The sequence below is a fragment of the Novosphingobium sp. CECT 9465 genome, assembly GCF_920987055.1.
In the GTDB taxonomy this organism is placed as follows: domain Bacteria; phylum Pseudomonadota; class Alphaproteobacteria; order Sphingomonadales; family Sphingomonadaceae; genus Novosphingobium.
The window spans coordinates 54,799-142,340 of record NZ_CAKLBX010000004.1 but is presented as its reverse complement, the minus strand read 5'-3'; the positions used below and the strand labels follow the sequence as shown (position 1 = coordinate 142,340).

The 87,542-nt window shown below is 63.1% G+C and carries 85 protein-coding genes and 6 pseudogenes; 49 read left to right on the top strand and 42 right to left on the bottom strand.

What is annotated here, in order from left to right:
• The 4 genes from LUA85_RS21430 to LUA85_RS21415 all read right to left on the bottom strand — a co-directional run.
• On the bottom strand, positions 1 to 1,397 hold a 1,397-nt coding region (locus LUA85_RS21430), incomplete at its 3' end, for a type IV secretory system conjugative DNA transfer family protein (protein WP_231472264.1).
• 6 nt (positions 1,398 to 1,403) lie between these two features.
• On the bottom strand, positions 1,404 to 1,694 hold the full coding sequence (locus LUA85_RS21425) for a hypothetical protein (protein WP_062346066.1): 291 nt from the start codon (positions 1,692 to 1,694) through the stop codon (positions 1,404 to 1,406).
• Positions 1,691 to 1,915 carry a conjugal transfer protein TraD gene (locus LUA85_RS21420; RefSeq protein WP_066268892.1) on the bottom strand — a complete coding sequence of 75 codons (225 nt, stop codon included), beginning with the start codon at positions 1,913 to 1,915 and terminating at the stop codon, positions 1,691 to 1,693. The genes LUA85_RS21425 and LUA85_RS21420 overlap by 4 nt, the downstream gene beginning before the upstream one ends.
• 37 nt (positions 1,916 to 1,952) lie before the next feature.
• Positions 1,953 to 2,258 carry a conjugal transfer protein TraD gene (locus LUA85_RS21415; protein WP_066268908.1) on the bottom strand — a complete coding sequence of 102 codons (306 nt, stop codon included), beginning with the start codon at positions 2,256 to 2,258 and terminating at the stop codon, positions 1,953 to 1,955.
• 174 nt (positions 2,259 to 2,432) lie between these two features.
• On the opposite strand from LUA85_RS21415, the gene traA reads away from it, so the two are divergent.
• From traA to LUA85_RS21400, 3 genes are all read left to right on the top strand, one after another.
• Entirely contained in the window at positions 2,433 to 5,537 is a 3,105-nt protein-coding gene (gene traA / locus LUA85_RS21410; protein WP_066268888.1) for a Ti-type conjugative transfer relaxase TraA, read from the top strand.
• A gap of 14 nt (positions 5,538 to 5,551) precedes the next feature.
• Positions 5,552 to 6,262: a DUF6118 family protein gene (locus tag LUA85_RS21405; RefSeq protein WP_066268885.1), complete on the top strand. Its 711-nt coding sequence runs from the start codon at positions 5,552 to 5,554 to the stop codon at positions 6,260 to 6,262.
• 469 nt (positions 6,263 to 6,731) lie between these two features.
• Positions 6,732 to 7,178: a flagellar hook-basal body complex protein FliE gene (locus tag LUA85_RS21400; protein ID WP_197421634.1), complete on the top strand. Its 447-nt coding sequence runs from the start codon at positions 6,732 to 6,734 to the stop codon at positions 7,176 to 7,178.
• Between the two features lie 304 nt (positions 7,179 to 7,482).
• Here the strand turns inward: LUA85_RS21400 and LUA85_RS21395 are convergent, their stop codons facing one another.
• The 6 genes from LUA85_RS21395 to LUA85_RS21370 all read right to left on the bottom strand — a co-directional run bounded on the left by LUA85_RS21395 (position 7,483) and on the right by LUA85_RS21370 (position 12,138).
• Positions 7,483 to 7,950 (bottom strand): nuclear transport factor 2 family protein, encoded by a 468-nt coding sequence (locus LUA85_RS21395; RefSeq protein WP_066861352.1) that lies wholly within the window; start codon positions 7,948 to 7,950, stop codon positions 7,483 to 7,485.
• Entirely contained in the window at positions 7,947 to 8,072 is a 126-nt protein-coding gene (locus LUA85_RS21390; protein ID WP_084439156.1) for a twin-arginine translocation signal domain-containing protein, read from the bottom strand. The genes LUA85_RS21395 and LUA85_RS21390 overlap by 4 nt, the downstream gene beginning before the upstream one ends.
• Positions 8,073 to 8,157: 85 nt before the next feature.
• Positions 8,158 to 8,730, bottom strand: coding sequence for an RNA polymerase sigma factor (locus LUA85_RS21385; protein WP_066861355.1), 573 nt, complete (start codon positions 8,728 to 8,730; stop codon positions 8,158 to 8,160).
• The gene (locus tag LUA85_RS21380) at positions 8,727 to 9,146 is read right to left on the bottom strand and encodes a periplasmic heavy metal sensor (RefSeq protein ID WP_066861358.1); all 420 of its coding nucleotides are present in this window, start codon (positions 9,144 to 9,146) and stop codon (positions 8,727 to 8,729) included. The genes LUA85_RS21385 and LUA85_RS21380 overlap by 4 nt, the downstream gene beginning before the upstream one ends.
• Before the next feature lie 20 nt (positions 9,147 to 9,166).
• Complete coding sequence (locus LUA85_RS21375; protein ID WP_231472263.1) at positions 9,167 to 9,445, bottom strand: hypothetical protein; 279 nt, start codon at positions 9,443 to 9,445, stop codon at positions 9,167 to 9,169.
• Between the two features lie 590 nt (positions 9,446 to 10,035).
• The gene (locus LUA85_RS21370) at positions 10,036 to 12,138 is read right to left on the bottom strand and encodes a TonB-dependent siderophore receptor (protein ID WP_231472262.1); all 2,103 of its coding nucleotides are present in this window, start codon (positions 12,136 to 12,138) and stop codon (positions 10,036 to 10,038) included.
• Between the two features lie 335 nt (positions 12,139 to 12,473).
• Here LUA85_RS21370 and LUA85_RS21365 point away from each other — a divergent pair, with 335 nt between their 5' ends.
• From LUA85_RS21365 to LUA85_RS21355, 3 genes are read left to right on the top strand one after another with little or no spacing between them, the layout of a single operon-like run.
• Complete coding sequence (locus LUA85_RS21365) at positions 12,474 to 12,848, top strand: hypothetical protein (RefSeq protein ID WP_066687741.1); 375 nt, start codon at positions 12,474 to 12,476, stop codon at positions 12,846 to 12,848.
• A 37-nt stretch (positions 12,849 to 12,885) separates the two neighbouring features.
• Positions 12,886 to 13,281, top strand: a complete 396-nt coding sequence (locus LUA85_RS21360; RefSeq protein ID WP_062069509.1) for a hypothetical protein — start codon at positions 12,886 to 12,888, stop codon at positions 13,279 to 13,281.
• On the top strand, positions 13,278 to 14,240 hold the full coding sequence (locus LUA85_RS21355; protein ID WP_004212934.1) for a tyrosine-type recombinase/integrase: 963 nt from the start codon (positions 13,278 to 13,280) through the stop codon (positions 14,238 to 14,240). The genes LUA85_RS21360 and LUA85_RS21355 overlap by 4 nt, the downstream gene beginning before the upstream one ends.
• Here LUA85_RS21355 and LUA85_RS21350 read toward each other — a convergent pair.
• Genes LUA85_RS21350 through LUA85_RS21340 form a run of 3 tightly spaced genes read right to left on the bottom strand, consistent with a single transcriptional unit; the run spans position 14,237 to position 15,401 of the window.
• Positions 14,237 to 14,857 carry a histidine phosphatase family protein gene (locus tag LUA85_RS21350; protein WP_062069522.1) on the bottom strand — a complete coding sequence of 207 codons (621 nt, stop codon included), beginning with the start codon at positions 14,855 to 14,857 and terminating at the stop codon, positions 14,237 to 14,239. The genes LUA85_RS21355 and LUA85_RS21350 overlap by 4 nt on opposite strands.
• 9 nt (positions 14,858 to 14,866) lie before the next feature.
• The gene (locus tag LUA85_RS21345) at positions 14,867 to 15,148 is read right to left on the bottom strand and encodes a type II toxin-antitoxin system YafQ family toxin (RefSeq protein WP_004212931.1); all 282 of its coding nucleotides are present in this window, start codon (positions 15,146 to 15,148) and stop codon (positions 14,867 to 14,869) included.
• Complete coding sequence (locus tag LUA85_RS21340) at positions 15,135 to 15,401, bottom strand: type II toxin-antitoxin system RelB/DinJ family antitoxin (RefSeq protein WP_004212930.1); 267 nt, start codon at positions 15,399 to 15,401, stop codon at positions 15,135 to 15,137. The genes LUA85_RS21345 and LUA85_RS21340 overlap by 14 nt, the downstream gene beginning before the upstream one ends.
• 403 nt (positions 15,402 to 15,804) lie before the next feature.
• Between LUA85_RS21340 and LUA85_RS21335 the strand changes: the two genes are divergently transcribed.
• The 3 genes from LUA85_RS21335 (at position 15,805) to LUA85_RS21325 (ending at position 17,486) form a co-directional block, all read left to right on the top strand.
• Complete coding sequence (locus LUA85_RS21335; RefSeq protein WP_062069512.1) at positions 15,805 to 16,446, top strand: hypothetical protein; 642 nt, start codon at positions 15,805 to 15,807, stop codon at positions 16,444 to 16,446.
• A gap of 75 nt (positions 16,447 to 16,521) precedes the next feature.
• Positions 16,522 to 17,175: a ParA family partition ATPase gene (gene parA / locus LUA85_RS21330; protein ID WP_004212927.1), complete on the top strand. Its 654-nt coding sequence runs from the start codon at positions 16,522 to 16,524 to the stop codon at positions 17,173 to 17,175.
• Positions 17,172 to 17,486 carry a ribbon-helix-helix domain-containing protein gene (locus tag LUA85_RS21325; RefSeq protein ID WP_004212926.1) on the top strand — a complete coding sequence of 105 codons (315 nt, stop codon included), beginning with the start codon at positions 17,172 to 17,174 and terminating at the stop codon, positions 17,484 to 17,486. Before parA ends, LUA85_RS21325 begins: the two co-directional genes overlap by 4 nt.
• Before the next feature lie 135 nt (positions 17,487 to 17,621).
• Here LUA85_RS21325 and LUA85_RS21320 read toward each other — a convergent pair whose 3' ends face one another.
• Complete coding sequence (locus LUA85_RS21320) at positions 17,622 to 18,488, bottom strand: recombinase family protein (protein ID WP_006953933.1); 867 nt, start codon at positions 18,486 to 18,488, stop codon at positions 17,622 to 17,624.
• A gap of 142 nt (positions 18,489 to 18,630) precedes the next feature.
• Positions 18,631 to 21,540 (bottom strand): Tn3 family transposase, encoded by a 2,910-nt coding sequence (locus tag LUA85_RS21315; RefSeq protein WP_062093919.1) that lies wholly within the window; start codon positions 21,538 to 21,540, stop codon positions 18,631 to 18,633.
• A 137-nt stretch (positions 21,541 to 21,677) separates the two neighbouring features.
• Between LUA85_RS21315 and istB (LUA85_RS21310) the strand changes: the two genes are divergently transcribed.
• Positions 21,678 to 22,418 carry an IS21-like element helper ATPase IstB gene (gene istB, locus LUA85_RS21310; RefSeq protein WP_062093922.1) on the top strand — a complete coding sequence of 247 codons (741 nt, stop codon included), beginning with the start codon at positions 21,678 to 21,680 and terminating at the stop codon, positions 22,416 to 22,418.
• Between the two features lie 533 nt (positions 22,419 to 22,951).
• A pseudogene (locus tag LUA85_RS21305) lies at positions 22,952 to 23,267 on the top strand (hypothetical protein); the annotation flags it as partial.
• 185 nt (positions 23,268 to 23,452) lie between these two features.
• Here the strand turns inward: LUA85_RS21305 and LUA85_RS21300 are convergent.
• Both LUA85_RS21300 and LUA85_RS21295 read right to left on the bottom strand, forming a co-directional pair.
• Positions 23,453 to 23,713: pseudogene (locus LUA85_RS21300) on the bottom strand (transposase); the annotation flags it as partial.
• Positions 23,714 to 23,755: 42 nt separating this feature from the next.
• Complete coding sequence (locus LUA85_RS21295; RefSeq protein ID WP_066282962.1) at positions 23,756 to 24,337, bottom strand: UPF0149 family protein; 582 nt, start codon at positions 24,335 to 24,337, stop codon at positions 23,756 to 23,758.
• A gap of 842 nt (positions 24,338 to 25,179) precedes the next feature.
• Here LUA85_RS21295 and LUA85_RS21290 point away from each other — a divergent pair.
• On the top strand, positions 25,180 to 26,478 hold the full coding sequence (locus LUA85_RS21290; RefSeq protein WP_162177404.1) for a hypothetical protein: 1,299 nt from the start codon (positions 25,180 to 25,182) through the stop codon (positions 26,476 to 26,478).
• A gap of 53 nt (positions 26,479 to 26,531) precedes the next feature.
• On the opposite strand, the gene LUA85_RS21285 is transcribed toward LUA85_RS21290, so the two are convergent.
• The 6 genes from LUA85_RS21285 to LUA85_RS21260 form a co-directional block, all read right to left on the bottom strand.
• The gene (locus LUA85_RS21285) at positions 26,532 to 27,398 is read right to left on the bottom strand and encodes an NAD(P)-dependent oxidoreductase (RefSeq protein WP_062098975.1); all 867 of its coding nucleotides are present in this window, start codon (positions 27,396 to 27,398) and stop codon (positions 26,532 to 26,534) included.
• Between the two features lie 369 nt (positions 27,399 to 27,767).
• Positions 27,768 to 28,496, bottom strand: coding sequence for an IS21-like element helper ATPase IstB (gene istB / locus LUA85_RS21280; protein ID WP_031304487.1), 729 nt, complete (start codon positions 28,494 to 28,496; stop codon positions 27,768 to 27,770).
• A complete protein-coding gene (gene istA, locus LUA85_RS21275) occupies positions 28,483 to 29,997 on the bottom strand; it encodes an IS21 family transposase (protein ID WP_021238707.1) in 1,515 nt (504 codons plus the stop codon). Before istA ends, istB (LUA85_RS21280) begins: the two co-directional genes overlap by 14 nt.
• A gap of 125 nt (positions 29,998 to 30,122) precedes the next feature.
• Positions 30,123 to 30,791 (bottom strand): superoxide dismutase, encoded by a 669-nt coding sequence (locus LUA85_RS21270; protein ID WP_017184236.1) that lies wholly within the window; start codon positions 30,789 to 30,791, stop codon positions 30,123 to 30,125.
• 74 nt (positions 30,792 to 30,865) lie between these two features.
• Entirely contained in the window at positions 30,866 to 32,263 is a 1,398-nt protein-coding gene (gene chrA / locus LUA85_RS21265) for a chromate efflux transporter (protein WP_040110184.1), read from the bottom strand.
• A 2-nt stretch (positions 32,264 to 32,265) separates the two neighbouring features.
• Positions 32,266 to 33,189 (bottom strand): chromate resistance protein ChrB domain-containing protein, encoded by a 924-nt coding sequence (locus tag LUA85_RS21260; RefSeq protein WP_008603798.1) that lies wholly within the window; start codon positions 33,187 to 33,189, stop codon positions 32,266 to 32,268.
• Between the two features lie 195 nt (positions 33,190 to 33,384).
• On the opposite strand from LUA85_RS21260, the gene LUA85_RS21255 reads away from it, so the two are divergent.
• The 5 genes from LUA85_RS21255 to LUA85_RS21240 all read left to right on the top strand — a co-directional run bounded on the left by LUA85_RS21255 (position 33,385) and on the right by LUA85_RS21240 (position 37,921).
• The gene (locus LUA85_RS21255; protein WP_008603797.1) at positions 33,385 to 34,275 is read left to right on the top strand and encodes a DUF1259 domain-containing protein; all 891 of its coding nucleotides are present in this window, start codon (positions 33,385 to 33,387) and stop codon (positions 34,273 to 34,275) included.
• Positions 34,272 to 34,676: a PepSY domain-containing protein gene (locus LUA85_RS21250; RefSeq protein ID WP_228165648.1), complete on the top strand. Its 405-nt coding sequence runs from the start codon at positions 34,272 to 34,274 to the stop codon at positions 34,674 to 34,676. The genes LUA85_RS21255 and LUA85_RS21250 overlap by 4 nt, the downstream gene beginning before the upstream one ends.
• A gap of 75 nt (positions 34,677 to 34,751) precedes the next feature.
• Entirely contained in the window at positions 34,752 to 35,078 is a 327-nt protein-coding gene (locus LUA85_RS21780; RefSeq protein WP_223178489.1) for a Rap1a/Tai family immunity protein, read from the top strand.
• Positions 35,079 to 35,888: 810 nt separating this feature from the next.
• Positions 35,889 to 36,308, top strand: coding sequence for a GNAT family N-acetyltransferase (locus LUA85_RS21245; protein WP_231472260.1), 420 nt, complete (start codon positions 35,889 to 35,891; stop codon positions 36,306 to 36,308).
• 242 nt (positions 36,309 to 36,550) lie between these two features.
• Positions 36,551 to 37,921: an IS1380 family transposase gene (locus tag LUA85_RS21240; RefSeq protein WP_066650452.1), complete on the top strand. Its 1,371-nt coding sequence runs from the start codon at positions 36,551 to 36,553 to the stop codon at positions 37,919 to 37,921.
• A 177-nt stretch (positions 37,922 to 38,098) separates the two neighbouring features.
• Here the strand turns inward: LUA85_RS21240 and LUA85_RS21235 are convergent, their stop codons facing one another.
• Positions 38,099 to 39,208 carry an acyltransferase gene (locus LUA85_RS21235; RefSeq protein ID WP_198010941.1) on the bottom strand — a complete coding sequence of 370 codons (1,110 nt, stop codon included), beginning with the start codon at positions 39,206 to 39,208 and terminating at the stop codon, positions 38,099 to 38,101.
• Positions 39,209 to 39,467: 259 nt separating this feature from the next.
• On the opposite strand from LUA85_RS21235, the gene LUA85_RS21230 reads away from it, so the two are divergent.
• The gene (locus LUA85_RS21230) at positions 39,468 to 39,893 is read left to right on the top strand and encodes a flagellar hook-basal body complex protein FliE (RefSeq protein ID WP_035386739.1); all 426 of its coding nucleotides are present in this window, start codon (positions 39,468 to 39,470) and stop codon (positions 39,891 to 39,893) included.
• A gap of 33 nt (positions 39,894 to 39,926) precedes the next feature.
• Here the strand turns inward: LUA85_RS21230 and LUA85_RS21225 are convergent, their stop codons facing one another.
• The 3 genes from LUA85_RS21225 to LUA85_RS21215 form a co-directional block, all read right to left on the bottom strand.
• Positions 39,927 to 40,550, bottom strand: a complete 624-nt coding sequence (locus LUA85_RS21225) for a DsbA family protein (RefSeq protein ID WP_231472259.1) — start codon at positions 40,548 to 40,550, stop codon at positions 39,927 to 39,929.
• A gap of 317 nt (positions 40,551 to 40,867) precedes the next feature.
• The gene (locus tag LUA85_RS21220; protein ID WP_016510730.1) at positions 40,868 to 42,211 is read right to left on the bottom strand and encodes an IS1182 family transposase; all 1,344 of its coding nucleotides are present in this window, start codon (positions 42,209 to 42,211) and stop codon (positions 40,868 to 40,870) included.
• Between the two features lie 1,597 nt (positions 42,212 to 43,808).
• Positions 43,809 to 45,158 carry an IS1380 family transposase gene (locus LUA85_RS21215; protein ID WP_371823702.1) on the bottom strand — a complete coding sequence of 450 codons (1,350 nt, stop codon included), beginning with the start codon at positions 45,156 to 45,158 and terminating at the stop codon, positions 43,809 to 43,811.
• A gap of 279 nt (positions 45,159 to 45,437) precedes the next feature.
• On the opposite strand from LUA85_RS21215, the gene LUA85_RS21210 reads away from it, so the two are divergent.
• Entirely contained in the window at positions 45,438 to 45,773 is a 336-nt protein-coding gene (locus LUA85_RS21210; protein ID WP_256448298.1) for a plasmid pRiA4b ORF-3 family protein, read from the top strand.
• Positions 45,774 to 45,788: 15 nt separating this feature from the next.
• Here LUA85_RS21210 and LUA85_RS21205 read toward each other — a convergent pair.
• A pseudogene (locus LUA85_RS21205) lies at positions 45,789 to 45,938 on the bottom strand (Tn3 family transposase); the annotation flags it as partial.
• 222 nt (positions 45,939 to 46,160) lie between these two features.
• Here LUA85_RS21205 and LUA85_RS21200 point away from each other — a divergent pair.
• The gene (locus LUA85_RS21200) at positions 46,161 to 47,030 is read left to right on the top strand and encodes an IS256 family transposase (RefSeq protein WP_231472267.1); all 870 of its coding nucleotides are present in this window, start codon (positions 46,161 to 46,163) and stop codon (positions 47,028 to 47,030) included.
• Here the strand turns inward: LUA85_RS21200 and LUA85_RS21195 are convergent.
• The 4 genes from LUA85_RS21195 to LUA85_RS21180 form a co-directional block, all read right to left on the bottom strand.
• The gene (locus LUA85_RS21195) at positions 47,005 to 47,214 is read right to left on the bottom strand and encodes a hypothetical protein (protein ID WP_231472256.1); all 210 of its coding nucleotides are present in this window, start codon (positions 47,212 to 47,214) and stop codon (positions 47,005 to 47,007) included. The two genes, LUA85_RS21200 and LUA85_RS21195, sit on opposite strands and share 26 nt — an antisense overlap.
• Before the next feature lie 334 nt (positions 47,215 to 47,548).
• Positions 47,549 to 48,292 carry a triose-phosphate isomerase gene (gene tpiA, locus LUA85_RS21190; protein ID WP_076711785.1) on the bottom strand — a complete coding sequence of 248 codons (744 nt, stop codon included), beginning with the start codon at positions 48,290 to 48,292 and terminating at the stop codon, positions 47,549 to 47,551.
• The gene (glpK, locus tag LUA85_RS21185; protein ID WP_183952008.1) at positions 48,289 to 49,788 is read right to left on the bottom strand and encodes a glycerol kinase GlpK; all 1,500 of its coding nucleotides are present in this window, start codon (positions 49,786 to 49,788) and stop codon (positions 48,289 to 48,291) included. The genes tpiA and glpK overlap by 4 nt, the downstream gene beginning before the upstream one ends.
• A gap of 17 nt (positions 49,789 to 49,805) precedes the next feature.
• A complete protein-coding gene (locus LUA85_RS21180) occupies positions 49,806 to 50,618 on the bottom strand; it encodes an MIP/aquaporin family protein (RefSeq protein ID WP_076711783.1) in 813 nt (270 codons plus the stop codon).
• 141 nt (positions 50,619 to 50,759) lie between these two features.
• On the opposite strand from LUA85_RS21180, the gene LUA85_RS21175 reads away from it, so the two are divergent.
• From LUA85_RS21175 to LUA85_RS21165, 3 genes are all read left to right on the top strand, one after another.
• Positions 50,760 to 52,337, top strand: coding sequence for a glycerol-3-phosphate dehydrogenase (locus LUA85_RS21175; protein ID WP_083748312.1), 1,578 nt, complete (start codon positions 50,760 to 50,762; stop codon positions 52,335 to 52,337).
• A gap of 57 nt (positions 52,338 to 52,394) precedes the next feature.
• Positions 52,395 to 53,156, top strand: a complete 762-nt coding sequence (locus LUA85_RS21170) for a DeoR/GlpR family DNA-binding transcription regulator (RefSeq protein WP_076711787.1) — start codon at positions 52,395 to 52,397, stop codon at positions 53,154 to 53,156.
• Between the two features lie 192 nt (positions 53,157 to 53,348).
• The gene (locus tag LUA85_RS21165) at positions 53,349 to 53,714 is read left to right on the top strand and encodes a hypothetical protein (RefSeq protein WP_231472254.1); all 366 of its coding nucleotides are present in this window, start codon (positions 53,349 to 53,351) and stop codon (positions 53,712 to 53,714) included.
• A 137-nt stretch (positions 53,715 to 53,851) separates the two neighbouring features.
• Here LUA85_RS21165 and LUA85_RS21160 read toward each other — a convergent pair.
• Positions 53,852 to 53,995 (bottom strand): annotated as a pseudogene (locus LUA85_RS21160) (IS6 family transposase); the annotation flags it as partial.
• A gap of 54 nt (positions 53,996 to 54,049) precedes the next feature.
• Here LUA85_RS21160 and LUA85_RS21155 point away from each other — a divergent pair.
• Positions 54,050 to 54,742: a plasmid pRiA4b ORF-3 family protein gene (locus LUA85_RS21155; protein ID WP_066969391.1), complete on the top strand. Its 693-nt coding sequence runs from the start codon at positions 54,050 to 54,052 to the stop codon at positions 54,740 to 54,742.
• Positions 54,743 to 54,745: 3 nt separating this feature from the next.
• On the opposite strand, the gene LUA85_RS21150 is transcribed toward LUA85_RS21155, so the two are convergent.
• Positions 54,746 to 55,342: a recombinase family protein gene (locus LUA85_RS21150; RefSeq protein WP_066488604.1), complete on the bottom strand. Its 597-nt coding sequence runs from the start codon at positions 55,340 to 55,342 to the stop codon at positions 54,746 to 54,748.
• A gap of 172 nt (positions 55,343 to 55,514) precedes the next feature.
• On the opposite strand from LUA85_RS21150, the gene LUA85_RS21145 reads away from it, so the two are divergent.
• Positions 55,515 to 56,939, top strand: coding sequence for an ISKra4 family transposase (locus LUA85_RS21145; RefSeq protein ID WP_066488601.1), 1,425 nt, complete (start codon positions 55,515 to 55,517; stop codon positions 56,937 to 56,939).
• Here LUA85_RS21145 and LUA85_RS21140 read toward each other — a convergent pair.
• From LUA85_RS21140 to LUA85_RS21125, 4 genes and pseudogenes are all read right to left on the bottom strand, one after another.
• Positions 56,906 to 57,277 carry a hypothetical protein gene (locus LUA85_RS21140; RefSeq protein WP_231472253.1) on the bottom strand — a complete coding sequence of 124 codons (372 nt, stop codon included), beginning with the start codon at positions 57,275 to 57,277 and terminating at the stop codon, positions 56,906 to 56,908. The two genes, LUA85_RS21145 and LUA85_RS21140, sit on opposite strands and share 34 nt — an antisense overlap.
• A complete protein-coding gene (locus tag LUA85_RS21135) occupies positions 57,277 to 57,666 on the bottom strand; it encodes a hypothetical protein (protein ID WP_231472252.1) in 390 nt (129 codons plus the stop codon). The genes LUA85_RS21140 and LUA85_RS21135 overlap by 1 nt, the downstream gene beginning before the upstream one ends.
• 30 nt (positions 57,667 to 57,696) lie before the next feature.
• Positions 57,697 to 58,095, bottom strand: a complete 399-nt coding sequence (locus tag LUA85_RS21130) for a hypothetical protein (protein WP_125985081.1) — start codon at positions 58,093 to 58,095, stop codon at positions 57,697 to 57,699.
• A gap of 596 nt (positions 58,096 to 58,691) precedes the next feature.
• Positions 58,692 to 59,018 (bottom strand): annotated as a pseudogene (locus tag LUA85_RS21125) (virulence-associated protein E); the annotation flags it as partial.
• Positions 59,019 to 59,555: 537 nt separating this feature from the next.
• On the opposite strand from LUA85_RS21125, the gene LUA85_RS21120 reads away from it, so the two are divergent.
• The 3 genes from LUA85_RS21120 (at position 59,556) to LUA85_RS21110 (ending at position 63,023) form a co-directional block, all read left to right on the top strand.
• A complete protein-coding gene (locus tag LUA85_RS21120; protein WP_029623213.1) occupies positions 59,556 to 60,752 on the top strand; it encodes an AAA family ATPase in 1,197 nt (398 codons plus the stop codon).
• Complete coding sequence (locus LUA85_RS21115; RefSeq protein WP_010408848.1) at positions 60,749 to 61,828, top strand: ParB/RepB/Spo0J family partition protein; 1,080 nt, start codon at positions 60,749 to 60,751, stop codon at positions 61,826 to 61,828. The genes LUA85_RS21120 and LUA85_RS21115 overlap by 4 nt, the downstream gene beginning before the upstream one ends.
• 79 nt (positions 61,829 to 61,907) lie before the next feature.
• Positions 61,908 to 63,023, top strand: coding sequence for a replication initiator protein A (locus LUA85_RS21110; RefSeq protein WP_029623214.1), 1,116 nt, complete (start codon positions 61,908 to 61,910; stop codon positions 63,021 to 63,023).
• 363 nt (positions 63,024 to 63,386) lie between these two features.
• Here LUA85_RS21110 and tnpA read toward each other — a convergent pair whose 3' ends face one another.
• Positions 63,387 to 63,806: an IS200/IS605 family transposase gene (tnpA, locus tag LUA85_RS21105; RefSeq protein ID WP_010408862.1), complete on the bottom strand. Its 420-nt coding sequence runs from the start codon at positions 63,804 to 63,806 to the stop codon at positions 63,387 to 63,389.
• Between the two features lie 1,575 nt (positions 63,807 to 65,381).
• On the bottom strand, positions 65,382 to 65,648 hold the full coding sequence (locus LUA85_RS21100) for a hypothetical protein (protein WP_231472251.1): 267 nt from the start codon (positions 65,646 to 65,648) through the stop codon (positions 65,382 to 65,384).
• 328 nt (positions 65,649 to 65,976) lie between these two features.
• Here LUA85_RS21100 and LUA85_RS21095 point away from each other — a divergent pair, with 328 nt between their 5' ends.
• From LUA85_RS21095 to LUA85_RS21075, 6 genes and pseudogenes are all read left to right on the top strand, one after another.
• Positions 65,977 to 66,378, top strand: coding sequence for a hypothetical protein (locus LUA85_RS21095; protein ID WP_231472250.1), 402 nt, complete (start codon positions 65,977 to 65,979; stop codon positions 66,376 to 66,378).
• Positions 66,379 to 66,383: 5 nt separating this feature from the next.
• On the top strand, positions 66,384 to 67,085 hold the full coding sequence (locus LUA85_RS21090; RefSeq protein ID WP_231472249.1) for a hypothetical protein: 702 nt from the start codon (positions 66,384 to 66,386) through the stop codon (positions 67,083 to 67,085).
• Positions 67,082 to 67,708 carry a Mu transposase C-terminal domain-containing protein gene (locus tag LUA85_RS21085; RefSeq protein WP_231472248.1) on the top strand — a complete coding sequence of 209 codons (627 nt, stop codon included), beginning with the start codon at positions 67,082 to 67,084 and terminating at the stop codon, positions 67,706 to 67,708. Before LUA85_RS21090 ends, LUA85_RS21085 begins: the two co-directional genes overlap by 4 nt.
• A gap of 12 nt (positions 67,709 to 67,720) precedes the next feature.
• On the top strand, positions 67,721 to 67,972 hold the full coding sequence (locus LUA85_RS21565) for a TniB family NTP-binding protein (RefSeq protein ID WP_253073882.1): 252 nt from the start codon (positions 67,721 to 67,723) through the stop codon (positions 67,970 to 67,972).
• Positions 67,933 to 68,184: pseudogene (locus tag LUA85_RS21560) on the top strand (transposase); the annotation flags it as partial. The gene LUA85_RS21565 and the pseudogene LUA85_RS21560, both read left to right, overlap by 40 nt.
• Before the next feature lie 28 nt (positions 68,185 to 68,212).
• Positions 68,213 to 68,542, top strand: coding sequence for a hypothetical protein (locus LUA85_RS21075; protein WP_231472268.1), 330 nt, complete (start codon positions 68,213 to 68,215; stop codon positions 68,540 to 68,542).
• Between the two features lie 991 nt (positions 68,543 to 69,533).
• Here the strand turns inward: LUA85_RS21075 and LUA85_RS21070 are convergent.
• The gene (locus tag LUA85_RS21070) at positions 69,534 to 70,502 is read right to left on the bottom strand and encodes a hypothetical protein (RefSeq protein WP_231471604.1); all 969 of its coding nucleotides are present in this window, start codon (positions 70,500 to 70,502) and stop codon (positions 69,534 to 69,536) included.
• A gap of 217 nt (positions 70,503 to 70,719) precedes the next feature.
• Between LUA85_RS21070 and LUA85_RS21065 the strand changes: the two genes are divergently transcribed.
• The 7 genes from LUA85_RS21065 (at position 70,720) to LUA85_RS21035 (ending at position 76,062) form a co-directional block, all read left to right on the top strand.
• Complete coding sequence (locus LUA85_RS21065; RefSeq protein WP_231472247.1) at positions 70,720 to 71,136, top strand: hypothetical protein; 417 nt, start codon at positions 70,720 to 70,722, stop codon at positions 71,134 to 71,136.
• Positions 71,093 to 71,665, top strand: a complete 573-nt coding sequence (locus tag LUA85_RS21060) for a hypothetical protein (RefSeq protein WP_231472246.1) — start codon at positions 71,093 to 71,095, stop codon at positions 71,663 to 71,665. Before LUA85_RS21065 ends, LUA85_RS21060 begins: the two co-directional genes overlap by 44 nt.
• Positions 71,662 to 71,865: a hypothetical protein gene (locus LUA85_RS21055; RefSeq protein WP_231472245.1), complete on the top strand. Its 204-nt coding sequence runs from the start codon at positions 71,662 to 71,664 to the stop codon at positions 71,863 to 71,865. The genes LUA85_RS21060 and LUA85_RS21055 overlap by 4 nt, the downstream gene beginning before the upstream one ends.
• A gap of 166 nt (positions 71,866 to 72,031) precedes the next feature.
• A complete protein-coding gene (locus LUA85_RS21050) occupies positions 72,032 to 72,292 on the top strand; it encodes a hypothetical protein (RefSeq protein ID WP_231472244.1) in 261 nt (86 codons plus the stop codon).
• A gap of 274 nt (positions 72,293 to 72,566) precedes the next feature.
• Entirely contained in the window at positions 72,567 to 73,706 is a 1,140-nt protein-coding gene (locus LUA85_RS21045) for a tyrosine-type recombinase/integrase (RefSeq protein ID WP_010408866.1), read from the top strand.
• Positions 73,707 to 73,958: 252 nt separating this feature from the next.
• Complete coding sequence (locus tag LUA85_RS21040) at positions 73,959 to 75,752, top strand: thiamine pyrophosphate-requiring protein (RefSeq protein ID WP_037447408.1); 1,794 nt, start codon at positions 73,959 to 73,961, stop codon at positions 75,750 to 75,752.
• 34 nt (positions 75,753 to 75,786) lie between these two features.
• Positions 75,787 to 76,062, top strand: coding sequence for a hypothetical protein (locus LUA85_RS21035; RefSeq protein WP_010408871.1), 276 nt, complete (start codon positions 75,787 to 75,789; stop codon positions 76,060 to 76,062).
• Here the strand turns inward: LUA85_RS21035 and LUA85_RS21030 are convergent.
• Positions 76,029 to 76,616: a lytic transglycosylase domain-containing protein gene (locus tag LUA85_RS21030; RefSeq protein WP_082740463.1), complete on the bottom strand. Its 588-nt coding sequence runs from the start codon at positions 76,614 to 76,616 to the stop codon at positions 76,029 to 76,031. The genes LUA85_RS21035 and LUA85_RS21030 overlap by 34 nt on opposite strands.
• A gap of 552 nt (positions 76,617 to 77,168) precedes the next feature.
• Between LUA85_RS21030 and LUA85_RS21025 the strand changes: the two genes are divergently transcribed.
• The 8 genes from LUA85_RS21025 to LUA85_RS20990 all read left to right on the top strand — a co-directional run bounded on the left by LUA85_RS21025 (position 77,169) and on the right by LUA85_RS20990 (position 87,506).
• On the top strand, positions 77,169 to 77,798 hold the full coding sequence (locus tag LUA85_RS21025; protein ID WP_029623217.1) for a ParA family protein: 630 nt from the start codon (positions 77,169 to 77,171) through the stop codon (positions 77,796 to 77,798).
• Positions 77,799 to 78,107, top strand: a complete 309-nt coding sequence (locus LUA85_RS21020) for a hypothetical protein (protein WP_231472243.1) — start codon at positions 77,799 to 77,801, stop codon at positions 78,105 to 78,107.
• Positions 78,108 to 78,254: 147 nt separating this feature from the next.
• Entirely contained in the window at positions 78,255 to 79,094 is an 840-nt protein-coding gene (locus LUA85_RS21015) for a toprim domain-containing protein (RefSeq protein WP_010408880.1), read from the top strand.
• Positions 79,095 to 79,152: 58 nt separating this feature from the next.
• Positions 79,153 to 83,367 carry a strawberry notch-like NTP hydrolase domain-containing protein gene (locus LUA85_RS21010; protein WP_113668067.1) on the top strand — a complete coding sequence of 1,405 codons (4,215 nt, stop codon included), beginning with the start codon at positions 79,153 to 79,155 and terminating at the stop codon, positions 83,365 to 83,367.
• A gap of 164 nt (positions 83,368 to 83,531) precedes the next feature.
• The gene (locus tag LUA85_RS21005) at positions 83,532 to 85,580 is read left to right on the top strand and encodes a ParB/RepB/Spo0J family partition protein (protein WP_037447387.1); all 2,049 of its coding nucleotides are present in this window, start codon (positions 83,532 to 83,534) and stop codon (positions 85,578 to 85,580) included.
• A gap of 125 nt (positions 85,581 to 85,705) precedes the next feature.
• A complete protein-coding gene (locus LUA85_RS21000) occupies positions 85,706 to 86,644 on the top strand; it encodes an ArdC family protein (protein ID WP_062126480.1) in 939 nt (312 codons plus the stop codon).
• A 15-nt stretch (positions 86,645 to 86,659) separates the two neighbouring features.
• Positions 86,660 to 87,151, top strand: coding sequence for a hypothetical protein (locus LUA85_RS20995; protein ID WP_016510938.1), 492 nt, complete (start codon positions 86,660 to 86,662; stop codon positions 87,149 to 87,151).
• A gap of 40 nt (positions 87,152 to 87,191) precedes the next feature.
• Positions 87,192 to 87,506 (top strand): hypothetical protein, encoded by a 315-nt coding sequence (locus tag LUA85_RS20990; RefSeq protein ID WP_010408907.1) that lies wholly within the window; start codon positions 87,192 to 87,194, stop codon positions 87,504 to 87,506.
• The last annotated feature ends 36 nt before the right edge of the window (positions 87,507 to 87,542 follow it).

Genomic DNA, 87,542 nt, shown 5'->3' with positions numbered 1-87,542 from the left:
ATCTGCAAGACGCCAGCGTTGGACAAGAAGGTGCCGGCACGGCGCTCGTAGAGCGCGCGGAGCTGGTGAACGTCTTGCAGGATCGGCCAGAGCTGGATGCCGTAGCCGGCCATGAGGCCCATAGCGCGCTCGACGGGTTCGAGGCGGCCGAGGGCGGCGAACTCATCGAGCAGGAACAGGACGGGGCGGGCGGGGGAGGCCGGCGCGCGCGCCAGATCGGTCAACCCTTGCGCCAGCATCAGGCGCAGCCACCGGGCATAGGTGGCGAGCCGATCGGGCGGCAGCACCAGATAGACGGTTGTGGGCTGCGTCTTCACATCGGCGAAGGTGAAATCCGAGCGGCCCAGCACGGCCGACATGCGCGGGGAATCGAGAAAATGGGTATGGCGCTGCGCGGCCGACAGCACGCCGGCCGCTTCGCGGTCGGACTTGCCCAGGTGGCGGTTGGCGGCACGCGCGATCAGGCCCCGCGCCTGCGTGCTGCGCGACATTTCCCGCAGCATCCTTTGGGAATTATCAGGCGCGAAGGTGAGGCAGTCGCGCAGGGCTTCCAGCGTGTAGTCCTGGCCTTGCGCTTGCGGGTCACAGGCCACCCACAAGAGGATACCGGCGATCAGCGCCTTGGCTTCCTCGTTCCAATGCGCCTCGCCAGCTTCGCCGGGAGCGTCATAGACCAGCGCGTCGGCCAGCGTCATGGCGTCGTCGGCGAGATCGAGGCCGGCAGGGTCGAGGCGATCGAGCGGGTTGAACGCGGCTGAGGGGATGCCCGTCACCCCGAAGGGATCGAGGACATGGACCGGGCCGAACTTCGCGCGATAGCGGGCGGTGATGCGGGCATTCTCGCCCTTGGGGTCGATGCAGATGACCGAACCGGGATAGTCGAGCAGATTGGGAATGATGGTCCCCACGCCCTTGCCGGTGCGCGTCGGCGCGATCGTCAGCAGATGGGCGGGACCGGCGTAGCGCAGCAGCTTGCCCGATTTGCGATCACGGCCGATCAGCAGGTCTTCGCCATTTTGGGCGAGCGGGCGCGTCTCGCGATCGGTGGCGAAGCGGGCCGAACCGTGGGTGTCATCGCCGGCAGGACCGCCATAGCGCAGGATCAGCGGTTGGAAGAGGGCGCGCAGCGTGACGAGGATGATGACCAGGCTCGTCAGCATCATTACGATTTGGTAGATGTTGGAATCGCGGGGCAGGCCGAGCAGCTTGCCGAGGATCAGCGGCACGCCGAGGCCCAGCACCAGGCCGGTGATGAGGAACAGGACCACCACGCCGAACAGGTGGCGGATCAGCGCGACCGGACTGGTGACGAGGGCCGTGATCGCCCATATCGGCTGTTCGCGCGCGATACGGGCGAGGTTGCGAAGCGCACGGCCGAGCTGGCGGAACCATTCCATCGCCGCTTACCCGTCCGCCCGGATCGTCGCCGGCGAGATCGCTAGCGCCGGGTCGGCGTCGGGATGATCGAGCAGCTTGAGAACGATCGCGGTGGCTAGGGGAGGGGGGACAGCTTCTGCGCGCAGCATGTCGAACAGGGCGTGTTCGTCGGCGTCGAGGTCCATGCCTTCGATCGCGAGATTGGCGCGGGCTTCGGCATCGCCTTCGCGCCACAGAGCGATTTCGGCGGGGGTGCCGCGGACATAATCGAGCGCGCGGACCTCTGCCCGGATCGCTTCGACATCGAGCCTGGTCATGGTGCGTCACTCCCTTCCGCTTCCGCGTCGAACGCGCGTTTGCCGCGCCGCTTCCACAGCGTCAGCATGTTGTCGGCATCCTCGCCCTGGGCGCGCGCGGCGAGATCGAGCATCGCGCCGTAGAGGGTCGCGCGATCATCGTCGGTCAGATCGACGAGGCCGGCTTTGTGGACGAGGCCGCCCAGCTCGATCAGGTGGCGGGTGCGTTCCCTGCGTTGCACAACCCATCCTCTCGTATCGGCGCGGCGCGCGGCGGCTTCAACCCTGCGCCTCGCCTGTGCCAGTTTCGTTTCCGCTTTCCGCGTTGCCAGCAGCGCGTCGCGAACCCTTGCGCCCGCGTCCTTGAAAGAAGGCCGCGCCTTTCGAGCGCCACGCCTCCTTTTCTTCCGTGCTGGCGGATGCGACGGCAGCGAGCAGCGCGCCCGCCAGCACATCGAGATCGAGCGCATCGGCCCCGGTGGTGGTGACGAGTTCGCCGAGCTGCTGGACCTTCCTGGCCTTCAATGTCCTGGCCTTGTCGCCGAGCGCTTTCAGCTCCGCGTCATAGTCCCGCACCTTGCGCATCATCCTCTCCCTCGCGCCCATCAACAGGAACCGCAGCGTAGCATGATCGGCGTGATAGGGTAGCGCGTCCGGCAGAAAATACGGCGAAGTCAATCATGCGAACGGCAGAGAGTGTGAGTGCGCGCTTATACGTCGTTGCCGACGTGCGCTCAGAAGTGCAATAAGCAGGGTGTCATGGCGATCTACCATTTCTCGGCCAAGGTTGTGAGTCGCGCCAACGGATCGAGCGCGGTTGCAAGCGCGGCCTATCGTGCAGCGGAACGGCTGCACGATGATAGACTCGGGCGCGACCATGATTTCTCGAATAAGGCAGGCGTCGTCCATTCGGAAATCATACTGCCCGAAGGCGCACCGGAGCGTTTAAACGACCGCGCTTGCCTGTGGAATGAAGTCGAGGCCGGCGAGAAGCGCAAGGACGCGCAGTTGGCGCGCGAAGTCGAGTTCGCGATCCCGCGCGAGATGAACACGGCTCAGGGCGTGAGCCTCGCCCGCGATTTCGTCGAAAAGCAGTTTGTCGATCGGGGCATGGTCGCGGACCTCAATGTGCATTGGGACAGGGGCAAGGACGGCGAGCCCAAGCCGCACGCGCATGTCATGCTGTCGATGCGCGAGGTTGGCCCCGAGGGCTTCGGGCAGAAGGTGCGCGAGTGGAACAGCAATGCGCTCCTGAAGGAGTGGCGCGAGGCGTGGGCCGATCATGTCAACGAGCGGTTGGCCCAGCTGGATATTGATGCCCGCATAGATCATCGCACGTTGGAGGCGCAGGGCATTGACCTTGAGCCGCAACACAAGATCGGACCGGCTGCGTCGCGGATGCCCGAACAAGGGCTTGAGGCCGAGCGGGCCGAGGACCATGCCCGGATCGCGCGCGAGAATGGCGAGAAGATCATTGCGCGGCCCGAGATCGCGCTGGACGCGATCACCCGGCAGCAGGCGACGTTCACGCGGCGCGACCTGGCGCAGTTCGCGTTCCGGCACAGCGACGGCAAGGATCAGTTCGACCAGGTGATGAGCGCGGTGCGGACCTCGCCCGAGCTGGTGGGGCTGGGCAAGGACGGGCGCGGCGAGGACCGCTTTACCTCCCGCGATATGATCGACACCGAGCAGCGGTTGGAACACGCCGCCGATCGTCTTGCCGACAAGGCGAGGCATGGTCTCCCGGCAGCGTCGCTGCAAAGGGGGCTGGACGCCGCCGGGAGTGAGGGCCTGGTGCTCGGGGGAGAGCAGCAAGCTGCGCTGGCGCATATAACCGGCGAGAAGGATATTGCCATCGTGGTCGGCTACGCCGGCACCGGCAAATCCGCCATGCTGGGGGTCGCGCGCGACGAATGGGAGCGCGCTGGCTACCAGGTGCGCGGCGCGGCGCTGTCGGGGATCGCGGCGGAGAGCCTGGAAGGCGGATCGGGCATCGCCTCGCGCACGATCGCCAGTCTCGAATATCAGTGGGACCAGGGCCGGGAGCTGCTAGGTCCGCGCGACGTGCTGGTGATCGACGAGGCCGGCATGATCGGCACGCGCCAGATGGAGCGGGTGCTGTCGGCGGCCGAGCGGGCGGGCGCGAAGGTGGTGCTGGTCGGCGATCCTGAGCAGTTGCAGGCGATCGAGGCGGGCGCGGCGTTTCGCGCGCTGGCCGAGCGGCATGGGGCGGCCGAGATCAGCGAGGTTCGCCGGCAGCATGAGGACTGGCAGAAAGACGCCACGCGGGCGCTGGCGACGGGCAGGACCGGCAAGGCCGTCCATGCCTATGAGGCGCATGGCATGGTGCAGGCGGCGGACACGCGCGAGCAGGCCCGGGCCGAGCTGGTCGACCGATGGGACGCGCAGCGCAGCGCCGATCCGGACAAGACCCGGATCATCCTCACCCATACCAATGCGGAGGTGCGTGACCTGAACCTGGCCGCGCGCGATCGGCTGCGCGCGTCGGGCGAATTGGGCGACGACGTGCGCGTGTCGGCCGAGCGCGGCGCGCGGGAGTTCGCCAGCGGCGACCGCATCATGTTCCTCAAGAACGAGCGCGGGCTTGGCGTGAAGAACGGTTTGCTGGGCAAGGTCGAGCGGGTGTCGCCCGACAGCATGGCGGTGCGGCTCGACGATGGCCGATCGGTGGCGTTCGACCTCAAGGACTATGCCCATGTCGATCATGGCTATGCTGCCACCATCCACAAATCGCAGGGGGTGACTGTCGATCAGGCGCATGTGCTGGCGACGCCGGGGATGGACCGCCATTCGGCCTATGTGGCGCTGTCGCGGCATCGCGAGGGCGTGCAGCTCCATTATGGCCGCGACGACTTCGCCGACACCGGCAAGCTTGTCCGCACGCTGGGCCGCGAGCGGGCGAAGGATATGGCGTCCGACTATCCGATGTTCCGCGACCGCGACGCCGAGGCGCAATCGTTCGCCGATCGGCGCGGGCTGTCGGGTGAGATCCGCGTTGCGGATGCGCCCGAGCGGAAGGGCGTGGAGATCCTCGCGCCGAGCGCGGGAACTTCACGCCAGATGGGCGACGACCGCGGCGCTGGCGAGGCGAAGGCCGCGGGCGAGGGGCGGCCGCGGCGGGGTATGTTCGACAATTTCCGGCCCGCACCCGAGCGGCCAGCGCCGGCGACCAATCGCGGCCAGGGCGAGAGGCCCAAGCGCGGCATGTTCGACGGGTTGAAGCTGTCGGCCGAGCCGGCGAAGGGCGCGGAGCGCACGCCGGCGTTGCCGGATCGCGGCCAGGATCGGACATTCGCGCGCGCGGTCGAGCGGACCTCGCGTTCGGCCGAGGCGATGTTGCAGGCCCGCGCATCGGGCGGGCCGGTGTTGGAACATCAGAAAGTCGCGCTCGAGCGCGCGACCGAGGCGCTTGACCAGATCAGGCCAGGAGCTTCGCGCGACCTCGCATCGGCGATGCAGCGCGATCCGGCCTTGCTGCGCGACGCGGCGGCGGGACGCAGCGGCCCGATGATCGAAGCGATGGCGCAGGAAGCTCGCGTGCGCACCGATCCGAACTTGCGCGCCGATCGGTTTGTGGAACGCTGGCAACAGCTCTCCCAGGACCGAGACCGCCTCTATCGCGCCGGCGACATGACGGGCCGCGAGAAGGCGGGCAAGGAAATGGCGGGCATGGCGAAAAGCCTTGAGCGCGATCCACAGGTGGAATCGATCCTGCGTAATCGCACCCGCGAGCTGGGGCTTGAGATCGGCATGGAGCGCAGCCCGCAGATGGGCGGCGGCGAGCTGGGCCGCCAGTTGACGCATGAGCTGGGAATCGGCCGCGACCGTGGACTTAGCCGGTAGGGAGAGAAACAAACATGGACGAGGACGAGTATCGCGAACCCCATGCCGGCGACGATCCAGTGGCCGCGTTCGAGCGGTTGCGCGGCGAGGTGTCGTTGCTGCGTCATGCGGTCGAAGGGCTGACCGCCGCGCGCGAGTCCATCGACATTCCCGATTATCAGCCGACGCTTGAGCGTACCGAAAAGGTGCTGGGGGTTCTGGCCCAGCAGATCGCCGCGATGCGGAAAAGCCCTGCCCTGTCGATGGACCCGGCGCATATGGCGGGCGAGATCGCGACGGCGGCGATCGGCGCGCGCCGCGAGGACCAGCGTCTTATCACCGAGGCGCGCACGGCGCTGGACCAGGCCGCGCGTGAGATCGGGAGCCGGCTTGCTTCCGCGCGGCGCGGCGACGAGCAGAATCGCTGGCTATATCTGTTCGGCGGTGGCGGCCTGGTGCTGGGGCTGTTGTTCTATGCCGCGTTGGCGGGGCCGATCGCGCGTCTGACGCCCGATAGCTGGCTATGGCCTGAAGGCGTGGCGACGCGCGTTTTGGACGCGCCGACGCAATGGGAGGGGGGGCAGCGGTTGATGCGGGCCGCTGCGCCGGAGCGCTGGGAGGCGATCGTCGCGACCGACAAGCTGTTGCGCGACAATCGCGAGACGATCGAGACGTGCCGCAAGTCGGCGACGAAGGCAAAGAAGCCGGTGCGCTGCACGATCGAGGTCAAGCCGGCGACAGAATAAGGGTGGATCCCGAGCATGATCGGGGTTGCGCGGGGCGGTAATGTCACGGTACAGGGCCGACCCCGCAGCGCAGGCACTTCGATGCCGCTCATAGGTGCACTCCCGGCAGCCGGGCCGACGAGGGAAAAAGCGCCGTCAGGCGCCAGCGTAGGGGCATCAGCGTGGCAAAGGTGAGCCCCCATACCCAAGCTGCCAGCGCGAGCGGCAAGGGTGTCGTGCGCGATTGTCCTTTGATTTAGCGAGAGAAGGCGCGCTGCACAATTAAAATGCCCCGTATGTAGTGAGTCCCATCTCGTCAACTGCCAATGATTAGACCTCTGGTCGCGCATCGTCTGGCAGGCTTGGACGAATCCTATAAGGATCGGCGCACGGCTTTACGATGAAGCAATCATTCCTAAGCGTCGTTAACCATCCTCTAACGCATGCGATGCGATTATACAGCTATGCTAGAGGTCGCACCGGGGTGAACATGAGCAGCATCTTCAACGACGTCATGGCCGTGCGAAGCGCCATCCTCGACAGGAATGCGGCGCTTCGAAATGTAGCAAGCAGCGCGGGTTCTGTTGGTAGCCCCGGGGGTGCGGGAGCAAAATTCGAAGCAGCGATGGATACCGTGCTTGGAAAGGCGGACGGTGCAGACTCGCTTGCAGGGCCTGGCTCAAACCAAAGGATTTTGGGGACTGAACGTACGGAACCAGGCGGCTTTACCTCTACACTGCAAACACAGATTCAAAAGATTAATGAAATCAACGCTCGCGCCGGCCAGTTGACAGTCGCCTATGAGCGCGGCGAAGAGGTCGATATTGCAAAGGTCATGCTCGCGCGGCAGGAGTCGTCGATCGCGTTCGAGGCGACGCTGCAAGTTCGCAATAAGTTGCTTTCCGCGTATAAGGACATCATGAGCATGCCGGTCTAGCGCAATCTTGTCCACCGTATCATTGTGAGCAAGTCAAATAAGCACCGTATCAGCTATGATGGGTTCAGTTCGGCATCGAAGGGTATGTTATGAGAAGATCGAGGGCGATTATCGCGGCCATGTTTCTGTTACCCCTAGCCGTAACGGCTTGTGGCAGCAGCGAGAAAACGTCGGACATCTCCGAGGATCAGATGAACCATTATGCCGGCATAGCGGAGCACGATCACCCGACGAATTCGACCAGCGCGACACCGCAGTCGGCTACGTCGAATCCAGCGAAGAAGCAGTAGCGGCCATAGACCGATCAGGAGCCTTTCGGCTTGCGACCGCTATTGTGCATGCTGACGATTTTCCAGCTATTTCCCTCGCGCGTTAAGACGCTGGTCGCGACGCCAATACGCTCGGCTACGGCTCCGTTCTTGGGTTCGATTCGATAGCGGTAGGTCTCGGTAGCGAGTGCAACCGGTCCCTCAAAGCGAACGCTGACCTTGTAGTCGGAAAATGTGAACGACTTGAACGCCGCCAGCTCTGGCCCAAGATGATGGGCGAGGTAGGTGGCGTAGCTTCCCTCGGAGCCACCCGTTTCGAATATCTGCGAGTCGGCCGCGAAGAATCGCTCTGTCCCCTTCGCATCGAGCTTCTCGATCGCGGCCTTGTACTGCGACAGCACCGCCTCCACGGCCCTTGTATCCGCGACGCGCGCAGGCTGCGCGGTGACTGCGATCGGCGTCGCCAGCGATGTGGCTACTGCCACCCTCAATGCCAAAATCATGTTTTCCCCCTTGAGAACGCCAGATGGTTGAGGCCGCCATGTATGAAGGTGCCCATGGCCAGCGTGCCGCCGAGCATGGCGGTTCCGCGCATCACGTCGCGCCGGTTCAGATTGCGGCTCATGCCGTTCCTTCACTCCGATCTATGCTTGCAGCCGGGGAGACGCCGCCGACATTACCCCATATTACGCATGAACCAGTCCACCCCCTCATGCGCGATCGAGAATATCCAACAATTTTTTGCGTGCGCGCCGAAGCCGCGTCTCCACGGCCTTGCCACTGATCCCCAGCGCGGCGGCGGTTTCCTTTTGGGACAAGCCCTCCACGGTCCGCAGCAAGATCGTCTCCTTGAGCGTGGCCGGCAGCTGGGACACCGCGCGCGAAAGCCGGACTAGTTCCGCGCGGTCGAAGGTTACCGCGTCGGCGCCTGGCGCCTCATCCCACTCACTTTCCATCGTCTCGGGCGGCAGCGAAGAAGCGAACGATAATATCTGGCGTATGCGCCGCCGCCGATGCCAGTCGCGGCTCTTGTTGATCGCCACGCGGGCCAGCCACGCAGCGAGCGGCCGATCTCCGTCATATCTTGGCAGGTTCTGAAAGGCGGACGCGAAGCATTCCTGAGTGAGGTCAAGCGCCTCTTCGGCATCGCCGATATGTGCACGGATCAGGCGGTAAACCGGCCCCTTGTGCCGGCGCATGATCTCGGCGAAGGCGGCCTGACGTCCAGCGAGCGTCAAGGCGGCGAGTTCGCCGTCCGTGCAGGCCGAAAGTTCAAGACTCACCGCGCGTCTGCGGTCAGCGCCTTCACCACCGCGCGGTCGAACGTCCTCGCCTGGTCAGGCCGCAGGATCTGCCGCATCGCGAACATATGGTTCAACGTCTCCTTTTGGAGCTCGCCCATCGAGCCGTGCGAACGATCGACAGCGGCCGCGACCTGCGGCCCATTGCCATGCTCGACTTCGATGGCGTCGGCGAGCCGCGCGTTGTCGGCCCTGAGTTCCAGCTCCAAGGCACGCCTTCGGACGGCGAAGCGAGACTCCAGCGTCTGGAGTTTGGTCCGTTGAGCCTCGTCCAACTCAAGCCCGTCGTGGAGCAATCTGTGAAGCTCCACGCCTGGGGTCGTCGACGAAGGAAACACTTCGCGTCCAGCCCACACGCCTGCGACCGCTGCTGTGAACGCGATGGCCGCGATCAGCATCGTTCTCCGGGCGCTGCCCGTCACTGGAGCGCCAGCAAGGTCGAAGGCGCTAGCGGCGCGGCAGGCCCGAAAGGCGTCAGCGTCGGCATCTGCGCAGGCGCCGCTGCGGACGACAATCCGCCGCCCACCACTCCCAAGGCGACCGCGCCTACCGCTGCCAGCATGCCAGCCCGCAGTGTCACTCCGCTGCCCGCGCGCTGCTCCGCCGCGATTAATCGCATGACATCCCCTTCCAGTTCAGCGAGCCGGGGATGAAGCGGCTGCTCGGCAAGGCGGCGCAACGCGCTGTCTAAATCCATATCCATGTTCCTTCCTCCGTCTTGCTCACATCCATTACGCACGGCCGGCGAACACCCCTCGAATCCGACGTGAACGAATACCCCGAAGCGCGAACGCCCCCGAGCGCCGCGGCGCACTCTTCCATTGCATCCAATCGTTCACAGCTCGCACGCAGGCCGGCGATCCACGCGTCCCGCTGTTTTCAAGTTCCTGATTCACCTCTGTTGGCAGGCCGAGCACAGCTACGGCGGCAACCATGGTGTTTATTAGGTTAATTGAGGATGGTGACTATTACGTGCGTGGCGGATGCGGGTAACGGCATGGCCGTGCATATGTCGACGTTTGTCGCGACCAGATAGCGCGATTGGCAACAAGCCGCCGATATTGCTCGTGAGCCGGGCAGCGGCACATGACCATTCCGCTGTCCGCAGGAGTTGGGTGACGGCAAGCGGAATGGTCCAAGAACGGGCAGCGGCGATAGATCGACACTATCGTCTTCTGGAGGAAATGGAGGGGCCATGTCTGTGTCTGCCCCCCCGCCGAGGAGGCGGTTTAGTGCGTGCTGAACAACTACGGTGAAAGCATCCAGCACCAAAGGAAAAGCCTTTGTCTAAAAGCTCATTCTAACCGTCGCTCGCGCGGTTGTCGGCGCACCGGGCATGATGTTGTTATCGTTGTAGGCGGACGAGAAATAATTGCTGTCGAGGAGGTTCTCGACGTTGATTTGCGCCTCGATGTGGGGGGTGAGCTTGAAGAACGCGGCGGCATCGACGCGGGTGAACGCAGGCAGGACGGCGGCATTGCTGACGGAGGTGAAGCTTTTTGTCTGGTGGTAGACGCCGACCCCGGCTCCCAAGCGAGGGGTGAAGTCGTAGCGGGTCCAGAGCGAAGCCTGCTGCTTGGGCACAAGCGGGACCTCGCGGCCGGCAGGAGCCGCACTCGTTGTCTTGCGGATTTTTGCGTCCTGCAGCGTGTAGCCGGCGCTGATTTGCCATTGGGGTGTGATCGCGCCGTTGAGGCCGATCTCAAGCCCTTTGCTGCGCTGCGCGCCCGTTAGCACCGTCCGCGTGGCGTCGTTGGGGTCGGTCGCGCGGGTGTTGGTGCGATCGAGCCGGTAGACGGCAGCGGTCAGGTTAAGCGTTGGGGAAACATCCCATTTGAGGCCGACTTCGTAATTGTCGAACTTCTCTGGTTCCAGCGCGGCGGTTGTTATGTCGAGCGATGAAAACTGATCGCCCGATTGCGGCAGGAAGGACCGGCTATAGCTGGCGTAGATCGAGACGGGTTGCACCGGCTTCAGCACTACCCCAAGGCGGGGAGACCAGAGGGTGTCGGTCCGGCTATAGCTCCGCCCGGCGACGAGATCATCGATGCTGAGCTTGAAGCGGTCGCGGCGAACGCCGCCGATGACATCGACATGTTCGCCGATCGAGATCTGGTCCTGCACATAGAAGGCCGTGGCGTCGGCATTTGTCCGGATAGACCGGTAGCCGGTGTTGGCGGTGGTGCGCAGCGTGACTGGCGGCACCGTGATTCGGTCAGCCAACGCGACAAAGACGCGCCGCCCTCCATTGACGATATCACCACTTCCGAAAAAGCCATTGATCCGCTGGTTGCGCGTGCGCTGATCGCCATATTCGAAGCCGGCGAGCAGCACGTGGCGGACGGGGCCGGTGGTGACGGTCCAGACGAGATCGTTCTGGTTGAGCAGGTTCTTGCGCGTCGTGGGATCGCTATATGCCTCGAGGCCGACGCTCTGGACGGCGCCGCGCGGGGTGGCCGGGGTTACCGCGAAAGTGTTTCGATAGAGCTTGTCATAATCTCCGTAGAGGACGCGACTGGTTACGGTCAGGTTGTCGCTAAACCGATGCTCGATGCGCCCGCTTAGGACCTTAGCCTCGAAATCGCTGACGTTGAATCCCGGCACACCAAAAAAGGTATCGCGAAAACCGGTAAGGGGGCGTGACGGGCTGGTCAGAGAGCCTTGGGCAGCCGAGGGAACGCCTCGATCGATCGTGCGCTTGTCATTGTTGTATTCGAAGCCCAGGTCGATCCGTGTGGTGCCGCCTAGCGATACGGCAAAGGTCGGATTGATCGCGAGCCGGCGTCCGTCGTAGAAGTCCCGGTTGCTGTTGAACTCCTCATAGACGGCGTTCAGTCGAGCCGAGGCGGACTGGCTGATCGGTTGGTTGATGTCGGTGTCGATATACCATGCGCCATATGTATCCGCCGAACCGCTGCTACTGATGAAGGCGTTGGCACCGGGGCGCTTGGTGACGCGGTTGACGATCCCACCCCCACCACCGCGGCCGAAGATCATTGCGTTGGGACCTTTCAGGACCTCGATCCGCTCTGCGTTGTAGAGGCCGCGGTAATATTGCACGTCGTCACGCAGGCCATCGACAAAGAAGTCTGCGGTGCTGTTGTTGCCGCGCAGAATGATCTGATCGCGGTGACCCTCACCCTGAGATATCACCGCGCCGGGGACATAGCGAAGCACGTCGGCGATCGAGCGCATAGCTTGATCGTCAATCTGCGCCTCGGTGATGATCGATGCCGCCTGTGGAACGTCCTTGAGACTGGTCGGAGTGCGGGTGGCGGTGCTGGTCGCATCGACCTGGTAGCCGTCCCGGACGCCGGTGACGATGATTGTTTGGCGTGCGTCCGTAGCCGGGGGAGCTGGCTGGTCCTGGGCCGCTGCGGGCACGGCCATTAATCCAAGGCCTAACGCGCCGCTCAATGTACTTTTTTTCATTTCACCCCCTTGCGAATCGTTCTCAATCTGTGCGCCGCCCTATGATATATGCAACTGCTTCGCAATAGCCGATGTCTGACTTGAAAGTGCGTGATGAAGGTAATGGTGCGCATCGACCCCCTAAGTTGGAGACGCCGAACGGTGTGCCGCCAGATCGGTGAGCAAGCCCTGCCGTCGCTCACCAGATTAGGGGGCGAGTTCGGGATCTCGGCGCCTGCGGTGGTCGTTTCGCTAGCGTCGCGCTTCTATATGTGATAATGTCCTTTATCACACACTCTAGGGACCATGATCGCATGACCGGGACGGCCGCCACGACACCCCCGCAACGTCGCCCCGTCATCCGGGCCGTCAGTTTCGATGAGGCCGGCGCGGCGATCGGCAGCTTGCTGCCGATCGCGCGGCCGCCCACACGCGCGGCCGAAACCGGCGCATCCGGCAAGGTCGCGGATTTCCTGCTGGCCTGGTGGAACGGCGACGAGTGCGGGCATTTCCCGATCATCCACTTGTGCAACGTCGATGCCGTCGATGCCGTCATTGCCGAGGATATGCTTACGGTCATGGCCTATCTGGCGCAGGAGTCGACCACCTACGCCGATGCCTGGGGCTACCGCGACGCGATGGGCGACCTTTGGGTGCGCTATCGCGGCGACCCCGCAGAGAGCGTTTAAACGCCTCCGAAGATCCACCGCAAAAAGGGATGCCGGCATGATCGAAAATGACGACGAGGCTTTTGCCGACAACTACGCCGAGCGCGACCAAGCCAAGGCGCTGTGCGAGCAGGCGCGCGCGGGCGGGTTGCGTTTCGAGGCGTATCTACCCGGCGACATGGCCGATTGGCTGTTGGCGCAGGTCGAGCGGGGCCATTTCGTTGATCCGTCCGAGGCGGTGTTCGCGATCGTCAAGAACTTTATCGACATGGAGCCGCACCGCGATTTGCGCGACGAGCTGCTACGCCGGATATTAGACGAGTCGGTTGCGCGCGGGCTTGAGGACGTGAAGGCGGGCCGCGTTCGTCCCGCTGATGAGATGTTTGACGAATTGCGCCGGGAGCTGGCGAAGCCTCGCCCCGAGCCGGCCCGTTGGCAGAAGATCGCACGATGAACCAGCTCGCCCCCCTGCCCTCGCCGGCGCTGGCGTTGCCGGCCTTGATCGCGGCGGCCGACGACGCCACGCGGCTGCGCTTCCTTGAGTTCTTCGCCGTCACCATTCGCAACCCGCATACGCGCCGCGCCTATATGCGCGCGGCCGGCGACTTCCTGGCCTGGTGTGAGGCGCGCGGCGTCGCCTCGCTTGAGGCCGTGCAACCGCTCCACGTCGCGGCCTGGGTCGAGGCGCTGGGGCGCGAGCTGGCCGCGCCCAGCGTCAAGCAGCAGCTCGCCGGCGTGCGCCACCTGTTCGACTGGCTGGTGACGGGCCATATCGTGCCGGTGAACCCTGCCGGATCGGTGCGCGGGCCGGCGCATAGCCAGCGGCGCGGCAAGACGCCGGTGCTGGCCCCGGACGAGGCGCGGCGGTTGCTCGACAGCATCGACGTGACCACCCATGCGGGCCTGCGCGACCGCGCCCTGATCGGGTTGATGGTCTATAGTTTCGCGCGGATCGGCGCGGCGCTAGCGATGCGGGTCGAGGACGTGTTCATGCAGAACAGGCGGCTATGGGTCCGACTGCACGAGAAAGGCGGCAAGCGCCATGAAATGCCCTGCCATCACAATCTAGAGGATTATCTGACCGCCTATATCGACGGGTGCGCGCTGCGTGAGGATCGCAAGGGATCGCTGTTCCGCACGATCGCACGCGGGACTAAGCGACTAAGCGATACCCCCCTGCCCCAAGCCAATGCCTTCGCGATGGTGCGCCGGCGCGCAGGCGCGGCCGAGATCGGGACGGCGATCGGCAACCATTCGTTCCGCGCGACCGGAATCACCACCTATCTGAAAAACGGCGGCACGTTGGAGACGGCCGCGACGATGGCGAACCACAGCTCTACCCGCACGACCCAGCTCTATGACCGCCGGCCCGATGACGTGACGCTGGACGAGGTGGAGCGGGTGTTGATCTAGGCGGCGATCGCTGGCGCACATCCCCAGCGCCCGCCCTGCCAATGGAACCCTACCTGCTGCGCGTTGCTGATCGCGGGCGGCTCGCCCTTGTGCCAGAAACCGAGCATCTTGCCCCGATCGTCCAGATGAGCGTCGGCGACGATCGCGCGCGCGGCCTGGATGAATTGCCCATGCCCGAACACATAGACCAGCGAAGCGGCCGGCATGGCGGCGAGGCGGGCAAGCGCCGCCTCGCAGCGCCGGAGCAGATTGGCGAAGCTCTCCGCCCCCTCCCCGTCGCAATAATCAGGATCGGCCTCGCTCCAATAGCGTTCGAGGTGCGGCATCCGCTCGGCGCTGCGCGTGCCGTTCCAGCGCGCCGGTTGCAGATAGGTGAACTCTTCTATCGGCCAGACTTCGACCGGGACGCCGGGGAAGCGCGCGATCGTCGGCGCGGCCGTCTGCCGGGTGCGGGTATAGGGCGACGTGACGATGAGCGCGGGCGCTTGCGTCCAGCTCGCCGCGACCTGGCGCGCTTGTTCGTGGCCGTGCTCCGTCAGCTCGATCGTCGCGAGATCGCGACACGGCACGCCGGCGTTGCCTGTAGATTCGCCGTGGCGGATGAAGATCGCCCGCATATGCGTCATCTATCCGAATACCTCGCTATGCGAGCCAAGGCGCGCGAGGCGCAGCGTTTCGTCGTCGGGCTTGGCGTAGATCAGCACCAGATCGGGCTTGACGTGGCAATCGCGGTAGCCCGCCCAATCGCCGCTCAGATCATGGTCGCGGTATTTGGGATCAAGCGGCGTGTCGGTCGCGAGCGCGGCCAGGACGGGCAGAAGATCGGCATCGAGGGTCGCTCGATGTCGGCCCTTTGATTCCCGCTTGTAGTCGCGCTTGAACCGGGTCGAACGATCAATCGTCCGCATGGAGGTCCGCCATCAGCGCATCGACGCTGGCAAACTTGGTCCCCTTCCCCGCCGCCAGCTCTGCCATTGCCTCGCGTGTCGCGGCGTTCGGAACCTTGACCTCGAAAGGCAAGCGCCGTTCGTCGGCGATACGCAGCATCAGCAGCCGGATAGCGTCGGAGATCGAAAGGCCCATCGCGCCCAGCGCGGCGGTGGCGCGTTCCTTCGTCGTATTGTCGATCCTGGCGCGGACATAGGTGTCGGAAACAGCCATTGGGATTTCCTTCTGAAAACGTAGTCCCAATGTAGTCACAAAATCTGATTTTGGCAATGGGTGCGGTGATTATGCGCCTGCCGCTGGCGCGGCACCGTGGCTCTAGTCGCTCACGCTCCCCAAGCCCGCAAGCGGTCTTGGCCCAAGGTAACGATCCACATGGCGGAAGCGAGATCGCTGCGCGGATCTCGCGCAGCAGTGCCGGGGGAAAGGCGGTCCCGGCCGCCTCTCCCCCGCAACGGCAATCAGCGGGACCGTGGCTCACTCGGCTGCGCCTCCCTGCGCCGCGCACCACTCCCGCAGATTCCCGCTGCCCCCCTCTCTCGCCGGCGTTCTTGGGCGTCCGTGTTCCGGCCGATGGCATGGCCATCGCCGGACAGGCGATTTGAAGGGAGTAAAGACGATGACCCACGAAACCCGCGAAAGCTGGCTCAATGCCGTGGCGCAGGGCATGGCTCTGCTGTTCGAGGCGCTGGACGCCCCCCTGCCCGACCGCTTACGCGTGGCGATCGGCTTCACCAGCAGAGGCGCGAAGGGCAAGGCGATCGGTGAGTGCTGGGACAACCGACTTAGCGCGGACGGGCATTTTGAAATCTTCATTCGCCCGGACCTAGCGCACGCGCCCGATGCGATGCCGGCGCAGATCGCGGCCATCCTCGCGCATGAGCTGGTCCATGCCGCCGTCGGCATCCCGGCAGGGCATGGGAAGGCGTTTAAACGGGTCGCGCTGGGGCTGGGGTTGGTCGGGCCTATGCGCGCCACCACCCCCGGCGAGGCGTTCCTTGCGGCCGTCGCACCGATCCTCGATGCCGCTGGCCCCCTCCCCCATGCCCGTCTCGACACGGACGGGGAGTCGACCGCGCCCAAGGAGCAGAAAACCCGGATGCTGAAATGCGAGTGCGCGACGTGCGGCTATACCGCGAGGACCGCGCGCAAATGGCTTGAGCAGGCCGGAGCGCCGCTTTGCCCGATCGAGGATCACGGCCAGATGAGCCATGAGGCGCTGGACGATGACAGCGAGGATGAGGGCGGCGAGGACGGCTAGACGCCCTGCCCTTTCATCCGATAGCCGCTTGCGCTATGACCACATGCAAACATGAGTTCATGTAAGGATATTCACATGCCAACAATCGCGATCATCAGCCAGAAGGGGGGCGCGGGCAAGACCACCCTCGCCTTGCACCTGGCCGCAGCCGCCGAGGATTCCGGGCATACCGCGCTGGTGATCGACCTCGACCCGCAGGCGACGGCGAGCCAATGGGCGGCATGGCGGCAGGACGCGCCCCCGGTCGTGATCGACAGCGCCCCCCCTCGCCTTGCCGCCAAGATCGAGCAAGCGACGGCGCAGGGCGCGGAGTTCATCGTGATCGACACCCCGCCCCATGCCGACAGCGCCGCCAGCGCCGCCGTCGAGGCGGCCGACCTGGTGTTGATACCTTGTCGGCCGAGCGCGTTCGACCTGGCCGCGATCAAGACCACGGCCAGCCTTGTGAAGATGCGCGGCAAGCCCGCTTTCGTGATCTTCACGGCGGGAAGCCCGACCGCGCCACGCATGTATGACGAGGCGGCGCAGCTCGTGCAGGGTTACGGGCTGGACGCCTGCCCGCTGCGTGTCGCGGATCGCGCCGCGTTCCGCCATGCGGCGACCGAGGGAAAAACCGTGATGGAGATCGAACCGAATGGCAAGGCGGCCGATGAGGTGCGTCAGCTTTACAAGTGGGCATGTGAACATGTAAACATGCCAGCAGATAGGAAGCGGAGGGCCAGCGCATGAGCCGGAAGGGATCATTGCTTGCATTGCGGGATCGGGACGCAGCGCCGACGCCGGCGACGGCCGAGCCGGAGGGAAGGGCGGCCGCGCCGAGCGCCCGCAGCACTGGCGTAGGCACCGGCAGCAGTTCGAGCAGCAGCCCGGTTGCGCCGAGCCGTCAGGGCAAGAAGGCGATGACGGGCTATTTCAGCCCGGAAATGTCGTTCGCCATGCACATGACCGCCCGCAAGCACGGCATGAGCTTGCAGGACGCGATGGCCGAGGCGTTCAACGACTGGCTCCGAAAGATGGGGGAAAGTCCTGTAGGCAAGTGAGCATGTTCACATGCAAACATATAGCTTAGGGGAAAACTCATGGCCGTGCTAATCGTGTCCGCCATCTTGGCCCAGTCGGCCCGAAGCTGCGATTTTGGCCAGGTTGAAGAACGAACACTGAACGCTTGATTGATTCTACCAGGACCGTTGCTGACCACCGACCTCGTAGATATCGGCTTCCATGGAGCAATTGTAGCTCTCTGCGATGTTGAACATCTCGGAGAGGAGGCTTTGGATTTCCTCATCAAGGGAAATGCCATCCGGATCGGGGTCATAGGCGACGGTCAGTTTGTAATCACAATTGCCGTTTTTTACCATGGCGTAGTCGCGTTCCAGCATCGCCTCAATCCGCTCCCGAGCGGGTTTTCTACCTCTTCCACGCTTGTTGAAGTTCTCGATAATCAGATGCAGGGCGATGCTGGCAGTGGGCGGCTTTTCCGGCAGTTTGGTCTGTGACGGAATAATGTCGAGCGCCCGATAGACGGTCATTCGTGAGACCTTCAGGTCGCGGGCAACGCGGGCCTTGCTGGCGCCGGCGGCAAGGCGACGGCGGATTTCATCGTCATCGACGTTCTTCTTCCGGCCTTTGTAAACGCCTTCGGCGCGCGCCGCTTCGATCCCGGCGCGCTGACGATCCTTGATGAACTTCAGCTCCATATCGGCGACCATGCCGAGTATGGTGATGACCATTCGCCCCATGTCGCCCGCCGTCGTCACCTCTGGCTCAAGGATGCGCAGCGAAGCTCCCTTTTCATCAAGCTCATGCACCAGGTTCAGGACATCGCGCGTGGAGCGGCCGAGCCGGTCGAGCCGCAGCACGACCAGCTCGTCGCCGGTGTGCATAAACTGCATGATCGTTTCCAGTTCCGTGCGCCCGCTCCGCGAGGCCCCCGATCCGGTCTCGGAACGGATAATTTCGCAACCTGCATTCTTGAGGCGGCCAATCTGGATATCCAGATCCTGGTCCGTGGTGCTGACGCGGGCATATCCGATACGAGCCAAGTGCAAAATCCGTCACATTAGGGTGGCTCTTGCAGTGTATCGTCACATTGAGCGCAAACCCACCCTTTTGTGACAGACGAATGGTGTCACTCGGCCCTATCACTCTGGGGTGTACCCAAATGTTATAGGCCGATCAGCCGCCTCACGCTGCAAGCCGTCCAAAATCAATCCGGTCGTTCAGGTCGAGGTCGAAGCGGCCATAAGGGTTCACATGACTGTAGATCAACGGCGTGAGACCACGATAATCTTCCGGCGTCATCCGCCCCGCCCACTTCGGCTCAACCAGTACGATCTGAAGCATGCGGGTGTTCACATACACCAGCGACGCTTGCAGGAGGTGTAGCGCCAGAACGGAGATTTCCTGCTCATGGATGCGGTTGGTGGCGATCTCGCCGCCCTTGCCGAAGAACACGAAACCATTAGCGCCGTTCCAGTTCTCAACCACATTCAGCCCTTCGTGGATCTCGCGGCGGAATGCCTCCTGACGCAAATACCGGCATAGGAAGATTGTTTTGACCGCGCGGCCGAGTTCACTCAGCGCCTTGTAGGTCGGGTGCATCACTTCGGCTCTGGCAAACCGGAGCAGGATCGCTTCCGGATCGGCGGTGCGCGATTGCATGGCAGCGGCATATTTGACCATTTCGTCATATTGTTGCTCGATCTCGTCCCAGTCGATCGGGCTGGAGAGGATCGGCAGTAAATTGGAAAGCCGCGTGCGCATGCCGGCTTGGGGAAGGGCCAGTTTCTGGCGTGCCACTGCTTTCAGCCGCGGGGCAAGCTCAAATCCAAGGAGTCGGCAGAACGCAAAGCCGACTGCGCTCTGGCCGTGGCTATCGACGTACTGGCGCTGGATTTCCATGTCGGTGCAATGGCGTAGCACGCCTTCGATCATGGAGGCGACCTCCGAGGAAGAGCACCGCTTGAGCTGGGAATAAACGCAGGTCGCGCGCTTCTCCACATGCCAGTAGATCATGACGCCACGGCCGCCATAGCGGGCGTGCCATTCCGTCATCAGGTTGCGGTCCCACGCGCCGAACTTCGTTGAATCGGACGCGCATGCCGTGCCCGCATCTCCCCATACTGCGGCATTGCGGATTGCCAGTGTCGCGTTTGCTACCCGCGCGCACGCCTCCCTCAGCGCTGGCGCGTGGATGAAACGGCGATGGACATGCAGCAATTCCTCGTAACTGACATCGGGTGTTGCGCCAGCGACCCGCTTGAGCCCGGCGTTCGTGCCCAAGCCATAGAGACACAGCAAAAGACGCTGAGCCAAGGCTGCTTTCGACAGGGTAACCCGCGAGGCCGACGTTTCGAAAGCATCCATCAATCCCGTGTCCAGAGCAGCCTCTTTCAACACGTCCAGCAGTCCGGTCATCGGCCAGCGCTGACCGATCTCGCTTTTGATCGAAGCGAGACCCTTCGGTTCGGGCAAGGGCTTGAACGGTGTAATCGATATCCGGTTGTCGCCGCGCCACAGGAGCCGGACCTTGTCGTTTTGTGGAATATTGGCATTGAGGAGCAACAGTTCCCGTTCAAGCTCCTCCCGGATCGAGGCGCAAAACGCCTGCGCATCTGGCGTCAGGCTGAGGCCGGAATAGTACGCATCTCGCCTGATCTCGAAGTCCTTGGGAAGATCGTCATCGGGATTGCGATAGCGATCCGCCCCGACCACCCAGATTTCTTTGGAGCGGATGCGGTCGCGCAGTTGCGTCAGGACGCAAAGCTCATAGCTGATCCGGTTTACCCGCCCATCGTCATCAATGACGGAACTGCGCCATCGCGCTGGAATCACCTCATCGATCGGAACATCCTGCAATGGCACGAAGCGGCATCCGCCATCCACCTTGCTCCTGATCCAGTCGAGGGCCGCCAGGACCGGCCGCCACACCGCGTTGTTCGACCGGAACTCAAGTACGGAAAGCAGGCTTGGCAGCATGCGCCGGTAATGATTGGCCCAGGAACCACGCATCACCTTGTAGATGCGCCGGTCCAGAGCGCCCTTCGCATGGCTCTCCTTGACGATCGCCGCCAGCTTGGCCTTACCGGCGATCGGGAAAATGACATCGCAGATGCGCCCCGATGGTTCATTGATCGAGGCGCTGGCGATCTCGACCAGCAGGCGCTCCTTTCCATAGACCCGCTCGATGTCTTTCGCGATATCGCCCACCACCTTGCGTTTCGAGCGCGTTCCGATCTTGTGAACGGTTTCGATCAGCAGGTCGATCATCGCGTCAGTGAGTTGCGCCTCCCGCGACATTAGATAAATCGCATAAAGGCCGAGCTGTCGCGCCGGCGCATGCCGGCGCATCTCCGAGGCCTTTTCACCGGCAACGCGGCGAACAATCTGATCGACCCATGGCTTGCCCGTAGCCGTCAGGAGATCATGGGGAAGATCAAGTCTCTGGATAAAGGCGAGTTTCTCGGTCACGTCGAGAATGTTGTCGAGCGTTGCCTGTCCGGCGTCACCCTTCATCCTGTTGAATCCGGTCGAGCTGTCCGGATCGGCAAGCGAGGCTTCCAATAACGCCACCGCATCTGACGAAAGCCGATCACTGGTTCCGATCAGCCAGGTGTCCAGATAATCTTGCCGTTGTGAGCGAACGACACGTTCAAGCTCCTTGCGCGACGGCCCATAAATACGCCGGTCCCGGCACCACAGGAAAACATGCTCAAGCATGGCATTGATCGACTGGCCGCCCGGGCACAGCTCGCCAGCAATCCATTCCGTCAATTGCGCGCGATCCACCCGCTTCATGCGGTGATATCCAAGATGGATCAGGATCTCCGCACAATGCCGTCGTGCTGTCCGACTGGAAAAGTCATAACCGGCTATCTCGCCAGCCTCGACACCGAGTTGCTCGGCCAGATACGAGAGGCCATCGGTAGGGATTGAGCCGGGATCGATCGCGAAAAACCCCAGGGAAGCGAAGAATTTCAGCTGCGCGGCGAGGCCAAGGCGCGTCAGGGCCGGCTTCGAATTTACAAAATCAATATCGGCAAAGCTCAGGCTCCATCGTCCGATCAAATCCCCGCCCGGAATACTCCGATCCATCAACCCACTCCCTATGATGGAGCGAACTGTCCTCTTCTATGATTTCCATCGTCAATACCGAATGCCACGTTCCCAAAACGTTCTCCGACTTGGCCAAAATCGCAGCTTGGGGCCGACTGGGCCTGAAAGGAACGACGATGCTTCAACATCCCACTCTCGACCGGCTGAACACGATGGGACTGGCCGGTATGGCCAAGGCATATGGTGAGCTCGCCGCCAACGCCGAGGCCGACAGGCTTACGCATCCCGAATGGCTGGCGCTGCTGCTCGATCGTGAATGGAGCTTCCGCCATGACCGCAAGCTCGCCGCGCGGTTGCGGTTCGCTAAGCTGCGCCACCAGGCATCTCCCGAGGACGTCGACTATCGCAGCCCACGCGGGCTCGATCGCGCCTTGTTCATGAAGCTCGTCGCCGGCGAATGGATCGCCGCTCGCGACAATCTGGTCATCACCGGACCGACCGGCGTCGGCAAGAGCTGGCTCGCCTGCGCGCTCGGTCACAAGGCCTGTCGCGACGACCGTTCGGTCCTCTACCAGCGCGTCCCCAAGCTGTTCTCCAATCTCGCGCTGGCGCGCGGTGACGGCCGACACGAGCGCTTCCTCAGGAAGCTCGGCAGCGTCCAGCTGCTGATTCTCGACGACTGGGGCCTGGAACCGCTCGATGCGCTCGCGCGCCACGATCTGCTCGAGATCCTCGAGGAACGCTACGGCCGTCGTTCGACCATCGTCACCAGCCAGCTTCCCATAGCCAGTTGGCATCATGTGATAGCGGACCCGACTTACGCCGACGCGATCCTGGATCGCCTGGTGCACAACGCTCATCGCCTCGATCTCGACGGCGACAGTATGCGGCGATCGAAAAATACGCCGGACGCTTGACGGCAGCCGCGAACGACACAACAACGAGCATTGCCGAAAGGCCCCGCTTCCGAGGGGGCGACTTCATCTCGGAATCAGGGGGCGTAATCATCCCGGAAACGGGGGGCGACTTCATCGGAATCGGCAAGCAACCCCATTGCGGATACGGAACAATAAACAGATTTCGTGAGATAATGCACCTTCAGTCTCCCCCTCCGATGCGGGCGCGTATCGATGTCGCGCTTCCGCATTTTGCGTGCACCCGTGGCCGGGCACACCAATACTAAGTGCGTCAGTGTGACATCGCGCCTTCCCCGATATCCCCGACACCTCAGTGCGCGGCTACGTCCCAAACGCACACGATTCCAGTTTATGAACTGTATAATCAATATTGATCAGGGAAATAGGAAGGCTGCCGCTTCATCCGAGATATTCATCCGTGTCTCCATCAGCGAAGAGACGCAGATGAACCCCGGTAGGCATTGATGATGTAGCCGCCCCCCGACGGCCTTGATGTGCCAACGTGGGTCTTCAATCGATGGAGGAGAGCGGTGATGTCGGAGATTGTTACGATCGGGCTGGATCTGGCGAAGAGGGTATTCCAAGTCCACGGGGCTGACGGAACTGGTCATGCTTGTCAACGGCACAGTAATTTTCCCCGGAACGGGGCATTTTACTCTGCCATCAACACATGCTATCGTGCGCAAGAAGCTGAGCCGGGATCAGGTGCTTTCCTTCTTCAGCGCGCTTCCACCCTGCACGGTCGCCATGGAGGCCTGCGGAGGGTCACATTATTGGGGCCGGGAGATAGCCCTGCTGGGCCATGAGGTTCGCCTGATCCCGCCGGGGTATGTGAAGCCTTTCGTAAAGTTATGCTGAGGTGAGCATAACTTCACTAGCAGGCTGTTGAAGAAGTAGCCGAGAGGGCGCGGGGGCTGCGGGCTACGGCTTTCGGCGGTCCTATTCGGGCCAGCGATCTTCCTTCCACGGCCTGTCTGGGCGGTGACCCCGGGCGGGGCGAGGGAGACGGCCAGCATCGGGTGCGGGCGAGCCGCTCATGCGGTCGCTCCGAGCAGCTTGGGCAACCGGATCAGATTATAGGCGGCCGCCGCGAAGGTGAACGACCAGTCGACCTTCTGGAGGCCGCGGAGCTTGGTTCGTCGCAGGCCTGCGACGGTCTTGATCCAGCCGAACGCCTCCTCGATCCGCTTGCGGACGCGCAGGCTGGCTGCGTAGCCGGCGTGGCGAGTGGTGCGGCGATCGATCGCCGAACGTCTGCGGCTGACGTTCTGGGCGACGTGCGGTCGGACGTTCAGTGGTAACCGCTGCTTCGACCCCACGTGGGATGTGGAGAGGCTTCAGTGTACGGTCAGGGTTCTTGCAAAGGCACACTGATCATGGATGAAGGAGATGATCTGGGGGATCATCCGCCAGGTATCTGCAAGAGCCTGATTTGCGAGGGGATCCTGGAGTTGGTCGATCCATGATGTGCCGTCGATGATCGTGCTTTGGCCAAGGATCGCTACAAGCGGGAGGCCGAACTCTCGATCAGACACGAAGGGCTTCCATGCGTCCATGTCCAGATGCATTGCAGTGAAGAAGCCATTGGCGAAGTCTTCCAGCAGGACCTCGCCGTCCTCGGTCCGCATATAGATCGGCGCATAGACCTCAGGGCACTCGGCAAGCTCGATGCAGATCTGGTTGTAGCGCTTGAGGATCGTTCGGCGTGCGAGCGCCGATCGGGCGCTTTGGACGTGTTCGCGCAGGATGCTCTTGAGCCATATGTCCGGATTGATGATGGACGGGCCGGCAGCCAACGCCGCGAGGAAGCCATCGATCGAGGAGACACCGGCGACCGGCGGATCAAGCGTATCAAGCCAAATTTCGAGCTGCTCTAATGAGAAGGTTCTGCCGGATGCGGTTTGACGTTTGAAGCTCATGCTGCCAGCGCTTCTAGCCGATCAGTCGCAGGGCGCCAGTTCCATGCCAACAGGCTGTGCAGATCGTTGATCATTACCTCTTCATTCAGGGGTCGGTTCCGGCTGAGGGCGAAATGACACCCTAAGCGAAACGGCAAGAAGGGGTGGGGAGCGGACATCGCGCCCCCGCCTTGCGTCATCCTGAACTTGTTTCAGGATCCATCGGGCGATTGGTGCCGGAGCGTGGTGGCTCGTGCCGCCATCTCGGTTGGCCGATCATAAACTGGGCTTTCGGATTGATGGACCCTGAAACAAGTTCAGGGTGACGGCTGATTTGGGGTGGGGCGCGGTCATCCGTCATCCCGGCGCATGCCGGGACCGTGGGCAAGTCTTGAGGCGATAGCTATCGCCAGGGCGCCCGGACGTGAGGCTGCTTCTAAAGACAGCCCACGGTCCCGGCATGCGCCGGGATGACGACCATTGGGAACGTCTGCAACGGGGCGGATGCTGCCCTTCACCATTCCGCCGGATGGATGTCGATCAAATGGATCAAATGTCAGTGAGATCCTCAGGGTACATCCCACCGCGCTGGCAGAAGAGAGCCCATGTTTCCTTCCCCTGTGCGGTTACGATCATGCGAACCGGTAAATCGACTGCGAGCGCGATAAGGCCGAGGCGGACAAGCGGGCCAATGCTCCTATCGCTGATCACCCTGTCAGGGGTGTACCCTCCTGCCACGAGTGTCCTGAACCCAGCGCAATGTGGGTGCGGTGAATCTGATTTCACGACCGATATCAAAGCCCATTCATCAAACACCACCTTCATCAGGAGATCTTATGGTTAAGCATAGAAACTTCCGCGCAATGGTTTCCGCTCTCGCTATGCTCGCAGGGCTGTTCACCGCCGGAGAAGCTTCCGCCGAGTTCGTGACGCAATCCGATCAGCGGCCGCCGTCGCCCGCGCGTCTGATCTTCCCCGATACGAAGGACGGACATCATATTTTCGCCGGCGACCTGCACCTGCACACCGTATTCTCGGACGGCTCGGCCTGGCCGACGCTTCGCCTCGCAGAAGCGGCGCATGACGGGCTTAAGTTCGTGTCCTTCACGGAACATGACATCATCACGCCAAAGATCCGCGACACCGGCACCAACAAGAACCGCAGCTATGAAATCGGCCGCGCGTTCATCTCTTCGGGCATGCTTGGCCTCGGCGGCATGAAACTCTCGCTCGGGTCGGAGATCACGCGCGCGATCGGGCATTTCAATTGTCACTTCCTCAAGGATGCAAATGCGCTGAACCCGGGGAAAGTCCATTACAGCACCTTCAAGCAGACGGGCGGGCAGCTCCGGGTCGACTGGAACCGGACCAGCGCGGACGAGAAAGATCTGGAAGCACGGTTCCGCGAAGCGAAGCGGCAGGGCGCCATCTGCCAGTGGAATCATCCGACCATCCCCTCCTCCTCCCCTGGTGAGGCAGTGGTGACGCCGTTCCTCGAACGGATGTTTTCAGAGGGTCTGCTGTCGGGGATTGAGGTTGCGCAAAGCGATTTCATCCACCCCAGCGCGATGGACGTGGCCCTGAAATATAACCTCTATATCGCGGCGACTACGGACGCTCATCTCGGGACCGCGTTGGAGCAGGAGGCGGCGGGGATGGATCACCGCGTCGCCACCCTGTTCCTGACGCAGGGAGAGGATGAAGCGGCCTTCAAGGATGCGCTGGAAAAGCGTCGTACGGTCGGCCTCTTCCGCGACACTTTCTTCGGCACGCGCGAGAATGTTCAAACGGTGATGAACGCGGTCCTGAAGATGTCGTTCACCAAATATTCGCCGTCAGAGTTTCTGATCGGAAACTCAGGCGAGATGGAGATCGCGAATGCTGGCCCGATCGACGTCGAGCTTGAGATCGTTCAGCCGGACTTTCGCCTGCTGAACTATCCGCGCTTCGTGAAGATACCGCATGGATCGAAAGTCACGCTGAAGGCGCTGCGCATCGACGGCCCGAACTTCAAAGGCCTGAAAGTCCGCGTGATCAATTCGCTTGTGACATCGCGTGACCAGCTGGAATTTTTCCTGGAGGCGCAGCCGTTCGATCTGAACGCCATCACCGGCAAGGGTACGCTGAGCAACATCCCCGACGATCTCGACGGCTGGATGTAAGACGGCTGAATGTTCGGCGGCCATGGGTCTTCGGATCCATGGCCGTTTGCATGTCATGCAAGCTCGCGCACCGCTTGCTGCCTCTTCTCATGCCGCGCAAACTCGCCGAGGGCATCCGCAAGAGACGGCAGGTGCGCCCCGCGCCCCGTCGCGAGCGGTACGCGGGAGGGGCGTGGCGCCATTTGGTTCAGGCGGGCGCCCGGCACGGCGCGGATCAGATGCCGGGGCAGGTTCAGGCTGTCCGCGACGGCTTCCGCGAACTCTGCCCATGATAGCTCCGTCTCATTGGTGAGGTGCCAGAGGCCCTGCTCACCGTCGATCAGGAGGTCGAGCGCGACCCTGACGAGATGCGGCACATAGGTCGGCGTGATCCGCTGGTCCGCCGCGGCCTCGAACGGCTGCCCCGCCGTCAGGGCGCGAGCGACCGCGACGGCAAAGTTGAACTCGTCATGGGGAGAGAAGAAGGCTGCGGTGCGAACGATGAGATGCGTCCCCGCCAGGGCGAGAAGTCCCTCCTCCATGCGCGCCTTGCTCTCGCCATAGACGTTGCGCGGGTCGGGCGCGTCGGTTTCGACATAGGCCCCTTCCGCCTTGCCCCCGAAGACGAGGTCGCTTGAGACATTGAGGGTGGCAAGCCCCCGCTCCTCCGCCATCCGCGCAAGGCGGACCGGGCCGTCGCTGTTCGCCGCAAAACAACGGGCGGCATGGCTTTCCGCCTCGTCGACCCGTACCCAGCCGGCGGCGTTCACCACTGCCCAGGGATCGTGCCGGTCCAGCGCAGCCCCGATGCTGGCCTCGCTGGTGATGTCGAGCGCGTGCCGCGCCGTCAGCACATGCGGTATGTTGCGGAGCGTACAGGCCCGCGCGAACGCTTGCCCCAGGGTTCCTGTCGCGCCCATGATCAGGAGGGGCCGACCCATGGGCGCACGCTCCCTGCAACTGTCCGCCCGGTGCTGCACGGCCGGGGCAGGACGGCGGACGGCGGGATATTCAAGCCGGATCGGCCGACGCCACCAGCCCGGCTGCGCTGCAAGCGGATGCCGTGCAGCGCCAGTGGCCAGAGCCGTGCCGAGCGCTGCGAGAGCGGTCGCGCGCGGCGTTCCGCTACTGATGTCAAACGGCGTTCAAAAGGGACCCCCGATCGGCGTCGAAGAGGGACCCCCTTTTCAGATAATATGATGCTGGTTTGTTGAAGATGGCCTTGCGCTGCGTGCGGCGGAGGGCGGGCGTAGCCCGACCGGAGGCGCGCGCAGCGCAAGATAGATTTTTGAAGGCGCCGAAGGTGGCTGTCAGCTGCGGTTTTTGAAGCGCCAGCTGTCGTTGCCCGTCTCGACGATATCGCAGTGGTGGGTGACGCGGTCGAGCAGCGCCGTGGTCATCTTGGGATCGCCGAACACGGTCGGCCATTCGCCGAAGGCGAGGTTCGTGGTGATGATGACGCTGGTCCGCTCATAAAGCTTGCTGATGAGGTGGAACAGCAACTGCCCTCCCGAGCGGGCGAACGGCAGATAACCGAGCTCGTCGAGAACGATCAGGTCGAGCCGCGACAGCTGCGCCGCCAGGGTCCCGCCTTTGCCGATCCGGGTCTCCTCTTCGAGGCGTGTCACCAGATCGACGGTGTTGAAGTAGCGGGCGCGAGCGCCCCTTCGCACGACATTGGCGGTGATCGCGATGGCGAGGTGGGTCTTGCCTGTCCCCGTGCCGCCGACCAGCACGATATTGCGGCGAGGCGGGAGGAAGGAGCCATCGTGAAGGGAGCGGATCATCTCCTCATTGATCGGTGTGCCCTCGAAGCTGAACCGCTCCAGGTCCTTCACCACGGGCAGCCTCGCAGCCGTCATCCGATAGCGGATGGAGGCTGCATCCCGGTGGGTCGCCTCAGCACGGAGCAGGTCGGTCAGTATCTCCATGGTGGTGCGCTTGCGCTGGAGGCCGGTGGTGACCGCCTCGTCGAACGCCGCCGCCATGCCCTTGAGTCCGAGGCCGCGCATCGTGTCGATCATATCATGCCGCTGCATCATAGCCTCGCAGCAGATCATAGCGGGCACAGTCGGCGAGCGGAGGATGCTGCAGCATCCGGTCTTCCGAAGTGACGATGCTGTGGGGTGTCGCCGGCTCGCGGCGCCGGGAGAGGATGTTGAGGATCAGCTCGTCGCTGGCCGTTCCGTTCGCCAACGCTTCGCGCACGGCAGCCTCTACCGGCTCCAGGCCATCGGTGAGCACCGCCGAGAGGACCCGCACGAACCTGCGATCGGCCTCGTCCCCGGTGCCGAGCCTTCGCCGTAATCGGTGCAGGGCGGGCGGCAGATCCCAGTCCTGGAACGGTGCGCCGTTACGCAGCGCGCCGGGCTTGTGCGCGAGGACCGGCAGATAATGCCAGGGATCGTATATCGTGCGGTTCCGACCGAAGTGGCGCTCATGCTCCCCGACGATCGCATCGCCGCAGCGTATGACGATGCGATCGGCATAGGAGCGCACCTGAACGGTCCGGCGTGCGGCCGTCGACATGACCGAGTAGCGGTTGCGATCGAAGCTGATGAGGCAGGTGCCGGTGACGGCATGCTCGCTCTCATGGAAGCCGTCGAACGGTGCCAGGATCGGCTGCAGGGCCGGTCGCTCCATATCCAGCGCCTCGGCGACGGTAATATCCCCGCGTTCGGGATGGGCATGATGCTCGGCCCAGCGCCGGCACTCGGCCTCCAGCCACCCGTTGAGCTCGGCCAGGCTGGCGAACCGGAGCCGCGGCTGGAAGAAGCGGCCTCGGATTGTCTGGACCTGCTGCTCGACCTGGCCCTTCTCCCATCCCGCCGCCGGCGAGCAGGCGGTCGGCTCGACCATGTAATGATCGGTCATGATCAGGAAGCGGCGGTTGAACACACGCTCCTTGCCGGTGAACACGGCCGTCACCGCCGTCTTCATATTATCGTAGATACCGCGTCGCGGCACACCGCCGAAGAACGCGAACGCCCGGGCATGGGCATCGAACAGCATCTCCTGGCCCTCGCGCGGATAGGCCCGGACATAGGGTGCGCGCGAGTCGCAGAGACGCATATGCGCCACCTTCACCCGCATCGGCTTGCCGGCGATCTCCACATCCTCGTGGCTCCAGTCGAACTGGTAGGCCTCACCCGGCTGGAAGGTCATCGGGATGAACGCCGGTGCGCCTTCGCCAGCATCCTTCCGCCGCGCAGCACGCCAGCGCGCCGCATAGCGGCGCACCGCATCATAGGATCCATCGAACCCCTCGCGCACCAGCAGGTCATGGATACGCGTCATCCGTAGCCGATCGCGGCGGCCGCGACCTTCGTTCTCCTCAAGCAGCGCATCGAGACGATCCTGATAAGGACCGATCCGCGGCAGCGGCTGGACTTTGCGCTGATAGTTGAACGCCGCCTCCGGCGACCGGATCGCTTTGCGGACGACCTTCCGCGACAAACGAAGGTCACGAGCGATCGCCTTGATCGCCTTACCCGCTGCATGCTCACGCCGAATCCGAACCACTGTCTCCACGATCAACATCCCGTTCTCGCCAACTGATCAAAACCAGTCGGCCGACTAAATCCCCGGGATGAAGGGGTCCTTTTTGCACGCCGATCACCCCACGAAGGGGGTGCCTATTGCACGCTGATCCTCAGCGGTCGGGTTCAGCCGCCGCCGCGCAAAGCCGCGGCATAGCGCCGGTCGACCACTTCCCAGTCGATGTTGCGGAAGAAGGCGTCGACATATTTGGCGGCGGCGGTGCCGTAATCCATGTGGAAACTGTGCTCGTACATATCGAGCGCGAGCAGCGGCACGCCGGCAATCGCACCGTGCATATGATCCCACGCCCAATGGTTGTGCAGCGAGCGCGTGTGGAGATTGTAGACGAGCACGCACCAGCCCGATCCGCCGGCAAGGCTCATCCCGGTACGGCGGAAGTCGGCTTCCCAGCGGTCGAACGAGCCGAACGCCGCGCCCAGCGCGTCGCGGATGGAACCGGCTGCCTGGCCGTTGCCGCCGAGCCCGTCGAAATAGACCTCATGGAGCACGACCGAGCCGGTGCGGTGCAGCTCCTCGCGCTTCAATCCGCCATAGACCACCGGCGGCAGGTCCGTGTCAGCGAGCGCGGCGGCAAGTCGTGTCTCGATCATATTCAGGGCCTTGACCGAGCCCGCATAATTGTTCTCGTGGTGCGATGTGATCAGCCTTTCGGAGAGGCCGTGAAGCCTGGCGGGATTGAACCTGAGCGGCTTGACCTGATGATTTCCGGCAAAGGCGGGGACAGCCGCCGGCGCTGCGGCCGGCGTCTGCGCAGAGGCTTCGTTGATAGTCATGGCGGCGGCTCCGATGCCAAGAGTTGCGATTGCACTGCGTCGGGAAAGATGGTCGATCGTCACGCGTCACTCCTTCAGATGATCATTACATATGCGGCCCCGAGGACCGAGCAGACGCCGAGCACCGGCAGCATGCCGGCCTTGAACCGGAACATGGCGAGTATCGCACCCACCGCGAGCGCCAGCGCCGGCCAGTTGACGGACGTTAGGACTGGGAGATCGATGGTGCCGGCTGCGAACGGCACTTCGCGGACTTGCTCGAACAGAGTGTGGATACCAAACCAGACCGCCAGATTGAGGATCACGCCGACCACTGCGGCGGTGATCGCCGAAAGCGCGGCCGACAATGCGCGGTTGCCGCGCAGCCGCTCGATGAATGGCGCGCCGGCGAAGATCCACAGGAAGCATGGCAGGAAGGTAACCCAGGTGGTGAGGATTGCGCCGAAGGTCGCGGCGACGAGCGGCGGCAGCCCGGTCGCTTCGCGGAAGGCCGCGAGGAAGCCGACGAACTGCGTCACCATGATCAGCGGCCCGGGCGTGGTCTCGGCCATGCCGAGCCCGTCGAGCATCTCGCCGGGCTGGAGCCAGCCATAGGTCTCGACTGCCTCCTGCGCGACATAGGCGAGCACCGCATAGGCGCCGCCGAAGGTCACCACCGCCATCTGGCTGAAGAAGGTGGCGATGCGGCTGAACACGTCGTCGGGGCCGAACGCGAACAGCAGCGCTGCGACCGGCCCGAGCCAGAGCAGCAGCAGGACGCCGGAGATGCGCAGCGACCAAGAGAGGTTCGGCCGGGCATGGTCGGGAAGGCCCTCGCCAAGAGCGGTGTCGCGGTCGTGGATTATCTCAGCGCCGGCGGGACCATGTCCGCCGCCGCCCTTGAATGCGGCGTAACCAGCGCGGCCACCGAAGAAGCCGATCAGCGCGGCGGCAAGCACGATCAGCGGGAAGGGCACGTCGAGCACGAAGATCGCGACGAACGCCAGCGCGGCAAAACCGCGCATGACGTTGTTCTTCAAGGCACGCGAACCCACCCGGACCACCGCCTGTAGCACCACCGCCAGCACGGCGGCCTTCAATCCGAAGAACAATCCCTCGACCAGCGGCACTTCGCCGAGCAGCACATAGACATAGCTGAGCCCTAAAATCGCGAGGAAGCCGGGCAGCACGAATAGCGCGCCCGCGACCAGGCCGCCCTTGGTCTTATGGAGCAACCAGCCAATATAGACAGCTAGCTGTTGCGCTTCAGGGCCGGGCAGCAGCATGCAATAGTTGAGCGCGTGGAGGAACCGCTCCTCGCCGATCCAGCGCTTCTCCTCGACCAGGATGCGATGCATCACCGCTATCTGGCCCGCCGGTCCGCCGAAGCTGAGCAGCGCGACCCTGATCCAGACGCGCACCGCCTCGCCAAAGCTGATGCCGTGCTCGTGCAGCGTCTCGACTGCGATTTCAGCGCGTGCGCTGGCCTCCATCTTTAGTCCTCTTTTCGCCGGGTGAAGTGAGCATAGAATCCGTCGAGCGCGGTCGATCCGCGCGCGATCCGCTCCTCGTCGTCGTCGGTGCCGGCACAGATGCCGGCGATAAGCGCGCTCACTCCCGGAGTTTCCGGGCGCTCGAACCGAGCATCGGCAATATCAAGGTCGTGAACAATTTCGCCGAGCGCCCGCAGCGCGGGGTCGGTCTCGAGACCGGTGAGGAACACCAAGGTCTCGAAGGAGCAGCGGTCGCCTTCGTGGGTGAACTCAGCGTCCGCCATGTCGAACCTCAGTTCGTCAGGCTCCGGCACATATCCTTTGCCCTCGACGAACTTGAAGCTCGCCTCGGGGTCGATGAAGCGGCGAATGAGCCAGGCGGACGCGATGCGATCGACATGGACATGGCGGCGCGTCACCCAAACGCGGCGCTTTAGCTCCGCCGGGGTCAGCTCGGGCGCACCGGGGCCGCTCACATCGGGATGTTGGTGAGAGCGGCGGTCCGCCTCGGTGATGGCGGCCTGTGCCGCCTGCCGACCATGCGCACCGAAAAAGTCGATCGCGGCGACCTCGTTCAGGCGTTTGCGCAGGCGGCCCACATCCGCCGCCGCGACATACTCGCCCTCACACAGCGCGCGCGCCTCGCGTGCCAACTCCTCATAGTCGGCGTCACGCGCAGCGTCGAACACTCCGCGCAGCTCCGCATCGCCCATGCCGCCGACAAGGCGCGCTTCGAGGATCAGCGCCTCGCCGCCATTTTCGGTGATCTCGCGATGCAGTTCTTCGAACAGCGCGCGCGTGTCCTCGCGATTGGGGAGCGCATGGACGGCGTTCTTGAGCGGCGCGGCCCCGATCGCCTGCAAACGCCGCCAGACCTTCACCCGCAAATAGGCAGGCTTAGCCGGAAGCTGCGGGATCAGGAGCAACCAAGGGGAAGCTTGTGTGTTTGTCATAGTTGTATCGTCACTAGCCTACAAGTGTAAGGGTTGCATCACAAGCCTCATGAGCATAGGACTGCTTATCCCGAAGAAAGAAACCGGAGCGCAATGTCGCGGCTCGCCGGCGGCGCGCTCGCATGACGTGAGGCTTTCCGTGTCGAGTGCGCTGATGAAGGATCAATTATGCTGAAAAAGACCATCGCCTTGGGATTCGCCAGCCTCCTGCTGGCAAGCCCGGCATGGGCAGCGCCGGACTGGTCGGCTGTCGACCGGGCGATAGGACGAGCGGGGGCCGAACAGCCGGGGGGCGTTCACCGCTACAGCTTCCCGCGTTCGGACCTGAGCGTCACGCTGGATGGGGTGACGATCAAGCCCTCCCTCGCGCTCGGCTCTTGGGCGGCGTTTCAGCCGATGGGCGACGAGGCGATGGTGATGGGCGATCTCGTGCTGACTCACGACGAGGTGAACCCCGTTTTGAGCCGCCTGCTCGCAAGCGGTTTTACGATCACCGCGCTCCACAATCACCTGCTCCGCTCTTCGCCTGCGACCATGTACATGCACATTGCCGGCCACGGCGACCCGGTGAAGCTCGCGGCCGCGCTCCGGCAAGCGCTATCAGCCAGTCGGACCCCGCTCGCCGCGCCGCAATCGCCTTCGGCCAGCGCAGCCGCATCGCGGCTCGACCTCGATGTGGCCGCGCTCAACCGGTTGATGGGCGGTGAGGGCAAGACGGCCGGTGGCATCCTCCAATACAGCTTTCCGCGCGCCGAGCGGCTGATGGACGGCGATATGGAGACTCCGCCGACGATGGGCACGGCGACCGCGATCAACTTTCAGCCAACCGGGGACGGCCGAGCCGCCATCACCGGCGATTTCGTACTTGTCGCAAACGAGGTCGATCCGGTCCTGCGCGTGCTGCGGACGAACGGGATCGAGGTCACGGCGCTGCATAATCATATGCTAAACGACGAGCCGCGGCTGTTCTTCATGCACTTCTGGGCCAACGACGACGCAGCCAAGCTCGCCCGTGGGCTGCGCGCGGCGCTCGACAGGATGAACAATCAGAGGAGTTGAACTCGGACGACGGCTCATTGGGCCGTAACCGCCGCCCGCCCGACCCCACGGCCCTTATGCAGGAAGTGGAATGGAACATGGCTAGCAAACGAACTCTCACTGTTGTCGCAGGCGTGGGCGCGGCCGCGCTGGCGATCGCGGGCGTGGCGATCGCGCAAAACCACGAGGCGAACGAAAACCGGATAATCGGCAAGCACAGCGAACGAGACATCCCGCTTGCTCAGGTGCCCGAGGCCGCGATGAACGCGGCACGCGCGCAACTCGCGTCAATAAGCAAAGCGGAGCAAGTCACCCGAAAGGCGGACGGAAGCACGCTCTATGAAATCAAGGGCAAGAACAGCGACGGAAAGACGATCGAACTGTTCGTCACGCCCGAAGGCCAGGTGCTCGGCCGCGAATGATGGATCAGCACGGGGCGCCGGCCGTCGAGGGCCGTGCGCCCCTTCCGAAATGATACTGCGGAATAGGAGACGAAAATGCGGCCAAGGCGATGGATATTGTTATGCGCCGCTTTGGCCGCCCTGCCTGATAGTGCGATCGGCCAAACCGAACCCGCGTCGGCGACGGGCTCGGCGTTGTTCGTAAGCTGTCAAGCGAATGAGCCGCGATGCGGCGCTTACCTCCAAGGCGTGCTCGACATGATGATCGTCGCGCGAAAAGCGGAATGCCGCGCTCCACGCTATGACCGATCGGCGCTGCGCGCGGCATATTTACGCTGGGCGGAGCAGAATAGCTATTTTATGAGTGTTCATATGGTGGCCGGAGCTGAACGCTCGTTAGCGAAGGCTTGGCCATGTCAGTAGCATCGTACCCCGCGGCGTAGCCTGCCCGGCGGCTGCCTTTGAGGGCAGGCGGAGCGTCCGCCTGGCGGTGAATTCCGCCAGCTCAACGATCCCATGTCGCGCCTCAAGCTCGCTAATTAGCCGATGTTCGCATTATGTCTGCCAAATCGTTGTCTGGCGCACAAACCTTGAGGTGACGCCATCTTCGCACTGGTGATGATCGGATTGTCCATCCGGGCAAACGCCCGTTTCCGGCAGGAAAGGAAACTGCCGATGCAATGGCGGCTTTCACGATGATTGTGTTGAAAAACTCTCAGAGGCATTTCCTTGGGTAATATTCGAATTCAGGCGCAGTGGCAGGCGCATCAATGATTCGCAGGGCGCGGGCCGTCTGCATCATTGTTACCGAAAATCGGCGGGACGCACCTCAGCACCGACTTTTTCAACACAATCACGATCAGAGCCGCTTTCCAATTTGGTGAATTGGTCCGCACCTCGCGTTCTAGCTCTCAGCTTCACGCCCTTCCTTGCGATCTGTGTGCTGGGGCTGTTCAATGTTACCGCGATGACCCTAACGCCGAGGCCAGGGCAGGAGGGGATGCTGTTACCGTCCCCGATCTTTATTGGAGGCGCGTTCGTGGCGGCCCATGTTTTCCAGCTTTGGTTGATCGGAAGGAGCCTGGGCCGAAGTTAAACTCAATGTCGTCATGTTCACATGCAAACATGGCAGTTAACGCCACGACACTGTCCTATTGCCGCCACGATTTTCGGCGAAGCAATCACGCTATGGTAGTTATTAGGCACGCGATCTTTCCTCGTGACACAGCTTCGGTGCTGGGCATCTGGCGTGAGTTCATCGCTAATTCGCCGGTCAATCTCGACTATCAGAATAATGACGCTGAGTTTGCAAACTTGCCTGGGAAGTATGCGGCGCCCAAAGGATGCGTGCTGCTTGCGGACCGGGAGGGGGAAATCGAAGGCTGCGTAGCGATGCGCCAAGTCACACACGAGATATGCGAGATGAAACGACTATATGTTCGTCCCCAGGCTCAGGGACGGCATCTTGGTCGCGCGCTCGCTGAACGTCTGATCGAGGAAGCTCGCACTGTGGGCTACAGCGAAATGAGGCTCGATGTGCAAGCGAAGTTCGTCCCCGCGCGCAAGCTGTATGAGACTCTTGGTTTCGTCGCGGCGGAGCCGATTTCCTTCAACCCGGTTCCCGGCGCATCCTTTCTTGGACTTCACCTGTAGTCGAGTCCGTAGCTATCGACCAGAAAGTGACAAAGGCGGATCAGTCGATATGTTTGCATGTGGACATGAACGCTTGTCCACATAAGGGATCAGCGCAGTGGCTTGCGTTCGTGCCGTTTCTTGCAGAAGCCTAGCCCGGCTTATTCATCGGGTTCGGTCAGAAGGGTTGGCGGGAGTGGTTTAAGCGATTGCTTTGATGTAGGAAAATGGGTGTCTAGGCCATTCCTGCAGCGAGGCAATTTATGCCACGGACCACACCCGCCGGGAGCGATGATAGCGCGCCGGGATTTTCGTTTCCAGCGATCGGGCGCAAGAAGATCACAGCCGCGTTCGACGGAGGTCGGCTCACCTCGGATGGCGGTGTTCTGCTGCTGGCACAGGCCGAGCGCGCGATGGGGCTTTGCCGGCGGCTTGCGGCTTGCATTGCCGATCCGCGCGATCCTGCGCGGGTGATCCATCGCCTTGATGACATACTGCGTGCCCGCGTGTTCGCGATCGCGTGCGGCTACGAGGACGCCGATGATCTCGACGCTCTGCGTGACGATCCGGGCTTCCGCCTGGCGCTGGGCAAGCTGCCGGGATCGGGCGCGGGGCTGGCCAGCCAACCAACGATGAGCCGGTGGGAAAATGCGCCGACCACACGCGAGTTGGCCAGGATGATGTCCGCGATGATCGACATCTACTGCGCCAGTTACCCTGCCGCGCCGGCGGCGGTGACGCTGGATATCGATGACACCTGTGATGTTGTTCATGGCTATCAGCAGCTCTCCTTCTGGAACGGGCATCATGGCGAGCGCTGCTTCCTGCCGATCCATGTCTACGACACTGCCACCGGCCGACCGGTGGCGATGCTACTGCGCACCGGCAAGACACCGTCGGGCGCCGAAGCTGCCGGCCACATCCGGCGCCTGGTGCGCCATCTGCGCCGGCACTGGCCCGAAACGCACATCACCATCCGCGGCGACGGGCACTATGGCCGACCCGAGGTCATGGCCTTTTGCGAGCCGGCCGGCGTCGATTACGTGTTCGGCCTGCCAACCAACGCCGCGCTGCGTGCTGATCCCGAAATCGTCGCTGCCGCTGATGCCTGCGCGGTTAAGCGGGCTCAGCGCCAATACCCGGTCCTGCGCAACTATGCCGAGACCCGCTACGGCGCGAAGAGCTGGAAGTGCCAGCGCCGCGTCGTCGCCCGGATCGAGGCCAGCACGCTGGGCATGGATATCCGCTATGTCGTCACCTCGCTGGCCGAAGGCTCGGCTGAGCAAATCTACGACACCCTCTACTGCGCTCGCGGCAACGCCGAGAACCTGATCAAGCGCCACAAGACCCAGCTCGCCAGCGATCGTACCTCGTGCCGATCTGCCAACGCCAACCAGATGCGCATCATCCTGCACACCGCCGCCTACTGGCTCGTGTGGCGCATCCAGCAGGAAATCCCGAAGGCTGCCCCGCTCGCCGTTGCCGAGTTCGCAACGCTGCGCCTGCGATTGCTCAAGGTCGCCGCCCGCGTCATCGAAACCGCTACGCGCATCCGCGTCGCCTTCGCGTCAGCCTGCCCCGATGCCAGCCTGTTCAGAGCCATTGCCACCGGCCTCCGGCCGGCACCCACATAACTAGCCCGGCAGTGCCGCCGAAAGCCCAAGCCCTCGTCCTTCAACCTCGAAAAGCCCATTGATCCTGACGCGGTGAAAAAACGCCGCCGGAGGCGCTTGCCCTGATCACCCGGCGACCGACAAATCATGCTCGGACGAACCCAGAGCGGTGGCCTCATGAATAGTGGGGTTAAGCCTCTACCCAGGTTGGAGATGCCGCAGTACCGCAGCGTTCAACCGGCGCCTCAGCGGGATATCGATGCGCGTGGCCATGAACCAGGACGCGGTGCAGAGTGCAGCCAGCAGGAGAATCCCGGACCAGGGAGCGGGTAATTGCGGCAGACCTGGTAGAAGTTTGGGCAGGCCCATTACCCCAATCGTGAAGACGGGGATTTGCAAGACATAGATGGGATAAGAAATTTCCCCGAGGAAAGCGCACATTCCTCGGCTTGGTACAGGGTTGCGTCCAATCGAAGCGGCTACAATCAGTGGAAAGACGAGCAGCACGCAGGCCGCATCGAATAACCCCCGCAAAACAGGTGATATGGGTGAACCAAGGGCACCGACCGTGATTGCGATGATGATGATTTGGGGTAATTTCACGGAAAATAGCGGTGCTAGTTTTCCTGTCTCCCGCGCGCGATGAATCAAAACTCCGACAAAGAATGAAAAGGTGACCCTGATTGCGGCAAGATGAGCATCAGGCCAATATGCTCCTCCATTGAGATTGCCGCGAACGAGCGCCAATGCCAAAAGCATCAAACCCGATATACCAACGATCACTCCCAGTCGTTTGTGAGTTAGAACCCCAAAACCAAAGCCGTAAGCAGCGTTCGCGAACAGCTCGAATGAAAGAGTCCAAGCTACGAAGTTGGCAGGAAACAGCGGTTGGTAGGGGATGCCCACAGGCGGCGATGGCAACATCACGAAGTTGAAGACGCTGGACAGTATTATCTCTGCTGCGAGATGATCGTTTCGATAATAGTATGCTAATTCAACGGTGCCCAGCGCCAGGGCCAGGATATAGAATGGGTAAAGGCGTATCAGCCGAGTGACGATGAACGCTCTGCCACCCATTCCGTCTTGAAGCCTTACATCGTAAGCGCGGGCGAGCACGAAGCCGCTCATGACAAAAAACAGGTCAACGGCAAGGTATGCTCCGCTCGCTACGAAAGGCGCAAAGGCTTGCGGATAATGCAAGGTGATGACGCTCATAGCGGCGAGACCGCGTAGAACGTTGAGGATATGAAAGGACCGTGATCGCTCTTCCGCCGTTCGTTCGGCGCGATGCGTTGCAACACAGGCCATCTCGTGATCCCCAACCGCGGGCCGACCCCAAGGTTGTCTGAACATGACAGGCCGCATCTTATTTTACGCGACGGCGAAGCTTACCCCTCAGGGTTCTTCGGCGGTGCACGTTCCAGAGGCGCACACGAGCAGACCGGCAAGCCTCTTCGCCCCGAGCAACGCGGCTGCGCCGGTCCCCTTAAAACATCGGCAATCTGTCCTAAGGTTTTTTAACCATCTCGTAACGCTTCCCAGCTACCGTTTCGCTTGGGAGATTGTTGTGAGCAATATTTCGGTCAGTGATGTCATGGCCTTGCGAAGTGCGGTTCTCGACCGGAATTCCGCCCTCCGAAATGTCGTCAACAGCAGTGCGGCGTCGCCGGCAAGCGCTGGCGGGATTGCAAGGCCTACGTTTGATGCGGCCATGAGCCAAGTGCTGCAAAAAGTTGAAGGCCCTGGCTCAGTTGGCTCGGCTACTGGAGCGAATAGCAGCTTCGCATCGACAATTGTAGAACAGGTGCTAAAAGTAAACGAAACAGGTGCAAAGGCCGGGGCGTTGACGGTCGCCTATGAACGGGGCGAAACCACCGATATCGCAAAGGTTATGCTTGCCCGGCAAGCGGCTTCAATCGGGTTTGAGGCGACGCTGCAAGTGCGCAATAAGGTTCTCTCAGCGTACAAAGACATAATGAGCATGGCAATTTAACAAAAACCAGATCGGTAGGTGTGCAGTCCAATATCATTTCCTCGAACTGCGTGCGCGCGCGAACAGCCTAAGGAAATCAGCTTTGTCGATAGCGCCCACTACCAGCACCGATCCGGCAAGGTAGCCCGGTGTCCCCGCCAGCCCGAGGGTGAGAGCCTGCGCCCCATTGGCACGCAGCTGCGCCATGATCTGCTGGTCGTGTGATACTAGGTAAGCACTCATACGCTTCCAATTACCGCCTGCTTTTTCGACGATATCTTGCAAAACGCTGTCGCTGATGGTTCTGCTGTCGATCATGAGCTGCTTGTGAACCGCCGGGTAAATACCCTGCTCGGCACTTGCGAGCGCAACTTGCGCAGCGCGCTCCGAGGGCGGTCCGAAAATTGGCCAGTCCTTGTAGATGACGCGGACATCTCCGTCGCTCAGGATCGCTTCCTCCATGGCCGGGAATGCACGCCTGCACGCAGGGCATCGATAGTCGGTAAAGGCCGCCAAACGGAGCGACGCTGTAGGCGGGCCACTCGCAGGAGATCTTCGGTCGTCGAAGATAGCCGCCAGTGCCTCGGGATTAGCGACATCCCGGCCGATCGGTGCAGTTCGTTTCAGGACTGAGCTGACGGCCCATCCACCGGCAATCAGGGTCCCGAGTTGCAGCATCTGTCGTCGATCTAAGGCCATGGTCAATCTTTATGCCCTTCAACCTCAACCGCTAACGAATACGGGAACCTGGACCGACTGGAATGGTTAACGGCTTCTGAACGGATCGATAGATGTAGCGGCTCGCAATGATGATCGCCTGGAACTGCAATAAAGGGGTCGGTACATAGAACGGACCCAGATATACGCTCGGTTTTTGAGAGCATGCCTGGCTTGAGGCTTAGCTCTCGTTAGCGCTCGAGACCGTTGAAAAAGGCTTGCGCGAAATCGGCGTGGCGGATGGCTGGTGACGCCGGCCACCGGGGATACGCCGCGTATCAGGCCGCCGCGGCCTGCCGGGCGAGCAACTGAAGGTTGTATGCCGCGGCAGCCATGGTGAACTCCTCGGCGGCTCCTGACAGGCCCCGCAGCTTGAGCGTTCGTAGCCCCAGGTTGCGTTTCAGATGGCCGAACACGCGCTCGATCCGCTGTCTTCGACGCCGTGCGTGCACATAGGCCTTGGTGCCGGCAAGGGCGCGCACGGTATCGCGGGCTTCCTCGCTGACGAGCCGGGTGACACCCCGCTTCGGACCGATGGTGCATTGCGGCTTCAGCTCGCAGGCGGCGCAATCGGCCGGCCGGCTTCGGTAGACGCGCACCTGCTTGGTCCGGTTGGTGCCGCAATAGCCGAGCAGCTTGTCCGCCGGACAGCGGTAGGCATCCGCTTCCCGGTCGTAGCGGAAGGCATCCCGGGTGAAGAAGGCGTCCCGCTGGCGGGTCCGGTCGATGACCGGGATGTATGGCGTGATGTTCCGGTCGATCAGCCAGCGGAGCAGCGGACCGCTACCATACGCCTTGTCGGCCGAGAGACTGGCGGGTTCGATGCCCAGCCTGATGCCGGCGCGTGACACCAGCGTCCGGGTCGCCGCCACCTCGGCTGCGAAGCGGGCGGGCGTGGCCTCCACGTCGAGGATGCAGTCGGTGTCGAGGTCAAGCAGGGGGTTGATGGCGTATGCGTATCGCGCCGGTCCGTGCTTGCAGGTGAGCGCCGCCTGCGGGTCGGTCGGCGATATGCTGGTCGGATCGACGGGCGCCGGTTCGTCGGGGCCCGGCGGCAACGCGGCATCGAGCGCCGCCAGGTATTCGGCGACGGGTCGCGATATGCTTTCCCTGCCACGAAGCTCGTCTGCGGCGTCGGCCCCCTTCAGCTTCTTCTCGCGGCTGGCGTCGGCCATGATCGTGCTGCCGTCCACCGCCACGTCGCGCCCCGCCACTAGCCCGGCCACGGCGCATCGTGCGACCACCTGCTCGAACAGCAGGCGATGCAGGTCGCAGGTGCGGAAGCGGCCGTGCCGGTTCTTGGAGAAGGTGGAGTGGTCGGGCACCCGGTCGGCCAGATCAAGCCGGCAGAACCAACGATAGGCGAGGTTGAGGTGCACCTCCTCGCACAAACGCCGTTCCGAGCGGATGCCGAACAGATAGCCAACCAGCAGCATCCTGAGCATCAGCTCCGGGTCGATCGAGGGTCGCCCACTCGCGCTGTAGCTCGACGCCAGTGCCTCGCGCACGAAGCCGAAGTCCAACACGCCGTCGATGCGTCGGAGCAGGTGGTCAACCGGCACATGCTCATCAAGCCGGAAGCCGTAGAACAGCGCGCCCTGTGCCACCTGCCGTCCCATCATGTCCGTGATCCCTTGCCGTCTGCCAAGAGTGAATCACGCCTCCATCGCCGTCGCAAGCACGCGTTTTTCAACAGTCTCGCTCGGATATGACATCGGTCATCGCGGCAACCAGTTCGCCCGTCGCTCCTCCAGCTTCCCACGCATAGACAGACAGTACTAGTGGTGCTTCTGCAGCGAAGATGGGGCTGGTGCGAACGGCATGTGCCCCCGTCGTGCTGATCGGCAGAACTGATACTCCTAACCCGGCCTCAATCGCTGACAAGGCTACATTTACGCCGCGATGGCATTTTCTGCTGCGGTCGAAGCGCTCAACATTGTTTCGAGGCGACGGGCAGAGAGAAGCGCGGCCTTAACGGACCGGAGCGTTTAGCGTTTCAAGGGTCAACGGCGCTGAAAACCTTGCTGACCCCCATCGCCGGCACCGTGTGTCGGCAGGCAGGGCGTATCGCGATGCTAGATGAATATGTAGGTCTGCTCAACGTAAGACAGCGCATCCCGAAAAAGCGGTCCGGCCCCTAATAACCTTAGACGGTATCCGGGTCCCCCCAAGCAGAGGAATTGCGTCATTTTCCGTCCGTTTCCCGGAATATGGTATGAAGCCACTTTAACAGGAGCGTCGCTGACAAGATGGCAATCCAAGGAACTAAAGGGTCCGTTTGTTCGGATGAGCCTACCTGAGCGAACCCAATTGCGACGATCAGTGTAGCCATCGTAACGGCTGTTAACAATATTTTGCCAGCTCTCGCTTCTGCTCGCCAGAGTAAATCTACAAGCAGAGCTATGGTTAGGGAAAGCAAAATACTAATAAAGCTAATAATCAGGAGCTCCAATTCTGCTTAGTAGAAAAAGCTGAATATATTTGTAATAATAAAAACTTACTGGGGTCGGTTCCGGCTGAGGGCGAAATGACACCCTAAGTGGACTGACTGGGTTGGGGGTAGGCGGCATTCGCGACGCCAGCGAAACTGGCTATGCAGCCCGGACAGGCCGTGTGATGTATGAGCATGATCCGATCTGCCTGCATCGCCGCTGCGCTCGTCCTCGGCCAAGCCGCGCCCTTGGCGGCACAGGACGCTCCGCGGGCATACGATTTCCAGGAACGGACTCGCGCACTTGCATTCGACCCGGTCCGCTTCTTTCCCGAACGGTCCGAACCGGCAATGGCGGTCCGCTACCTGGGAGACGATTACGGCTTTCCGGTTTACGCGATCGCAGTCCGTAGGGGCTGCACCGATGCCGACCTAGGCGAGGCACGCCGGACATGCGGAGATCGCCTGATAGCCCGGATGGTCCGTTCACCCTACGTAGGCAAACCGCCAAGGGCGCGAGTCCGCGGGCAGCGACTATTTGCCATGATCGCAAAGTCACCGCCGCAAAGCGATGATGCCCTGCTCCGTTTGCTCGATAAGGCGGGACTGGAGTGGCTAGCCTGTCTTATTCATGAGCCCGCTGCACATTGGTGTTTTGGGTTTGGTGGGTCGGTTGCCGCGTGATGTGGGCGAGCGCCGGCGGCGGCGTTTTTCACCGTGCCAGGAGCGATGGGCTTTTCGAGATTGAAGGACGAGGGCTCGGGCTTTGTGCGGCACTGCCGCACTGGCTATGTCGGTGCTGGCCGGAGACTGGTGGTGATGGCTTTGAACACGCCGGCATCCGGGCAGGCTGACGCGAAGGCGATACGGATGCGCGATGCGGTTTCGATGACGCGGGCGGCGACCTTGAGCAAGCGCAGGCGTAGCGTCGCGAACTCGGCAGCGGCCAGCGCGGTGGTCTTGGGGACAGCCTGCTGGATGCGCCACATCAGCCAGTAGGCAGCGGTGTGCAGGATGATGCGCATCTGATTGGCATTGGCCGAACGGCACGAGGTGCGATCGCTGGCGAGCTGGGATTTGTGGCGCTTGATCAGATTCTCGGCCTGGCCGCGTGCGCAGTAGAGCGTATCGTAGATGTGCTCAGCCGAACCCTCAGCCAGCGAGGTGACGACATAGCGGATATCCATGCCCAGCGTGCTGGCCTCGATCCGAGCGACGACGCGGCGCTGGCAGTTCCAGCTTTTGGCACCGTAGCGGGTCTCGGCATAGCTCCGCAGCACCGGATCCTGGGCCTTGGCCCGCTTGACCGCGCAGGCATCGGCGAGGGCAACGATAGCCGGATCGGCACGCAGGGCGGCATTGGTCGGCAAGCCGAACACGTAATCGACGCGGTGCGCTTCGCAGAAGGCCATGACTTCGGGGCGGCCGTAATGCCCGTCGCCCCGGATGGTGATGTGGGTATCGGGCCAGTGCCGGCGGATATGACGCACCAGGCGCCGGATGTGGCCGGCAGCTTCGGCGCCCGATGGCGTCTTGCCGGTGCGCAGCAGCATCGCCACCGGACGGCCGGTCGCGGTGTCGTAGACGTGGATCGGCAGAAAGCAGCGCTCACCGTGATGGCCATTCCAGAACGAGAGCTGCTGATAGCCGTGGACGACATCGCAGGTATCATCAATGTCCAGCGTCACCGCCGCTGGCGGGGCCGGATAGCTGGCACAGTAAACCCCGATCATCTCGGCCATCATCCGGGCCAGCTCACGCGTGCTCGGCGCATTCTCCCAGCGGCTCATCGTCGGTTGGCTGGCCAACCCCGCGCCCGATCCCGGCAACTTGCCCAGCGCCAGGCGGAACCCCGGATCGTCGCGCAGGGCGTCGAGATCATCGGCATCCTCATAGCCGCAGGCAATCGCGAACACGCGGGCACGAAAGATGTCATCGAGGCGATGGATCACCCGCACAGGGTCACGCGGATCGGCAATGCACGCCGCAAGCCTCCGGCAAATCCCCATCGCACGCTCGGCCTGCGCCAGCAGCAGAACGCCGCCGTCCGAGGTCAGGCGGCCACCGTCAAACGCAGCTGTGGTCTTCTTCCCGCCAACCGCTGGGAATCGGAATGAGGTTGCGATATCGTCGTTCATGGCGGGTGTGGCCTGTGGCATTTTCTGCCCTGCGGCAGGTTCGGACTAGACACCCAGTTCCTAATTCAGATCAGAGGCTTATGCCACTCCCGCCAACCCCTCAAGCCACCCTCCGTGAATAAGAGCGGCTAGAGGCCGACATTCGCAAATGTCCCACTGCAATGGCGCACCTCGCGACTGGACAAGACCTCAGGTTCTCGTCCGTGTTAAATCAGACCCGCCAGATGGGGGGCATAAAAAAGCTGGGGGTGACGGTGCTGATCCGGTAGCTTTAGGAGCATGTCGAAACCGGCTCCGCTTGTCGCTTACCGTCTGAAGGTCGGCCTCCGGGATATATCGCCGATGATTTGGCGACGCTTGCTGGTTCGCAGCGATCTGACGCTTTTTGGTCTGCACCGGGTAATCCAGATCGCGTTTGGTTGGGAAGATTATCATCTCCATGCTTTCAAGGTGCATGGGCGCCGTTTCGGCACGCAAAGGACGGGTGAGCGTCACCACCTTGTCGAGGACGGGAAAATTCTGAGGGAACTGACACTTGCCGACCTGTCGCTGCGAGTGCGGCAACGCATGATGTACGAATACGACTTCGGCGATTTCTGGGTCGGTTCCGGCTGAGGGCGGAATGACACCCTAAGCGCCGGCGTCCTTGGGCCAAAGGTACTCGCCAGTGAGGAGGATGTGTGCCCATCCGAGCGGCGAAATATGGGCGAGAAGATGGTCGGGGGTATCGAGCCCTTCGCGGCGCCGGGCCTCAACGGCATGGCCAAGGTGCAGGGTGTTCGGTTGTGTAACGCGAGGTCTGGAAATTCGATCGGGTCGTGATCGGTAAGTTGGTGCCGGGGCATGCCCCGGCACCAACTGCCCATCTTCGGCATTCCATGGAGTTACAACACACCCGTGGAGAGAACGAATGGACAGCAAGCATGATACGGCGATTGAGGCAGTACTGGAACAGCTGATTGAACATGGCCCCGAGGGAATTGCCGCGGTGTTCGCGCGGTGATGCTGGCGGTCGCCGAGATGTACGTGAAGGGCGTCTCGACCCGGCAGGCTGAGGCGGTGCTGCGCGAATTCGGCATCGAGAACCTGTCTTCATCCCAGGTCAGCCGCGCCGCTGCCCTGCTGGATGAGGAGCTGGAGGCATGGCGCAACCGCCCGCTCGGTGAGATCCGCTACCTGATCCTCGACGCCCGGTATGAGAAGATGCGCGCAGGCGGCGTTGTTCGCGACGCAGCCGTCCTCTCAGCTATCGGCATCGGCCCCGACGAACGGCGCCGGGTGCTCGGGGTCAGCGTCGCCCTGTCGGAAGCCGAGGTCCACTGGCGTGGTTTTCTTGACGACCTGGTCGCACGCGGCATGCGCGGCGTCGAGTTCATCGTCTCCGACGATCATGCCGGCCTGCGTGCCGCTCGCCGCGCCGTGCTCGGCGCCGCTACCTGGCAGCGCTGCCAGTTTCACCTCGCCGCAAACGCCGTCCACCATGCCCCCAACACCGCCATCCGCGAGCGTATCGGTGCCGAGCTGCGCAGCGTGTGGAATGCAGCCACGCTCGCCAAGGCCCAGGTCGCGCTCGATGAGCTCGTTGCCGGCTACCGCGATACGGCCCCCAGTCTCGCGACATGGCTGGAAAACGCCGTTCCCGAAGGCCTGGCTGTATTCACGCTGCCCGAACATCATCGCCGACGCCTGCGCACTTCGAACCTCATCGAGCGCGCCGTCCAACAAGAGCTCAAGCGGCGCACCGTCAAGGTCCGGGTCTTCCCCAACGACCAGGCGCTCCTACGCCTCGTTTCCGCCGTTCTCGTCGAGATCGACGAAACATGGGCCTCCGATAATAAGGCCTATATCAAATGGGAATGCCGGAATGGGTGATCATGCCCCGCGGCAATTTCCAGACGTCAGGTTGCACAATCTCGCGCGCGGCCAGCTTCAGCCATTCGTTCAAGGCAAAGACTTCGGCGGCCGCCGTCTTGTCGCCCTTGATTTCCTTCAGCCTTGCCCTGGCGGCCTTGTCGCTAATGAGCAGCTCACCGTCTTCGGCCAGTTCGGCAAACAATCCGTCCTCACTGCCGTGCTCTTCTTCCATTGCGAGCATGTCGGCAGCAACCCGCGGATGAGAGCGTGATCAATCGTCGTCGATCAGGCGCCCGCGGCACACCCGCCAAGGTCAATGCGACCGCTGGTCTTGTGGCCAGCGAAGGAATAAACTCGGCCAGCGTCTCGGATGGCAGTCATGAGAGCGTACGTTTCCGAACATCCTCTCACCGGCCCCCTCTGAGTGTTTGCGCCATCGTGAACTGGTCGCATCGAGCCCGCGCAATGATCGTCATCATGAGGCCGAAGGACCGGGAACGCCGTGGCAGGGGTCGTCGTGGTCATTCAATGCCGGGTCACCGGAACGTGACGGTAGCGGATACCGCGGCGATGATGGCCTGGAATGCCTCGCGGTCCAGACTGGCGCCACCGACCAGCACGCCGTCGACATCCTGTTCCCGGGTAAAGGCCGCGGCGTTGGCCGCATCGACCGAGCCGCCGTACAGGATCGGCACCGCCCTCCCGGCGACATCGCCCAAGGCCGCGATCAATGCCGCGCGCAGGGCGGCATGGACCGATGCGACGCGCGATGGCGCGGGTGTCCGCCCCGAACCGATCGCCCAGACGGGTTCGTACGCGACGACGATGCCCGCCGGCGCACCACCGGGCAGCGACGCGCGCAACTGCGCCGCGACCGTGCCGGGATCCTCCCCCTCGTCCTCCTCGCCGACGCAGATCAGCGGGCCCAGCCCTGCCGCCACGGCGGCGGCCGCCTTGCGGGCAACCAGCGCGTCGCTTTCGTTGCATTGGCGGCGGCGCTCCGAATGGCCGACGATCACCAGCCGCGCGCCCGCCTCCGCGATCAGCGCCGCCGAGACCGCGCCGGTATGCGCCCCGCAAGGTGCGGCGTGGCAATCCTGCGCGCCGACGACGATGCCCGCGACGCCCCGGTCCACAGCCAGCGCGATCAGCGGGAACGGCGGACACACCGCCACTTGGACACCCGGCCCCGCCGCCGCGGCAAAGCGGGGCAGTGCCGAGAGAAGCTCACGCGATCCGTTCATCTTCCAGTTGGCGACGACGAGCTTATTCATGCTCATGCCCGCGGCCCGGTCAACGTCTTCGCCAGCGCCGCGTGCCAGCCGGCGACCAGGGTCGCACGCGCGGCCGGACCCATTCTGGGCTCGAAACAATCGCCGCGCACCCAGGTCCTGGCCAGCGCATCGAGGTCGGGCCACACGCCGGTGGCCAGACCGGCGTGGAACGCCGCGCCCAGTGCCGTCGTCTCCAGATGCCGCGGCCGCTCGACCGGCACGTTCAGCATGTCGGCGAGGAACTGGCACAGCCAGTCGTTGGCGGCCATGCCGCCGTCGACCCGGATCATGGCGGGCGGCGCGCCGCCATCGGCGATCATCGCATCGGCCAGGTCCATCGTCTGATACCCGACCGCCTCCAGCGCCGCGCGCGCCAGATGCGCCTGGGTCGTCCCCAGCGTCAGGCCGAAGATCGCGCCGCGCGCATCCGGATCCCAATGCGGGGCGCCTAGCCCGACGAACGCGGGGACCATGAAGACGCCGTGGCTGTCGGGCACCTGCGTCGCCATGTCGTTGGTCTCGCGCGCATGGGTGATGACGCCGATGCCGTCGCGCAGCCACTTCACCGCCCCGCCGGCGATGAAGATTGATCCCTCCAGCGCATAGGTGATCCTGCCGTTCAGCCGATAGGCCGGCGTGGTCAGCAGCCGGTTTCCGGAGGCCACCGCCTGTTCGCCGGTATTGAGCAGCATGAAGCAGCCGGTGCCGTAGGTCGATTTGGCCATGCCGGTTTCGAAACACGCCTGGCCGAACAGCGCCGCCTGCTGATCCCCGGCGATGCCCGCCACCGGGATCGCGGCATCGAACAGGCCGTCGGCGGTGTGGCCGAAGATGTGGCTGTTGTCGTGCACCGCCGGCAGCAGCGCCATCGGCACGTCGAACAGGGCGCATAATTCCGGATCCCAATGCTGGGCATGGATATCGTACAGCAAGGTGCGGCTGGCGTTGGTCACGTCGGTGGCGTGCACCGCGCCGCCCGTCAGCCGCCACAGCAGGAAGCTGTCGATCGTGCCGAACGCCAGCTCGCCTCGTTCCGCGCGCAGACGGGCACCGTCGACATGGTCGAGGATCCAGGCCAGCTTGGTCGCGGAAAAATACGGATCGAGCAGCAGTCCCGTCTTCGCGCGCACGGCCGGTTCATGCCCTTCCCGCTTCAGCCGCGAACATAGATCGGCGGTCCGCCGGTCCTGCCACACGATCGCGTTGTGGATCGTTTCGCCGGTCGCGCGGTCCCACACCACCACGGTCTCGCGCTGGTTGGTGATGCCGATCCCGGCGATGCCGGCCGCGCCGACGCCGCTTTGCGCGATCGCGTCCCGCGCGGTCGCCAGTGCGTCGCGCCAGATGTCTTCCGGATCGTGCTCGACCCAGCCGGGGTGCGGATAATGCTGCGCGAACTCGGTCTGCGCGGTGGCGACCGGCTGCGCATCGGCATCGAACACGATCGCGCGGGTGGAGGTGGTGCCCTGGTCGATCGCCAGGATGTGCTTGGGGCCGGCCATGTCTCTCTCCTTGAAGGTCATGCCGCGACGCTCGTGCGCGGCGGCAGATAAGGCTTCACCAGATACTGGTACATGCCAGCGCCGATCACGCCGCCCAGCAGCGGTCCGGCGATCGGCACCCACCAGTAATTGTCCGGTCCCGGCAACGCGGCGTCGCCCCACCCGGTCAGCCAGCAGAACAGCCGCGGTCCGAAATCGCGCGCCGGATTGATCGGCCAGCCTTCCAGATAGCCGGCCGCCGCGCCGATGCAGGCGACCAGCAGTCCGATGACGAGCGCGCTGGCGTTGGCCATCGGAGCGGAGGTATTGAATTCGTCGGTGATCGCGAAGATGCCGAGCAGCAGAATGCCGGTTAGGATCACCTCGTCCCAAAAGGCGTGGAGCGGCGTGATGTGCGCGCCGGGCGCGGTGAAGAACACGCCGGCGGCACCGCCGCCCGCACGGGTCAGCCCGTGAGTGACGTTGTAGGCGTCGATCACCGGCCCGAACAGCTGATGGACCAGCGCCGCACCGATCATCGCCCCCACCACCTGCGCAACGACATAGGGCAGCACCTTGGCGCGCGGAAAGCCGCGGAACAGCGTCAACGCCAGCGTCACCGCCGGGTTGGCATGCGTGCCCGATACCGCGCCGGTGACGTAGATCGCGATCGTCACCGCCAGCCCCCAGGCGATGCAGACGCCCCAATAGGCGGTGGCATAGGGACTGGGATCGTAGAGGATCAGCATCGCCGCCGCCGAATCGCCCAGCGTGATGATGATCGCCATCGCCAGCGCCTCGGCGATCAATTCGCCCCTCAACGTGGTGCCTGCCATTGCCTGCCGGGTCATGCCGCTCTCTCTCCCACATCGAGTTCGTAGCTCGTGACCGGATTGTCACGCTATTTCGATCGAACGTCAACACTTTCGTTTGAAAGTTCGTATTGGCAGGTGCATATTCGTTTTCAGACATCCCTGCCGGTCGATCCGGCGATGAGGAGGCGATCAGTGGTTTACCAGACAGCATCCACACAAAGTTCACGCGCACGGCACGACGTCGATCTCCTGATCGTCGGCGGCGGCATCAACGGCGTCGGCATCGCCCGCGATGCGGCGGGGCGCGGCCTGTCCGTCGCGCTGGTCGAGAAGGACGATCTCGCCAGCCATACTTCGTCGGCATCGACCAAGCTGATCCATGGCGGACTGCGATATCTGGAATATTACGAGTTCCGGCTTGTGCGCGAGGCGCTGATTGAACGCGAGCGGTTGTGGGCCATGGCCCCGCACATCATCTGGCCCCTGGAGTTCGTGCTGCCGCAAGGCCAATCGCCGCGTCCGGCCTGGATGGTGCGGCTGGGGCTATTCCTCTACGACCATCTCGGCGGTCGCAAGAAGCTGCCAGCGACCCGCACCGTCTCGCTGGATCGCGATCCGGTCGGCAACGGGCTGAAGCCGGGTTCGCCGCGCGCGTTCGTCTATTCGGATTGCTGGGTGGAAGACAGCCGGCTGGTCGCGCTGAACGCCCGCGACGCGGCGGATCGCGGCGCGACGGTGTTGACGCACACCCGGCTGGCCGCGGCACGCCGCGAGGGTACAGGCTGGATCACCACGATCGAAGATGCGCACGGGACGCGCGATCTGACGGCGCGCGCGATCGTCAATGCCGCGGGGCCATGGGTGGCCGATGTGCTGGGCGACGTGCCCGACGCGCGCCGGGATCGCGGCGTCCGGCTCATCAAGGGCAGCCATATCGTCGTGCCGCGGCTTTACGAGGGTGCCCACGCGTTCATGCTCCAGAACCCCGACCGGCGGATCGTCTTCGCCATTCCCTATCAGGAGCGGTTCACGCTCATCGGGACGACCGACGAGGCATGGGAAGGCGCACCGGGGCGCGCGACGATCGGCCAGGGCGAGATCGATTATCTGCTGGAGACGGTCGCGCGCTATTTCGAGCGGCCGGTCGCGCAGGCCGATATCGCCTGGACCTATTCGGGCATCCGCCCGCTGTACGACGATCATGCCGCCAACGCATCGGCGGTGACGCGCGATTATGTGCTGGATCTGGACGGCAGCACCGATCGCGCGCCGATGCTAAGCATCTTCGGCGGCAAGATCACGACCTATCGCAAGCTTGCCGAGCATGCGATGGGCGAACTCGCGCCCTTCTTTCCCGAAGCGGGCAAGGCGTGGACGGCGGGCGCCGTCCTGCCGGGCGGCGACATGCCGGACGCCGATTTCGATCGCTACGTAACCACGCTCGTGGCGCGCTATCCGGCGATGCCGTCCGCGTTGCTGCGCCGGCTCGCGCGCGCCTACGGCACCTGCACCGAAACCGTGATCGGCGATGCGCAGACCCCCGCTGATCTGGGCGAAGATTTCGGGGCCGGGCTGTACGCGCGGGAGATCGACTATCTGCGCGACCGCGAATGGGCGACCAGCGCGGAGGACATATTGTTCCGCCGCGGCAAGCTGGGCCTGCACGTCGCCGAAGGTACCGCCGAACGGATCGACGCCTATCTGGCGGATCGGCTAGGGTCGGGTGCGAGCAACCGGATGTCGGCTGCATCCTGACGGAGAACATGTGTGGAAACGACCGGTCGCGACGAGCAGGACGTAACCGCGGACGGCATTGTCGCCCGGCACTTCCAGATTCTCGAACTCGCACGCAGCGCCGGGAAAGTCGCGGTGGAGGAACTGGCCGACCGGCTTGGCGTCACGCCGCAGACGATCCGCAAGGATCTGAACATTCTCGCGCGCAAGTCGATGCTGTCGCGCGTCCATGGTGGCGCAGTCGTAACATCGGGTGTCGACAATATCGACTATGTCACCCGCCGCGCCGTCGCTACCGGGGCGAAGGCGGCGATCGGCAGGGCCGCGGCCGCGCTGATCCCCAACGGGGTGTCGCTGTTCATCAACATCGGCACCACGACCGAGGCGGTGGCTAACCACCTCGTCCACCATCGTGACCTGATGGTGATTTCGAACAACCTCAACGTCGTGGATATCCTGGCCGACCGCGACGGAATCGACATGGTCGTGGTCGGCGGCCAGGTCCGTCGCCACGACCGTGCGGTCGTCGGTGCGCTCGCGATGAACTTCATCCGCGCGTTCAAGGTCGATTATGCGCTGATCGGCATCTCCGCGATCGACCCGGACGGCAGCCTGCTGGATTTCGCGGTGGACGAAGTGCAGGTCACGCGAACGATCATCCAGCACGCGCGCAAGGTGATCCTGGTAGCTGATTCGAGCAAGGTCGGGCGTCCCGCGCCGGTGCGTGCCGGCGATCTGCACGACATCGATTATCTGGTGACGGACAATCTGGTCGGTCCCGCGCTGACCGCGGCGTGCGGGGAAGCGGACGTGAAGGTCATCGAAACGGATGATCGTTGAACATAGCAGCTGGACCACGCTGCAGTCATGACGATGTATCGCCGAACGCACATCGTCGCGATGATATGATTATGGTGACGATAGGGGTCGAAGGCGGACAGCATTGCCGACGCGATGTCGCTTTTCGACAACTCGGCGGGTGTGGCTTGACCGTCGCGCTGCTGCGGCAAGTTCGTGTCGTAGGCGGTCTGGATGCGACCGCCCCCCCGTGCCGCTGCGAGCGTTGCCCATGCGGCATCGGCGGCGCGCGTAGCTTCGCGTACCGCGGTATCGATCTGGAACCGTTCGGCGCGGTATATCGCCTCCGCTTGTGGTACGCGGGAGGATACCAGCGCGCCGGTCAGCAGGGGAACACACGTTACGCAGCGGCGACGGTCGCCAGCATCTCTTCGCATCGGCAAGGTTGACAACGACGCTGGCGCGCTGCGCCTCCAGTTGCGCCACGTCGCTACGGGTGGCCTGACCCAGCCCCCAGCGCGCGCGGATTGCGGACACCCGCGCGTCGAGCCGGTAGATGCCAACCCGCGCGACCTCGACCGCCTGCGGGTTGTAGAGTAGATCGGCATAGGCGGTAACGACACTTTCAATGATGACGCCTCGGTATCGCGTTTGCCGCGCTTCTCGCCGGATACTCGGTGCAGGGCTCTGTTGCAAAAAGCTGGCGGGTCTGAGCGCGGCCGTTGCCCCGATCGGTTTCAGGTGGTGTATACGTTGAACTGTCTCTCGATCAGACGCACTTCTCCCATGATGCCGCCGCCATATTGGAAGATGGCCGCCTGACCTTTGCGAAGGGCGTGCATGACCTCGAATCCCTTGATCGTCGCATAAGCCGTTGTCAAAGGGGGGCATAAAAAAGCTGGGGGTGACGGTGCTGATCCGGTAGCTTTAGGAGCATGTCGAAACCGGCTCCGCTTGTCGCTTACCGTCTGAAGGTCGGCCTCCGGGATATATCGCCGATGATTTGGCGACGCTTGCTGGTTCGCAGCGATCTGACGCTTTTTGGTCTGCACCGGGTAATCCAGATCGCGTTTGGTTGGGAAGATTATCATCTCCATGCTTTCAAGGTGCATGGGCGCCGTTTCGGCACGCAAAGGACGGGTGAGCGTCACCACCTTGTCGAGGACGGGAAAATTCTGAGGGAACTGACACTTGCCGACCTGTCGCTGCGAGTGCGGCAACGCATGATGTACGAATACGACTTCGGCGATTTCTGGGAGCACGAGATCCGCGTCGAAGCGCGTGAACAACCGAGCGCAGACAAGCCCTGGCCGGTCTGCACCGATGGTGCTCGCGCCGGTCCGCCTGAGGATATCGGCGGACCGGGTGGATATGAGCGATTGCTCGAACGTCTCGATGAATTGCGCTTCGATCAGGGAAATGGCCTGGATGACTTTCTGGATGAAAACGATACCAGCGACGGCGAGGAAGATGACGGCGAAGAGTGGACGCCAGCTGACCGCGCCGGGTTCGACGGTCCAGATGATCCGCTGCTGCGCTACGATCCAGATTCCATCGATCGCCGCGCCATCAATCTCGCGTTGAAGGCTGAGTTTGTCGGCAAGGACCGGCCAATGTCTGTGGACTGATGCTCAGGCAAGCTCGGCTTGAGCGCGTCTGTCATCGCGTACCCGCATGATCGTCTGCCGGCTTGTCGAGAACGCCTTGCTGAGCGCGGACACGGTTTCGCCGCTTTCAAGGCGGCGCTCGACCTCGGCGCGCTCGTCTGTTGTAAGGCTCGCAGGCCGTCCGATGGCCTTGCCCTCCGCCCGCGCGCGGCGTAGCCCGGCCTGGGTGCGTTCGATCAGCAGGTCGCGCTCGAATTCGGCGACCGCGTTGATAACGCCCATCGTCAGCTTGCCTGTCGACGAGGTGAGATCGACGCCGCCCAGCGCCATGCAGTGGACGCGAACGCCCATGCGATCGAGATCGGCGACGGTGCTCGCCACATCCATCGCGTTGCGGCCGAGCCGGTCGAGCTTGGTGACGACGAGGACGTCGCCATCCTCTAGCCGGTCAAGCAACCGGGCAAAACCCTTGCGTTCTTTCGCCGCAACCGACCCGGAGATGGTTTCGGCGACGATCCGCCGCGGCTGCGCTGCAAAGCCAGCGGCCTCAATCTCGTGCAACTGGTTGTCGGTCGTCTGGTCGACGGTCGAAACGCGCAGATAGGCAAAGGTGCGTGACATGGATCCGGCCTCGATTGTCCGGAAGGGGTGTCCAGTAAAATTGGTGTGTCCGCAAGATGGTAAGGCTATTTTATGGACAGGGTTAGCTGTAGGTGACCGTAACCGGTCGGTTTCGGACGGCGGCACCGATGTGCCGGCCAATGAGTTCCCTTCTTCATGGAGGAATGAGCTCATGCGCTTCACCATCACCCTCACCGCAGCAACGGACGACAGGCCAACCAGCGGCATATCCATCGCCGTCATCGAACGCGACGACGACACGCTTACGATCGATGATCTCGGTCTCAGGATCGCGGAGAGCAAGCGACTGCTGGCCGCGCTGCAGCTCGCTGTGGTTCAGACCCAGGCGCTCGACTGGTGTCGCCGCCAGCGCGCTTGTCCGTGCTGCGGATCAGCAAGGCAAATCAAGGATCATCGTTCGATCATGGTGCGCACGCCGTTCGGAAAGATCGCCGTGCCAAGTACCAGGTTCCGGCGATGTACATGTAAACCCACAGCGGGTATCGCGGCGCCGATCGTGGCGGCGCTGCCCGAACGCGTCACGCCGGACCTTCTCGAGCTAGAGGCGCGCTGGGCTTCGCTCGCGTCCTACGGCATCACCGCGGAACGCCTTGCCGACGTCCTTCCGATCGGTGACGCGATCAACGCGACGACGATCCGGCAGGACACCCTACGCGTCGCGGAGCGTTTGGAAGCCGAGCTTGGCACCGAGCGACGCTGTTTCATCGAAGGCTGCGAGGCGGACTGGACCGATGGTCCGCTGCCAGGACCGCCTGTCACTGTCGGGATCGATGGAGGCTATGTACGATCATGGTACGATCGGCCGAACAATTTCGAGGTGATCGTGGGTAAGTCCGTCGTCGATCCGGGCGAGGATGGCGAAATTAGCGAGCCAACGCGCCGGTTCGGCTTCGTGGTCGGACATGACGACAGGCCGCGTCGTCGCCTTCATGAATTGCTGCTGGAGCAAGGCGTCGGGATGGACCGTGAGATCACCTTCATGTCCGATGGTGGCAGGAACGTCCGCAATCTTCAATGGGACATGCGGCCGAACGCCGAGCATGTCCTCGACTATTTCCACATCGCCATGCGGGTGACGGTCATGCAGCAGATCGCGCGCGGATTGCCGCCCCCATCCGAGACGGATAAAGACGTGGCCGTCGCCACTCTCGAGCGAGTTCGGCACTTCCTCTGGCACGGCAACTGGCGCCGTGCTCTCGACCTAATCGGCGACGTCGAGACCAGAATGCTTGGTGCGACAGATCCGGATGTCACCGACGAGCCGATGAGCCACCCACAGGTCTCGCCGCAAGCTCGCAATCTCCTCAAGCATTTGCGGGAGTTCGAAAGCTATATCAGCGCCAATGCCAGCATGATCCCGAACTATGGCGAGCGACGACGATATGGCGAAGCAGTCTCGACCGCCTTCGTGGAATCGACCGTCAACCAGGTCGTCGCAAAGCGCTTCGCAAAGAAGCAACAGATGCAGTGGACGCCCAGAGGGGTGCATCTGCTTGTGCAACTCCGCGTCCGTACCCTTGATGGCACGTTGGCCAATGACTTTCAGAGGTGGAGGGACGAACGGAAGGCGGCATGACCCCCAACTTTCTCATGCTCCCCTACACCATAGATAGCAACACGGAAGTCGGATCCCGTAGTCGCTTCGGCCCCAGCGAAGCCTTTGGGAAAACGTGCCGAGAGCGCGGGCGCCAGACGCCCCAACTCTCCCATGATCCGCAAACGTCGCGACGCCTCTGCAACAGTAAGGCCCTCCGTCTTCGAGAGCTGTTTGGCAGTCGCATCGTCAGGATCGTTGAACGGTTCGTCAAACGTTGCAAGTCGAATGGTTTTCGTGTTCGATACGGCATGCGCTGCCGAAATCGCGACCGAGGCGAGGACGCAGGCTGCGCCAAGCCGAAAAGCACGCTTCTTCATCACCCTTCTCCTTCAACATAGCTACTGGTTACGTACGGACCTCCACATGCTTGGAGCTGCTGATATGCCTCTGGATCGCCTTGCAGGAACTCGATCGACCCATCACCGCCGCGGATCGTAACCTGCATTCCACTTTTGAAGAGGCGGCCATCGGGTGCCTTCACTGCCTTCGCGGTGCTGTCCCACACATGACCATGAGGCCAGATCAGCGTCCGCTTTGATCCAGAAACCATAAGGTAGGTACAGTTGCCGCGGTACGACAGCCGGCCATTTAAATGTTCCGGGATCACGATATCGGTAGGTGGAGATGCCGCTACGTACGGCGCTACAGCTGAGCATGCAGAAAGTTGAATGCAGCCGGTAAATACAAACAATCCCTTGAGAGCCACGGATCGTATGATAAAGCGAAACGGCATCTCTTATCGCTCCACCTGAGCGATATCACGCGAGACGACTCTGCTAAACGATACCCTCACCGGGTCGTTTGAAATAATGCTGTATGTTGGACTTTTGTCTGGCGTCAAGCCGCTTGCGCGCAAAGCTTTGTTGACTGGTTCGCCAGCGATCCGATTTAACACTTGCGGCAAGTTTGAGCTGCTAAGGCCCGAAAGCTCACCCTTGATTTCGCATCCGGCTGATCGACAATCTACGGAAATTTGCGTGGGAGCGCCAGCCGAGGCAAATACTTCTCTGATCTTGCCTTCGGTACCCGGTGCCCATGCGAGATCGCGGCTTTGGCTGTGAAGGGAACGCCGGACCCGTTCCGGATCGCCTGAAATATCGAATGCGCTACTCTTCTCCTCTGTGGTATCGGCCACGCGTGAGGAGATAGCGCTGGGGGTCAGGGAAGGCAATGCAGAGGAGCCGGTGACCACCTGGACCTCGCCGCGCTTATCGCTATAGGATCCAGATTGACGAAGAACCAGGGAACTGACAACGCCAAGCGCCGCCAAGGCAATAGCCAAAACGCCTAGTAGCCGAGGTGACTTGCGCCTTTCCATCACCGCAGGCTCCGATTAGCTTTGATATTAATTCCAAGCTTTAACATGCGATGTGTACAGCACGTTTGCTTCAAATTGATGTCACAGCAGTTGAAGATCGCTGAAAAAGGCCTTGGTGGAGGTTGACCCGATTTGGTTTACACCAAGCTCGCCGAGCTCCGAAAGCTGCTGCATGGTGGCCTCGACCCGGTGCGGACCCGTGAACTCACCGACGAGATGAGGGCGGCAGGGTTGCCGCTGTGATGGCGCCAAACCGGCATCCTGCGTCAGCGTATCAGCATTGTGCGTCCGTCTCACCGATCGTGCGCTGCGTCTCACGCAATGTGCGTCGAGCAACGCCATCCGTCTCAACTAATCTGCGCCGAAAACTCCCCTCTATTGCGCGTTTGGTCGAGCATCATTGCAGGCCGCTATAGATAGCGTTCTGCCAGCGTGCCTCCGAGGGAAAGGGCGTCATCCCATAGCCGGCTGACATTGCCGGAAGAGACGGCAGGAGTATCGGTATAGCTGAAATGGTCGCGAATGGGCACGCGTCGGAGTTCACGCAGAACGTCTTCCCGGTCGCATCCGGCGAAGCAGGTCACTAGAATTCCGCGATTGCCCTGGCGGATCGACAGGCTTGGGGTGCTGTCGGAATGCGCCGGGCAAAGGCACATGGCGGTTCTGCCGTGCCATGTGCCGCCAAGTGCGCCAACAAGATCGATGAGTTGCTGCGAAGGTCGTTCGGCTGTGAGGGCCATGATCGGCTCCTTTCACAACCTCGGCCCCCCTCCCCTTCTCCACGAACACCGTTTTAGAGGTTATCGGAGAAGCAAGACGGAACAGATCGCGCGATGGGTCGTGCGAGACGCGACTCTTTTCATGTCTCGAAAGCAGTTGTTGGAGCGAATAGTCCCGGCTCGAGCCGAATCGCCGTGGACTGAGAGGTTCCATCTCTGACGCTGTGCCCGCCAATCATCTTTGAGATGATTCGCGTTGCTGTGAATGCCCGTTGTCTGAGCTTCAAAGTCGGACAAGACTTGAGGATAAGTCCTCAAGCGGCGCGTGCTGGCGAGTGACTCATCTTGATTTTCGTCCGGGTTTATAGGCGAAATGATACACACGCGGATGGTCCGGGACTCGGGGGCAATAAGAGGGCTTGTCCCTGCGCACGCCGGGTCAGGTCACCCTATTTGACTAACCACCCTGCATTTGGCATATCTGTCCGGGATTAGGGGCCATTATGCGGTGCTTTTCACGAACCGTGGCCGGTTTGGGTTCAAAAAGGGGACATGCCCATGCTGTCGGGTCAGATTCTCGATGCGATGATTACCTCGTGCGAGAATGCCAAGACCGTGCTGCGACAGGCGGCCATTGATCCATCCGATCGCAAAACGCTGAACATTTCAATGGGGGCGACAGTCGCCGCTGAATTGCTCGGCCGAACGCCGGAAGCGCTTTCCAAGGCTGAGGCGCGCGGACGCTTGCCCGCCCCCAAGACGGCCACCAACGGACGCCGATTCTACACGGTCGAAGATTTGATCGCCATTCGCGAGAAGCTCGGCATCAAGATGGGTAAATTGCCCTCCGAGCGCGCGGTCGTCATCGCCGTGCAGAACTTCAAGGGCGGCGTCAGCAAATCGACGACGGGCAAGCATCTTGCAGATTACCTTGCGCTGCGGGGATATCGCGTTCTTGTTGTCGATTGCGATCCCCAGGCGTCGATGAGTGTTATGTTCGACGTCAATCTAGAGGCATTGGTGGACGAGACGCACACGCTCTCGAACTTCCTCTCCCCCAGAATCGACGAAGCCGATTCGCTGCGAAAGACGATCCAAAAGACCGCGTGGCCGAATATCGATATCTGCCCCGCCAACCTGGGCCTCCAGGACACCGAGTGGGAACTGACAGCAACCATCGAGGAGGGCCCTACCGCCATTGCCGGCGCGTTCCGCATGCTGAGAATTGGCCTGGAAGAGGTCCGGCACGACTATGACGTCGTTATCCTCGATCCTCCCCCTGCCATGGGCTTTTTGGGCGTGAACACGTTGACGGCCGCGGACGGCTTGCTGATCCCCGTGCCGGCTCGGCAACTCGATTATCTTTCGACAATCCACTTCATGCAGACCTGTCGCGAAGCGATGGACCTCGTCTCGAAGTTCGACACTTCGATCGACTACGGGTTCATTCGCGTCGTCTGCACCATGTTCCAGCCCAACAGGACCAACGAGGCTCAAATGCTTCAGGTCATGGAGAAGACCTACGCTGGCCAGATGCTGTCGACGCCGATACTCCTGTCGGAAGAGATCAAGAATGCCGGGTTGTCGATGTCGTCGATCTACGAAATCAACAAACCATATGGGTCGCACCAGACGTACACGCGGTGCCGTGACAACCTCAACATGGTGTTTCGCGAGATCGAAAAGGATATTTGCAAGCAGTGGCCGTCGCGTATGGCGCAGGTCGGCACCGACAGACTGACGGAGGCGGCATGAGCAGCGCAGGGGGCCGGCGTCGCAGCCTACTGGCGAATGCCATCGAAAGCATCGGCACGACCCCTGCCCCCACGTCCGTGGCCGAAGTCGCGGATGCCGAGGCGCTGGTCGATCGCGATAAGCCGGTCGACGAACCTTCGACGCCCTCATTCCTGGAGCGGCGTGGTATTGCGTTCGATGAAATCGCCCGCACGGTCAAACGTCCGACTATCCGTCTGAAGCCCTCGGAATGCTCCATCTGGCCGGGCAATGCTCGCGATCATGCGGCGCTGAGCCACGAACGCTGTGCCTCGCTCATTGATTCCATCCGCGAGGAGGGGACGAACCGCGAGCCGGTTGTGGTGCGGCGGACGCCGAACGCCGAGACCCCCTACGAGTTGATCGTCGGCACCCGCCGGCATTTCTCGGTTTCCTGGCTGAATGCCAACAACCATAGCGAAATCGAGCTCGTAGCGCGTATCGAGACGCTCGATGACGAGGCCGCTTTCCGGCTCGCCGATTTGGAAAATCGAGAGCGCGAGGACGTCACCGATTTGGAGCGTGCGCGCAATTACAGGCACGCTGTCGACGCATATTACAACGGGGTTCGCACGCAGATGGCCGATCGCTTGGCCATCGCCAAGCAGAACCTCCACAACCTCCTCCAGCTCGCGGAGTTGCCGGACGAGGTCGTGGCAGCGTTCGCCGAGCCCGGAGACCTCAAGGTCCGACACGGCATGCGGCTCTCGCCCCTGCTGAAGAACGAACAGCACCGCGACGCGATCATCGCCGCAGCTATAGCCCTCGGTGCCGAGCAACAGGCGCTGAAGGACGCTGGAAGCGACAAGATTGAGGGTATCAAGGTCTGTGAGCGCCTGGCCGCAGCCGCAGTGGCTCCCGCGGCGTCGAAGAAGCCTGTACCCCGTGCCAAGCCGGCCCTCACCGCCGCCTCGGGTCGCGAGATCGGACAGGTTCTTGCTGATACACGGGCCAAGGGAATTACGATCAACATCAACCCCAAGGGCACAGCGTCGGTCGACGAGATCCTCGAAGCGCTCCGCCCTGCCCTTGAGAGTGCGAAGTTCAGTCGAAATTGAGTAAAATCTAGTTTAACGCTTTATTTTCAATTAGTTGGCTCCCGGTAAAATGCGTTTTACCGATGCCACGGGACACGAGATGCAACAGGATCACCGCGAAGACGGTCAAGTAGACCTCTTTCTCCCTCAGCTGACTGCGCTTCCTCTTCGGGATCAGCGCGAAACGATGGAGCGGCCCTTTTTCTCGCTGTCGAAGCGCAAGCGACTCAAGCCGATCGACTATGTCAGTCCGGATCGTAAGATCACCGTCCATGTCTCCGCTAATTCGGAATATGGTCTGGCGACTATCTACGACCTCGACATACTGATTTACTGCGCGTCAGTTTTGATCGAGCACAAGCGGCGAGGTGCCAACGACATCCCGCAGACGCTCCACGTCGTCCCATACGACATGCTGAAGACTCTGAAGCGCGAGGTTGGTGGACGCGCTTACGATCTTCTGGGCAATGCCCTCGACAGGCTCCAATCGACCACGGTGAAGACGAACATCCGCTCAGGAGATGCCGTCGAGACCACCTTCTCCTGGATCGACAGTCACAGCCAGCTTAAGGATCGGTCCGGAAACGTGCGGGGAATGAGAATTACCCTCGCGAAATGGTTCTACGACGGGGTGTTGATGGACGGCGGCGTGCTCGCCATCGATCCGGCTTATTTCTCGCTCACAGGCGGGCGCGAACGCTGGCTCTATCGGGTCGCGCGCAAACATGCGGGTGGGGCCGGAAGCGACGGTTTCGCCATCTCGATGCCAACGCTCTTCGAGAAATCCGGCGCGGAAGGCGATTATCGGCGCTTCAAGTTCGAGATGACCAAGATCGCTCGGGAGAACGATCTGCCAGGCTACTCCCTGGACATCGAACAGCGTGACGATGCCGAACCGCTGCTGCGCATGACCAGGCGCGATCGCGAGCCGTCCGAGGAGGGCAAGCCCTCCCCTGCCCTCGCCCAAGCCTCGCCTGCGGCCGTCAAGGAAAAGGCGCCCGAGGAACCGGCTATCTCCTTCCCCTCGAGCGGGCATATCTCGCATTCGGCATTCGGTGCGATCGCCCGCGCCAACCTGCCCAGCCCCCAACGCGACCACGGTCTCGTTGGAGACGATTTCCGGAACTTCCTCCGGCAGCGCGAGATAGCGTTCGACGCGAAGAACATCACACAGATATTCGCGACCTTTTGCGCGAAGCAGCGTCCGGTCAACTGATCGACGCCGTAGGCGCAATCCGCCAAAACGGTCTTTCAGGAACAGGGTCGAGAATGGCTCGCGCGCGCACGTCAACTTATCCGTGTGGACCGTTCCCGAAGTAACGAGCCGGGCCCCGGACCCGTCTGTATGGCGCCCCATCAAATGTGCGTGGGCTGCGAAGATCCAACCACGCGCGATCCTTTGCCAGCCTTCTTCTCGGATGAGCTTTGCCGGGCACAGCTGCGCCAGCGGGAGGATCGCCCGTTCCACCTCTCCAGGCAGCCGTCACGGTACTTAGAGAACGGCGCTTATAGGGTGGGATTTGTGATCAGATTGCCCGGATCTGATAGCTGAATCACTGACCGGCTGACGCCGGTAGGATCAAGCGGTGGGGCTGAAGCCGTCCTTGTGGGTATGTCGGTCGAGGTAACGCATGATGATGTCATCGGTGATGTTGCCGGATGTGGTCGAGAAGTAGCCGCGCTGCCAGAAGCGTTGGCCCCAATATCGTTTGCGGATGTGCTCGAATTCCTGTTGGATCTTGCGGGATGAGCGCCCCTTGGCCCGGCGCACGAAGTCGCTGACCGAGACGTGCGGCGGGATTTCGACGAACATGTGTACGTGGTCCTTCGACAGCGCGCCGTTGATGATCTTCACGCCCATCTCGGCACAGACCTGACGGATGATCTCGCGCACCCGTAGCCGAACATCGCCGATCAGCACCTTGTACCGATACTTCGGCGCCCAAACGAGATGGTAGCGATGATGGAATGTGGTGTGACAACCGGACCGATACGCCATAGCCTGTAACCTCGGGAAAAGCGGAAGCTTCACGCCTTCGGCGGCTTCCGCTTTTCCCGAGGTTACAGGCTAGCACGCGAGTCTGTGGCTGAAGCCAGTATCCGACTGAAGTCGGAGGGGTTCCTCCTTGCTAGAGGACTCTAAAGGTCAAACTGTCGACGCTCCAAAGAGGCTGGGGAGGGGAGGGGGAGTCATCCTCGCTGCTTCGATGCCGTTCCTGAAATACCGTGAATGCTTCGACTGCAAACGCCTCCGGGAGCGCTAGACATCCACAATCGGCGCCCATCGCCTGGCCAAGCCCCGTTCTCAATGTACCGTCGAGATCACTGGCCGGCTCCCGAGAAACCTCGAAACTTCGCGGTCCAGGCAGCCGAGCGGGATGCGCTCAAGGCAACAAAACGTCGAGATCATCGCCGTTTTAGGTCAGTTCCGCAGGGTCCCGTTCCTAAAAGACCGTCAATGATTCGCCCAAGGACTCGGGAGGGCCGCGGAAATGCCGCTCGACTCCTCCGAACACAGGGCGGCCTCGCCTGACGCCTATAGTTCGACAACGAGCGCTGCCGGGTGTAACATGCCTGAAAGGCACGGAAAACAGCCACTTTGCGGACGAGTAAAACGCGTTTTACTCCCTTGGAGACGTCCTGTGGCCCGCGCCGTGCCCACGGTATTTCAGGAACGGGGCACGGTACATGAGGAACCGAATCACGGTTCAATGGGAACGCCCCGCAGGGTATTTCAGGAACGGCCAAACGGTATAATGGGAACGGCGCTGAACTCCCGACTCGCGCTGAATCGGCGAGTCGCGAAAGATCCATCCACAGCTTAACTTTTTATCCTATTCTCTAAAGAGATTAACACGCCTGCGGCGCTCCCTTCTTTTGAAGAATTGATTGGGAAGAAGGGGAAGGGACGATCGCCGCGCACTAAGCACGTCGTCCACCCAAAAAGCTCCGTCGCGTGCGTCGCCTCACACACCCGACCGCAGATCGACGTCGATTATCGCGGCGCCTAGACTCCTTGCAAGCCAGCCATCGCGGAGCACCTCACTACGCTCAGGTCGCCGAGGGCACCGTGACAGGAGCCATTTTCCAAGACCCGAACGAAGTCCGACCTGCACTGAGCGCCGCCAGCAGCCCGCACAGCGTGTTTCCGCTCTCGGCTATCCCCACGGCAAGCAAAGCGCCCAGAAGGCCGCTGTGGGGCCTTCCTGCCAAGCCTGATCACGAGAAGCATGCCGTTGTGGGTCAGAGAACCCGTGGACTGGACATTGCAGCTACCGCCTTCAACTATCGATAGACGATAGCCGCCGACTGCAGAGCTCGTGTTTCACCACTGGGACAAGGGGAACGAGACCGCGCTCGCCGGCAAATCAGTTCTTGCTGCATCCAGCGCTATGAATTGCGAACAGGGGAGGGGAGGCAGCTACCCCTTTGGTGAAAGGTTTGCCGGCGCACCTCGGTAGAGAGGCCCCGGCCAGCCGACGACATTCCAATCGTTCGACAGAAGGATGCTCCGGTTGATAGACCGGTTCATCAGACCGGGCGGCAAGCGAAAGATCCTCCTGCGGACTGTCGTTCACAAACTCTCGGCGCGATGCTGGAGAAGCTTGTCGATGTTCTCCATCTCGCGATCGAAGGCATCGAAGACCTCCGACAGCTCGCGGCTCGCTGGCGGGGGAGGGACCACGTTGCGCGGCCGTCCACGCTTGGGCGCTGCAAAGCCAAACTCGATGGCAAGGTCCGTGCTCAGGAACACGCGCCAGGTCCGCCGCTGGGTGATCTCCACGAGCAAGCCGCAGTCGACGGCACGGCCCAGCAGTTTGCTCGCGCCGGCAACGCTCATGCTGAGGCAGCTCCGCCAGCGACTGAGGCGAGAGCAGTGGCCGGTGATGGAGGAGGGCCAGCGAGCCCCGGGAGGTGGCCAGGTCGATATTCCGCGACGATCGCATGCTGGGCCGCGCGATGGAGCTTTTCCAGCTCGTGCAAACCGTGCGAGGTTTGCGGTGGCGCTTGCCTCAAGGCTGCGCATGGCCGCATACCAGTCCTCGTCTCCGACAGTTCGCTTCAGCCTAAACGCCTTCACGCCGCCACGAGGCAGGGCAGGTGTCACGCGACAAAGTTTCCAACATCGGTGTAAACTATTGAATTAAAGTCAATATTCTCGCGATAAAGTGACAGTCAAATATGACGCACAAAAGATTCTGCTTTCAACGGTGGTCAAAACAAACGACAGTCTGCGCGGCCGAAAGAGAGGGAAATTTCCCTATGATCGAACGCAAACCGCCAAGAATGGCAGCGTATTCGAAGCTGCGCTAACGCGCGGCGCGGACCTCTATCAAACTTTCCGCAAATTGGTTCCGCTGGACGCGCCGCTGGCGGCCGACGTTGTTTCTGTCATTGCCCGGGAAACTGGCTTGGGCGAGCGGCGAATTCGGGAGTTGGCGCGGCGCTATCGCAGCAAGCCCATTGCCGAGAGCCTGGCCTCACGGCCGCGCGGTCCAAAGCCAGGAAGTAGACAAGCGCCGCCAGAGGTCCTCGTGGCGATCGATGGCCTCATTGAAGAATCGTTCTGACGAAAGTGCCGCTCAGTGTTCGGGAAGCGGCGCAGCAGGTGCGTTATTTGCTGATCGCCGATAATGGCGACTACGGCTTCGATCCCGGGATCGTTCCAAGTTTTCGAACGATCGAGCGGATAATCGGGGAGATAAGCGAGCCGCAGAAGGCTCGTTTCATGGGTTCGAAACGGCGTACCGCCCACGAGGCGCACCCGGGGGAATACCACAGCGATGGTTTGCTCGATGTGGTCCAGATGGATCACACCCCCGCCGACGTCATACTTGTCGACAGCACACACCGTATGGCTCTGGGCCGACCGTGGGTGACCTTGCTCATCGACGTCTGGAGCCGATGCATTCTCGGCTTCTACGTGAGTTTTTGGGGCACCTTCGATTTTTCGATGCGGACGGGCAATCGCCAATGCTCTGTTGCCGAAACAGCCGTTGCTCGAGAGTCTCGGTCTCGAAATCGAATATCCAATGCATGGTTTTTTCAGGAAGTTGCATGCCGATCACGCCGGATCTCATCGCGCGGAAGTTTTAGAAGCGCTTGCAAGACTTATGGCATCGATCCGGACGTCCGCCCACGTGGTCCGGCGCATTATGGCACGCATATCGAGCGTCTGATCGGCACCATGACGCGTAGAATGCGGCTTCTTCCGGGGGCGACGGAGGTAATGTTACGGCGCGAGACGGCCATGATGCGGAAGCGGACGCGGCGATGACGCTTGAGGAATTCGAGCGGTGGTTGGTCCGGGAGATTTGCCGCTATCATCATACACCTCACGAAGGACTGGGTCGCGTCGCACCTGCGCAAATGTGGTCCACGGGTGTCGAGAGCCACGGGCCGCTGGCGCCGCCAGGTGTCGATATCGAGCAGCTAACCCGCCGATTTCTGCCGTGGGTCGAGCGGACCGTTCAATCGGGCGGCGTGAAGATTGATCATATTCGCTATTGGCACGAAAGTTTGGCGCCGCGCCTGGGTCTCAAGGTCATGATCCATTACGACGACAGGACTATCCAGGAGGTCTATCCTGTCATCGATGGAGTTCTTGTCGCTGCTGCTGCGGTGGGCAATTATCCGAACGTGACCAGGCCTGAATGGGATGTTGCGGTCGCTGCACGGCGCCATTCCGGCGTGGTTTACCAGCATGCTGGGGGTCAGGCTGAAATTGCGCGGCTTGTGCATGCCAACAGGCAGGAAGTTCTCAACGCGAAATCCCGGACGCGGGGCTTGCGAGACGCGCGAAAAAGGCTGGAAAGGGAAGGTGTATCCCACGCCGCTCAGCCGGCAAATCAGGAGGTTTCCAATGTACCAGTTGGGTATCGGTGCCGACTTACACGATGAAGGGTGGCTCAAATGGAGGGATTAGGTCAGCCGCACAGTTCCGCTTTCTGGATCGACTTCGACGAAGCGCGTTTTGCCGTGGAAACGCTGGTTGATATCGCACATGACGAGCCTGATGAACGGCCGCCCTGCGTCATTCTCGTGGGTCAATCCGGTATGGGGAAGACATCGATCCTGCGCGAAGCCCAGCGGCGTATCGAATGCGACTTTCCAGAGCCTGAAGGGTGGCGGGATGCCGGTATGCTCCCGTCCTCAGGACCGTGATCCCAGCTAGTCCGACGTCGCTCAAGATCAACCTGACCTTGTTGTGGAAGCAGGGTTGGCCGATCACCACCAGTATCCACCGGATTGCCGACCTGAAAGTCGTTGAATTGCTCGGCAGACAGCGGACGCGGTTAGTGGCGGTCGACAATGTTCACGCCATTCTCACCGCGGGCGGCAGGGCGAGGCGTGACACCCTCGATGCATTCCGGTTTCTGATGAGCGAAGGCAATGTGTCTATGGTTGTCGCCGGTCTCGAAATCGCCGCAGACATTTGCCGAGGACGTCGAGCTGGCCTATCGCTCGATCGTCCTGCGATTGCCGCTCTGGCCGCCTGGAGAGCCATCCCAGCGCCTGATCCTTGCGCTGGCGCGGGGATTGCGCATCATCGAGCCGGAACGCTTCGCTGAGCCCGAGATGGCCGAATTCATCTGGCGCACCAGCCATGGCGTGACAGGGAATTTCAAACGGCTTTTGCATTGGGGCCATAAGATTGCCTCTCGCGACGGTCGTCAGCGTGTTGAATTTGCAGATTTGCGCGCAGCAGCAGCGATGCTCCCGGCTTCAGCTTGATGGCCGCCAAGTGGTCGCCCAATCTTGAGCCTGAGACGCTGGCGTTCCCGATCAAGCCACGCAGAGATGAAGCGTTTGATTCGTGGTTGAGCCGCTTGACCGCCGCCCACCGGGTGAGCCGGGCACAATTGTTCCGCCATCTGGAGATCGCGCGGGTCTTTCGCGCTTGGACCTGGCGCGAGGGAAGGGCGGTCTCGATCCGGCGCTGCATGCGGCCTGCGATGCGATGGTGGAACGGCTTGCATGGGCGGTCGAAATCGATCCCGAGCAGATCAATGCGACCTTTCTCGCGTGTGAGGCGGAGGCGCTCCTGCCCTCTGCGCACCGCCATTACGTCTGTGCGCTATGCTGTTACGAGGCGCATCTGGCTGGCGGGCCTATAATCGTGCGCCGCGAATGGATTTTTCGGGCGACCTGGCTATGCAGCCTGCACGGGTTGCCGCTCACCGACATGCGGAGCCTTCCATTGGAGGACACGGGGCGGCAATTGCAGGCGTTCTTGGCGCATGCCGTGATGCGATCTCGCAGAATTCAATGGAAAATCAAACCGACTTCTGCCGCGCTTGCGCGAAACAAGACAGTGATCGACTGCCTGATGCGCCCTAGCGATTGGGTGGGGCTTGCGCCGCCATACCAGCGTTATCAGGAGCAGTTCGTAGCCAATCAGTACCATTTTGCGCGCGAACGGATCGGCATGCTGGCGCTGGCGCACAGCCCACGTACGAAAGCCGCGCACCGCTTTGAGCGTATGATCGCAACCAGACTGGCCGAGAGGCCGCTGACTGAAGGTAGAATTGAAACGCCGGTTCGAGGTGCATTGCGTCTGCGGACCTGCAAGCTCCCCAAGCCCAGATCCAAATGGACCTGCGACATCTTTGCGCTGATCGCCACATACGGCACTGTGCGCCAACGCCAGGAGAAAGAAGGGAGCTGGCGGCGGAATTCGCGCGCTACGAGGGTCTTCCTCTCCCGCCGACGGCAGCCTGGCCGTCTAGAAGCTTGCTTGATGCCGCCAATCTGGCAGTGCCAGGGTTGGCGTAATGGCGCAGACAAAGGTCGTGAACGGGCCTTGAGCGTAGGCCATGCGTGTTGCCTCCAGCTGGCGCAGGAGTTTGGCAGCACCGGCCTTGGTCGCGCCAAGCGCGCGGGCAAGTTGGGCGGGGGTGAGGGTGCCAAGGCCGAACAGCAGCATCCAGGCATGATAGAGGCGCGAGTTCGAACGCTGGCTCGGAAACTCGCGCGCAAAAACATCGGCGCCGCGCGGGAAACGGGCGATATCGCAGGCAGTAGCATAGAGTGCATCGTGCAGACTCTCGCGGGCTTGGGCGCGGCGCTGGCTGGGGTCGCGGTCGGCCCTGAACAGTCGGCGCTGGACAAGGCCGGGGAAGGGGAGGGGGGTCTCGCTCAGCCGAAAGGCATGCCCGCGCGCGCTCGCCGCCAGGTTGATTGCCCAGCACGGGGTTCGGGCGGTTGCCGTCAGGGCATCGGGCTCGTTCCCGCGCGAATAGCGGAAGCGCTCGACGAGGGAAAGCAGCCGCTCGAGTGGATCGCCGGGCAGCTTGGCGTGACCCAGCGCGTCGAGTACGGCACTGAGTTCGGGAAGGCTGGCAGCGACGATGGTTTCGGTCTCTCGGGCTTCGCTGGCCATCGGCAGGATTGCGATCTTGCGCACTGTCCGGATGGCCTCGGCGATCACCTTTTCGGGGGTTGGCAGGGCGTGCTCGAAGAGGGCGAGGAAGGCGTTACGCTCGCCCATGCATTCGGCGCCGATCAGCGAGGCCCCGAGGGTAATCGCCCGGTCCTGGCGGTATTGCTCCCAGGCACGGCTGAGCCAGTGGAGGGCGAGTGCGGCGCGCATTTCTGCGGAATAGCAGGTGTCGGAGGCCAGCAGGCATTTGGCCAGAGCATCGATCTGGCCGATACGGAAGGCGATAGGGCCGGCGTCGATCGTGCTGCTCAATTCAAGGCTTTCGCTCTGGAGGCTGCGAACTGGCTAACGGGACAGGGAATCGTCGTCAACACAGAGTTTACTAAACCTACGCTTTGGTATCCTATCCATAGCATCGTAAATCGGCGGTATTTCCATAATCTAATATTATGGTAAAATCAGCATTGCCCAGAGTGCCGATTTTGGCCCATAAAGTGCCCATGAAATCCACCCAAAACGATCCTTCCGCATGACAACCGATCGTCCGTTCCCGTCATCGGTGGAACTGGTGCTCGGCGGCCACGGGATGCTGATCGATACCCGCGCCGCCAGTCCGCTGGCGCTTGAGGCCGCAGTCGCGGCGATGGCGCCGGCGACCAAGGCGGCCATCACGGCCGATCTCAAATGCTTTCTAGGGTGGTGCAAGGCGCGACGGCCTGTCGCCACGGCTGTTCCCGCCGAACCGGAAACGCTGGTCCACTACTTGCACTGGTTGTCTAAAGGATCGGACACGCGCGCGGGTGCCAAGCCCGCCACCCTTGCCCGCCGGATCGCCTCGATCGCGCGCATTCACCCGCATCCTGGGTTTTGGCGACACAGAGCCGCTGCCCACCCAGGCTGGAATGGTGCGCGATACGCTGAAAGCCATCCGCCGCAAAAAGCGTGAACGGCAAAAGCAGGCTGCGCCGCTACGGCTCGGCGAGGCGATGCAGGAGGGTCAGGCACCGCCCGAGGGGGTAACCGTCAACGCACTGCTGGCCTCGTGCGGCAGCGACATCATCGGTCTGCGTGACGCAGCGCTGATCAGTCTCGCCTATGACGCGGGCTTAAGAGTCTCCGAACTGGTCGGCACCACGGTTTCCGATCTGCGCCAAGTCGGCGATGGCAGCGGACGGCTCGACATCGCGCATTCCAAGACTGACCAGTTGGGGGAGGGGGCTCTGGCCTGGCTGTCGGGCGACACCATGGCGCGCCTATCGACCTGGTTGCTCGCAAGCGGCATCGGCGAGGGTCCGGTGTTTCGGCGCATCAATGTTCTGAGCGGTCCGCCAGACGCCTCCGGGCAGCGAATTGTGCGGCACTACATCGGGGCCAGGCCGCTCACGCGTCAGGGGGTGGTTGCGATCCTGCGTCGCCGGGTGCTGGAGGCGGTCGATTGCGGTCTCGTTCGAAGTCGAGCCCGGGATGGAAGGTGACAACCGTGCGTGGGCTGAGCGCGCACTCGTTCCGGGTCGGGTTAACACAGGACCTGTTCGCAGCGGGCGAGGACGGCGCAGGGATCGCGCTGGCGCTGCGCTGGTCCTCGCCGACCACCGCGCTGCGATATGCCCGCGAGCTTGCCGTAGGCAATAATGCGGCCGCACGGGTGCTGGGCAAGTTGCGAGGGAGCGGCTGAGGCAGAAGCAGGCCAATGTCACTATTGTTGAAGCGCTAAAGGCTCCGCTTGGACCCGGCATGACGTCAATTATGGTGCGTCACAGCAGGGGAGTGGTCACCATCCCCTTGTCGCGCAGAGCGAAGGGCAGCGAGAGCCAGGGCAGGGCGGTGCTGTCGAGACGCGCATGCTGGCGGACCCGATCGAGCGCGCGGATCAGCGGCGAATGGTCCGCGGCTATCTCGATCTCGCCGATCGCGGTCGGAAGCGCGTCGCGCCAGGCGAGGGGGTCGGGATCGCGCAGCGCCGCTTCCCAGGCGGGAAAGCGATCGAACAGGTCGAGGTTGGTCGACCGCAGCGGCCGGCCGGGGATTTGCAGCCCGCAGCCCCAGGAAAATACGTCAATTTCGTCGATCTCGGCCGATTGCAGTTGCAGGGCCCGGTGTAGCCACTCCAGGCGGCGCGGCGTGCCCAGGCCGATGCCACCGAACTAACGCAAAACCGGGCATCGAGACGCGTAATGGCGGCCGTGCAGGAGGCGATCGCGGAGACCATCTTCGCGCTGTAGGCGGGGCCGTAGCGGCTGTTCGAGAGAGGCGCGTCCACGCCGTCTTTTAACCCAGAGCTGCTCTCAGTCAAATTGGCTCGTATGCGTAGTCGTGATAATGGGAGATTATCACGACCCTATTATTATGAGAAGGACCGGGCTATGTCTCGCCGTCATGGCGAAAACGGCCCTCACCCGCAGGCAAAGCACGCCGCCCGCCGGCGCCGACGACGTCGTGGGCGAGGTCCGCGCGCTGGCTATCGACAAGGCGGCGGTCGATCCGCAGGTCATCGCGGCCGCGGCGCGGGCCTGGTCGCCGAACACGATCCGCGCGTTCCTTTCCGACATGAAGCTCTGGGATGCTTGGTGCCGGCGCACCCGAGTGCGGGCAGGGGAGGCGACCGCCGAGACCGTCGCGGCCTATGTCCGCGCGCTGTCGGGTCAGGATCATGATGAGGCGACGCGGGCGACGCCGCAGAGGGCGGCCGCGACGATCGCGCGCTATCTCGTCAATATCGGCTGGGCCTATCGCATGGCGGGGCTGGACGATCCGACCGCAGCCCCGCTCGTGCAGCTCGAGCACAAGGCGGCGCGCAAGCTTCTCGGCACCCGCCAGACGCAGGCGCGGGGTATCCGCTACAAGGGCGATGTCAGCGATCTCGACGCGCCGGCGAGCGGCGTGAGCCTCGCGGTCCTCCTCAAGGCCACGCGCCGCGATCTCCTGGGCGCGCGCGATCGCGCGCTACTGCAGGTCAACTATGATACCGGCTGCCGGCGCTCCGAACTCGCGGCGATGCGTATCGAGCATATCGACGGGCCCGACGTCGACGGGGCAGGGGTGGTCGAGATCGGCCGCAGCAAGACCGATCAGGAAGGGCAGGGGGCTCTCGCCTATCTCTCGCCCGCGACCATGCGCGCGATCGCTGAATGGTGCGACAAGGCCGGGATTGCGCGCGGGGCCCTGTTCCGGCGCGTCGAAACCTGGTTCGATGGCTCGATCCGCGGTGTGGGAGAGGAGGCGCTCAACCCCGGCACGATCACGCTCATCTACAAGCGGTTGATCCGCCAGGCATTCGACAAGAAACTGCTGGGGGCGATGAGCGAGGCCGAGCTCGAGCGCTGGGTCGCGGCCGTGTCGAGCCATTCGATCCGGGTTGGCGTGGCGCAAGACAATTTTGCGGCAGGAGAGAGCCTGCCCGCCATCATGCAGGCCTATCGCTGGCGCGATCCCAAGACGGTCATGCGCTATGGCGCGAAGCTGGCGGCCAAGAGCGGAGCGAGTGCGCGTCTCGCGAAGCGTTTCGGCGGTGAATGACAGGTTTTAGCTGTCCGCGTTTGGACAGTCGCAAACCGATGACCTGGCGCGGTTGGGCAGTGAGCGACACCGACATGCCTCAACGACCGAAGAAGCGAGCTCGCCGTCGGGCCGGCCCTAGCGCGCACCGATGGGGGCGAAGCCGCCGACCGGCGGGAACGCCTGTGCGCACTGCGACGTTCTTCTCGTCAGCGCGAGCATGCGTGACTGAACCTCTCCGGCTCGAAACCAAATCCCAAAGTGGAGGGCGGCATGGCCCGCATGTCGAGCGATTTCTTCGTCCAGCGCCTCAAGGATTGGGGCGTGAGCCGAATCTACGGCTATTCTGGCGATGGCATCAATGGCGTGCTGGGGGCGCTCCAGCGCGCCGAGAAGGAAGGCTCGGGCATCGAGTTCATCCAGGTCCGCCACGAGGAGATGGCGGCCTTCATGGCGACGGCGCATGCGAAATTCACCGGCGAGCTCGGCGTCTGCCTGTCGACCGGCGGTCCGGGCGCGACCCACCTGATCACCGGGCTCTATGACGCCAAGCTCGACCATGTCCCGGTCCTCGCGATCGCGGGCCAGGCCGAGAGCACCGTGCGCGGTGCAAGCTATCAGCAGGAGCTCAATCTCGACCGACTGTTTGCCGACGTCGCCGCCTATGTGCAGGAGGCGAGCGCGCCGGCGCAGGTCCGCCATGTGACCGATCGCGCGATCCGGATCGCGGTCGCGGGCAACGCGGTCTCAACCATCGTGCTGCCCAAGGACATACAGGATACGAAATATGAGGAGCCGGGCCAGGCGCACGGCTTCACCCGCTCGGGCACCGGCTATGCACATCCGATCGTCGTCCCGCAGCCCGCCGATCTCGCGCGCGCGGCGGAGGTACTGAATGCAGGCGCCAAGGTCGCTATCCTGATTGGGGCGGGAGCCCGCGGCGCGTCGGCCGTGGTGACCGAGGTCGCCGACCTGCTTGGCGCCGGCGTCGCCAAAGCGTTGCTCGGCAAGGATGTCCTGCCTGACGATCTGCCGTTCGTGACCGGGGCGATCGGCTTGCTCGGGACCAAGCCATCGTCCGACCTCATGCGCGAGTGCGACACGCTTCTGCTGATCGGCACGGGCTTTCCCTGGGCCGAGTTCCTGCCGAAAGACGGGCAGGCGAGGGCCGTGCAGGTCGACATCGACGCATCGATGCTGGGGCTGCGCTACCCCGTCGAGGTCAACCTGCATGGAGATGCGGCCGAAACGCTGAAAGCGCTGATCCCGCTGCTCCAGCGCAAGGATGATCGCAGTTGGCGCGAAGGCATCGAGAAGGCGACTGCGCAGTGGTGGCAGACGCTCGAGGAACGCGCCATGGCGGAAGCAAAGCCCGTCAATCCCCAGCGCGTGGTCTGGGAAATGTCGCCGCGTCTGCCCGCCGACGCGATCGTCACCTCGGATTCGGGCTCATGCGCCAACTGGTACGCGCGCGACTATCGCGTGAAGGTCGGGCAGCGTGCCTCTCTCTCGGGCGGTTTAGCCTCTATGGGCGCTGCGGTTCCCTATGCGATCGCGGCCAAGTTTGCTTATCCTGATCGGCCCGTCGTGGCGCTGGTCGGCGACGGCGCAATGCAGATGAACAATCTGGCCGAACTCATCACCGTCCAGAAATATTGGAAGCAGTGGCGCGATCCGCGCTTCATCGTCTGCGTCTTCAACAACGGCGATCTCAACGAGGTCACGTGGGAACAGCGGGTGATGGAAGGCAATCCGCGTTTCCCGACGACGCAGGATATTCCGGACGTCCCCTACGCGCGCTTCGCGGAATTGCTGGGGCTTGGCGGCATCTACGTCGATGATCCATCCGCGCTTGGGCCGGCGTGGGAAGTTGCGCTCTCCGCCGATCGCCCGACGCTCATCGAGGTGAAGACCGATCCCGAGGTCGTGCCGTTTCCACCGCAACTGACGCTCGAGCAGGCCAAGGGTCTGATGAGTTCGATGGTGATGGGAGACAAGGGCCTGGGCACGATGATCGCCGACACGGCGCGCCAGCTCCTGGTAACTAATGCGCGATTCAGCGGTTAATGGACCGTCAGCATCTTGCTGCTAGGTGGTCGGCATGCCCCAAGCGACACTTCAGGCCTGGCTTTCACTCTATGCCGCGGTCGGCGTCATGGTGGCGCTGTGCGCTGTCCTCGCGATGATAAAGACCGCCTACGATTATCGTCTGGGAACTAGGAAACTCCCAACTGCGACCGTCCTCGATAAGGTACTCGTTGCACCCCGGTTGTGGATACGTTGGCAGATCAACTATCTGCTCGGCGCGCCGGCGATCCTCGGAATTGCGATCTATTACGCGCACTACCTCGGGTTCGATACTCTTGTAGATGTGTAAGCGAGTAACTGGACCCCCCTGCCCCGGAATTCCTGTCGACCCACTGCCAAACCGGCGGTCTGAATCGATGCTGTCCTGAACGATCCGGTGCTCCACCCTCGAGTGATCGCTGCGACATAGTCCATCGTCTCGCGAAACGGCGGAATACGGCGCATCGATCGAACGCGTCCTGGACCTGCATTGTACGCGGCCAAGGCTAGATCGACCCGCTTGAACTCATCCAGATGCGCGCGGAGGTATCTGGCCCCTCCCCTCAGGTTCGACAACGGATCTCTCGAATTGAAAACCCCAAGTCCACGCGCTGTACCGGGCATCAATTGGGTAAGGCCAACGGCGCCCTTCGGTGATACGATCAATGGGTCATAGCGGCTTTCCTGGGCCACCAGTGCATCGAAAAGCCCGACTGGCACACCAGCTTCGCACGCCACGGCCTGGATCAAGGGGTAATATTGAGCCCGCCGAGCTTCGAGCCAGCCTGGAAAATCGCCGCGTGGACGGTAGGGTGTGATTGAGCAAGCCTGTGGGGTGTAGAGATAACTTGCGATATCGGACATCGCTGCCCGGCCAGCTCCCCCCGAAACCTGGCCAGTCTGCATCCAAAGGGGCACCGATATATGCGACGTGCTTATTGCCTCCTCTTGGGGTTCCATTACGGGGCTGCCGAATGATCTGAAGTCATTGCCTAAAACGGCTTCCATGCTTGGTACTGGCGGCGTTCCGTCTGTTGGCATACCCCGCATTCTCGGGCCCACATCGATGACGGCTTCAACTGCCTGCCCATCAAATGTCATTACCTCGGCCTGCTTAGCTGCCGATGTTTGCGCCCATAGCAGTGCCATAACACTACCCACTACGCATAAGCTCGAGTTCGATCGCGTGTTCATCGATCATTGAACATCATGTTTCGATCAACCGCACAACGTGGAAAAAAATTCCACTATCTCCCAGTGCTTGATCCAGACTAGGTCAGGCAAACCCCCGTGGGTAGCAGCTAGCTCACAGATATCTGCTGGTTGGGTATCAGCTAGCTATCACATAGGTAGCGGTTGCCAAACTGCTAGAGAGCGGCTAGCTATCCAGTCGTTCGAACTATTACAGGATCGGTCATGGCTGCTGTCGTAGCATTCGTCTCACAAAAAGGCGGTGTAGGAAAAAGCACCTTGGCAAGAGCCCTTGCTCGCGAGGCGGCGGCAGGCGAACTGCGGGTTAAAATCGCCGATCTCGATACTCAACAGGGCACTTCGGTCGATTGGCACCGAGCACGCCTTGGCATCTCCATCGAGCCGATTGTGTCGGTTGAGGCATTCAAAACCGCGTCTCAGGCCCTGGCCGCTGCAGACGGCTTCGATCTGCTTATCATCGACGGCCCCGCTCGGACCAGCAAAGCTACACTTGAAATTGCACGGTCATCGTCACTCGTGGTTCAACCCACCGGCGCATCCTTGGACGATCTCAGGCCTGCCGTCCGCGAATACCATGCCCTTGTTAAGGAGGGTATCCCGACTGGACGGCTCGTTTTTGCGCTCAACCGCATTGGAACTTCGGCTGAAGAAAATGACGCGCGGGCGTATTTGACCGAAGCGGGGTATAATGTCCTCGACGGTTCGATCGTGGAACGACCAGCATACCGGCAAGCGCAGAACCAAGGCCTGTCAATTACCGAAACCAAATTCTCCGGCCTTAACCAGCGTGCTGATACTCTGATCCAATCCCTAATCGACAAAGTAGCGGGGTGAATGATGGCCGATATCTCGAAGCTAAAGAAGGCTACTCGTTTGGGTTCACCCCCACCAATCAGTGAGGCGAGCCAGAATTTGGATGCACCCGAAGTAGCCCCCGCCCCTCCGGCTGCACCGCTGATAACCGCAACCCGCATTGATGCCCGCAGTTCGCGCAAGACTAACCGCACTCAACAATTTGCGACTAGGGTCACACCCGAATGGGACAATCGAATCCGCGAAATAGCTCAACGTGAGGGTCTGCTTCTTACAGAAGTGCTCGAGAAGGCACTCGACGCTTATGAGAAACTGCTAGCTCAAAGGTAGCTAGCCGCTAGATACCAGCCATCTCAACGCTAGATAGCGGAGGTCTAACTGCTAACACGGGGATCTTCCGCTAGCTGCTAGCCAGCAGCTACTGAGTCACCTAGGAAGGGAGAGAAGGGGGTCAGAGGCAGCGAGAAAGGATCGGTCATGCCCCTCGTTGCGCTGAAACCCACCCAGACCATCGTGGACATCGTCGGCGCCCTCGGCGGCACCTGGCACGGCTACAACGCCATGTGCCGTTGCCCGGCCCACGCCGACAGCGATCCCAGCCTCTCGATCCGGCAGGGCCATGACGGCATCCTCGTTCACTGCTTCGCCGGCTGCACCGCCGAGGACGTGCTCCGCGAGATCGCGCGCATCAGACCCGGACGCACCTACGACCCACCCGCTGAACAGCGCACCGGCAGACCCGCCAACATCGAACGGCTGTGGAACGAGGGGTTGCCGATCGCCGGAACGCCCGCGGAAGCCTATCTCCGCTTTCGCGGCATCACCGGCGCCTTCGACGACCTGAGCTACCACCCGCGCTGTCCGTGGGGACCGAAACCGCATACCCGGTTCCTCCCGGCGCTGCTGATCGCGGCGCGGGAGGGGCGCACGCTGCGCTCGATTCAGCGCATCTTCCTCGACCTCGCGCATGGCGGCTATCTCGACAAGGCGACGCTCGGCACGCCGGGAGGTGCGACCTGGCAGGGCATGCGCGTCACCGACACATTGGCGCTTGGTGAGGGGTTCGAGACCTCGGCCGCCTTCACCCAGATCCACGGCATCCCGTGCTGGGCGACGCTCGGCGCGGCGCGGCTCGACCGTGTCCACATCCCCGATAGCGTCACCACGCTGATCTTCGCCGAGGACAATGACTTCGAGGGCCGACGCGCACGACGCAAGGCGTGGGCTGCCTATCGGCCGCGCGGGCTGACGCTGAAGCGGATGCCGCCACCCTCACGTTATGGCGACTGGGCCGACGTCGTGAAACCCGGAGCCTGAGAGGGAAGGGGGGTCGGGGTCGTGAGCTGCACGAGCAGCCACAGACCCGGAGACCCCCATGACCGACCTGTTCGACCCTGCGCCCGCGCGCGCCGACCATGCCACCGCTGCCGCCCGCCTGCTGCTCCCCGCGATCGCCGGCGACGCGAAGATCACCCGAGCGATGCTCAACGACGCGATGATCCGCGCCTATGGCGGCACCGACGCCGATGGTCGCTGGACCCAGCGCGAGAGCTTCGAGGTGCTGGAGCATGCGACCGCGCTGGCGGTATGCGCAGCAGGCACCACGCCGGCGGTCGACGCCGCGATCGGGCTTATGGCGCGCCTTCCTACCCAGACCGTGCGCAGCGAGGAGCAGATCGACTGGCAGCAATTCTCGACCCCGCTCGATCTCGCCACGATCACGGTCATGCTCGCGAACGCACGCGCGGATGACATCGTACTCGAACCGAGCGCCGGCAACGGTCTCCTGGTAGCGGGCCTCCCGCCGATCGCGGCGCTCCAGCTCAACGAGATCGATCCCGCGCGCCGCGAGCGGCTGTCGGCCACCTTCCCGAAAGCCAGCGTTACCGGCCACGACGGCGCGCAGATCGCCAGCGTCATGGCATCCGCGGAGCGCCCCAGCCTCATCCTGATGAACCCGCCCTTCTCGCGCTCGCTCGGCCGCGGTGCCGACGCGCTCGCTGCGGTCCGCCACCTGCAGGCGGCGATCAAGCGTGTGCGGCCTGGCGGGCGCGTCGTCGCGATCATGCCCGACTGGTTCTTCAACTCCGCGCGCATGGGCACGATCTGGTCGACGACGCTGGCGAGCGTCGCGCTGCGCACCTCGATCCGGCTGACCCATGCCTATGGCAAGCACGGCACCGGAGTCGCGGTGCGACTCTATGTCATCGACAAGACGGTGGGTGATACCACGACGGTCACGCTCCAGCGCGGCGCCGTAAGCGACCTGGTCGAGGCGCTGGTCATCCCGCCCCGGCAGGATCTGATCCCGGAGGCCGCCACTCCGGCGCCGGTCAAGCGGGGCGGGGGGCTGTCCCTCCTGCGCAGCGTGAGATCGAAGCCCGCTGCCACCCCGCGCATCTTCCGCGCTCTCGCCAGGAACGAGGTTCTCCCGGTCGGCTACCAGGTACTCGAGACGCCGGCGCCACTCGCCGAGCAGTCCGGCGTCTATCTGCCCTATCGGCCGAGCCGTATCGTGTTCGACGCTGCCGGCGAGCATCCGACCGCGCTGGTGGAATCGATCGCGATGGGCTCGATCCCCGCGCCGATCCCCGTCCATGTTCCGTCGCTGCCCGAACGCACCGTCACCGAACGCCTCCTGTCCTCCTCGCAGCTCGAGACCGTCGTTTACGCCGGCCATGCCTGGACCCAGTATATCCCGGGCCTGAGCAAGCCAGACAAGGAGGGCGTGGGGCTGGTGCTCTCCGACGACGGACGCGCGTACCGCAAGGGCTATTTCCTGGGCGACGGCACCGGGGCAGGGAAGGGGCGGCAGGTCGCGGCCGTCATCCTCGACAACTGGCTGGCGGGTCGTCGCAAGAACATCTGGATCAGCAAGAACGAGGCGCTCCATACCGACGCGATCCGCGACTGGACCGCGCTCGGCGGTCTCGCGGCCGATGTGCAGCCGCTCTCGCGCTGGAAGATCGACGAGCCCGTCACGATGGACGAGGGCGTCCTGTTCGTGACCTATCCGACGCTGCGCTCCAACCGCGGCGACGCCACCCGGCTCGATCAAATCATCGCCTGGGCCGGTGCCGACTTCGACGGCGTCATCGCGTTCGACGAGGCGCATGAGATGGGCGGCGTCGCGGGTGGCGAAGGGTCGATGGGCACCAAGAAGGGCTCGCAGCAGGGCATCGCCGGCGTTCTCCTGCAGAACCACCTGCCCGACGCCCGCGTGCTCTACGCCTCGGCGACCGGCGCGTCGGAGGTGAACAACCTCGCCTATGCCGTGCGGCTCGGCCTGTGGGGGCCGGAGACCGCCTTCGCCAACCGCGAGGCGTTCATCACCCAGATCCGGCAGGGCGGGATCGCGGCGATGGAACTGGTCGCGCGCGATCTCAAGGCGACCGGCCTCTACACCGCGCGCGCGCTGAGCTTCGCCGGGGTCGAATATGACATCCTCCGCCACGAGCTGACGCCTGAACAGATCGCGGTGTACGACACCTATGCCGATGCCTGGGCGATCATCCATCGCGGCCTTGAAAAGGCGCTCGAACTCACCGGCGTCGTCGACGGCAACGAGGGCAAGACGCTCAACTCGGGCGCGAAGGCCGCGGCGCGCTCGCGGTTCGAAAGCTGCAAGCAGCGGTTCTTCGGGGCGCTCCTCCTGTCAGCGAAGCTCCCGACCGTCATCGCGGCGATCGAACAGCATCTGGCGGCCGATCAGTCGGTCGTGCTGCAGCTGGTCAGCACCGCCGAGGCGATCCTCGACCGCCGCCTGGGCGAACTGTCGCCCGACGAGCGCGCCGACCTCGACATCGATCTCTCCCCGCGCGAGGCCGTGATCGACTATCTGACGCGGGCATTCCCGGTCCAGCAGATGACCTTCTTCCGCGATGACACCGGCGAGGTGCGCTCGCGACCGCTGTTCGACGAGAGCGGCCACCCGGTCACCAACCCCGAAGCCGAAGCCGAGCGCGACAATCTGGTCGAGCAGCTTTGCGCGCTGCCGCCGATCGCGGCCGTGCTCGATGCCATCATCACCCGGTTCGGCACCGAGATGGTCGCCGAGGTGACGGGGCGCACCAAGCGCCTCATCACGGTGAGCGGGGGAGGGCAGAAGCTCGAATCGCGCTCGGCCCGCGCCACGCAGGCCGATTCCGCCGCCTTCATGGAAGGCACCAAGCGCATCCTGGTCTTCTCCGACGCCGGCGGGACCGGGCGGTCTTATCATGCCAGCCTCGATGCGAAGAACCAGCAGCAACGCGCGCATCTGCTCCTGGAGCCGGGCTGGAGGGCCGATCGCGCGATCCAGGGCCTGGGACGTACCCACCGCACGCATCAGGCCTGCTCGCCCCTGTTCCGGCCCGTCACGACCGACTGCAAGGGCGAACTCAGGTTCACCTCGACCATCGCGCGGCGTCTAGACAGCCTCGGCGCTCTGACGCGCGGCCAGCGCCAGACCGGGGGGCAGAATCTGTTCGACCCGGCCGATAATCTCGAAAGCGACTACGCCAAGGCGGCGCTCATCAGCTGGTATCACCTGCTCGTCGCGGGGAAGCTGACCAGCACCAACCTCACCGATTTCCAGCATCGCACCGGCCTGGAACTGCTCGATACCGACGGCGTGTTGAAGGAGGATCTCCCGCCCATCCAGCGCTGGCTCAACCGGTTGCTGGCGCTGCCGATCGGGCTCCAGAACTGCATCTTTGACGAATTCCTGGCGCTGGTCGAGGCACGGGTCGCGGCCGCGCGCGAGGCGGGGACACTCGATGTCGGCGTCGAGACGATGACGGTCGAGACCGCGACCGTGCTCGACGATACGATCCTGCGCACCGACCCGGTCAGCAAGGCGACCTCGCACCTGCTGACGATCGAGGTGACCCGGCGCCGCAACCCCATGTCGCTCGAGCGCGTGCTGCGCATCGCCGATACCGACCAGACCGCCGTGTTCGTGCGCAACGGCAAGTCGGGCAAGGTCGCGCTGCGCACCAACGCGCGCTCCTGGCTGACCGAGGACGGGGTGGCGGTGTCGCGCATCGAACTGATGCGTCCGACCCGGCACGAATATCTCGCACTCGACGATCTCTACGAGACGGCCTGGGAGGAATGCAGCCGCGCACGGTTCGAGGCGGAATGGTCGGCCGAGGTCGACGAGATCCGCGGCAAGCTCGACGTCGAGACGATCCGGCTCGCGACCGGCCTTCTGCTGCCGATCTGGTCGGCGCTGCCGAGCGACCATCTCGTGGTCAACCGCGTGGTCGATGCCGAGGGTCGCTCCTGGCTCGGGCGCATGGTGTTCCCGGGCGACGTGCCGGCGCTGTTCTCGAAGATGGGCCTCGACAGCAACGACGTGCTCAGCCCGGCCGAGGTCGCGCGCGCCGCGATGGAGGGCGGGACGGTCACGATCCGGCGACCGTTCGTGTGCGAGGTGAAGCGCGTACGCGTCAACGCCAAGCCGCGCATCGAGATCAGCGGCGCACCGGCCGACCAGCTCGCGTGGCTCAAGTCGATCGGCTGCTTCACAGAGATCATCGCCTACAAGACGCGCGTCTTCATCCCCGTCGAGACGGCCGATGCGGTTCTCGCAAAGCTGATGGCCTGACCGGCACGATAACAGCCAGCTAGCAGCAAGGTAGCCGCTTGTCGGCGAGCCCCAGTCGCCCTCCCGCCCAAGCGGGAAACGAGAGGGGAGAAGGAGCGGGGGGGGTGTCCGGGTCGGGGGAAACACCCGTGCACCGGACACTTTCCCGCTCATGGAGACGATAGATGACCCAGACCGTCAAACTCGCGAAGCTGAAGCGTTCCGAGAAGAACGTGCGCACCACCCCGCCCAAGAATATCGAGGCGATGGCCGCCAGCATCCGCGCTCGCGGCATCATGCAGAACCTGCTGGTGACCGCCGCCCGCCCGAAGGGCATGTTCGAGATAATCGCCGGCGATCGCCGCTATCTCGGTGCGATGATGCTGGCCGAAGCCGGCGAGATCGTTGCCGCCGACTATGACGTGCCGGTCAAGATCATCACCGGCGACGAGGCGGACCTGCGCGAGGTGTCGCTGACCGAGAATTTCCAGCGCGAGCAGATGACCGTCGCCGAGGAATGCGTCGCGTTCCAGCACTTCCTCAAGACCGACGGTGACGTCGACGCGGTCGCCAAACGGTTTGGCCAGACCCGCCGCTTCATCGAGGGACGGCTGCGCCTCGCCGATCTTGCCGAACCGATCTTCGAAGCCCTGGCCGCGGGCAAGATCTCCTACGAGATGGCCAAGGCCTACGGCTCGACGGCCGACAAGGCCAAGCAGGAGCGCGTGTTCGAGCAGTATGGTCACTCGTCCTACGTCAACGCCGACCAGATCCGTCGCGCGATCGCCAACGACACGATGAAGGCGACGGATCCGATCGCGATCCTGGTCGGTGCCGATGCCTATGTCGCCGCGGGCGGCCGCATCGAGCGCGAACTGTTCAGCGAGGACGGTGACCGCTGGACCGACCCGGAACTCGCGCAGACGCTCGCTGCCTCGCTGATGGAGGCCGAGGCCAAGCGGCTCGGCGAGGAACTGGGCGTCGCATGGGTGCGCCCCGTCGCCACGACCAGCCTCTACGGCATCACGTCCGACCTCCACCGCGTGACGCTGCCGGCAGCGCCGCTGACGGACGAGGAACAGACGCGCTGCGACAAGATCGAGGAGCGCGTGCAGGTCATCGAGAGCGATATGGAGGACGAGGGTATCGATGACGACACCTATGCCGCGCTCGATGCGGAATCGGATCGGCTGCGCGAGGAATATCAGGCGATCCACGACAAGGCGCCCGAGCTGACCGACGAGGTCAAGGGCCAGGTCGGCGTCTTCCTGACGCTCGGCCGCGACGGCAAGATGACGCTCGACACGACCTATTACAGCGAAACGCCGATCCGCCTGCCCGGGGACGATCGGCCGCTGCCGTCGTCGCCGTCGTCGCGTCGCACCGCCGACCTGCCGCCCGAGGCGGTCGCTCCTGGCGGCAAGCCGCTCAGCGCGCGGCTCCATGACGAACTGGCGGTCCAGCGCCGCGACATCCTCGCCGCCTCGATCCTCGGCGATCCGGGGCTCGCGCTCGACTATATGCTGTTCTGCCTCGCCGACCCCAGCCACGGCTACGGCCGCTACGGGACGACGGTTCGGGCAGGGCGTCCGCAGGACCCGCAGATGCCCAAGGATCAGCCCGCCACGCAGGCGCAGGTCGCGATCGCCGAAGCCCGCGAGGGTCTCGACACGTCGTGGACGGAAGGGTCGAACCCGGTCGAGCGGTTCGAGGCGTTCCGCGCGCTCAGCGACGACGCCAAGGCGGCCTGGCTCGCGGTCGTGGTGGCGACCTCGCTCGAGGCCAAGCCCGATTACAGCTCGGTCACCACCAACCCGCTCCATGCGCGGCTCGCCTCGATCCTCGAGATCGAACCCGCCAAATGGTGGCGCCCTACCTCGGCGAACTTCTTCGACCGCGTGTCGAAGGGTACGCTGCTGGCGCTGCTCACCAACGTCGGGGGCGCGCCGCTCGCGGCCCGCTACATGGCCTCGAAGAAGGGCGAGATCTCGACCAGCTGCGAGAAGCTGTTCGCCGGCGAAGCGATCACCGAGGCGGAGACCAAGGACGCGGCGCTGGCCTGGGTGCCCGACGCGATGCGGTTCGATCTCGTGTCGGTCGCCGGTGCCGACGAGGCAATCGACGACGAGCCCGGCGATGAGGGCTTCGACGACGACGACTACGGCGACACCGATGATCTCGGTGCCGACGATGCCGGGATCGACAGCGACGAGGCGCTGATCGCGGCCGAATAGCCCCCCGATACCCCCGGCCCGTTCGTCTCCCGGGCACACCTTGGCGGCTGTCCCTCACCGGGGCGGCCGCCTTCTTTTTACCCGCGGACCGTCACGCGTGGCCCGCGCATCGAGGGAGCTTTCCCATGACCTTTCACCGCAAATCGACTGCGCCACGCCGCGATGTCGCGGCCGAGATCACCAACCTCATAATCGCCAAGCTTGAAGCCGGCGTCCTGCCCTGGTCGCGCCCCTGGGGACTGACCGGGGCAGGGGGGCGACCGCTGCGGCATTGCGGCACGCCCTACACCGGCATCAACGCGCTCTATCTCTGGGCGATCGGCGACGCCCAGGGGTTCTCTGGCCGCAACTGGATGACCTACCGACAGGCGACCGAGTTGGGCGGACAGGTACGGCGCGGCGAGCATGGCGCGCACAGCGTCTATTATTCGACCTTCTCGAAAACCGAGGCGGACCGCGTCACCGGCGAGGCGGCGACGAAGAATATCCGGTTCCTGCGCTCGTACACGGTGTTCAACGTCGATCAGATCGACGGTCTCCCGGCGTATTATTATCCGGTGCCCGCACCGCCCGAACCGCGCATCGAGAGCCGGCACCGCGCCGCGATCGATGCCTTCTTCGGAGGCCTGCCGGCGACCGTGCGGCATGGCGGCGATCAGGCATTCTATTCGCCGATCGGCGACTATATCCAGCTACCGCAGCGCGGCGCGTTTCGCTCGGACGATCATTACGCCAGCACGCTCGCGCACGAATATGTCCATTATTCGGGCGCGCCGCAGCGCCTCAACCGCGAGTTCGGCAAGAAGTTCGGCGACAACGCCTATGCGTTCGAGGAGCTGGTCGCCTGCATCGGCCAGTGTCTGGTGTGCGCCGACCTCAATCTGCCCGGCGAGCTGCACGACAACCACGCCAGCTACGTCGATCATTGGCTGAAGATCCTGAAGGGCGATTCAAGCGCGATCATCAAGGCCGCGGCGAAAGCCGAGCAGGCGGTGACCTGGCTCCATAACGCCGCCGCGGGTGGCGCGCCCGGGATCGACCAACCCGAAGCCCTCGCAGCATGACCTGGAGATCGCACCATGCACATCGAATTGCGCAAGCTGAAGGTGGTCGACGCTTTGTCCGAGGAAACGACCTGCTACTCGGCCGAGATCTGGATCGATGGGCAGCGCGCCTTCCTCGCCTCGAACCGCGGTCATGGCGCCGCGGACGATTACCATGCCGTCGGCAGCGTCACCGAACAGGCGGTCGATGCCTGGCTCGCCGCCAACCGGCCCGTCTCGCGGCTCGGCGACAGCGTCATGCCGCACTGCCTCGAATTCGAGGTGGCGGCGCTCATCACCCGGATCGAGGAGGCGAAGCGGCTGCGCCGGCAATGCCGGACGAAGCTGGTGACGATCGAGGGCGACCAGGTGTTCTGCTATCGGCTCAAGGGCAGGACACCCGCCATCGTGTTCGCCGGCGTGCAACGCCTCACCCCGTCGGCGCGCATGGTCAACGGCGATGACGCCGCGCTCGACGAGGCGGTCGCCGTGATGATCGCCCAGGCCGGGAAGCACGCCCCATCCTGATCGCATGACAGCTTCCACCCGATAGGACAGGATACGCACCATGCAACCGCAACGCCGCCCCCTCATCCGCGCACTCGCCTTCGACGAGGTCGGCGCCGCGATCGGCCGCCTCGTGGATGTCGCCTCGTCCGATACCGGGCAGGCCGCGCGCGTCGCGGACTTCCTGCTGGCGTGGTGGAATGGTGACGACAACGGCCACTTCCCCATCCTCCACCTCAGCAACTGCGACGCGATCATTTCCGAGGACATGCTAATTGTCATGGCCTGGCTCGCGCAGGAGCCTGCGATCTATCCCGATGCGTGGGGCTATCGTGACGCAATGGTCGACCTTGTCGGCCGATGGAGGCTGCGATGAGCGCACGGCCGTTACAACCATTATGGGCCTGCTTTC

What these genes read in the sequence shown, in the direction of transcription:
- LUA85_RS20995 (WP_016510938.1), top strand. Translation starts at nt 86,660, where the DNA reads ATGCACATCGAATTGCGCAAGCTGAAGGTGGTCGACGCTTTGTCCGAG.
- LUA85_RS21015 (WP_010408880.1), top strand. Translation starts at nt 78,255, where the DNA reads ATGCCCCTCGTTGCGCTGAAACCCACCCAGACCATCGTGGACATCGTC.
- LUA85_RS21060 (WP_231472246.1), top strand. Translation starts at nt 71,093, where the DNA reads ATGGTGCGCGATACGCTGAAAGCCATCCGCCGCAAAAAGCGTGAACGG.
- LUA85_RS21180 (WP_076711783.1), bottom strand. Translation starts at nt 50,618, where the DNA reads ATGACCCGGCAGGCAATGGCAGGCACCACGTTGAGGGGCGAATTGATC.
- LUA85_RS21145 (WP_066488601.1), top strand. Translation starts at nt 55,515, where the DNA reads ATGCGCTTCACCATCACCCTCACCGCAGCAACGGACGACAGGCCAACC.
- LUA85_RS21100 (WP_231472251.1), bottom strand. Translation starts at nt 65,648, where the DNA reads ATGAGCGTTGCCGGCGCGAGCAAACTGCTGGGCCGTGCCGTCGACTGC.
- LUA85_RS21235 (WP_198010941.1), bottom strand. Translation starts at nt 39,208, where the DNA reads ATGGCCTGTGTTGCAACGCATCGCGCCGAACGAACGGCGGAAGAGCGA.
- tnpA (WP_010408862.1), bottom strand. Translation starts at nt 63,806, where the DNA reads ATGGCGTATCGGTCCGGTTGTCACACCACATTCCATCATCGCTACCAT.
- LUA85_RS21065 (WP_231472247.1), top strand. Translation starts at nt 70,720, where the DNA reads ATGACAACCGATCGTCCGTTCCCGTCATCGGTGGAACTGGTGCTCGGC.
- istA (WP_021238707.1), bottom strand. Translation starts at nt 29,997, where the DNA reads ATGTTGATCGTGGAGACAGTGGTTCGGATTCGGCGTGAGCATGCAGCG.
- LUA85_RS21370 (WP_231472262.1), bottom strand. Translation starts at nt 12,138, where the DNA reads ATGGCCGTGCCCGCAGCGGCCCAGGACCAGCCAGCTCCCCCGGCTACG.
- LUA85_RS21285 (WP_062098975.1), bottom strand. Translation starts at nt 27,398, where the DNA reads ATGGGTCGGCCCCTCCTGATCATGGGCGCGACAGGAACCCTGGGGCAA.
- LUA85_RS21025 (WP_029623217.1), top strand. Translation starts at nt 77,169, where the DNA reads ATGGCTGCTGTCGTAGCATTCGTCTCACAAAAAGGCGGTGTAGGAAAA.
- LUA85_RS21400 (WP_197421634.1), top strand. Translation starts at nt 6,732, where the DNA reads ATGAGCAGCATCTTCAACGACGTCATGGCCGTGCGAAGCGCCATCCTC.
- LUA85_RS21335 (WP_062069512.1), top strand. Translation starts at nt 15,805, where the DNA reads ATGACCCACGAAACCCGCGAAAGCTGGCTCAATGCCGTGGCGCAGGGC.
- istB (WP_031304487.1), bottom strand. Translation starts at nt 28,496, where the DNA reads ATGCAGCGGCATGATATGATCGACACGATGCGCGGCCTCGGACTCAAG.
- glpK (WP_183952008.1), bottom strand. Translation starts at nt 49,788, where the DNA reads ATGGCCGGCCCCAAGCACATCCTGGCGATCGACCAGGGCACCACCTCC.
- LUA85_RS21345 (WP_004212931.1), bottom strand. Translation starts at nt 15,148, where the DNA reads ATGCGGACGATTGATCGTTCGACCCGGTTCAAGCGCGACTACAAGCGG.
- LUA85_RS21155 (WP_066969391.1), top strand. Translation starts at nt 54,050, where the DNA reads ATGTCGAAACCGGCTCCGCTTGTCGCTTACCGTCTGAAGGTCGGCCTC.
- LUA85_RS21425 (WP_062346066.1), bottom strand. Translation starts at nt 1,694, where the DNA reads ATGACCAGGCTCGATGTCGAAGCGATCCGGGCAGAGGTCCGCGCGCTC.
- LUA85_RS21210 (WP_256448298.1), top strand. Translation starts at nt 45,438, where the DNA reads ATGTCGAAACCGGCTCCGCTTGTCGCTTACCGTCTGAAGGTCGGCCTC.
- LUA85_RS21030 (WP_082740463.1), bottom strand. Translation starts at nt 76,616, where the DNA reads ATGTCCGATATCGCAAGTTATCTCTACACCCCACAGGCTTGCTCAATC.
- LUA85_RS21115 (WP_010408848.1), top strand. Translation starts at nt 60,749, where the DNA reads ATGAGCAGCGCAGGGGGCCGGCGTCGCAGCCTACTGGCGAATGCCATC.
- LUA85_RS21085 (WP_231472248.1), top strand. Translation starts at nt 67,082, where the DNA reads ATGACGCTTGAGGAATTCGAGCGGTGGTTGGTCCGGGAGATTTGCCGC.
- LUA85_RS21390 (WP_084439156.1), bottom strand. Translation starts at nt 8,072, where the DNA reads ATGAGCCGCAATCTGAACCGGCGCGACGTGATGCGCGGAACCGCCATG.
- LUA85_RS21355 (WP_004212934.1), top strand. Translation starts at nt 13,278, where the DNA reads ATGAACCAGCTCGCCCCCCTGCCCTCGCCGGCGCTGGCGTTGCCGGCC.
- LUA85_RS21140 (WP_231472253.1), bottom strand. Translation starts at nt 57,277, where the DNA reads ATGAAGAAGCGTGCTTTTCGGCTTGGCGCAGCCTGCGTCCTCGCCTCG.
- LUA85_RS21340 (WP_004212930.1), bottom strand. Translation starts at nt 15,401, where the DNA reads ATGGCTGTTTCCGACACCTATGTCCGCGCCAGGATCGACAATACGACG.
- LUA85_RS21565 (WP_253073882.1), top strand. Translation starts at nt 67,721, where the DNA reads ATGGAGGGATTAGGTCAGCCGCACAGTTCCGCTTTCTGGATCGACTTC.
- LUA85_RS21375 (WP_231472263.1), bottom strand. Translation starts at nt 9,445, where the DNA reads ATGGATTTAGACAGCGCGTTGCGCCGCCTTGCCGAGCAGCCGCTTCAT.
- LUA85_RS21200 (WP_231472267.1), top strand. Translation starts at nt 46,161, where the DNA reads ATGCTGGCGGTCGCCGAGATGTACGTGAAGGGCGTCTCGACCCGGCAG.
- LUA85_RS21780 (WP_223178489.1), top strand. Translation starts at nt 34,752, where the DNA reads ATGCGGCCAAGGCGATGGATATTGTTATGCGCCGCTTTGGCCGCCCTG.
- LUA85_RS21035 (WP_010408871.1), top strand. Translation starts at nt 75,787, where the DNA reads ATGCCCCAAGCGACACTTCAGGCCTGGCTTTCACTCTATGCCGCGGTC.
- LUA85_RS21010 (WP_113668067.1), top strand. Translation starts at nt 79,153, where the DNA reads ATGACCGACCTGTTCGACCCTGCGCCCGCGCGCGCCGACCATGCCACC.
- LUA85_RS21220 (WP_016510730.1), bottom strand. Translation starts at nt 42,211, where the DNA reads ATGATGGGACGGCAGGTGGCACAGGGCGCGCTGTTCTACGGCTTCCGG.
- LUA85_RS21365 (WP_066687741.1), top strand. Translation starts at nt 12,474, where the DNA reads ATGACCGGGACGGCCGCCACGACACCCCCGCAACGTCGCCCCGTCATC.
- LUA85_RS21405 (WP_066268885.1), top strand. Translation starts at nt 5,552, where the DNA reads ATGGACGAGGACGAGTATCGCGAACCCCATGCCGGCGACGATCCAGTG.
- LUA85_RS20990 (WP_010408907.1), top strand. Translation starts at nt 87,192, where the DNA reads ATGCAACCGCAACGCCGCCCCCTCATCCGCGCACTCGCCTTCGACGAG.
- tpiA (WP_076711785.1), bottom strand. Translation starts at nt 48,292, where the DNA reads ATGAGCATGAATAAGCTCGTCGTCGCCAACTGGAAGATGAACGGATCG.
- istB (WP_062093922.1), top strand. Translation starts at nt 21,678, where the DNA reads ATGCTTCAACATCCCACTCTCGACCGGCTGAACACGATGGGACTGGCC.
- LUA85_RS21215 (WP_371823702.1), bottom strand. Translation starts at nt 45,158, where the DNA reads ATGAACGACGATATCGCAACCTCATTCCGATTCCCAGCGGTTGGCGGG.
- LUA85_RS21020 (WP_231472243.1), top strand. Translation starts at nt 77,799, where the DNA reads ATGATGGCCGATATCTCGAAGCTAAAGAAGGCTACTCGTTTGGGTTCA.
- LUA85_RS21255 (WP_008603797.1), top strand. Translation starts at nt 33,385, where the DNA reads ATGCTGAAAAAGACCATCGCCTTGGGATTCGCCAGCCTCCTGCTGGCA.
- LUA85_RS21415 (WP_066268908.1), bottom strand. Translation starts at nt 2,258, where the DNA reads ATGCGCAAGGTGCGGGACTATGACGCGGAGCTGAAAGCGCTCGGCGAC.
- chrA (WP_040110184.1), bottom strand. Translation starts at nt 32,263, where the DNA reads ATGGAGGCCAGCGCACGCGCTGAAATCGCAGTCGAGACGCTGCACGAG.
- LUA85_RS21040 (WP_037447408.1), top strand. Translation starts at nt 73,959, where the DNA reads ATGGCCCGCATGTCGAGCGATTTCTTCGTCCAGCGCCTCAAGGATTGG.
- LUA85_RS21325 (WP_004212926.1), top strand. Translation starts at nt 17,172, where the DNA reads ATGAGCCGGAAGGGATCATTGCTTGCATTGCGGGATCGGGACGCAGCG.
- LUA85_RS21225 (WP_231472259.1), bottom strand. Translation starts at nt 40,550, where the DNA reads ATGCTGCAACTCGGGACCCTGATTGCCGGTGGATGGGCCGTCAGCTCA.
- LUA85_RS21270 (WP_017184236.1), bottom strand. Translation starts at nt 30,791, where the DNA reads ATGACTATCAACGAAGCCTCTGCGCAGACGCCGGCCGCAGCGCCGGCG.
- LUA85_RS21110 (WP_029623214.1), top strand. Translation starts at nt 61,908, where the DNA reads ATGCAACAGGATCACCGCGAAGACGGTCAAGTAGACCTCTTTCTCCCT.
- LUA85_RS21165 (WP_231472254.1), top strand. Translation starts at nt 53,349, where the DNA reads ATGCGACCGCCCCCCCGTGCCGCTGCGAGCGTTGCCCATGCGGCATCG.
- LUA85_RS21395 (WP_066861352.1), bottom strand. Translation starts at nt 7,950, where the DNA reads ATGATTTTGGCATTGAGGGTGGCAGTAGCCACATCGCTGGCGACGCCG.
- LUA85_RS21360 (WP_062069509.1), top strand. Translation starts at nt 12,886, where the DNA reads ATGATCGAAAATGACGACGAGGCTTTTGCCGACAACTACGCCGAGCGC.
- LUA85_RS21380 (WP_066861358.1), bottom strand. Translation starts at nt 9,146, where the DNA reads ATGCTGATCGCGGCCATCGCGTTCACAGCAGCGGTCGCAGGCGTGTGG.
- LUA85_RS21150 (WP_066488604.1), bottom strand. Translation starts at nt 55,342, where the DNA reads ATGTCACGCACCTTTGCCTATCTGCGCGTTTCGACCGTCGACCAGACG.
- LUA85_RS21290 (WP_162177404.1), top strand. Translation starts at nt 25,180, where the DNA reads ATGGTTTCCGCTCTCGCTATGCTCGCAGGGCTGTTCACCGCCGGAGAA.
- LUA85_RS21000 (WP_062126480.1), top strand. Translation starts at nt 85,706, where the DNA reads ATGACCTTTCACCGCAAATCGACTGCGCCACGCCGCGATGTCGCGGCC.
- LUA85_RS21295 (WP_066282962.1), bottom strand. Translation starts at nt 24,337, where the DNA reads ATGAGCTTCAAACGTCAAACCGCATCCGGCAGAACCTTCTCATTAGAG.
- LUA85_RS21350 (WP_062069522.1), bottom strand. Translation starts at nt 14,857, where the DNA reads ATGCGGGCGATCTTCATCCGCCACGGCGAATCTACAGGCAACGCCGGC.
- LUA85_RS21315 (WP_062093919.1), bottom strand. Translation starts at nt 21,540, where the DNA reads ATGGATCGGAGTATTCCGGGCGGGGATTTGATCGGACGATGGAGCCTG.
- parA (WP_004212927.1), top strand. Translation starts at nt 16,522, where the DNA reads ATGCCAACAATCGCGATCATCAGCCAGAAGGGGGGCGCGGGCAAGACC.
- traA (WP_066268888.1), top strand. Translation starts at nt 2,433, where the DNA reads ATGGCGATCTACCATTTCTCGGCCAAGGTTGTGAGTCGCGCCAACGGA.
- LUA85_RS21005 (WP_037447387.1), top strand. Translation starts at nt 83,532, where the DNA reads ATGACCCAGACCGTCAAACTCGCGAAGCTGAAGCGTTCCGAGAAGAAC.
- LUA85_RS21175 (WP_083748312.1), top strand. Translation starts at nt 50,760, where the DNA reads ATGAGGAGGCGATCAGTGGTTTACCAGACAGCATCCACACAAAGTTCA.
- LUA85_RS21120 (WP_029623213.1), top strand. Translation starts at nt 59,556, where the DNA reads ATGCTGTCGGGTCAGATTCTCGATGCGATGATTACCTCGTGCGAGAAT.
- LUA85_RS21050 (WP_231472244.1), top strand. Translation starts at nt 72,032, where the DNA reads ATGCTGGCGGACCCGATCGAGCGCGCGGATCAGCGGCGAATGGTCCGC.
- LUA85_RS21045 (WP_010408866.1), top strand. Translation starts at nt 72,567, where the DNA reads ATGGCGAAAACGGCCCTCACCCGCAGGCAAAGCACGCCGCCCGCCGGC.
- LUA85_RS21240 (WP_066650452.1), top strand. Translation starts at nt 36,551, where the DNA reads ATGCCACGGACCACACCCGCCGGGAGCGATGATAGCGCGCCGGGATTT.